General features: G+C 59.5%; 96 protein-coding genes (2 of these 96 running past the window's edge). 53 read left to right on the top strand and 43 right to left on the bottom strand.

Translation table 11 applies throughout. The features are described 5' to 3' along the window. The 3 genes from IC231_RS01680 to IC231_RS01670 form a co-directional block, all read right to left on the bottom strand. Nucleotides 1-371 carry the 5' end (the start) of an OmpP1/FadL family transporter gene (locus IC231_RS01680; protein ID WP_190782888.1) on the bottom strand. 925 nt of this gene lie to the left of the window's left edge, so only the first 371 of its 1,296 coding nucleotides appear in the window; the start codon lies at nucleotides 369-371; its stop codon lies off the left edge, out of view. A 178-nt stretch (nucleotides 372-549) separates the two neighbouring features. Beyond that, nucleotides 550-1,368, bottom strand: coding sequence for a cyanophycinase (locus tag IC231_RS01675; protein WP_190782887.1), 819 nt, complete (start codon nucleotides 1,366-1,368; stop codon nucleotides 550-552). A 98-nt stretch (nucleotides 1,369-1,466) separates the two neighbouring features. Next, nucleotides 1,467-2,090, bottom strand: coding sequence for a redoxin domain-containing protein (locus IC231_RS01670; RefSeq protein WP_190782886.1), 624 nt, complete (start codon nucleotides 2,088-2,090; stop codon nucleotides 1,467-1,469). Nucleotides 2,091-2,415: 325 nt separating this feature from the next. Between IC231_RS01670 and mgtE the strand changes: the two genes are divergently transcribed. Beyond that, nucleotides 2,416-3,801, top strand: coding sequence for a magnesium transporter (gene mgtE, locus IC231_RS01665; RefSeq protein WP_190782885.1), 1,386 nt, complete (start codon nucleotides 2,416-2,418; stop codon nucleotides 3,799-3,801). A 78-nt stretch (nucleotides 3,802-3,879) separates the two neighbouring features. Next, nucleotides 3,880-4,797, top strand: a complete 918-nt coding sequence (locus tag IC231_RS01660; RefSeq protein WP_190782884.1) for a magnesium transporter CorA family protein — start codon at nucleotides 3,880-3,882, stop codon at nucleotides 4,795-4,797. Nucleotides 4,798-4,818: 21 nt separating this feature from the next. On the opposite strand, the gene IC231_RS01655 is transcribed toward IC231_RS01660, so the two are convergent. From IC231_RS01655 to katG, 5 genes are all read right to left on the bottom strand, one after another. After that, complete coding sequence (locus IC231_RS01655) at nucleotides 4,819-5,238, bottom strand: hypothetical protein (RefSeq protein WP_190782883.1); 420 nt, start codon at nucleotides 5,236-5,238, stop codon at nucleotides 4,819-4,821. A gap of 38 nt (nucleotides 5,239-5,276) precedes the next feature. Beyond that, a complete protein-coding gene (gene arfB / locus IC231_RS01650; protein ID WP_190782882.1) occupies nucleotides 5,277-5,684 on the bottom strand; it encodes an alternative ribosome rescue aminoacyl-tRNA hydrolase ArfB in 408 nt (135 codons plus the stop codon). Between the two features lie 187 nt (nucleotides 5,685-5,871). Further along, nucleotides 5,872-6,309 (bottom strand): hypothetical protein, encoded by a 438-nt coding sequence (locus IC231_RS01645; RefSeq protein ID WP_190782881.1) that lies wholly within the window; start codon nucleotides 6,307-6,309, stop codon nucleotides 5,872-5,874. Nucleotides 6,310-6,671: 362 nt separating this feature from the next. Next, entirely contained in the window at nucleotides 6,672-7,142 is a 471-nt protein-coding gene (locus IC231_RS01640; RefSeq protein ID WP_190782880.1) for a nuclear transport factor 2 family protein, read from the bottom strand. A gap of 149 nt (nucleotides 7,143-7,291) precedes the next feature. Continuing rightward, on the bottom strand, nucleotides 7,292-9,541 hold the full coding sequence (gene katG / locus IC231_RS01635) for a catalase/peroxidase HPI (protein WP_190782879.1): 2,250 nt from the start codon (nucleotides 9,539-9,541) through the stop codon (nucleotides 7,292-7,294). A gap of 277 nt (nucleotides 9,542-9,818) precedes the next feature. On the opposite strand from katG, the gene IC231_RS01630 reads away from it, so the two are divergent. Beyond that, nucleotides 9,819-10,535 carry a head GIN domain-containing protein gene (locus tag IC231_RS01630; protein WP_190782878.1) on the top strand — a complete coding sequence of 239 codons (717 nt, stop codon included), beginning with the start codon at nucleotides 9,819-9,821 and terminating at the stop codon, nucleotides 10,533-10,535. Nucleotides 10,536-10,595: 60 nt separating this feature from the next. Here the strand turns inward: IC231_RS01630 and IC231_RS01625 are convergent, their stop codons facing one another. Together IC231_RS01625 and IC231_RS01620 are read right to left on the bottom strand one after the other, a co-directional pair. Next, nucleotides 10,596-12,338: a PA14 domain-containing protein gene (locus tag IC231_RS01625; protein WP_190782877.1), complete on the bottom strand. Its 1,743-nt coding sequence runs from the start codon at nucleotides 12,336-12,338 to the stop codon at nucleotides 10,596-10,598. A gap of 228 nt (nucleotides 12,339-12,566) precedes the next feature. Continuing rightward, on the bottom strand, nucleotides 12,567-13,109 hold the full coding sequence (locus IC231_RS01620) for a hypothetical protein (protein WP_190782876.1): 543 nt from the start codon (nucleotides 13,107-13,109) through the stop codon (nucleotides 12,567-12,569). Between the two features lie 187 nt (nucleotides 13,110-13,296). On the opposite strand from IC231_RS01620, the gene IC231_RS01615 reads away from it, so the two are divergent. Next, nucleotides 13,297-14,244: a 3-oxoacyl-ACP synthase III family protein gene (locus tag IC231_RS01615; RefSeq protein WP_190783953.1), complete on the top strand. Its 948-nt coding sequence runs from the start codon at nucleotides 13,297-13,299 to the stop codon at nucleotides 14,242-14,244. Nucleotides 14,245-14,280: 36 nt separating this feature from the next. Further along, nucleotides 14,281-14,949 carry a DUF6992 family protein gene (locus tag IC231_RS01610; RefSeq protein WP_190782875.1) on the top strand — a complete coding sequence of 223 codons (669 nt, stop codon included), beginning with the start codon at nucleotides 14,281-14,283 and terminating at the stop codon, nucleotides 14,947-14,949. Here IC231_RS01610 and IC231_RS01605 read toward each other — a convergent pair. Both IC231_RS01605 and IC231_RS01600 read right to left on the bottom strand, forming a co-directional pair. Then, nucleotides 14,892-16,976: a matrixin family metalloprotease gene (locus IC231_RS01605; protein WP_190782874.1), complete on the bottom strand. Its 2,085-nt coding sequence runs from the start codon at nucleotides 16,974-16,976 to the stop codon at nucleotides 14,892-14,894. The genes IC231_RS01610 and IC231_RS01605 overlap by 58 nt on opposite strands. Nucleotides 16,977-17,047: 71 nt before the next feature. After that, nucleotides 17,048-17,956: a DUF72 domain-containing protein gene (locus tag IC231_RS01600; RefSeq protein ID WP_190782873.1), complete on the bottom strand. Its 909-nt coding sequence runs from the start codon at nucleotides 17,954-17,956 to the stop codon at nucleotides 17,048-17,050. A gap of 417 nt (nucleotides 17,957-18,373) precedes the next feature. On the opposite strand from IC231_RS01600, the gene IC231_RS01595 reads away from it, so the two are divergent. The 5 genes from IC231_RS01595 to IC231_RS01575 all read left to right on the top strand — a co-directional run bounded on the left by IC231_RS01595 (nucleotide 18,374) and on the right by IC231_RS01575 (nucleotide 24,560). Beyond that, nucleotides 18,374-19,189 (top strand): septal ring lytic transglycosylase RlpA family protein, encoded by an 816-nt coding sequence (locus IC231_RS01595; protein ID WP_190782872.1) that lies wholly within the window; start codon nucleotides 18,374-18,376, stop codon nucleotides 19,187-19,189. 120 nt (nucleotides 19,190-19,309) lie between these two features. Then, nucleotides 19,310-19,918 (top strand): outer membrane beta-barrel protein, encoded by a 609-nt coding sequence (locus IC231_RS01590; protein ID WP_190782871.1) that lies wholly within the window; start codon nucleotides 19,310-19,312, stop codon nucleotides 19,916-19,918. A 105-nt stretch (nucleotides 19,919-20,023) separates the two neighbouring features. Continuing rightward, nucleotides 20,024-22,462 carry a penicillin acylase family protein gene (locus IC231_RS01585; RefSeq protein ID WP_190782870.1) on the top strand — a complete coding sequence of 813 codons (2,439 nt, stop codon included), beginning with the start codon at nucleotides 20,024-20,026 and terminating at the stop codon, nucleotides 22,460-22,462. A gap of 233 nt (nucleotides 22,463-22,695) precedes the next feature. Next, on the top strand, nucleotides 22,696-24,189 hold the full coding sequence (locus IC231_RS01580) for a TonB family protein (RefSeq protein ID WP_394368196.1): 1,494 nt from the start codon (nucleotides 22,696-22,698) through the stop codon (nucleotides 24,187-24,189). After that, nucleotides 24,186-24,560, top strand: coding sequence for a hypothetical protein (locus IC231_RS01575; protein WP_190782868.1), 375 nt, complete (start codon nucleotides 24,186-24,188; stop codon nucleotides 24,558-24,560). The genes IC231_RS01580 and IC231_RS01575 overlap by 4 nt, the downstream gene beginning before the upstream one ends. A 32-nt stretch (nucleotides 24,561-24,592) precedes the next feature. Here IC231_RS01575 and IC231_RS01570 read toward each other — a convergent pair whose 3' ends face one another. After that, nucleotides 24,593-25,804: an alpha/beta hydrolase family protein gene (locus IC231_RS01570; protein ID WP_211538808.1), complete on the bottom strand. Its 1,212-nt coding sequence runs from the start codon at nucleotides 25,802-25,804 to the stop codon at nucleotides 24,593-24,595. 404 nt (nucleotides 25,805-26,208) lie between these two features. Between IC231_RS01570 and IC231_RS01565 the strand changes: the two genes are divergently transcribed. Then, nucleotides 26,209-27,234 carry a hypothetical protein gene (locus tag IC231_RS01565; protein ID WP_185887955.1) on the top strand — a complete coding sequence of 342 codons (1,026 nt, stop codon included), beginning with the start codon at nucleotides 26,209-26,211 and terminating at the stop codon, nucleotides 27,232-27,234. A gap of 87 nt (nucleotides 27,235-27,321) precedes the next feature. Here IC231_RS01565 and IC231_RS01560 read toward each other — a convergent pair whose 3' ends face one another. The 5 genes from IC231_RS01560 to IC231_RS01540 form a co-directional block, all read right to left on the bottom strand. Next, nucleotides 27,322-27,774 carry a carboxypeptidase-like regulatory domain-containing protein gene (locus tag IC231_RS01560; protein ID WP_190782867.1) on the bottom strand — a complete coding sequence of 151 codons (453 nt, stop codon included), beginning with the start codon at nucleotides 27,772-27,774 and terminating at the stop codon, nucleotides 27,322-27,324. A gap of 316 nt (nucleotides 27,775-28,090) precedes the next feature. Continuing rightward, the gene (locus IC231_RS01555) at nucleotides 28,091-29,662 is read right to left on the bottom strand and encodes a DHA2 family efflux MFS transporter permease subunit (protein ID WP_190782866.1); all 1,572 of its coding nucleotides are present in this window, start codon (nucleotides 29,660-29,662) and stop codon (nucleotides 28,091-28,093) included. A 108-nt stretch (nucleotides 29,663-29,770) separates the two neighbouring features. Next, complete coding sequence (locus IC231_RS01550) at nucleotides 29,771-30,874, bottom strand: HlyD family secretion protein (RefSeq protein ID WP_190782865.1); 1,104 nt, start codon at nucleotides 30,872-30,874, stop codon at nucleotides 29,771-29,773. 82 nt (nucleotides 30,875-30,956) lie between these two features. After that, nucleotides 30,957-31,382: a universal stress protein gene (locus IC231_RS01545; RefSeq protein ID WP_190782864.1), complete on the bottom strand. Its 426-nt coding sequence runs from the start codon at nucleotides 31,380-31,382 to the stop codon at nucleotides 30,957-30,959. A gap of 97 nt (nucleotides 31,383-31,479) precedes the next feature. Next, nucleotides 31,480-32,745 (bottom strand): TolC family protein, encoded by a 1,266-nt coding sequence (locus IC231_RS01540; RefSeq protein WP_190782863.1) that lies wholly within the window; start codon nucleotides 32,743-32,745, stop codon nucleotides 31,480-31,482. A gap of 275 nt (nucleotides 32,746-33,020) precedes the next feature. Between IC231_RS01540 and IC231_RS01535 the strand changes: the two genes are divergently transcribed. Beyond that, on the top strand, nucleotides 33,021-35,120 hold the full coding sequence (locus IC231_RS01535; protein WP_190782862.1) for a sigma 54-interacting transcriptional regulator: 2,100 nt from the start codon (nucleotides 33,021-33,023) through the stop codon (nucleotides 35,118-35,120). A gap of 68 nt (nucleotides 35,121-35,188) precedes the next feature. Here the strand turns inward: IC231_RS01535 and IC231_RS01530 are convergent, their stop codons facing one another. Continuing rightward, nucleotides 35,189-37,678, bottom strand: a complete 2,490-nt coding sequence (locus tag IC231_RS01530) for a M1 family aminopeptidase (protein WP_190782861.1) — start codon at nucleotides 37,676-37,678, stop codon at nucleotides 35,189-35,191. A gap of 296 nt (nucleotides 37,679-37,974) precedes the next feature. On the opposite strand from IC231_RS01530, the gene IC231_RS20145 reads away from it, so the two are divergent. The 9 genes from IC231_RS20145 (at nucleotide 37,975) to IC231_RS01490 (ending at nucleotide 49,558) form a co-directional block, all read left to right on the top strand. Continuing rightward, the gene (locus tag IC231_RS20145) at nucleotides 37,975-38,097 is read left to right on the top strand and encodes a hypothetical protein (protein WP_260625737.1); all 123 of its coding nucleotides are present in this window, start codon (nucleotides 37,975-37,977) and stop codon (nucleotides 38,095-38,097) included. A gap of 118 nt (nucleotides 38,098-38,215) precedes the next feature. Continuing rightward, nucleotides 38,216-39,523: an AAA family ATPase gene (locus tag IC231_RS01525; RefSeq protein ID WP_190782860.1), complete on the top strand. Its 1,308-nt coding sequence runs from the start codon at nucleotides 38,216-38,218 to the stop codon at nucleotides 39,521-39,523. Nucleotides 39,524-39,525: 2 nt separating this feature from the next. Next, nucleotides 39,526-40,560 (top strand): 5-methylcytosine restriction system specificity protein McrC, encoded by a 1,035-nt coding sequence (locus IC231_RS01520; protein ID WP_190782859.1) that lies wholly within the window; start codon nucleotides 39,526-39,528, stop codon nucleotides 40,558-40,560. 136 nt (nucleotides 40,561-40,696) lie between these two features. Next, a complete protein-coding gene (locus IC231_RS01515; protein ID WP_190782858.1) occupies nucleotides 40,697-42,346 on the top strand; it encodes a TldD/PmbA family protein in 1,650 nt (549 codons plus the stop codon). A gap of 94 nt (nucleotides 42,347-42,440) precedes the next feature. Next, nucleotides 42,441-43,775: a TldD/PmbA family protein gene (locus IC231_RS01510; protein ID WP_190782857.1), complete on the top strand. Its 1,335-nt coding sequence runs from the start codon at nucleotides 42,441-42,443 to the stop codon at nucleotides 43,773-43,775. 80 nt (nucleotides 43,776-43,855) lie between these two features. Further along, nucleotides 43,856-44,548 (top strand): hypothetical protein, encoded by a 693-nt coding sequence (locus tag IC231_RS01505; protein WP_185887968.1) that lies wholly within the window; start codon nucleotides 43,856-43,858, stop codon nucleotides 44,546-44,548. Between the two features lie 171 nt (nucleotides 44,549-44,719). Next, nucleotides 44,720-46,372, top strand: coding sequence for a TldD/PmbA family protein (locus IC231_RS01500; protein ID WP_190782856.1), 1,653 nt, complete (start codon nucleotides 44,720-44,722; stop codon nucleotides 46,370-46,372). A 195-nt stretch (nucleotides 46,373-46,567) separates the two neighbouring features. Continuing rightward, entirely contained in the window at nucleotides 46,568-48,214 is a 1,647-nt protein-coding gene (locus IC231_RS01495; RefSeq protein ID WP_190782855.1) for a TldD/PmbA family protein, read from the top strand. A gap of 18 nt (nucleotides 48,215-48,232) precedes the next feature. Beyond that, nucleotides 48,233-49,558 (top strand): TldD/PmbA family protein, encoded by a 1,326-nt coding sequence (locus IC231_RS01490; protein WP_190782854.1) that lies wholly within the window; start codon nucleotides 48,233-48,235, stop codon nucleotides 49,556-49,558. Nucleotides 49,559-49,635: 77 nt separating this feature from the next. Here IC231_RS01490 and IC231_RS01485 read toward each other — a convergent pair whose 3' ends face one another. Further along, nucleotides 49,636-50,250 carry a porin family protein gene (locus tag IC231_RS01485; RefSeq protein WP_190782853.1) on the bottom strand — a complete coding sequence of 205 codons (615 nt, stop codon included), beginning with the start codon at nucleotides 50,248-50,250 and terminating at the stop codon, nucleotides 49,636-49,638. A 289-nt stretch (nucleotides 50,251-50,539) separates the two neighbouring features. On the opposite strand from IC231_RS01485, the gene IC231_RS01480 reads away from it, so the two are divergent. Then, complete coding sequence (locus IC231_RS01480; protein ID WP_190782852.1) at nucleotides 50,540-51,163, top strand: DUF4159 domain-containing protein; 624 nt, start codon at nucleotides 50,540-50,542, stop codon at nucleotides 51,161-51,163. A gap of 18 nt (nucleotides 51,164-51,181) precedes the next feature. Here IC231_RS01480 and IC231_RS01475 read toward each other — a convergent pair whose 3' ends face one another. Next, complete coding sequence (locus IC231_RS01475; RefSeq protein ID WP_190782851.1) at nucleotides 51,182-52,036, bottom strand: hypothetical protein; 855 nt, start codon at nucleotides 52,034-52,036, stop codon at nucleotides 51,182-51,184. 185 nt (nucleotides 52,037-52,221) lie between these two features. Here IC231_RS01475 and IC231_RS01470 point away from each other — a divergent pair, with 185 nt between their 5' ends. The 5 genes from IC231_RS01470 (at nucleotide 52,222) to IC231_RS01450 (ending at nucleotide 59,945) form a co-directional block, all read left to right on the top strand. Continuing rightward, on the top strand, nucleotides 52,222-53,205 hold the full coding sequence (locus IC231_RS01470) for an AAA family ATPase (protein WP_190782850.1): 984 nt from the start codon (nucleotides 52,222-52,224) through the stop codon (nucleotides 53,203-53,205). 127 nt (nucleotides 53,206-53,332) lie between these two features. Next, nucleotides 53,333-54,211, top strand: coding sequence for a DUF58 domain-containing protein (locus IC231_RS01465; protein ID WP_190782849.1), 879 nt, complete (start codon nucleotides 53,333-53,335; stop codon nucleotides 54,209-54,211). 129 nt (nucleotides 54,212-54,340) lie between these two features. Next, a complete protein-coding gene (locus IC231_RS01460; protein WP_190782848.1) occupies nucleotides 54,341-55,933 on the top strand; it encodes a BatA domain-containing protein in 1,593 nt (530 codons plus the stop codon). Next, on the top strand, nucleotides 55,930-58,170 hold the full coding sequence (locus tag IC231_RS01455) for a DUF4175 family protein (RefSeq protein WP_190782847.1): 2,241 nt from the start codon (nucleotides 55,930-55,932) through the stop codon (nucleotides 58,168-58,170). Before IC231_RS01460 ends, IC231_RS01455 begins: the two co-directional genes overlap by 4 nt. Continuing rightward, the gene (locus IC231_RS01450; protein WP_190782846.1) at nucleotides 58,167-59,945 is read left to right on the top strand and encodes a hypothetical protein; all 1,779 of its coding nucleotides are present in this window, start codon (nucleotides 58,167-58,169) and stop codon (nucleotides 59,943-59,945) included. The genes IC231_RS01455 and IC231_RS01450 overlap by 4 nt, the downstream gene beginning before the upstream one ends. A 77-nt stretch (nucleotides 59,946-60,022) precedes the next feature. On the opposite strand, the gene IC231_RS01445 is transcribed toward IC231_RS01450, so the two are convergent. After that, complete coding sequence (locus IC231_RS01445; RefSeq protein WP_190782845.1) at nucleotides 60,023-60,223, bottom strand: hypothetical protein; 201 nt, start codon at nucleotides 60,221-60,223, stop codon at nucleotides 60,023-60,025. Between the two features lie 193 nt (nucleotides 60,224-60,416). Then, on the bottom strand, nucleotides 60,417-60,659 hold the full coding sequence (locus IC231_RS01440; protein ID WP_190782844.1) for a hypothetical protein: 243 nt from the start codon (nucleotides 60,657-60,659) through the stop codon (nucleotides 60,417-60,419). A gap of 131 nt (nucleotides 60,660-60,790) precedes the next feature. On the opposite strand from IC231_RS01440, the gene IC231_RS01435 reads away from it, so the two are divergent. The 5 genes from IC231_RS01435 to IC231_RS01415 all read left to right on the top strand — a co-directional run bounded on the left by IC231_RS01435 (nucleotide 60,791) and on the right by IC231_RS01415 (nucleotide 66,771). Further along, on the top strand, nucleotides 60,791-61,378 hold the full coding sequence (locus IC231_RS01435) for an RNA polymerase sigma factor (protein WP_185887981.1): 588 nt from the start codon (nucleotides 60,791-60,793) through the stop codon (nucleotides 61,376-61,378). Nucleotides 61,379-61,428: 50 nt separating this feature from the next. Beyond that, nucleotides 61,429-62,589 (top strand): S1 family peptidase, encoded by a 1,161-nt coding sequence (locus IC231_RS01430; RefSeq protein ID WP_190782843.1) that lies wholly within the window; start codon nucleotides 61,429-61,431, stop codon nucleotides 62,587-62,589. Between the two features lie 259 nt (nucleotides 62,590-62,848). Further along, nucleotides 62,849-64,576 (top strand): DUF1800 domain-containing protein, encoded by a 1,728-nt coding sequence (locus IC231_RS01425; RefSeq protein WP_190782842.1) that lies wholly within the window; start codon nucleotides 62,849-62,851, stop codon nucleotides 64,574-64,576. 112 nt (nucleotides 64,577-64,688) lie between these two features. Further along, complete coding sequence (locus IC231_RS01420; protein WP_190782841.1) at nucleotides 64,689-66,272, top strand: DUF1501 domain-containing protein; 1,584 nt, start codon at nucleotides 64,689-64,691, stop codon at nucleotides 66,270-66,272. Nucleotides 66,273-66,462: 190 nt separating this feature from the next. After that, nucleotides 66,463-66,771 (top strand): hypothetical protein, encoded by a 309-nt coding sequence (locus tag IC231_RS01415; protein WP_190782840.1) that lies wholly within the window; start codon nucleotides 66,463-66,465, stop codon nucleotides 66,769-66,771. 73 nt (nucleotides 66,772-66,844) lie between these two features. Here the strand turns inward: IC231_RS01415 and IC231_RS01410 are convergent, their stop codons facing one another. Together IC231_RS01410 and IC231_RS01405 are read right to left on the bottom strand one after the other, a co-directional pair. Then, a complete protein-coding gene (locus tag IC231_RS01410) occupies nucleotides 66,845-67,507 on the bottom strand; it encodes an SOS response-associated peptidase (RefSeq protein WP_190782839.1) in 663 nt (220 codons plus the stop codon). Nucleotides 67,508-67,678: 171 nt separating this feature from the next. Further along, nucleotides 67,679-69,103 carry a CehA/McbA family metallohydrolase gene (locus tag IC231_RS01405; protein WP_190782838.1) on the bottom strand — a complete coding sequence of 475 codons (1,425 nt, stop codon included), beginning with the start codon at nucleotides 69,101-69,103 and terminating at the stop codon, nucleotides 67,679-67,681. A gap of 158 nt (nucleotides 69,104-69,261) precedes the next feature. On the opposite strand from IC231_RS01405, the gene IC231_RS01400 reads away from it, so the two are divergent. Continuing rightward, nucleotides 69,262-71,064 carry a M61 family metallopeptidase gene (locus IC231_RS01400; RefSeq protein WP_190782837.1) on the top strand — a complete coding sequence of 601 codons (1,803 nt, stop codon included), beginning with the start codon at nucleotides 69,262-69,264 and terminating at the stop codon, nucleotides 71,062-71,064. A 16-nt stretch (nucleotides 71,065-71,080) separates the two neighbouring features. On the opposite strand, the gene treF is transcribed toward IC231_RS01400, so the two are convergent. The 3 genes from treF to IC231_RS01385 all read right to left on the bottom strand — a co-directional run bounded on the left by treF (nucleotide 71,081) and on the right by IC231_RS01385 (nucleotide 74,351). Next, entirely contained in the window at nucleotides 71,081-72,631 is a 1,551-nt protein-coding gene (treF, locus tag IC231_RS01395; RefSeq protein ID WP_190782836.1) for an alpha,alpha-trehalase TreF, read from the bottom strand. 54 nt (nucleotides 72,632-72,685) lie between these two features. Continuing rightward, nucleotides 72,686-73,777 (bottom strand): PAS domain-containing sensor histidine kinase, encoded by a 1,092-nt coding sequence (locus IC231_RS01390; protein ID WP_190782835.1) that lies wholly within the window; start codon nucleotides 73,775-73,777, stop codon nucleotides 72,686-72,688. A 166-nt stretch (nucleotides 73,778-73,943) separates the two neighbouring features. After that, nucleotides 73,944-74,351, bottom strand: coding sequence for a hypothetical protein (locus IC231_RS01385; RefSeq protein ID WP_190782834.1), 408 nt, complete (start codon nucleotides 74,349-74,351; stop codon nucleotides 73,944-73,946). A 219-nt stretch (nucleotides 74,352-74,570) separates the two neighbouring features. Here IC231_RS01385 and IC231_RS01380 point away from each other — a divergent pair, with 219 nt between their 5' ends. Then, nucleotides 74,571-76,181, top strand: coding sequence for a Na+/H+ antiporter (locus tag IC231_RS01380; RefSeq protein ID WP_190782833.1), 1,611 nt, complete (start codon nucleotides 74,571-74,573; stop codon nucleotides 76,179-76,181). A gap of 18 nt (nucleotides 76,182-76,199) precedes the next feature. Here the strand turns inward: IC231_RS01380 and IC231_RS01375 are convergent, their stop codons facing one another. Together IC231_RS01375 and galK are read right to left on the bottom strand one after the other, a co-directional pair. Further along, nucleotides 76,200-77,252: a UDP-glucose--hexose-1-phosphate uridylyltransferase gene (locus IC231_RS01375; protein ID WP_190782832.1), complete on the bottom strand. Its 1,053-nt coding sequence runs from the start codon at nucleotides 77,250-77,252 to the stop codon at nucleotides 76,200-76,202. A gap of 79 nt (nucleotides 77,253-77,331) precedes the next feature. Continuing rightward, entirely contained in the window at nucleotides 77,332-78,498 is a 1,167-nt protein-coding gene (gene galK, locus IC231_RS01370; RefSeq protein WP_190782831.1) for a galactokinase, read from the bottom strand. Between the two features lie 478 nt (nucleotides 78,499-78,976). Here galK and IC231_RS01365 point away from each other — a divergent pair, with 478 nt between their 5' ends. From IC231_RS01365 to IC231_RS01355, 3 genes are all read left to right on the top strand, one after another. After that, nucleotides 78,977-80,569, top strand: coding sequence for a family 43 glycosylhydrolase (locus IC231_RS01365; RefSeq protein WP_190782830.1), 1,593 nt, complete (start codon nucleotides 78,977-78,979; stop codon nucleotides 80,567-80,569). An 84-nt stretch (nucleotides 80,570-80,653) separates the two neighbouring features. Beyond that, a complete protein-coding gene (locus IC231_RS01360; protein ID WP_190782829.1) occupies nucleotides 80,654-81,613 on the top strand; it encodes an SMP-30/gluconolactonase/LRE family protein in 960 nt (319 codons plus the stop codon). A gap of 423 nt (nucleotides 81,614-82,036) precedes the next feature. Next, complete coding sequence (locus tag IC231_RS01355; protein WP_190782828.1) at nucleotides 82,037-82,765, top strand: hypothetical protein; 729 nt, start codon at nucleotides 82,037-82,039, stop codon at nucleotides 82,763-82,765. An 83-nt stretch (nucleotides 82,766-82,848) separates the two neighbouring features. Here IC231_RS01355 and IC231_RS01350 read toward each other — a convergent pair whose 3' ends face one another. The 3 genes from IC231_RS01350 to ettA form a co-directional block, all read right to left on the bottom strand. Continuing rightward, nucleotides 82,849-83,796, bottom strand: coding sequence for an HNH endonuclease (locus IC231_RS01350; RefSeq protein ID WP_190782827.1), 948 nt, complete (start codon nucleotides 83,794-83,796; stop codon nucleotides 82,849-82,851). A 210-nt stretch (nucleotides 83,797-84,006) separates the two neighbouring features. Beyond that, nucleotides 84,007-85,077, bottom strand: coding sequence for a Fic family protein (locus IC231_RS01345; protein ID WP_190782826.1), 1,071 nt, complete (start codon nucleotides 85,075-85,077; stop codon nucleotides 84,007-84,009). Nucleotides 85,078-85,264: 187 nt separating this feature from the next. Further along, nucleotides 85,265-86,932: an energy-dependent translational throttle protein EttA gene (gene ettA / locus IC231_RS01340; RefSeq protein ID WP_190782825.1), complete on the bottom strand. Its 1,668-nt coding sequence runs from the start codon at nucleotides 86,930-86,932 to the stop codon at nucleotides 85,265-85,267. A 314-nt stretch (nucleotides 86,933-87,246) separates the two neighbouring features. On the opposite strand from ettA, the gene IC231_RS01335 reads away from it, so the two are divergent. The 3 genes from IC231_RS01335 (at nucleotide 87,247) to IC231_RS01325 (ending at nucleotide 89,720) form a co-directional block, all read left to right on the top strand. Beyond that, nucleotides 87,247-88,545 carry a DUF349 domain-containing protein gene (locus tag IC231_RS01335; RefSeq protein WP_190782824.1) on the top strand — a complete coding sequence of 433 codons (1,299 nt, stop codon included), beginning with the start codon at nucleotides 87,247-87,249 and terminating at the stop codon, nucleotides 88,543-88,545. 142 nt (nucleotides 88,546-88,687) lie between these two features. Continuing rightward, complete coding sequence (locus IC231_RS01330) at nucleotides 88,688-88,909, top strand: DUF2795 domain-containing protein (protein WP_019948259.1); 222 nt, start codon at nucleotides 88,688-88,690, stop codon at nucleotides 88,907-88,909. A 52-nt stretch (nucleotides 88,910-88,961) separates the two neighbouring features. After that, nucleotides 88,962-89,720 (top strand): ABC transporter ATP-binding protein, encoded by a 759-nt coding sequence (locus tag IC231_RS01325; protein WP_190782823.1) that lies wholly within the window; start codon nucleotides 88,962-88,964, stop codon nucleotides 89,718-89,720. A gap of 14 nt (nucleotides 89,721-89,734) precedes the next feature. Here IC231_RS01325 and IC231_RS01320 read toward each other — a convergent pair whose 3' ends face one another. The 4 genes from IC231_RS01320 to IC231_RS01305 all read right to left on the bottom strand — a co-directional run bounded on the left by IC231_RS01320 (nucleotide 89,735) and on the right by IC231_RS01305 (nucleotide 94,122). Next, entirely contained in the window at nucleotides 89,735-90,910 is a 1,176-nt protein-coding gene (locus IC231_RS01320) for a lycopene cyclase family protein (RefSeq protein ID WP_190782822.1), read from the bottom strand. Nucleotides 90,911-90,970: 60 nt separating this feature from the next. Beyond that, nucleotides 90,971-91,615 carry an RBBP9/YdeN family alpha/beta hydrolase gene (locus IC231_RS01315; protein WP_190782821.1) on the bottom strand — a complete coding sequence of 215 codons (645 nt, stop codon included), beginning with the start codon at nucleotides 91,613-91,615 and terminating at the stop codon, nucleotides 90,971-90,973. 175 nt (nucleotides 91,616-91,790) lie between these two features. Then, nucleotides 91,791-92,654: an LOG family protein gene (locus tag IC231_RS01310; protein ID WP_190782820.1), complete on the bottom strand. Its 864-nt coding sequence runs from the start codon at nucleotides 92,652-92,654 to the stop codon at nucleotides 91,791-91,793. Between the two features lie 205 nt (nucleotides 92,655-92,859). Then, on the bottom strand, nucleotides 92,860-94,122 hold the full coding sequence (locus tag IC231_RS01305) for an ABC transporter permease (RefSeq protein WP_190782819.1): 1,263 nt from the start codon (nucleotides 94,120-94,122) through the stop codon (nucleotides 92,860-92,862). 180 nt (nucleotides 94,123-94,302) lie between these two features. Between IC231_RS01305 and queA the strand changes: the two genes are divergently transcribed. The 3 genes from queA (at nucleotide 94,303) to IC231_RS01290 (ending at nucleotide 96,988) form a co-directional block, all read left to right on the top strand. Next, the gene (gene queA, locus IC231_RS01300; RefSeq protein ID WP_190782818.1) at nucleotides 94,303-95,355 is read left to right on the top strand and encodes a tRNA preQ1(34) S-adenosylmethionine ribosyltransferase-isomerase QueA; all 1,053 of its coding nucleotides are present in this window, start codon (nucleotides 94,303-94,305) and stop codon (nucleotides 95,353-95,355) included. 132 nt (nucleotides 95,356-95,487) lie between these two features. Further along, a complete protein-coding gene (locus IC231_RS01295; protein ID WP_190782817.1) occupies nucleotides 95,488-96,186 on the top strand; it encodes a 2-C-methyl-D-erythritol 4-phosphate cytidylyltransferase in 699 nt (232 codons plus the stop codon). 88 nt (nucleotides 96,187-96,274) lie between these two features. Further along, complete coding sequence (locus IC231_RS01290) at nucleotides 96,275-96,988, top strand: TapB family protein (protein WP_190782816.1); 714 nt, start codon at nucleotides 96,275-96,277, stop codon at nucleotides 96,986-96,988. A 113-nt stretch (nucleotides 96,989-97,101) separates the two neighbouring features. Here IC231_RS01290 and IC231_RS01285 read toward each other — a convergent pair whose 3' ends face one another. Next, a complete protein-coding gene (locus IC231_RS01285; protein ID WP_190782815.1) occupies nucleotides 97,102-97,953 on the bottom strand; it encodes a hypothetical protein in 852 nt (283 codons plus the stop codon). 187 nt (nucleotides 97,954-98,140) lie between these two features. Here IC231_RS01285 and IC231_RS01280 point away from each other — a divergent pair, with 187 nt between their 5' ends. The 3 genes from IC231_RS01280 to IC231_RS01270 all read left to right on the top strand — a co-directional run bounded on the left by IC231_RS01280 (nucleotide 98,141) and on the right by IC231_RS01270 (nucleotide 99,826). After that, nucleotides 98,141-98,716, top strand: coding sequence for a DUF4142 domain-containing protein (locus IC231_RS01280; protein ID WP_190782814.1), 576 nt, complete (start codon nucleotides 98,141-98,143; stop codon nucleotides 98,714-98,716). 43 nt (nucleotides 98,717-98,759) lie between these two features. After that, nucleotides 98,760-98,996, top strand: coding sequence for a hypothetical protein (locus tag IC231_RS01275; protein ID WP_190782813.1), 237 nt, complete (start codon nucleotides 98,760-98,762; stop codon nucleotides 98,994-98,996). A 209-nt stretch (nucleotides 98,997-99,205) separates the two neighbouring features. Next, nucleotides 99,206-99,826 (top strand): DUF4142 domain-containing protein, encoded by a 621-nt coding sequence (locus IC231_RS01270; RefSeq protein ID WP_190782812.1) that lies wholly within the window; start codon nucleotides 99,206-99,208, stop codon nucleotides 99,824-99,826. 198 nt (nucleotides 99,827-100,024) lie between these two features. Here the strand turns inward: IC231_RS01270 and IC231_RS01265 are convergent, their stop codons facing one another. Further along, entirely contained in the window at nucleotides 100,025-100,447 is a 423-nt protein-coding gene (locus tag IC231_RS01265) for a hypothetical protein (protein WP_190782811.1), read from the bottom strand. A gap of 111 nt (nucleotides 100,448-100,558) precedes the next feature. Further along, nucleotides 100,559-103,702 (bottom strand): excinuclease ABC subunit UvrA, encoded by a 3,144-nt coding sequence (uvrA, locus tag IC231_RS01260; protein WP_211538806.1) that lies wholly within the window; start codon nucleotides 103,700-103,702, stop codon nucleotides 100,559-100,561. A 427-nt stretch (nucleotides 103,703-104,129) separates the two neighbouring features. On the opposite strand from uvrA, the gene IC231_RS01255 reads away from it, so the two are divergent. Then, the gene (locus IC231_RS01255; protein ID WP_190782810.1) at nucleotides 104,130-104,837 is read left to right on the top strand and encodes a hypothetical protein; all 708 of its coding nucleotides are present in this window, start codon (nucleotides 104,130-104,132) and stop codon (nucleotides 104,835-104,837) included. A gap of 195 nt (nucleotides 104,838-105,032) precedes the next feature. After that, on the top strand, nucleotides 105,033-105,485 hold the full coding sequence (locus IC231_RS01250) for a hypothetical protein (RefSeq protein WP_190782809.1): 453 nt from the start codon (nucleotides 105,033-105,035) through the stop codon (nucleotides 105,483-105,485). Between the two features lie 117 nt (nucleotides 105,486-105,602). Here the strand turns inward: IC231_RS01250 and IC231_RS01245 are convergent, their stop codons facing one another. Then, on the bottom strand, nucleotides 105,603-106,529 hold the full coding sequence (locus IC231_RS01245) for a T9SS type A sorting domain-containing protein (RefSeq protein WP_190782808.1): 927 nt from the start codon (nucleotides 106,527-106,529) through the stop codon (nucleotides 105,603-105,605). A 108-nt stretch (nucleotides 106,530-106,637) separates the two neighbouring features. On the opposite strand from IC231_RS01245, the gene IC231_RS01240 reads away from it, so the two are divergent. After that, on the top strand, nucleotides 106,638-106,886 hold the full coding sequence (locus tag IC231_RS01240) for a hypothetical protein (protein ID WP_185888018.1): 249 nt from the start codon (nucleotides 106,638-106,640) through the stop codon (nucleotides 106,884-106,886). Nucleotides 106,887-106,912: 26 nt separating this feature from the next. Then, complete coding sequence (locus tag IC231_RS01235) at nucleotides 106,913-107,371, top strand: hypothetical protein (RefSeq protein WP_190782807.1); 459 nt, start codon at nucleotides 106,913-106,915, stop codon at nucleotides 107,369-107,371. 59 nt (nucleotides 107,372-107,430) lie between these two features. Here the strand turns inward: IC231_RS01235 and asnS are convergent, their stop codons facing one another. Then, nucleotides 107,431-108,834, bottom strand: a complete 1,404-nt coding sequence (gene asnS / locus IC231_RS01230) for an asparagine--tRNA ligase (protein ID WP_190782806.1) — start codon at nucleotides 108,832-108,834, stop codon at nucleotides 107,431-107,433. A 258-nt stretch (nucleotides 108,835-109,092) separates the two neighbouring features. Here asnS and rpoN point away from each other — a divergent pair, with 258 nt between their 5' ends. Further along, on the top strand, nucleotides 109,093-110,682 hold the full coding sequence (gene rpoN / locus IC231_RS01225; RefSeq protein ID WP_223831315.1) for an RNA polymerase factor sigma-54: 1,590 nt from the start codon (nucleotides 109,093-109,095) through the stop codon (nucleotides 110,680-110,682). 130 nt (nucleotides 110,683-110,812) lie between these two features. Continuing rightward, complete coding sequence (locus IC231_RS01220) at nucleotides 110,813-111,445, top strand: hypothetical protein (protein WP_190782804.1); 633 nt, start codon at nucleotides 110,813-110,815, stop codon at nucleotides 111,443-111,445. Between the two features lie 12 nt (nucleotides 111,446-111,457). Here the strand turns inward: IC231_RS01220 and IC231_RS01215 are convergent, their stop codons facing one another. Then, nucleotides 111,458-112,837, bottom strand: coding sequence for an FAD-dependent oxidoreductase (locus IC231_RS01215; protein WP_190782803.1), 1,380 nt, complete (start codon nucleotides 112,835-112,837; stop codon nucleotides 111,458-111,460). 714 nt (nucleotides 112,838-113,551) lie between these two features. Between IC231_RS01215 and IC231_RS01210 the strand changes: the two genes are divergently transcribed. Beyond that, a protein-coding gene (locus IC231_RS01210; RefSeq protein ID WP_190782802.1) for a TonB-dependent receptor crosses the window boundary here: on the top strand, nucleotides 113,552-115,343 show its 5' portion. The gene runs 932 nt beyond the window's last position; 1,792 of the gene's 2,724 nt are visible here — the first part of the coding sequence; the start codon lies at nucleotides 113,552-113,554; its stop codon lies off the right edge, out of view.

The following is a 115,343-nucleotide window of genomic DNA, read 5'->3' as shown; positions in this document are numbered from 1 at the left end:
ACCTTGTTGCCAAAGGGCGTGTAGATGGCAATGCCAGCAGCAAACTTGCGGTCCTCGGAGCCGAAACCTGCATACAGGTTGAAAGGCGTCACGATGTTGCTTTTCAGTTCGCGCTGAGGGCCGCCATACTGTGAGCGGAAAGCCTGGCGCGCCATGGTAGCATTCACGCCCACCTGCACACCACGGTCCTTCACCATAGCCAAAGCGCCCGGGTTGTAGAACATAGCGGCCTGATCCAGGGAAAGCCCTACACCTACGCCGCCCATGCCGTTGTTTTTCTGCCCGGCCAGTGTTACCTGGTAGCCGCCCGCCGAGGCGGCGGTACCCGTGAGGAGCACACCACTCACGAGGAGTAGAGATTTTAAAGTCATAAGAGAGTGAAAAGGGGGTGAGAATTCGGGTTGTTTGCGACTAAATGTATGGAAAAAACGCTTTATTAGTCGGCTTGCCGACTATTTTTCATGAGCTAAAATATCCTGCTTTTCGCGCAGAAAAAGGCCTTGCCATTCTGAAGGTGCAAATATGCTGAGTTATGCCTCACTTCCGGGCTTATTCAGTTGGCGCAACGCGGCGGTCTTGTAGCTGCAGGCGCTGGCCGGCCACCAGCAGATGCACCCGAAAATCCTGCCCGCTCACCGGCTCGCCGCGGCCCACCCGGCCCAGGTTGTTGCCCTGGAGCTGCTGCCCGTCCACTACCATCACTACTCCGTCGCCAAACACTTCGGCCTCGGTGCCGCCCCGGATAATGATGCCGGTTTCTTCGGCCAGGCCTATACCCAGGCACATGGGGTGAGCCAGCACGGCATGTGCCAGCCGGCCGAAACGCCCCCGCTCCACGAAGTGCTGGTCTATCAGGACCTGTGGCAGCAGGCCCAGGCCGGCGCTGGTTTTCATGCCGCCTTTGCGCAGGGCCCGCCAGCCGTGGCCTTCTATCACCATGTACTCGGGCAGCACGGCGGCCCCGGCGCTGGTGCCGGCTACTATAAAAGTGGCATCGTGCTGATACCGCTCCCGCAACACCTGCAGGAACTGGGAGCCGTGCAGAAAATCGGTGATGCGCTCCTGGTCGCCGCCGCTGAAAAACACCAGTCCGGCCCGGCTCAGCCGGCGCAGCGTATCGTGCGCGTCGGGGGAGTGCTGCTCGCTGATGCGCAGGTGCCGCACGCCCGAGCAGCCCAGCTCGCGCAACGCCCGCTCGTAGGCCCGCCCCGACCGAATATCGTCGCGGGAGGCCACCGTAATAACTTCAACGGCAGTATCCGATGACGGCAGCAAGTCGCAAAGGAGCGCCAGCATGGCATCGTCGTCGCCGCCACCGAGGGCAACGAGGGTTCCGAGCGGCAGGTCGGCAGGCGTCTGGTGAGGCATAGAAAGCGCGGAGGAACGGCCCAAATGTACGTGCAGCACTCAGAATTGATGCTGTCCTGCTTCGCAATAGCGCAACTCAAGCTACTACAGCCTATGTATTATGACCTCCCATACTGATCTACAGCGCCGGCCATCCGGGCAAATACCTGATGCCATGACTGGCCGTAGGGGAAGAAGTCTCGCCGGTTGCCACTCTCCCACTGCTGCTGCATTTCGGGCGTATCAATCTTATAGTCAGGGCGGAGGCGGCAGGTGATGTCGCGCAGGTCGTGGTGCAGGTCGGCGAGGCTGGGGCGGCCCCAGTACCAGTAGCCGTTGTAGATTTTGTAGATTTTCAGGCCCGGCTCCAGCACGAAGGTGTGCGGAATCATGGGGTTGTTGTGCGGGTCGGTATATTCCTGAATATCGAGGCGGTGCTGCACAATGCGCTTTTCATCGTGCAGGAAGGTCCAGTGCGCGCCCACGCCCAGGCGCAGGTCGTTGGAGAGAATCAGCGAATCGGTGGTGATGGTAACAAGTTGCGCGAAGCCAACCTGCACCTGCGGGTAGAAGCGGGCCAGCTCCAGGAGCTGCTGCCGGTCTTTGGGGCAGTACACGCCGCGGTTCATGGTCACAATCATCGGGTCGGAGCCCTGCAGCAGCGAAAGGCGGCGCATGACACCGGTGTGGTCCGGCAGTTCAAAGTCGGGCAGCGTGGTGCCAGGCATTACGTCAGGAGCCATAGGGTCGGTGCTGAATTGCAGAAGGAGCAATATACTTAATTTTAAGCGCAATAAGACAATTATTAAAAAGAATAGTACAATAAATATAGCTTGAAAACCTCCCTTCTTCAGCTAAGCCGGCTACACGGCGCAGACTGAACTATAGCCCGGCATCAAAACGTATGTCCAGAACCGTATAGCTGGTGACCAGCTTTCGGATAGCCGGCTTTTTTCGGTGCCGGGCAACAGTCGGCGCTACTAAAAGCGGCAGATTACGGCTACTTTTGCGCGCCGTTCGTGCCACCAACCCCACCTGCCTAGCGAGACACTGCCCTTCTACGTTTACATGAATCAGCACCCGACCACCGAACATATTACGTCCCTGATTCAGGAGGGCGAGTTTTTCAAGCTCAAGGAAGTTCTCAAGCACTACGAGCCCGCCGAGGTGGTAGAGCTCATTGAGGACGAGGAAGAGCGTGAGCAGCTCATTATTTTCCGGCTCCTGCCCCTACAGCTTGCCACGCAGGTATTCGAGTACCTTGACCTGGACGTGCAGAAGCACTTTCTGGCCAACCTCTCTCAGGAGAAAATATCGGATATTCTGAATGAGATGTCGCCGGATGACCGGACGGCGCTGCTGGAATTTCTGCCCGACGACTTTGTAAAGGAGCTGATCCAGACGCTGTCAGAGTCGGAGCGTAAGATAACACTGGAGCTGCTGGGATATCCTGAGTACTCGGTAGGGCGCCTGATGACCCCCGATTACATTGCCATCCGGGAGCACTGGACCGTGCAGCAGGTACTGGAATATATCCGGCGCCATGGGGGGCAATCGGAGACGCTGAGCGTGCTCTACGTGACAGACCAGCGCGGCGTGCTGATTGATGATATCCGCATCCGGGAGTTTCTGCTCTCGCCGCCCGACCGGCCCGTGAGCGAGCTGATGGACCGGCGCTACGTGAAGCTCAACGCCATGCAGGACCAGGAGGCGGCCATTGATGTGTTTCGCAAAAACGACCGGGTGGCGCTGCCCGTGGTGAACGACGACGGCGTGCTGTTCGGTATCGTAACGATTGACGATATCCTGAGCATTCGGGAAGAAGAAGACACGGAGGATATTCAGAAGCTCGGCGGTTCAGAAGCCCTCGACGAGCCGTACCTGGATACGTCTATCTGGGAAATGGTCAAGAAGCGGGCCGGTTGGCTCGTGATTCTGCTGCTGGGCGAGATGCTGACCACTTCGGCCATGCACCATTTTGAGGACGACTTGCAGAAAGCGGCTGTGCTCGGGCTATTCATTCCGCTGATTATTTCGGCGGGCGGCAATGCTGGCTCCCAGGCTACTTCGCTTATCATCCGGGCCATGAGCCTGGGCGAATTTGCGTTGGGCGACTGGTGGCAGGTGATGCGCCGGGAAATCATTTCGGGCCTGGCATTGGGCGGCATTCTGGGCGTGGTCGGCGCTCTGCGTATTGTGCTGTGGGCCCAGGTAATTGACCCCGGCTATTTTGGGCCGTATTGGCAGCTGATTGCCGTGACGGTCGGTTTCTCGCTGCTGGGCATTGTGCTGTGGGGTGCTTTGGCCGGAGCCATGCTGCCGATGCTGCTCAAGCGCCTGGGCCTCGACCCGGCTACGGCTTCGGCGCCGTTTGTAGCTACTCTTGTGGACGTAACGGGCCTGATTATCTATTTCTCTGTGGCCACGCTGGTGCTCCGCGGCACGCTGCTGTAGCTAGGCAAAGCGGCACCCATCGAATTTTCGCGTTACAGGATAGTGGCTGGCTTGAACCGGCCCCGTACTGCGCTGCCCATGACCGAGCAACTTCTCACCCGCCAGGAATCCGCCTTTACCTGGCTGGACATCACCAGCCCCACCGTAGCCGAACTACAGGCCGTAGCCGCGCAGTACGACCTGCCCGACTCGCTGGTGCGCGACTGTCTGGAGCCTACGCACCTGCCTAAGTTCGAAGCCACCCACGGCCTGAGCTTCGTGATTCTGCGGGTGTTCAATCCGCCCAAAACTAACGAGGCCGATACCATTCAGGAGCTGAGCACCAAGATTGCCGTGTTCTACGCCGCCGACTACCTGATTACGGTACACCGGCTGCCACACCCGGTGCTCAATGACCTGAAACGAGTGGCCCGCGCCCCCGGCCAGGAGTGCAACAGCCCCGCCGAAATAGCCTTCCATCTGGTGCGCTACGCCCTCAGCAGCTACATGCAGCCCGCCCTCACGCTCACGCGGGAGCTGGACGATTATGAAGCCGAAATCTTTCTGAAGCAGGAAGTGCCCAACGCTTTGCAGGGCCTGTACTTTCTCAAGCGCAAAGCTTCGGCCGCCAAGCAGCTGCTGCTACTTACACGCGACATCCTGACAATGCTGCGCCGGCAGCTGGCCACTGCCACCACCGACGACACGCTGCTACAGGACACCCAGGACTTGCAGGTGAAGGTGGAAACCATGTACCAGCAGCTCGACGGCGGCGCTACCAACCTCATGAACCTGTACCTCTCACTGTCGTCGCAGCGCACCAACGAGGCCATGCGCGTACTGACGGTGTTTTCGGCGTTTTTCCTGCCCCTCACCTTCATTGCCGGCATCTACGGCATGAATTTCAACTACATGCCCGAGCTGACCTGGAAGTTGGGCTACCCGGTTTCTATCCTGTCGATGGTGCTTATTTCGGTGGGGATTTACGTGTGGTTCAAGCGCAAGGGCTGGATCTGAGGTGCTGCGCGTTTCCGGTTGTTATTCCTGCCCTTGCTGCGCATACCAACGCCGCAAGCCGATGTAACCGGGCGCTATGGCAACCAGCATTGGAACCAGCCAGACAATAAGGTAGGGCAGCAGGTTTTCCGGGTCGCTGAAATAGCGAAATCCTTTAATAAGCACCAGCAAGCCTGCTACCACCGGCATCAGACAGTAGGTGCCAGCCAGCCACCAGTTCAAGCCGGTGAGCAACGGCCCGGGTGGCAAGTCCGAGAGTCGGATGAGTTGCTGATACACCCAATATGGCAGCATCCCCCACACCGTGATTACCACTAGCGCCACTGCTGCGCCTAGCATAAACGTCAGCAGCGGCGACGAGAGTATGAAGGCACCTAAGTACCCCGAGACAAGTAGAAGCCACAGAAATAAGATAGCTACTACGGTGACTACATTTTTCATGGCCTGAATATAAGCGCGGAACGCAGGCTGAAAGCCCACTAAAAATCCACCCGGCCGCGGTTGGATTTCTTGTCGCCGTGCTTCTTCTTGGATTCCAGGCGCTGGCGTACGGCGCCTTTGCTGGGCTTGGTGGCTTTGCGGGCTTTGGGCTTGTGCAGGGCTTTGGTTAGCAGCTCATGAAACTTCTGCAGCGCCGTTTCCTTGTTGCGCAGCTGGCTTCGGTCTTCCTGCGCCACCACCAGCAGCTCGCCCTCGGAGGTAAGCTTGGAGGCCAGCTTTTGCTGCAGCGTCTGCTTCTGCTCGTCGGTGAGCAGTTGCGACTCCAGCAGCCGGAAACGCAGCTCTACGCGGCTTTCTACCTTGTTCACGTTCTGCCCGCCGGGCCCGCTGCTGCGGCTGGTCTGGAACTGGAGTTCGGGTAGAAAGTCGGCGGCGGCAGGCAGCATGGGTTGAGGTGCTGATGTGTGGTGATTATTGAGGTGCTGTTGGGGCGGCACGGGCGTCCCAGGGCTGAAGCCCTGGGCTACGGAGAGCTGCTACGGTCCGTTGGCCGTTTCGCTGACTAGCCCAGGGCTTCAGCCCTGGGACGCAGATGCAGCATCCTGCAACAATACGTGAAGCCGAAGCTTCGCGCTACAGTATTTTCCAGAGCAGCCAGCCCAGCAGGCCGCTACGGAGGGTCCAGGCCATGGTGCGGAGCCAGTTGGTGCGCACCAGCCCGTCGATGGTGATGTAGTGGTAGCCGTCGGCGGCGAGGCGGTTGTGGAACGGCACGGAAATAAAGAACGTGGCCGACCAGATGATAAGCACCAGCGCCAGACTCACCCACGCCGCCGCGCCCAGCGCGCTGCGGCCCTGCCAGACCAGCCACACGGCCAGAACCAACTCCAGCACCATTGGCGCCAGCACCACCCAGCTCATGGTGCGGGTGTGGTGCTGATGAAACGCCCCGAACTTTTCGGGCGCTACATAAGCAAAGCCAGGATAATGTACCAGTTGCACCGTCCAGATGAGACCGGTGAGGTAGGCAGACAGCGCGAAGTTGAGCAGCAGCAGAAATTTCAGGGGCATAGCTGCAACCTAACAGGTCTTTGGCAGAACTGTTGGGTTGCGTCCGCAATTGATTTCAACCCTCGTTTTTTCACGACCTGCTTTTCCTTTTCGCGCTGCTGGCGCTGGCCAGCCCTGCTTCTGGCGCTGGCCGGCTGCCAGTCCGGTACCACCCCCGGCCGCGCTTAGCCCAACTGCCCCTTCGCCGACGTGCCGGCTTTCTATGGGGCCTTCAACCTGCAGCCCGCCGACAAGCTTTACGGCCCCGACTCAGCCCGCGTGACGATTTGGTAAGCACAGCCAAGGCATACTAAAACGTCATGCCGAGGCGCAACCGAAGCATGACGTTCTAGCCTGATGCTCTGTTAAGCTGGTCAGCAACCCTACTGGCTCAATTTCGGGCGGTACGCTGCCAGCCCCTCCGCGGCCGACTTGCGCACCTTGTTCTGCAGAAACCCCGACCAGCCCAGCAGCCACCCCACCGGCCCCAGCGCCTGCCTCGACCAGCGCCAGAAGCTGAACTCGTCGTGGTGGGTGAGGATGAGGCCGTCTTGGAACGTGAAGCGGGCCCGGATGTGGTTGTGCACCTTGCGGCCGGTCTGCGAGAAGGTGTAGCGCGCGTCCCAGGTGGCGCGGCCGGCATGGTCATCGGCGTGGAGGTCGTTGTAGGCGAGACGCAGGTCTTTGCCTCGTTCGCAGAGCATGCGCCACATCTTCCCGATATCGGCGCCCTGCAGCTGAAACGCCGCATCTTCAAACGTGGCCTGAGGGTGGTAGCAAGCCGCCATGCCCGCATAGTCGCGGCGCTGGAAAGCCTGGTAGAAGCGGCGCAGAAGCTGTTCGTGCGGGTGCATGGCCGGTCAAGCAGGCCACGCGAAAGTGAAGCGCGGCCCGCATACCCAAAGCTGCACAAAAAACACCGCCTCCCGGCTGTCCGGAGGGCGGTGTTTTTTGTGTACTGCGCGGTCAGGTGAGCAGGTCGAATGACCGGGCCCGCCCGCGCTTAAGCCAGGTCGAAACGGCCCAGGTTCATCAGCTTGGCCCACACGGCCACGAAGTCCTTCACGAACTTAGTCTGGGCGGCGGCATAGCCGTACACTTCGGCCAGCGCCCGCAGCTCGGAGTTCGAGCCAAAAATCAGGTCCACACGAGTACCAGTCCACTTCACCGCGCCGGTTTTACGGTCGCGGCCCTCAAACGCATTTTGCGCGTCCGACGTGCTCTGCCAGGTGGTGTTGATATCCAGCAGGTTGATGAAATAGTCGTTGGTGATGGCACCCGGCCGGTCGGTGAACACGCCATGCTCCGAGCCATCAAAGTTGATGTTGATGGCGCGCAGGCCCCCAAACAGCACCGTCAGCTCGGGCGCAGTCAGCGTGAGCAGGTGCGCCTTGTCCACCAGCATTTCCTCGGCCGAGGCTTTATGGTCGGCCGTCAGGTAGTTGCGGAAGCCATCGGCCACCGGTTCCAGCGCCGCGAAAGACGCCACATCGGTTTGCTCCTGTGAGGCATCGGCCCGGCCCGGCGTGAAGGGCACTGTCACCTCGTGGCCGGCCGCGCGGGCCGCCTGCTCAATGCCCACTACGCCCGCCAGCACCAGCAAATCCGCCATCGAAACCTGCTTGCCGCCCGTTTGGGCCGCATTGAACTCCTGCTGAATGCCGTGCAACTTCTGCAGCACCTGCGCCAGCTGCGCCGGGTTGTTCACTTCCCAGTGGCGCTGCGGCGACAAGCGCAGCCGGCCGCCGTTGGTACCGCCGCGCATATCGGAGCCGCGGTAGGTGGAGGCCGACGCCCAGGCCGTGCTCACCAGCTGCTGCACCGACAGGCCGGTGGCCTGCACCTTTTCTTTCAGCGCGGCCACGTCCTGGTCGTCAATCACCTGGTATTCGATGTTCGGAATCGGATCCTGCCAGAGCAGCTCCTCGGTGGGCACCTCGGGGCCGAGGTAGCGCTCCTTGGGGCCCATGTCGCGGTGCGTCAGCTTGAACCAGGCCCGGGCGAATGCATCGGCAAACTCTTCAGGGTGCTGATGAAAGCGTCTGGAAATCACCTCATAGGCCGGGTCGGCCCGCAACGCAATGTCGGTGGTGAGCATGAAGGGCGCGTGCTTCTTGGCTGGGTCGTGGGCATCAGGAATGGTGCCGGCACCGCCGCCGTTTACGGGCCGCCACTGGTGCGCACCGGCCGGGCTCTTGGTCAGCTCCCACTCAAAGCCGAACAGGTTGTCGAAGTAATCGTTGCTCCACTGGGCGGGCGTGCGGGTCCAGGCACCTTCCAAGCCGCTAGTGATGGTGTCGGCGCCGTGGCCGGTACCGTAGCTGTTGCGCCAGCCCAGGCCCATTTCTTCCAGATTGGCGCCGGCGGGCTCTTTGCCCACGTACTGGCTGGGGTCGGCAGCGCCGTGAGTTTTGCCGAAGGTGTGGCCGCCGGCAATCAGGGCTACCGTTTCCTCGTCGTTCATGGCCATGCGGCCGAAGGTTTCACGGATGTCGTGGGCCGAGCGGATAGGGTCGGGCTCTCCGTTCGGTCCTTCGGGGTTCACGTAGATCAGGCCCATCTGCACGGCGGCCAGCGGGTTGTCCAGCTCCCGCTTGTCGGTGTAGCGCTTGTCGCCGAGCCACTCGGTTTCGGGTCCCCAGTAGATGTCCTGCTCAGGCTCCCACACGTCCTGGCGGCCACCGCCGAAGCCGAAGGTCTTGAAGTTCATCGACTCCAGCGCGCAGTTGCCGGCCAGCACAATCAGGTCGGCCCAGGAAATGGCTTGGCCGTATTTCTGCTTGATGGGCCACAGCAGCAAACGGGCCTTGTCGAGGTTGGCGTTGTCGGGCCAGCTGTTGAGCGGGGCAAAACGCTGGGCGCCCGAGCCGCTGCCGCCGCGCCCGTCGCCGATGCGGTAGGTGCCGGCGCTGTGCCAAGCCATACGCACGAAAAACGGGCCGTAGTGGCCGTAGTCGGCCGGCCACCAGTCCTGCGAGTCGGTCATCAGCGCGTACAGGTCCTGCTTCACGGCCTGCAGATCCAGCTTCTTGAACTCCTCGGCGTAATTGAAATCCTTGTCCAGCGGGTTGGACAGCTCAGCGTGCTGGCGCAGGATACTTAGTTTCAGCATATTGGGCCACCACTCGCGGTTGGTGCGCCCTCCGCCGGCGGTTTGCTTCACCGAGCCGCGGCTAAACGGGCACTGGGCGGCAGGCGTGTTCAGATCGTAGAGGATGGAGTTTTCCGGAGGAAGGTTGTGCAGGTCTTTCATCTTGTAAAAAATTAGTTTTTCAAGTGTCAACACACAAGTGTGCATACAAGATACAACACCTCACCAATGTTTGTACATTGTTTGGTGTAGTCAGCTTGACAGTTCTGCTTTCAAAGCAACTTCTCCGGTGTTTTGTTGGCGGCAGCACAACCGCGGACACCACTTGTAGCAGTGGTCTGCAAGCCTTGCCGACGGCGCACTATCTAGCATCAGGCAACCGTTGTGGCCGGCCTGGCATCTTTTCAGTCAGATGTTTCACTTTCAGCCTCATGCGCTCATGAAAACCCTCCGCTACTTTTCTCTGATAATGCTACTGGCGTTGCTGCAGCCCGCCTTGCTGCTTGCCGCCCCGAACCGCGAAGTGCGCACGGTGGCGGCTTTCACGAAGCTGGGCCTTTCCAATTCGGCCCGGGTACTTCTGCGCCAGGGCAGCCCGCAACGGGTAGAAGTAGAAGCCTCCGCCGCTGACCTTGCCCGCCTCGAAACCACCGTGGAAAACGGCAAGCTGCACATTGGCACAAAGCGTGAGGAAGGTAAAACGTGGAGCAATTCGGGGCGTTTCGAAGGGTCCGTAACGGTCTACGTAACAATGCCCACCATTTCGGAGCTGAGCGTAAGCGGCTCGGGCCAGCTCACGGCTGAAAACGATATCAAAGCGGATGCTCTGGCTCTGAGCATCAGCGGGTCGGGCAGAATGACGATACCCAAACTCAAGGCCGATAAGCTTAACACTTCCGTTTCCGGCTCCGGCGAAATCACGCTGGCGGGCAGCTGCCCACAGCACGAAGTCCGCATCAGCGGCTCCGGCAATGTGCGCGCCTCGGACCTGCGCACCGAAACCAGCGCTATCCGCATCAGCGGCTCCGGCGACGGCCGCCTCTACGCCAGCCGCAACCTCGAGGCCAGCATTGCCGGTTCCGGTAGCGTGTACGTTCGGGGTGGGGCCAGCGTCAGCAGCAAAATTGCGGGCAGCGGCCGCGTGCACAGAGAATAAACCCGTCGCGCCTGGCTTTGTGGTTGAGTGATGACAGGAGACGATAACCGCCTTCAGTCATCATTCAACCACTATTTTTTGTGTGGCTTCTCCAGTAATGGTCGTGAGCCGGAGCAGGTATAGTCCGCTGGTCAAGCCAGGCACCTGCAGAGTCTGTTTGGAGGCGCTGGCCAGATTGGCTTCGTAACAGGTGCGGCCCTGCATATCTACTACCCGCAGCCGCCCTGTGCCAGCCGGCAACTTCTCTATGTGCACCTCAAAGCTGCCCTGGCTGGGATTGGGAGCCACTGAAATGCGGAGCCGGTCCTGATCTTGCCGCACTGCCAAGGGCCGCCCACTGCTGCCCGAGCAGAAGATACCGGTGGGCATCACGCGGCGGGTAGGCGCGTCCGGACCTTCGTATTCCAGCACCAATTTGTTGTTGTCGCCGTCCTCCCCGTACTGCACCTGCACATCGTGCTGGCCGGCGGCCAGCGCTACTGCCACCGCCACTGTAGAGTCGCGGTGGCGGCCGCCGTTGTTGATGGTGGCGGCACTGTTGAGCGGGGCCAGCGGCAGGGCCGCATCATCAAGCCAGAGCCGGGAGCCGTCATCCGAAGTGAGGTACAATGTGTAGGTGCCGCTCTGAAAAACAGTGAAGCTTCCGCGAAACCGGGCGCTGTAGTGGTCGGGGTTGCTGGCAGGGCCGCTGGCCGCTAGGGCCAGATTGCCCCAGCTGTCGTTGGTCGGGAAGTTGAACTGCGGCTCCAGCCGGGTCAGGTCGGGCAGACTGGCGTTGAAGAAGGCCGGATCATCGTCGAAGTAGCCTCTATAGTATTCCGCATAGAGGCCCTGCGTGGGCAGGCCACCATCTGGCCGGGAGCCCGCGCATCCGGCCGGAGCAGCCGTGGCTACCGTGAACGTATATACCTGCCGAAACCGCACCGCGCCTTCGTTGTCAACCACCAGCACATCCGCCTGATAAAGCCCATTGCCAACCCCGGCGGCCAGCGTAAGCTGCCCGGTCACGGCATTAATGCTGATGCCTGCGGGCAGGCTGGTCGCGTTGGCCAGCATGAAATGAGGCGTAGCACCAGTTCCGGCCAAAGTGGGCACCGGCGAAGCGGCACCCGTGCCCGGCAGTACGGTCTGGTGGCGGGGAGAATACAGAATGGCGGTGGGCAGATTGCGGAAAGGCTGCACCGATGTGCAGAACGCACTGGCTGGTACTAGCTGGCGCTGTGGTGCATCGGGGCCTTCATACTCCAGAATGAGTGTGTTGGCGCTGCCCGTTTCTCCATAATGCAGCAGCACATTGTGCAGCCCGGCCACCAGATATAGGCTGGCCTGCCGCACTACGGAGGCCGAATGGAGCCCGCCATGCGCAATGGTGGCCTGCGCCGCCACGGCTGGGCTGGCCAGCGCGGCGTTGCCCAGCCAGAAATACGAGGCGTCGTCGGAAGTGAGGTAGAAGGTGTAGAGGCCGGGCGTGGTGATGGACAGGCTGCCACGTTGCCGCAGACTGAAATCGTCCGGATCGGCCAGGGTGTTGGCAGCTACTGCAGTCAGGTCGCCGAACCCGGAATTGGGGAAGTTGACCTGCGCATCAATCCGGGTAATGCCTGCCGTATGCGCAGTGAAATACGTTTGATCATCGGCAAAGTACCCGCTGTAGTACTCTGCGTATAAGCCTGCACCTGCGGGCTGTCCGCCTGGGTTTAGCCCGGCACAGCCTGTGGGCTGCGCCTGCCCGGTAGCGCAGTTGCCGCTCCACATCAGCAGCCACACGACAAACATGGAGAACCCGCGAAAAGTAGTGTTCATTTTCATAGTGCAGGAGACTGACGGTGGAAGGTATCTACACGCTGTCCTATGAAAATAAACTAATCCACTTACAATTGCAATATTTATATTTTGTTTTGCATTATTAATAATATACTATGTTTATTATATACAAAATTTAACCGTCTTGCCAGAGGCCAATCTTGTATGCCCGGTCAGCCAGCACTCCACCTGGCTTCCGGATATTGCGCCAGGTTGATGCGGGCAGGTTTACCAGTCGAAAAGCCCGCGTCTTTGGCTGCTGTTTTTCGGCTTGTCCTTCGTTTTCTCCCTCTTCTTGTCGTCGCCAAAAAGCCCGTTGAACAGGCCGGTGTTCTTTTCCTTCACCAGTACATACCGGAGCGAAAACGCGGTGGGAAAGCGGGCCCAGTCGTCGGAGTTGAACTCTACGCTCGGCTTAAAGTCGGCGGAAATAACGAGGCGGCTCAGCGCAATCTTATACTCGACGCCTACAATAGCATCAACGCCGCCAAAAGCACCGGAGTCTTTGTTGTTGCCGACATGGCCGCCCGCCCCGATGTAGTAGTTGAGGCTGGGGCCCAGAATGCCGAAATGCCGCTCGGCCAGCACAGTGCCGGTAATTTCGCGCGGCCCGGCCAGCGCCAGCCCTTCCAGGGTAGCTTTCGGCAGAAACTTCTGCTGTACCGTCAGGCCATACAACCCCGGACTCAGGCGCATACCCGCTGCTGTCCTGTACTTCTGGGCCATTGCGGGCCGCACACCAAACAGCCCTACAGCTAGTAGGAGCAACATATAGCTGCTACGAAAACGAAACATCATAATCTTGTAACTAGACAGGACGAACAGGCCCTGTGCTTTGGGCGTTTGAACGCGAAAGGCAGGTGCAAAGTACGGACCCCCTTCTTGAATTTGACCGCATAGTGCGGCTACACCGCTTACCTTGCCGTGTTTTTCCGCCCCACCCATTCGCATTTCCTCCGTGTACATTCATCAGGTGGCAGCCTATCTGCCGGAACAAGTCGTTACAAACGAGCATTTTACCAACCTCAATGGCCTTTCTGCCGAATGGATTATTGAGCGTACCGGCATTCGGGAACGGCGCAAAGCCAGTGCGGGCGAAAACACGAACACCATGGCCATTGAGGCCACCCGGCGGGCGCTGGCACAGGCCCCGGACTTTCCTGTTGAGGAAGTGGATCTGATTGTCGGGGCGACCTACACTCCGCACGATACCATCTACACGCTGGCGCATGCCGTGCAGCGCGACCTGGGCGTAAACGATATTCCGGTGGTCAGCATCTCATCGGCCTGCTCGTCGCTACTCAATGCCATTGAGATTGTGGAAGGCTATTTCGCGCTGGGCAAAGCCCGCCGGGCCGTAGTGGTCGTGAGCGAGCATAACACAGCCTACAACAACGAGAACGACACGGTAGCAGGCCACCTGTGGGGCGACGGAGCCTCTACGCTGCTGCTGACCAAAGAGCGCCTCGCTCCTACCGACCTGCGCATGGTGGAGGTAATGACGGGAGGGGCCGCGGTAGCTGGCAAAGCCGACGAAGCCGTGACCCTGAAGCCCGTGGAACGCGGCATTGTGATGCCGCATGGGCGCGACGTTTTCACGTATGCCTGCCAGTATATGGCCCGCGTGACCCGCCAGATTCTGGAGCGCCAGCACCTGACGCTGGACAGCCTCACCTACCTGATTCCGCACCAGGCAAACCTGCGCATCACCAAAAACGTGCTGCAGCAGCTTGGTCTGCCGCCCGAACGGGCCGTTTCCAACATCGAACGGCTCGGCAACACGGGCTGCGCCGGTGCCGCCATCGGCCTCGGTGATACTTGGCCACTACTACAGCCCGGCAACCGGGTGGTGATTACCGTATTTGGCGGCGGCTACTCCTACGGAGCCATGCTGCTGGAGCGATAAACGCAGCGCGAGTCCTATCTACTAGTCCCTTATTCTATGGTTGCTCGACTCGCGCTACTTGTTTGCAGCCTTGTTTCTGTACTAACGCTACAGGCTCAGCCAGCGGAAACGCCAGCAACGTACGCCGTCCGCCGTGCCACCCTCGACCAGTGCGGGATGCTGGTGCTCGGCAGTTGGGCCACCGGCAATATTGGGGTGAGCGGGGCCCGCTATTTTACCACGGAAGGCAAGGAAAAGTATTTCCACCAGATGAATGTGGGGTGGGGCGTCGTGAATCTGGCGCTGGCGGGCACCTTCTTCCTGGCCGCCCGGCGCCCTCCGGCAGAAACCAGCCGGCCGGAGCTGGTGAAAGCGCAGCTTCGCACCGAAAACCTGTACCTGCTCAATGCTGGCCTTGATGTAGCCTACGTGGCCACCGGCTTTTATCTGAAGGAGCGGGCCAAAAGCCGAAGCAGCGCCACCCGGCACGACCAGCTCCGGGGCTACGGCGAGTCGTTGCTGCTGCAAGGTGGCTTCCTGCTGGCATTTGATGGCTTACTGTACGTGGCGCACCATCGGCATGGGCAGCACCAGCTGTTATCCGCTGCTGAGCCGGCTGCAGGTGGGCCCAGGCTACGCGGCTCTGGTTCTGCCAATCAGATAAATTTCTACTCTCTGGTTTTGAGGAAAGGAAGCGCACCGGTCCGCCCTTCTGAGTCGCGGTAGCGAAGCAGATACCAGCCAGGGTTCAGGCCGGCCGCCGGTATCGACAGCGCATTCAGTCCCGGTTGAAAATCCAGGAAATTGCTGCTTGCCAGACGCCCCACAGCATCGTAAACCGAGAAATTGGCGCGGCCTTCCGCTACGGCCGGATACTGCAACCAAAGTGTACCCTCTGCCACCGGATTCGGATACAGGCTGGGGCCAACAGCTAGTATATCGGTGGATGCAGTCAGGATGGGCGCGGTAAATACCACTGTGCCATCGGGCTGCACCAGCCGCAGGCGGTAGTAAGCCAGGCCAGGCAGCGGCTGAGCATCCAGGTGTTGATATGGGCCGGGAGAATTGACAGTAGCTACTACCTGCCAACTGGTTGTGTCGCGGCCCCGCTGCACCTGAAAGCTTTCCGCAACACACTCCGCGGTAGTAGCCCAGCTCACCAGCACGCCACCCATAGCGGCAGCCGCAGTGAACGAGGTGAGCGGGGCGGGCAGCATCGGAGCCGGCCCGCAGCCCTGTGGCACAAATCCGCGTGTACGCAGCACCAGCCGCCCCCCGGACACATCATTGGGGCCGATCAGGCGGTTTGTCTGGGCGCGGGCCATGGCGTAGTGCATCACAGCTCCCGGCAGAATCACGTGGGCCAGCTGGTGCGCATGGCCCAGCTCATGCACCACCACCGATTCAAAATCGAATTGCAACCCTGTGGCCGGAGCGGGGCCGAATTGCCAGGTAGCGGCATCATCAAACTGCATATCAATTTCGTGTAGCGTGAAAGCCAGTTGCCCGTTGGGCTTGAAGCAGCCCCGGTAGTAGCTGGTGGTTCGTCCCAGAATACCGACTGGCAGTTCCGCTCCCTGGTCGAAGCCCACACTGTTTTCGCCATCTTCGGCAGCGCCGCGGTTGGTGCGCACCTGCTGATCCGCCTCCCAGTTTATGCGTGTCTGGCAGCGCCAAATAGCTAAAGCGCGCCGCCAGCCTGCAACGGCCGCTGCATTATTAGCAAAACCAGTTTCAAAGCGGAAGCTGTAGCCGCCGCGCCCATTCCGATTGACGTGGGCAGGCTGCACCAGCTCATTGGTTTGTGTTGCCAACACGGCACTCACGGCGTACGGCACCGTAATAGCAGCCATGCTGCTGGCTTGCTGCTGGTCGTTGGTTGTGACGCGCACTGGCCCGCTACCGGCAGGGCTGGCCGGCTGACCCAAGGCTGGCACGCGCACTTGAATGCGGGTATCGGTCCAACTTACATACTCGCTTTCCTGGGGCTTCACCAGGGAGCTTCCGCCGTTATCAGCGTTGCGGAACTCGACGAAGCCGCCGCCGCGAGTAGCCCCGAACCCGGAACCACTGACTGTAAGCACTGCGCCCGTACCTGCCGGAAGTATGGCAGGGCTCATACCGCTGATAACCGGGGCTTGCCCGCGCGCTGCCAAAGGCTGCACATATTGGGCCCGAAACTTCTGCAGCCGCTTATTAGGCTGCACCTCGTGCTGTAGCTGGCCCGTAGCTGCCGTTAAGCGTGGATACAAGCCTGCATCTATCCGGCCGTACTCCTGGAAAGGGTCCGTGGCAGTGCCTGTACTCAACTTGTAGCGGATAAAGCCCTGGCTACTGCCATACACTGCCCAGCCAGACCCGGATGCGCCGGGCAGAGCCGATGGTTCCAGAAACAAGACACCCTGGTCGCCGGGTTGCAGGTGCAGCGTGTTGGTGAGTTCCTGCCGGTCGAGGCCAACGGTGCCGCCCTCAGTCAGCACAGACAGTTCCTGTGGGGCATTTCCCTTAAAGCTGCTGAATACGCGAATTGTGTGGGCGGTATAAATGCGCCGGTGCCCGGTATCCCAGAAGCTGCGGGCGTCCAGTACCTCTGCCTCTACCACCAGTGCCGCTTTGCCGGCGCGCTCATCCAGTCCGATTGGGCTTAGAAGGCAATGGGTTTCCACCACAGTTCCGGTCATGGTCTGGGCCGAGCTGCTTAACGGAAACCCCAGCCAGCTGGCCAGCAGCAGCAAACATACGAGAAGCTTCATGGGGGAAATTAGCAGAAGGAAACCACACGACCAGCAGGCACATGCACAGCCACTTGCGCCCGAACCAACAGCTAAAACAAACTTCCCTGCACCGGCTGCGGAATAACGCGCGGCGCCGGCACCTCCAGGCCAGTTAGAGAGTTGAGCCGAGCCAGGAAATGCTGTGTCCAGACCGGCGTATGCATAATGTCCTTCTGGTGCACAAAGAAATAGACGCTTTGCAGCCCCTGCTGCAGCCACCCCGCAATCCGCTCGGCCCACAGGTCGGCGCGCTGATAGTCGGAGTTCACCAGGCCGTGCCCATTGAACCGAATAAAGGCCGAGGGTGTGGTCAGGCGCATGTGCAGCACGTCGCGGCGGCCGGCCACATCACTCAGCACCAGTGCTTTGCCAAGAGCCTCCAGCATAGCAGCCACAGCAGTAAACGCCACTTTATCAGCATACCAGCCTGGGTGCCGCAGCTCTACGGCCAGCGGTACGTCCGCCGGAAAATCGAGCAGGTAACGTTCCAGACGGCTCAGGTTCTCGGGCCCGAAGGTGGGCGGCAGCTGCAGAAAGCACCACCCCAGCCGGTCGTCCAGCTCCCGAATGGAGCGGCAAAAGGTGGTGGTCAGGTCATCGGCATTGTAGAGCGCCCGGTCGTGGCTGATAACCTGGGGCAGCTTGGGGCAGAACTGAAAGCCTAGCGGCACCGCATCGCGCCACTTCCGGACAGTAGGCGCATCCGGAATGCGGTAGTGCGTGGTATTGAGCTCCAGGCTGTTGAACTGCCGGGCATAGTGGTGCAGGTACTCCGCGTCGCGGATGCCCGCCGGAAAGTACGAGCCCAGCCACGCTTTATTCGTCCAGATGGGGCACCCTACAAATACGTGTGGTCGCTCCGGCGCTACAGTGCGGGCCAGCAGCGCAGCCGTATCCGGGTGGTCCGGCGGGAGCCGAAAATCAACGTAGCGCAGGTCAGAAAGGCGGCCAAAATCCATGCAGCAACATACGGCAAAATGTGGGAGGCAGCCCAACGGAGAGCAAGCGTTTTTCGGGCCGAAACTGCCGGTAGGCCTGTCAGCCGAAAACGGACGACTACTGTTAACTGCTCTTATAAAAATTCCGGGACTTTTGCAACCATGCCAGAGCCCCATGTTGCATCAGAAGGACAAAATTTTTTAGGCAGCTGATAGTTTCATTTTTTTCCTACTTGACAAAACGCCTTTCCATAGTGCAAAACCCGCCTCAAAGAAACACAATCATGTATTTCGCTTCTGTTTCATCAATCGATTAAATGCAAATTTTCTTGTTAAAAGTAAATTTATCCGCGTGTGCGGAAGCTAGCTGGCATGGTTCAGAGGCTTGAGTTTGCAGGGCGCTCCTAGATTTGTTCCGTTCACCAATGCAGAGTACTGATGAAGTTGCTTCTACGACTGAATGTCTCGGGCTTGATGACGGCCGTTTTGATTACGCTGTTGTCGACCCTCTTTTCTGAGGCCCGCGCCATGCGTTCCAGCGACGACGAAAAAACACCTACAACGGCTGCCCGCCGTTCGGCCGTACTACGCGGCCGCGCCTCCTGGTATGGCCGGGAGCACCAAGGGCACCGCACCAGCAACGGTGAGCGGTTCGACCGTAACAAGTATACCTGCGCCCACAAAACGCTGCCCTTCGGCACCAGACTGCGCGTTACAAACCCCGAAACGCAAAAGTCGGTAGTGGTGCGGGTATCAGACCGGGGCCCCTTCCGGCACCAGCGCATCCTCGACTTATCTGAAATTGCGGCCCGGCCACTAGGCATTGTGCAGCGCGGCGCCGTCTCGGTAGTAGCAGAAGTAGTTCCTTCCGACACGCCCCTCGGCCCAGCTGATGCGCCCGAGGACCTTGCTTCGCTCACAACTGATTCGCTCAATACTCTCACGGCCATCACCTCTATCCTACCCGGTTCTGCCGAAGCCACCGATGTGGTAGTGGTGCCAGAGCCGCAGCCCACCTTCGTGGTGCAGGCCGGCACGTTCGGTGATGCGCGCAATGCACAGGCTGTGCAGGACAAAATCAAGGCGCTCGACAGCAGCCTGGTTGTGACTGTAGCTACCGGCTCTAAGGAAGGCAAACCCCTGAACCGCGTGCTGGTAGGCAGCTTCCAGAATAAGGCCGAAGCAGATAAGATTCGTCTTCAGCTCCAGAAATGGGGTATTGCCAGCCTGGTCCGGCAGGGCGAAAATATGTAGAGGGGCTTTCCTCGATACTCAGACTAGCCGTTGCCGCGTTGTGGCAGCGGCTTTTTTGTGCAACCATGGCATCACTTTTGCGCTCTTCCAATTATATTCCATCCTTTGTTAATCACTTCTATGAGAAAAATTCTTCTCGCAGGCCTGGGCTGCGCTCTGGCTACCGGCGCTACTGCTCAAACCGAAAAAGGCGCCCGTTTTATTGGAGCAAACCTCGGCGACCTGAGCTACAGCCGGGGCAAGCAGAACTATGGCAACAGTCGGTTTTCGGTTTCACTCTTTCCATCGGTAGGGGTATTTGTGGCCAACAATTTCCTGCTGGGCGCTAATCTGGAGCTGGGCTACAGCAGCATCAAGTCTGGCAACAGTTCCGGCGACTACTCTACCCGCGTACTGCAGTATGGCGTTTCGCCTTTTGTCCGCTATTATTTGCCCAGTACCAGCGCCCACCGGTTTTTCGGGCAGGTCGGCGCCGGAGTTCTGGGGCAGACGGCCTGGTACCCAAACTACTACGATGGAGAGCGGCAGAGCTCTACTAATTTCGCTTCCCGCTATGGTGTGGCCGTGGGCTACAACTACTTCCTGACGCCCGGCGCGGCGCTGGAAGTAGTGGCCGGCTACGGCCATAACAGCAACCGCAACGCCTTCAGCTCGGGCGCCCTGAACGTGCAGGCGGGCTTTTCCATCTTCTTGCCTTCCAGAGTTGCCACCACTGCGCCCACCGAATAATTCTGCCTGATGCAGTGCCAGCGCGGCGCGCAGACCCGGCCGGGTTTGCGCGCCGCGTTTTTTTGTCGAATGTTGTGTAGCAGACTTATTGGTTTGCTCCTGCTTATGCTGCGTTACGTTCGGGCCGTGCTGGCTCTGGTTACGGCTTTGTCGCTCACCTGGGTGCTCAATACCCGGCAAGGTGAGGTGCCGCCGTTCGGTAAGTTTCTGAGTCCGTTCCGGGGCTTCTGGCGCAACGCCGAAGCGGCCGATGCGCTGCCCACGCAGCAAACACTCCGCCTGCCGGGCCTGCAGCAGCCCGTGCAGGTGCGCTTCGACGACAAGCGCGTGCCCCACATCTTCGCCCAGAACGACCACGACCTGTACTATACCCAAGGCTACCTCACGGCCCAGGACCGGCTCTGGCAGATGGATTTCGTGACCCATGTGGCAGGCGGCCGCCTCTCGGAAATTGTGGGGCCGGCACGGCTGGAAACTGACCGTTTTTTCCGGCGAATGGGCCTGTCGTTCGGAGCCCGCAAGTCGCTGGAGGTGATGATGGCCGACCCGACCACGCGCACCGTGCTGACGTCTTACTCGGCCGGCGTGAATGCCTACATCCAGAGCCTGACGCCGGCCTCGCTGCCGTTTGAATACAAGCTGCTTGATTACAAGCCCGAACCCTGGGCGCCGCTGAAGTGCGCGTTGCTGCTCAAGTACATGGCCTTCGATCTGAGCGGCCGCTCCGACGACCTACGCCTGAGTAACGCGCTGCGCAAATACGGGCCGGCCGTGGTGAAAGACCTGTTTCCGGGTTATCCGACCCGCGAAGACCCCATTGTGCCCGTCGGGACACCGCTGGATTTCACGCCGGAACAGGTGCCGCCCACGCCGGCCTCTTTTGAAGCGGCCATGTCCAATAGCACGCCGCAGCGGGAGCCCGACCCGGAGCTAGGCTCCAACAACTTCGCGGTGAGTGGAGCGAAATCGGCGTCGGGATTTCCGCTGCTGGCCAACGACCCGCACCTGCAGCTCAACCTACCCAGTATCTGGTACCAGGTGCAGCTGAGCGCGCCCGGCCTGAACGTGTACGGCGTGACCATTCCGGGGGCTCCAACGGTTATCATCGGCTTCAACCAGGAAGTGGCCTGGGGCGTGACCAACGTGGGAGCCGACGTGCTGGACTGGTACCAGTTGAAATTCAAGGACGATACCCGCCGCGAATACTGGCACGATGGCCGCTGGAAACCCGTGCGCCGCGTGGTGGAGCACATCAAAGTGCGCGGCCAGCCCGACCGGCTTGATACGGTGCTCTACACGCACCACGGCCCTGTAGTGTACGACAAGCAGGAAAAGCCCTTCCTGCCCCAGACGCCCATCCGGCACGCCATGCGCTGGACGGCTCATGAAGGCGCCAACGAAGTGCTGGCCTTTTACCGTCTCAACCGCGCCCGCACCTATACCGATTACACCACTGCCCTGACCACGTACGGCTCACCGGCTCAGAACTTCATCTTCGCCAGTCAGCAAAACGACATTGCCATCTGGCCCAATGGCCGCCTGCCACTGAAATGGCCGAACCAGGGCAAGTTTGTGCTCGATGGTACCGACCCGGCCTACGACTGGCAGGGCTGGATTCCGCAGGCCCAGAACCCGCACGTGAAGAACCCGGCGCGGGGCTTTGTGTCGTCGGCCAACCAGTTTTCGGCCGGGCAGGACTACCCATACTATCTGGGCTGGGATTTTGCTTCCTGGGAGCGGGGGCACCGCATCAACCAGCGGCTGGCCCGCATGACCCGCGTGACGCCCGACAGCCTGCGCCACCTCCAGAACGACAATCTGGGCATGAACGCCCAACTGATGCTGCCGCGCCTGCTGGCCCTGGTGCCCGACGCGCAGCTTACGCCGGCGGAGCGCCGCGCCTACGATGAGCTGCGCCGCTGGCACTACTCGTACGATGCTGCTGCCATTGCGCCAGGCGTGTTCGAGCTGTGGTACAACAACCTCGTGAAACGCCTGTGGGCAGATGATTTTGGGCTGGCCGCTACCGGACTGGAGATGCGCAACCCGCCCCGCGACCGAACCAACAACCTGATTCTGCGCGAGCCCAACAGCCCCTGGATAGATGACCGCCGCACCCCTGAGCGCGAAACCCTGCCGCAACTGGCGTTGGCTTCCTTCCGGTTTGCCGCCGACTCGCTCACCCGCAAGTTTGGGCCGCTGAGTGAGAAATGGGCCTGGAAAAACCAGAAAAGCACCGACATTTTGCATCTGGCGCAGCTGCCCGGCTTCGGCCACATGGACCTGGATTGTGGCGGCGGCGCGGGCATCGTGAATGCTACGTCGGAGCGGAACGGGCCTTCGTGGCGGATGGTGGTGGCCCTGGGGCCGCGGGTGCGGGCCTACGGCGTGTTTCCGGGTGGGCAAAGCGGCAACCCCGGCTCCCCGGCCTACGACGACCTGCTGGAAACCTGGCGCGTCGGCCAGCTGAATGAGCTGCTGTTTCTGCGTTCAGCCGACGAGCCCACCTCCCGCGTACGCGCCGCCTGGACGCTGGAGCGCTGAGCTATATCGGCTTATCTTCGCTACCGAAATCCTGCCTTATGCTTCTATCCCCCGTGCCATTCCTGCGCCATCTGCTCCTGACCGGCCTGCTCGCAGCGCTTCCGCTGCTCCCGGTTTCGGCTCAGAAGCGGCAGGCCACCAATTCGGCTCAGAAGCGGCAGGCCACCAAAGCGCCGACCAAAGCGGCAGTTAAGCCAGCCGCTACCCCCGAACCTGTCTACGAGCTGTATCAGGTGCAGATTAAGCCTGAATACGCGGAGGGCCAGTTTGCTTTGCAGCAATACCTCAAAACTGTTCGGCTGCCCACCGAGGTGCGGGAAGGGCGGATACAGGGCGTGGTGCTGATGGGCTTTGTGGTGCGGCCTGATGGTCGCCTGACCGATACGTACGTGGCCCGGGGCCTCAGCGCAGCCACCAACGCCGAAGCACTCCGGCTGGTGCAGGCTATGCCCCGCTGGCGCCCCGGCCGCCGCGAAGACAAGGCCGTAGCGACACGCTATTCGCTGTCGGTGGTGTTTCAGAAGCCTGTACCGGAGGCCGTAGTTGACCTTTCAGGACTTAGTTCCGACGGCAAGGTGATGGAAGAAGTGGTGGAGTCTAAAGTCTACACTTATGTAGAGCAGATGCCGCAATACCCCGGCGGCATGGAAGCCATGCAGAAGTATCTGCGCGACAATCTGCAATACCCTGCAGCTGCCAAGGCCAGTCAGGTAGAAGGCAAAGTATTCGTCTCGTTCATTATTCCGCCCGACGGCCGCCCGAACGGTGCCAAAGTCATAAAAGGCATCGGCTCCGGCTGCGACGAAGAAGCACTGCGACTAATCAAAAGCATGCCCGCCTGGGCACCGGGCAAGCAAAACGGCCGCGTGGTTTCGGTAAGCTACACGGTGCCCATCACCTTCCGCCTCAACACTTCCAGCACCGACCTGATGCCGCTGCCCGGCACGACACCCGTACCGGCGCCTTCTGTGGTGGAGGATAAGGTCTATACCTATGTGGAGCAGATGCCCACGCTGGGCGGCTCCATCAGTGGTGTGTCGCCGGCGCTGCAGGCCGCGTTGCAGCTTCCCGCCGAAGTGCGCGAAGGCCGCACCGAAGGCCAGGTATTCGTGAATTTTGTGGTGCGCACAGATGGCCGTGTCAGCGACGAGAAAGTGGTGCGCGGCCTCAGCGACGCCTGCAACGCGGCGGCGTTGGCGGCCGTGCGGGCCCTGCCGCGCTTCGAGCCGGGCAAGCAGAACGGCCGCGTGGTATCGGTGCAGCTGACGGTGCCGGTGCTGATGTTTGGGCCCAACCATGTGTTTGAAGGCAGCCAGGTAGCTACGCAGGCCAGCTTCCCGGGCGGTGGTGCCGCCCTGCGCGAATACCTCACCGATAAGCTGAAAGAACCCAAAGTGCTCAAGCAGGAAGGTCTGCGCGGCGCGGTAGAAGTCCGCTTCGTGGTGCAGGCCGATGGCCGCATCGGGGCCACGGAAATAGTGCGCCCCCTCTGCCGCAGCTGCGACGAAGAAGCACTCCGCCTCGTGCGCGACATGCCCCGCTGGACACCCGCCCGCAATGCGGCCGGCCAGCCGGTTTCAGTGCGCCAGCAGGTCATTATCCCGATGCCCGCCGTTCCGGTGGCGCCGCGTGGCAGTACCGGCAGCATTCGTTGGGGTAACAGCACCGGTCATACTGCTTTCATTTTGGTTCCGGCCGCCACTTCTGCCCTGCCCGCTTCTTTATGAAATCCTTTGCCTGGTTGCTGCTGCTGATATTGGTTTCGAGTGCCGGCCTGCAGATTTTTCTGCCGTGGTGGGTCATCACGCCACTTTGCCTGGTGCTGGCTTTTATCTGGCCTGTGCGTGGTGGCCAGGCTTTTCTGGCAGGTTTTATAGGTATCGGATTGGGGTGGTTAGTGCTGGCCAGCTGGCTGAGCGTCCGCAACGAAGGCCTACTGGCCCACAGGGTGGCGCAGTTGCTCCCGTTGGGTGGCCACGGCTGGCTGCTGCTACTCGTCACAACCATCCTGGGTGGGCTGGTTGGTGGCCTCGCTACTCTGGCCGGAGCGTGGTGCCGCTTTGCCTTTTTCCCGCCCAAGCAACGGCTAGCCAACTAACTCTGCTCTGGAATCCTTTCCAGAAGTAGCGCTTAGTAGTATCTCGTGATGAAGCCTAATGCTTCCAGCGTATACACCGTCACCGACGAAAAGTGGTTGCCGCCCTGGATTGGGCGCAGCTCTACCTGTGTTGCGCCGCGGGCCCGCATGGCGTTGTAGGCATCCTGCGAGTTGAAATAGGGCACATAGTCATCGGCGGTGCCGTGGAAGAGTGCTAGCGGCGCCGTGGGCTTCCAGTCATAAATGTCATTGTCGCGGAAAGCGGCCAACATCTGCGTATCAGAGTTGTTCAGCACGCTGGCGCGGAATGAGCTGGCAAATAGCTGACTGGCCTGCGTGGGCACCTCGCCAAACGGATTGGCCTGCAACTGGCTGGCCCAGGGCTGGTTGAAGTGGTAGCTATATGGCCGGTTGATGCTATACACGCGGTTGTAGGTGTCGAGCACCCACACGTAAGTACTCAGGAAACTCAGGGGTTGCGTCGACTCAAGAATATAGCGGGCAAAGGCTGTTTTATGATAGGCTCCGGCGCCCGGTGCACTGGCTGTCACAGTAAATTCGTCGGCGGCTGTTTCCTGCATCAGCTTGTGCAGCGCCATCGTGGCAAAACCACCTTCCGAATAACCCAGCAGAAAGTTTTTCTGGTTAAGGGCTACGTTTTCCTTCTGGCAGAATTCCTTCGCCGCCCGTAGCATATCCAGCGAAGCGGAAGCCAGCGAGGCGGCATGCTCGTACGGATGCGGCAGGGCTTTTGAAACGCCGTAGCCAATGTAGTCAGGCGCCGACACAATGTAGCCTGTGGAAGCCAGCACCGATACCGCCGAATACACTTCGCTGCCGGATCTGTAATACGAAGGTGCTCGGCTCTCATCATCGGGCCGGATAGTGCCGTGCTGGTAGCTGAGCAGCGGCAGGGCCTGCGTAGTGACGGGCACCAGCAGCACGCCTGAGGCCGCAACCATCTGCCCATCGGGGTTTCGGGTGGTATATGTCAGTTTATACGCTCGAATAGGGTAGCGGACCAACGCGCCGGCCAACGGGATTTCCGGCACCCGGCTGGCCAGCATGGTGGTACTGTATTCGCCGAGTAGCGTGCTGCTCACTAAATGCGTTTCGGGAGCTGCGGGAGCTTGCGCAAGCGGTGTGTCTTCTTTGGTGCAGCTGCTGCTGGCCATGAGCCCCAGGGCGGCCCACGAAACCAGCAGGCCACGCGCTGCCCATGATTTTATTTTTTTGAATAGCACAGGACGATAGTATGGTTGATGCCCGCTACATAACACGCAACGAGCCAAATAATTCGCGGCGCCCACCACTCCCCGAAAAACGAGGCGCAGGACCAGCCCGGCAGCCCGCGCCGACGGCAGCCTGCCTTTTGGCCCTTATGGTTCCGGGCTTTGCCACTTGCTCTTTCGCCTGCATCTGCCCTGGTCACCTGCAGCCGGATGCTATAGCGTGCCCGACTTATCAGGGCGCAGCCAATAAGACAATTACCTATTCACTATCAACACTTTACCACTTTTCGCACGAAGCAGCGCCAGGCAAACTGATGTGGAGTAGTGGGGTAAACCAAACAAAAAGTCCGGCGCTCTTACCGTAGCTGCACCGGGAAAACGTAACTTTCGGAAAACCCTTTCCATTCAGCTTGTCAGTGCGGTATCTTTCTTCTCTCAGCCTTGGGCTCACCTCGTTAGGTCTTGCCCTTACTCTCACCACCCTACCGGGTTGCGGCTCCCGCTCCGGCACCGACTCGGAGAATGCCACCGCCGTTGCCGATACCGTTGCCAAGCCTGTGGTGGTTGATACCATCCAGCTCAAGCGCGAAGCCATGCGCCGCGACTCGCTCAAGGCCGACTCGATTGTGAAAAAGAGCGGCCAGCTGCCGGGCGCCATTCTGCCGGGCAAGCGCATCGTGGCGTTCTATGGCAACATTCGCTCCAAGGGCATGGGCATTCTGGGCCGCGAGCCCAAAGAGCAGATGTTCCGCAAGTTTGCCGGTGTGCTGAAGGAGTGGCAGGCGGCCGACCCCAGCCGCCCCGTGCAGGCGGCCTTGCATAACGTGACCATCACGGCCCAGGGCACGCCCGGCAAAGACGGCAAATGGCGCCTGATGAACTCCAAGGCAACCATTGAGGAGGTAATTGGCTGGGCCAAGGAGCACAATTGCATTATTTTCCTGGACGTGCAGCCTGGCCACAGCACCCTGCAGGCCGAGCTGCCCAAGCTGGAACAATACCTCAAAGACCCTATCGTACACCTGGGTATCGACCCCGAGTTTTCGCTGTCTACCATGCCCGGCGTACGCCCCAACCAGCGCATCGGCACCCTCGACGCCAAAGACGTGAACTTCACGGTGAACTTTCTGGCCCGCATCGTGAGCGAAAACAAGCTGCCGCCCAAGGTTCTGACGGTGCACCGCTTCACGCGGAAGATGATTTCCAACTACAAGAACATCAAGCTCGATCCGCGCGTGCAGATTGTAATGCACATGGACGGCCACGGCGACCCCACCCTCAAAAAGGATTCCTACCAGCATTACATCGTGAACGAGCCCGTGCAATACACCGGCTTTAAGCTGTTTTACGAGTACGACGCCCGTCCCAAGCCTCACCACATCATGACGCCCGCCGAGGTAATTGCCCTGAAACCCTCACCGCTGTACATTCAGTACCAGTAGGCCCGGTGCTCCCCCCAGCAACAAACGTAAAGCCCCGCCAGCTGGTAGCTGGCGGGGCTTGTTGCATAGGTGTGTTAGTAGTGCGGGTTATTTGATTGAGCGTTGGGTCCGGCGTGTGGCCCCGGCCACGGGCTGGGCAGTCACTGTCGGCTCAGTGGGCAGCAACGTGACGTTTTGGATGCCACCGCCGCGAACTGTTATTTCTTCGTCGGTGTAGCCGGCATAGCCCACCAGAATGACCGTGCGGCCCGCGGCCAGTGGTAGCTGGTAGCGCCCATCGGAATCGGTGCTGACTCCGTAAGGGCTGCCTTTCCAGACTACCGTGGCGCCTACCAGTGGTTTGCCTTCCTCATTCAGGACCCGGCCTCTGACGGCTGTGGCAGTAGGGTTCGTTGCTGGGGTGTCCGAAACAGCGCTTGTATCGTCAGCAACGGCGGGGCCCGCCAGCAGCAGGCCCGAGGCCAGACCCAGCGCGACGAAATACCGACGCACTAGAATGATTGAAGGGGATGCAGCAAAGAAAGGGTGCAGAGCAGACATGATCAGTAGCAGGCAGGCAGAGCTATAGAGAAACGCGCTGAGTACGTCAGACACCTGTTCCAATGCAACTCTCACAACCGTGGGATAGTAATTTGTTGACTTATTCAGGCTTTGAGTGTCACAATATTACTTATTTTAACTTTTCGCAGAAAAGTTTATCCAAAATAAATTCTCGTTTTAGGACAAACGTCTATAAATGATAGGTGAACACCTGCTTTTGCCTGCCAAAAACCTTTAGCATCCTAAACCGGCTAACGCCACAAGGTCCGCCTACTCAGTAGGCGGACCTTGTGGCGTTATGTAAGCCAATGTGCCGCTAGTGCGCGGCGTTCAGGTCGATGGCCTCGCCACGCTTGGCCCGCTTGATGAACAGCACCAGCGGCAGACAGATAAGAAAGAACAGGCCAATCATGGAAAACACCTGCGAGTAGGTGATGATGGATACCTGCTTCATCAAAATTCCTTCCAGAGCTGCGTAGGCCTGTTTCTGAGCCTGCTCGAAGGAGAAGCCGCGCGACATGAAATTCGCCGTGAAGGCCTGAATCCGCTGCACGGTATTGGCGTCGTAGAGCGAGATATGCGCCAGCGGACTGATGCGGTTCTGGGCAATACTGCGCTCCAGGTATGTCCCCACAATGGCTACCCCAAATGAGCCCCCGAGCTGGCGAATCATGCCGGTGAGGCCAGCCGCCTGGCCCGCATCTTTGCCCGACAGGCCAGCCAAACTCATGGTGGTGATGGGCAGGAAAATCAGGCCCATACCGAGGCCGCGCACCATCAGGGGCCAGAAGAAGTCCGATTCGCCGGCCGTGGGCGAAATAATGTTGGCCATCCAGAACGTGAAGATGAAGAAGATGAAAAAGCCCACCGGAATCATGTACTTCTGGGGCACACCCGCCTGCAGCATCTTGCCGATGACGGGCATCATCAGGCCCGAGGCCAGGGCGCCGGGCAGCAGAATGTAGCCCGTTTGGGCGGCGCTGAAGCCCAGGATGCGCTGGGTGAAGATCGGGAAGATGAATACCGAGGCAAACATGCCGAAGCCCAGCACAAACGACAGGATGCCGCCCACGGCCAGATTCCGGCTCTTGCCCAGCACCCGCAGGTCTACGATGGGCTGTTTGGCAGTCAGCTCGCGCCACACAAACCCAACCAGGCCGATGACTGCCAGCGCGGTGAAGCTGTTGATGTAGGCACTTTCAAACCAGTCTTCGGTTTCGCCCTGCTCCAGCACCAGCTGCAGCGAGCCCACGCCCACAATCAGCAGGATGATACCAGCCCAGTCGATTTCACGCAGCGGCCGGGGAATTGCGTTTTTGATACGCTCCGGGTCCCGGATAAACAGAATGGTGAAGATGGAAGCCAAAATTCCCACCGGCACGTTCACGTAGAAAATCCAGGGCCAGTCATAATTATCTACGATGTAGCCGCCCAGCGTGGGGCCGATGGTAGGCCCGATGATGACGCCCATGCCGAACAACGCCTGGCCCAGCGGCAGCTGCTTGGGCGGAAACGTATCAATAAGAATCGACTGCGAGGTGGCCATCAGAGCGCCCCCGCCGATGCCCTGCACGAAGCGGAAAGCCACCAGCTCCCAGATGTTGGTGCTTTGCCCGCAGGCAATAGAGGCCAGCGTGAAGAGAATAACCGATACGAGGTAGTAGTTTCTGCGGCCAAACTGCTCGGCCAGAAAGCCCGTCATCGGAATCACAATAACGTTGGCAATGCCGTAGGAGGCAATTACCCAGGTCACCTCCTGCTGCGTGGCCGACAGGTTGCCCATCATCTGGGTCAGGGCCACGTTCACGATGCTGGTATCAATAAGCTCCAGCAAGCAGCACATCACCACCGTCACGACGATGATCCACTTGGTAAATCCGGTTTCCATTCGTTGCTGAGATGTGAGAAAAAGGAAGTGAGAACTGAGACTTTCCGTTTGGCCTGGGCTTCACGAACAAGTCCTGGTTCTCACTCCGCAATTCTTATGTCTGAAAATTTACTTGGTCTTCACCGTCGCTACCACGCTCATACCGGCGCGTAGCGGATGCTCCGGATCAGCCTTGTCGAGCACGATTTTGACGGGCACACGCTGGGTTACTTTCACGAAGTTGCCGCTGGCGTTGTCGGGGGGCAGCAGCGCAAACCGGGCCCCGGTAGCCGCCGACAGCGACTCGATGTGGCCGGCAAACTCCTGGTTGGGGTAGGCATCCACCTCTACTTCCACCGGCTGGCCCACCTTCATGTTTCCCAGCTGGGTTTCCTTGAAGTTGGCAACCACCCAGGTTCTCTCCGAAGCCACGAGGCCCATCAACTGCTGGTTGGGGCTCACTAGTTGACCGGGCTGCACCGATTTTTTGCTCACGAAGCCGTTCACGGGCGCCACCAGCGTTGTGTAGCTGAGCTGCAACTTGGCATTTTCGAGGTCGGCTTGGCGCTGCTTTACTACCGCTTCTGCTACGGCCACCTGCTGGCGAGCAGCTTCTACCTGCTGCTGGGCTACTTTCACCTGCTGCTGGGCTGTGTTGCGCTGGGCACTGGTCGATTTCAGATTGGCCTGCACAGCATCATACTCGCTCTGCGGAATGATGTCTTCCTTGCGCAGAAACTCACTGCGCTTCAAGTCTTTCTGCAGGCGCGCCTGGTTGGCGTCGCTCACCCCAATGGTAGCCTGGGCGGTGCTCACGTTGGCGGAGGCGGTGCCAACAGCGGCACGGGCCGCTACCACGTTGGCCTGAGCAGCGGCCAGGGCGGCTTCGGCGGCATTCACCCGCTGCTGGTAATCAGCGGGGTCCACGGTCAGCAGCACGTCGCCTTTCTTCACGGGCTGGTTGTCTTCTACCTTCACTTCCAGTACCGGGCCACTGACACGCGGCAGAATGGGATAGATGTCGCCTTCTACCTGGGCATCGTCGGTTTCTTCGTGGGTCTGGCCGAATTGGTAGCGCTGCCAGCCATAGTAGCCGCCCAGCAGCAATACCAACGCCAGAACGATAAAGATGATAGGACGTTTAGAGCGGCCTGCTTGCTCCTCCACCACCGGCTCGTAGGCGTCGGAATGCGTTGGCGCTACGGCCGGATCGTGTTGAACGGGAGTTGCCATATGGGTACTTGGTTGTTCGTTGTCAGTTGGTGAGGGAGAGTGGGTGTCTGTTCAGAACAGACTGGTCAGCCGGCCGGTTGGGTCAGGCCGATTGACGGTACTTGTTGGGGCAGCCTGGTTTCACCAGAAGCGTTACGCAGGTGGCCGTGCGGACTACGGTTTCGGCGGTGCTACCCATTAGGAAGCGGGTCAGGCCGGTCTGGCCGTGCGCCCCAATCACAATAATATCGGCAGGATAGCGCCGAGCTTCTTCTACTATTTCCTGCGCCGCGTTGCCCCATGCAATAGCCGTCGTGACCGAGGCACCGGCAGCCGTTGCCGCGTCTTGGTAGAACTGCAGTCGTTGTTTCAGTTCAGCATCAGCACCCATTTCGGAGGCCGGAACGGGTTGGGGCTCCAGCACGTGCAACAGGCGCAGCTCGCCGCCCGTACCGGCCGCCAGCGCCGCCGAATACGTGACCAGCGCCTCCGTGGCAACAGAAAAATCAATCGGACAGAGGATGGTCATCAGGAATTGGTTAGGAGCAGATTCGCGGATACTGGAAATAGGGCCGGCACTTTGCCGTCGGGTTCAGCCCGGTAGGCTGCCGGGGCGTTGCCGTTGTTTACCAGATTTGCTCGCCTGTGGCGCGCTTGAGCTGATACTGGCCGAGCGTGTAGTTATAGATGGCCTGCAAGCGTGCCAGCCGGGCCTGCGACAACGACGTTTCGGCGTCCAGCACATCCAGGTTGTTGCCTACGCCATAGCGGTAGCGGGCCTTCGCGCGGGTAAGCGCATCACTGGCCTGGCTGATTTGCTGCAGCGCGTTGTCGTAGCGGGCAGTGCTTGATTCCATGTTGTTGGCTGCCTGCCGCACATCGGACCGCACCTGCTCTTCTGTGTCCTGAATGCGGGCCTGAGAGCCTCGGATGTTAGCTAGTGCTTCTACCCGCTGGTTTTTGTTCTTATTGCCATCGTAGATAGGCACCGATAGCTGCACCACTCCCACCGAGTTCGGACGAATCCGGTCCAGGTCGGGTTGGTAGCCATTTTTAGCGCCCAGCTGCGCTCCAACGCCCAGTAGCGGCATGTTGCTCCGCTCAATCAGCTTCAGATTCAGGTTGGCCGTCTGTTCGGCGTCGCGGGCCAGCTTTATTTCCGGCCGGTTAGCCGTTGCCTGGGTCAGCGCACCGTTTAGGTTTACTTCCTGCGGCTGATAGGCAAATACCCCGCGCACCGGCACGTCCACGTACTCGGGTTTGTGCAGCAGGCGGGCCAGCTGCACCTGTTGGTTGCGGAGCTGGTTCTGCAGGTCAATCTTCGTGTTCTGGGCCTGCGTGATGCGCACCTGCGTGGTCGTCACATCGAAGCGCGTGCTGACGCCGCCTTCCACCCGCTTTTCCATTTCGCGCTGATGCTGCTGCAATGAAGCAATCTGGGCATCCTGCACTTTGATGCTCTCGCGCACAAACAGAATGTTGTAGTAGGCCTGCACCGCCGAATACGCCAGGTCGCGGCGCGTCACGTTTATCTGGTCGACGGCCGTCAGGCGGCGGCTTTCGGCCAGGTTGTAGGTAGCGTCCTTCTTGCCGAAATCGAGCAGCCCGTATTGCAGCGTAATGTGCGCATCGTAGTTGTTGTTGGGCGCAAACTGGAACGCCGGAGCCTCCGGGCTCAGTTGCAGCTTCACCACCGGGTCGATGCGGGTGTACGTGGCCGTGCCGGTGACCTGCGGCAGGAAACCGCCCCGGCTCTGCGTAACGCGGCTGGTAGCGGCATTCACTTCTTCCTCCAGCGTAGTAATGGCCGGATTGGCGTCCAGCACCGAACGAATGGTGCCGTCAAGCGAAAGAGAATCAGAAATAATCGGCCCCTGCTGAGCATGAGCCACACCGGCTGTCAGCAGCCCTAAAGCTATGAGTGGCGCGGTAAGTTTTGGTCGGGAAAGCATACGGATGTACGACTTGGTAATGCCCGCCACTTACCCAACCGTGTGCCAACACGTTAAAATGGTTTTAATGTCGGCTAAAACCCGTCCCCACTATCTTGAAACAGGGAAAAAAATTTTTCAAAGCATTATACAGCAAACAAATTGAATGCTTCCTTTTTCCTCAAATAGCAGGAATTACTCGTTTTTATCCTGATATTTAAGGAAAACAAAGAGCTATGCCGGATCAGGACGATTCTTTACTGCTATACCTTAACGATGCTATTGCCACGTCGCGGGATAAGGAAGGCTTGTTCCGGAGCGTAACGGAAAAGCTACGGCTCATTTTTCCGTTCGATGCCATTACCATCATTACGCTTGATGCTGACCATCAATACCGCCGTGTGTTTCTGCGCGACTACTTAGGTGAAATTCTTCTTCCCAATGTTCCTGGCTCCAAACCTGAGCGGGCGCCGGTGGCCGGCAACCCCATCGAGCGGTTTATTCATTCCCGGCACCTGCAGCAATACGACCTGCAGGAACTGCTACAAGATTACCCTGACCACCAGCCCTTTAATGCGCTTCTGAGCGAACAGCTCCGATATTTTACCGTGGTACCACTGCGCACGGGCGGCCGTCTGGTAGGGCTGCTGTCGTTGGTTGCCCGCCGCCGCCCCGAGTTGTCGGATATGGATGCCGACTTACTCGAAAAGATTGGCAGTCTGGTAGCAGTGGCCGTTACCAATGCTTTGGCATTCGAGGAAATTGCGCGGCGCGAGCAGGAGAAAACCATGCAACTGGCCCTGAACAATGCGCTGCTCAGCATCAAAGAGCGCGGTGAACTGTTTCGGGCTATTGCTACCGAAATTAACCAAGTGGTGCCCTGCGACTACTTCGGAGTGCGGGCACGCGAACCTGATTCGCCGATGCGGGCTATTGCCGAATTCAGCAAGCAGCCAGACGGCACTTTCGCGCCACTTGATGAAGGCCGGTATGGTGGTATGCCCGACTCTGAAGCGGCCAAAAAGGCGGTAGCAGCGCTTTTCTCGCGGCCGGGGGTGTATGTGGGTGCGGAGTTTGACAAGCTGGTGGAGCAGTACGCCATGCTGCGCCATATCAGGGACACGCGCGGCACCCAGTCGATACTATGCGCCCCGCTGCTGGAAACCGGCGATGAGCAGGCGGCCGCGCTTATTCTGGCCAGCCATCAACCGCAGGCATTCACCAACGAAATGCTGCAGCTCATCCTGAGCCTGGTGCCGCAGATTCGGCTGGCTATCCAGAACGTGTTTGCCTTTGAGCAGATTGACGCGCTCCGGGCGCAGCTGGAACGGGAACGGACTTACCTGATCGACGAAATTAACACCTCGGTTGCCGACCGCCTTGATGATTTTGTGGGTGGCAGCAGCGTCATGCAGCAAGTATATACCCGGCTGGGCCAAGTGGCGCCCACCGATACCACGGTACTCATCACCGGCGAGACCGGCACTGGCAAAGAATTGGTAGCCAGAGCACTGCACAACCTTTCACCACGGCGCGAGCGGGCCCTAATCAAGCTGAATTGCGCGGCACTGCCGGCTCAGCTTATCGAAAGTGAGCTATTCGGACACGAAAAAGGCGCGTTTACCGGGGCCCACGACCGGCGCATCGGTAAGTTTGAAATGGCTGACGGTGGCACTATTTTCCTGGATGAGGTGGGCGAATTGCCGCTCGACCTGCAGGCCAAGCTGCTGCGGGTACTGCAGGAAAAAGAGTTTGAGCGTATTGGCGGGCGGCGGGTCATCCAGACTGATGTGCGCGTTATTGCGGCCACCAACCGGGTGCTGGAAGACGAGGTGGCGGCCGGCCATTTCCGCGCCGACCTATACTACCGCCTCAACGTCTTCCCGATTAAGCTACCGGCCCTGCGCGAGCGGCCCGAAGACATCGAGCCCCTGATGCGGCATTTTCTGGAGCGGTTCACCAAGCGGATGGGCAAGCCGGTGCGTGGCCTGCGCGAGCGGGACCTGCAGGCGCTGCGCCACTATGGCTGGCCCGGCAATGTGCGCGAACTGGAGCACGTGCTGGAGCAGGCGGTTATTGTGAGTCAGGGGGCTTTTCTGGAGTTTGCGGGTTTCTCGGCGGCAGCTATGGCGGCTCCGGCGGCCCCGGAAGCCGGCGGGCCGCTCAAGTCGCTGAAAGAGCAGGAGCGCGACCATATTCTGGCAGCGCTGCAGCGTACCGGCGGCCGCGTAAGTGGCCCCAACGGCGCTGCGGCCTTACTCGACATCAACCCCAAAACGCTGGAAGCCCGCATGAAAAAGCTGAATATCCGGCGCACAATTACGGCTGGAGAGTAGCCGGAATATCACATAAAAAGGCCATGCAGAGAGAATCTACAGGGCCTTTTTATGAAGGTTGAAGCCTACTATTTAGCAGCCTGAATTTCGGCAATTGCTTTTTCGGCAATCTGCTGATTGGCAACAGCTGTGGCAGTGCCTGCCTGTTGCTTCACAGCAGCCTGCATCATCCCGATAATGGGCTCATCGGCCCCGAACCGCTTGTACTGAATAGCTAAGCCTTTGAGACGGTCCACATCTTCGGTGAAAGCCGCCGTATCGGTGAGACGGGCCAGCATGAGGCCCATGCCTTCAAAGAAGTTGCCCTTCTCGCGGCCGGTAGCAGCGTCGAATTTGTCGCGGACAAACTTCCACTGCGGCTGGCCACCGTTTTTGGCATACACATCCACAACCGCCAGAATCAGGCTGTTCTGGTCTGAAGTTTCCAACGCCTGGGCTTTGCTCAGAGCCAGCTTCGGGTTCACCTGCGCCAGCGCCTGCAGGGCCGCTCCCTGCACCGCGTACGACTGGCTGCCCGCCAGCAACTGCGCGAAGAGCTTCTCATCACGCTTGTCTTTGGTTTTGGCCAAGGCAGTCAGCATCGTAGCCAAGGCGTGCGGGTCTTTCTCGGTAGCGGCCAGCTTGCGAAGCGTGGGTAGCGCCGCTTTGGCTACGTCCTTGTTGTCGAGCTTGAGCCGCTCGGCAGCCACCATGCGCAGGTTGTTGAACTTGTCGCTGAGGCCAGCAACCAGCAGCTTGCGGGCAGCCGCATCAGTGTCCTGTTTGGCAGCTGCGGCCAGTAGGGCTTCGCGGCGCGCCACATACAGCGGGGCGTGGGCATACTGGTAGGCAAACTCGGCTACCGACTTATTGTCGGTTTGCTGCCACACCAGCGTTTTCTCGGCGTCCACGTCCACCAGGTCGGGCTTGGCGGTCAGCGGCATCGTGAAGGTTTGGGTGGCTTGGGTCATCATCACGCGCTGGCGCTGCGGCTTGCCATTCACGTAGTAATCAATGGCGAAGGGCAGCTGGAATGGCTGGCCCGGCTGGGTCTGCTTCACCGTCACGGACTGCACCTTCTGGGCCGCATCCCAGGCATAATCGATGCTCACAACCGGGTGGCCGGTGCCGAAATACCACTGGTTGTAAAACCAGTTCAGATCCTGGCCCGATACGGCCTCCATCGCCAGGCGCTGCTGGTGGGCTTCCCCATTGCCAAAGGCGTTGTCTTTCAGGTATTTTTGTAGACCGGCGAAGAACACGTCGTCGCCGAGGTAGGTGCGCAGCATGTCCAGAATAGCGCCGCCCTTTTGGTAGCTCACCAAATCAAACATGTCCTCCTGCGTGGCGTAGTGGAAACGCACCAAGTTTTTCTGCGCCTCGGCCGGGCTGCGCAGGTAGTTGCGCAGGTTGCGGTGGTTATGCGAGTCGCCGGCGTCGGCACCATATTTATGCTCCGCATAAAGCCCTTCTGAGAAGTCCGCCATCGACTCGTTCACGGTCAGGTTGCTCCAGCTTTCGGCCGTCACGTAGTCGCCAAACCACTGGTGAAACAGTTCGTGGGCAATAACCGATTCGTTTTGGTATTCGCGGTCCAGCAGCTGGCGGTCCGTCATCTGCACAAAATCACCGTGCAGCGTCGCCGACGTGTTTTCCATGGCCCCGCTCACGTAGTCGCGCACCACAATCTGGGCGTACTTGTTCCACGGGTATTCCACGCCAAGGCGGTTAGAAAAGAACTCCAGCATATCGGGCGTGTTGCCGAAAATCTGCTTGGCGAAAGGCGCGTACTTCGGCTCGAGGTAGTAGCTGACTTCCTTGCCGCGCCACATTTCCTTATGAATTTTGAAGTCGCCGACGGCCATCATAAACAGGTAGGGCGCGTGGGGCAGCTCCATCTTCCAGGTATCGGTGCGCAGACCGGGGCCGGCCGGCGTCTGGCTTACCAAGGCGCCGTTGCTGAGCGTGACATACTTGCTGGGCACCGTCAGACTGATTTCCGAGGTGGTTTTCTGGTTGGGCCTATCAATCGTTGGGAACCAGGCCGATGAAGCTTCCGTCTCGCCTTGCGTCCAGATCTGGACCGGCTTGCCCGCTACGGCACTATCTGGGTTAATGAAGTACAGGCCTTTGGCATCGGAAATAGCCGCGCTGCCTTCCGCTTTCAGCTCATCCGGCTTAGCTGTATACTCAATGTAGATGGTGTAGCTGGTACCGGGCGCCATAGTCTTGCCCAGGTAAATGCGCAGATTGTTCTTGTCGGTGTAGTCGAACTTGAGCGGCTGCAACTGCTGGCCGTTCACCAGCGCCACCGACTTAATGTCCATGCCTTTGGCATCAAGACGCAGCGAATCGGTGGCGTAGGCGTGCGGTTTCAGGGTCACCCATTCCTTACCGTAGAGGTAGCGCTTGGCGTAGTCGAAACGCACATCCAGCTTGGTGTGCACTAAGTCGTTGGATTTGGTGGCCGAGGCGCGGTAAATCTGCAGCGCCGGATTGGCCGGAGTGGCAGGGGTAGCTTGTTGGGCCAGGGCGGCAGTAGCCAGCAGGCAGCCGGCTGCAGTAAGTAGTTGTTTCATGTAGTAAGGAATGGGAAAGAGAGAGACAGGATGAATGAGGTCGGGCTGCACTTGTAGCAGCTGGCGCACGTAGTATTTCGGGATGCTGAGACAAACATACAAGTTACTACTATGCAAAACAAGGTACTATATAAAACAATAACATAATTAATAGATATATCCGGAAACTATACCACTCTTCCATAGGTGAGGCGGATACAGAAGACTATGCCGAGAGAAATGATTAGCCATCCCGACAGCCCTCCGCGCACCACATCCGTACACTTGGCTATCCATCCACTTAAGCTCCTGCAACTATGGCTCAACCTGCCACCACGCCCCAGCATACCGACCCCGCCACCAAGCGCGACGAGAAAAAGAACGAAGAAACCGTGAAGGACAAGCCCGACGGCAAAAAGAAAACCACGCAGCAGAAGTAACCCTTCTGCTCAGCGAGAAGCCCGGCCACGCAAGTAGCCGGGCTTTTTTGGGCCGGTAAATTGCGTGGTTCGGGAGCTAAACGCGCCACGGATGCGTTTTGCACGTACTTTTAGCCGAATGCCCATTCCCGACTTCGACCCCACTCAGCTCACCCGCGAACAGGTGTTGCGCGCCCTGCGCCAGATGGACCGTGAAGGGCCGCGTATGCCGCTTAGCACCGTTTATGACCTGGTGTACCGGGGTCGGCGCTATGCCCCGCGCGCTGTAGCAAAGCTGGCTTATCAGTTGGCTATTGGCCAGCCGGATGCTGCGTGGCCCCTGCCGGCTGGTGCAGCCACTAACCGGGTTTTGGAGCAGCTCGATTTCACCATTGCCACCAAGCGTCCTACCCTCGCCAACTCACCGCTCGATGGAGACGTAGCCGCCCAAGAGGCCATGCAGGCGCTTTACACCGGCCGCGAAACAGTACCGAAGCAGCCAAAGCAAGCAGTGAAGCTAGAAGCTGATGCCGTGAGCGAGCTGGCTTTTGCGTATTCCATGCCCCCTTCTCGGCCCTACCAACGGGCGCAGGCATTACAGGAGCTTTTTATTTCAGAGGCTCGCCTTGATGCAGCCCTGGCTGCCTTGCGCCGACGCCGCAACCTGATTCTGCAGGGTTCGCCGGGCACGGGCAAAACGTTTCTGGCGCGGCGGCTGGCCTGGCTGGAGCTGGGCGCTACCGATGCCACCCGCGTGGAGCTGGTACAGTTTCATCCCAGCTACAGCTACGAAGACTTTGTGCAGGGCTTCCGGCCCGATGCGCAGGGCACATTCCGGCTGCAGGACGGCGTGCTGCTTGACTTTTGCCGCCGAGCTGCCCAGGAGCCGGAGCATCCTTATTTTCTGCTGATTGACGAGCTAAACCGAGGCAACCTAAGCCGCATTTTCGGCGAGCTGCTGCTGTTATTGGAGGCCGATAAGCGCGGCTCCGCCCACGCTGTGCGCCTGCCCTACGCTCCTGCCGACGCTCCACGATTCTTCGTACCCGAAAACGTGTTTTTCATCGGGACCATGAACCTAGCCGACCGCAGCCTTGCGCCGCTGGACTATGCGTTGCGCCGCCGTTTCGCCTTCGTGGAGATGCCCCCAGAATTTGGGCCACCGCTGCAGGAATACCTAACCGGAAAAGGCGTGCCTGCCGCTGTAGTGAAGCGCCTCACCCAGCGTCTCACCGACCTGAACCAGAACATCACCGACGACCCCGACCTGGGGCCCGATTTCCGAATCGGGCACAGCTACTTCTGCGCGCCGCCAGCAGCCCCGGCTGCGGCTGAGGAGTGGCTGACACTGATTCTGGAGCAGGAAATTGCGCCGTTGCTGGATGAGTACTGGCTCGACCAGCCGGCCAAAGCTACGGCTCAAAAGAAAAAGCTGCTGGCCCGGTAGCTATGCTGATTCCCATCCAGAACCTCTACTACCTGCTCTGCTACGCTTGGAATCGGCTGCCGGAGCGAGCGGAGCTTTTGGCCGTAGAAGCCGTCCCGTTTCATCGGCCGCTGGAACTGTTGGCTCATGTGCTACTGGCTGGTACCCGACGGCTTTTGCAACAGGGCCTGCCGGTAGCCTACACCGAGCGTACGGAGGAACTGGCCGAGTTGCGCGGGCGCCTGCTGCTGGCACCTACCTTGGCGCAACAGCTGCTACCCCAAGGCCGGGCAGTGTGTCAGTTTGATGAACTAGGACCCGATACGCCCTTCAGCCAGCTGCTGCTGGGCACCTTGCACCAACTGGCCCGCAGCCGTGCCCTGCCCATTGCCCTCCGCCACGACCTAAAGCTGGCGCTACGCCGGTTTCCGGCTGCCATGGCGCCGCAGCCGCTTTCTGCAGCCAGCCTGCGCGCGGTGCGCCGACTGCGGCCAACTGGGCTGTCGGCGTTTCTGCTGAATGTATGCGAGTTGATTTACCACAGTGCTCTGCCGTCGCCGGAGGCTACTGGCCGCCCCCGCTTCCGTGACTTTCGCCGCGACGAGGCGCTGATGGCGCGCTTGTTTGAGCAGTTTGTCCGCAACTTTTATCGTCTGGAGCAGCGCCGGTTTCGGGTGGCCTCGGAAGTCATACAGTGGCAGGCGGAGGCCGAGTCGGCGGAAGCGCTGGCGCTGCTGCCCGCTATGGTTACGGATACGTCGCTGGAAGCGCCAGACCGCAAAATCATCCTCGACACGAAGTACTATACCGCGGCACTTCGCACCCGCTACGACCAGCAGAAGCTGATTTCGCCCCACCTCTACCAGCTCTACGCCTACCTCCAGAACCAGCCCACGCAGCCCGGCCAGCAGCTGGAAGGCATTCTGCTTTACCCGGCCGCCACGCAGTTTGTGGACGTACGCTACACCCTGGGCGGCCACCCCGTCCGCATCGTGACGGTGGACCTGGCGCAGCCCTGGCCGCAGATTTCAGCGGCCTTGCTGGCGCTTCTGGATTGAGAATTTCATAACATAGCGGGCCGTTTTCTGCATTTGTGCAGCCCCGCTACGTCAGTTGCGTCAGTAGGTTGCAATTCGGGGCTATTCTGCCTAAACTACCCCTCCGTTCCAACTCCATCACCAAACTTCTACTCTTTTGAAACGACGCGAATTTGTGGGCCTCACCGGCCTGGCAACCGGCGCCCTGTTCCTGCCCTCCATTCCGGGGTTGGCCAGCTCGCCCGTAGACCCGGCCCGCCTGCTCGAGGCCGTGGACCCGGCCATCAAGAAGCGCCTGGCCGATGCGGCTCTGAATGCCGCTAAGTCGGCCGGCGCATCCTACGCCGACGTGCGTATCGGGCGCTACCTGAACCAGAGCATTTTCACCCGCGAAAAGCAGGTGCAGAACATTGCCAGCGGCGAAAGCTACGGTGCAGGCGTGCGGGTTATTGCCAATGGTACCTGGGGCTTCGCGGCTACCAATACCGTAACGGAAGCTGGCATGGCCAAAGCCGCGCAACTCGCTGTCCAGATTGCCAAGGCCAACGCCAAAGTGCAGAAAGACCAGGTGAAGCTGGCCCCGCAGAAAGGCTACGGTGAGGTATCCTGGAAAACCCCGATTGAGAAAAACTCTTTCGAGGTACCCGTGAAGGAGAAGGTAGATCTGCTGCTAGCCGCCAACGCCAAAGCGCTGGACAACGGCGCTTCGTTCGTGAATTCGGCCCTGTTCCAGATCAACGAGCAGAAGTATTTCGCCAGCACAGACGGCTCCTACATCGACCAGGACATTCACCGCATCTGGCCCACGTTCGGCGTCACGGCCATCGACCGGGCTTCGGGCAAATTCCGGACCCGGGAGGGCCTGAGCGCACCCATGGGCCTGGGCTACGAGTACCTCACGCCGAAAGCCGCCGACCGGATTAACGGGCCCGTCGGCACGGGCCTGATAGGCTACCGCAACTCCTACGACATGCTGGAAGATGCCGCCCTGGCCGCCAAACAGGCCAAGGAAAAGCTGACGGCGAAAAGCGTGGTACCCGGCAAATATGACTTGGTGCTCGACCCCAACCACCTGGGTCTGACTATCCACGAAAGCATCGGGCACGCCACCGAGCTGGACCGCGTGCTGGGCTACGAAGCCAACTACGCTGGCACCAGCTTCGCTACACTGGAATGGAAGGCGAAGAACGCGCCCTACGGCTCGAAGCTCGTGAACATTGTAGCCGACAAAACGCAGCCCGGCAGCCTCGGCGCTGTCGGCTACGACGACGAAGGCGTGAAAACCGGCCAGTGGGATATCATCAAGGAGGGCAGGTTGGTGGATTATCAGAAAACCCGCGACCAGGCGCACATCGTGAACCAGGACCACTCCGACGGCTGCTCCTATTCGCAGTCGTGGCAGGATGTGCAGTTCCAGCGCATGGCCAACATCAGCCTGCTGCCCGGCAAAGAGAAGCTGAGCGTGGATGAGATGATCAGCAAGGTGGACAAAGGCATCTACATTGCCGGCCGCGGCTCGTTCTCCATCGACCAGCAGCGCTACAATTCCCAGTTTGGTGGCACGGTGTTCTACGCCATCGAGAAAGGCAAAATTGCCGGCATGCTCGAAGACGTGGCCTACCAGACCAACACAGTAGAGTTCTGGAACAGCTGCGCCGCCATCTGCGACCAGTCGGACTACCGGTTGTTCGGCTCGTTCTTCGATGGCAAAGGCCAGCCCAGCCAGGTTTCGGCCGTAAGTCACGGCTCCAGCACCACGCGCTTCAATGGCGTCAACGTCATCAACACGGCCCGCAAAATTGGTTGATGGGCCTCTGTGCCCTCTGCCCAGCCGCCTGACCCAGTTAGAGCCGGCTGGGCGCTTCCAGCATATCCAGTCATCCAAACTCAGCCCATCAACAATGGCAATTCTTTCCCAGGATGAAGCCCAGGCCATCCTCAAAAAAGTCATCAGTTTTTCTACCGCCGACGAGTGTGAAGTCACGCTCAATGGTGAAACCGGCGGCAACGTCCGCTCGGCCCGTAACTCCATCAGCACCAGCGGCGCCGTCGATAACGTGAGTCTGGTCGTGGAGTCGCGCTTCGGCAAACGCTCCGGCGTGGCTACCTGCAACGAATTCGACGATGCTACGCTGCGCCGTTGCGTACAGCGGGCCGAAGAAATTGCGCGTCTCGCTCCCGAGAGCCCCGAATACATGCCGCTGCTGGGCCCGCAGCAGTATTCAGCCGCACCCCAGGCATTTGCCAAAAGCACGGCCGGTATCACGCCCGACTACCGCGCCCAGCAAGTAGGAGCCAGCATGAAAATCTGCGACGAGAAGAAGCTCTCGTCGGCTGCTTTCCTGAATGATGAGGCCGGTTTCGTGGCCAAGCGCAACAGCAAGGGCCTGGAAGCCTACCAGCAGATTACCAACCTGGAATTCAGCATTACGGTGCGCACGCCCGACGGCACCGGCTCCGGCTACGCCACCGCCGACTACAACGATTCCAGCAAGTTCGACGCCGCCGCCCTTACGCGCACTGCTGCCGATAAAGCGGCCATGTCGCGCAATGCCAAAGCGTTGGAGCCCGGCAAATACACCGTGATTCTGGAGCCGGCGGCCTTGGTTGCCAACTCCGATGCGTCACTGCTGCAGGCACTGATGGGCGCCCTCGATGCTCGCAACGCCGACGAAGGACGCTCGTTCCTGAGCAAAAAAGGAGGCGGAAACAAGAAGGGCGAAAAGCTCTTCGACGAGCGGGTGACCATCTACTCCGACCCGACCATGCCCGAGGTGGCTACCCTGACGTTCTCCGGCGACGGCCGGCCGCAGAAAAAGACCACCTGGATTGAGAAAGGCGTGGTAAAAAACCTCTACACTTCGCGCTTCTGGGCTCAGAAAGCCGGCATTCCGGACCTGCCACGCCCTAGCGGCTGGGTGATGGAAGGCGGCACGCAAAGCCTGCAGGACATGATTAAAGGCACGGCCAAAGGTATCCTCGTGACGCGCCTGTGGTACATTCGCCCCGTTGACCCGCAGACGCTGCTTTACACCGGCCTGACACGCGACGGAACGTTCTACATCGAGAACGGCAAGATCAAACATCCGGTGAAGAACTTCCGCTTCAACGAGTCGCCGATTATCATGCTCAATAACCTGGAAGCCATTGGCAAACCGGTGCGCGTGGGCGGCAACCTAGTTCCGCCGCTGAAAATCCGTGACTTCACCTTCACGAGCCTTTCCGACGCCGTGTAACGTCTGGATTTATTTTCGGAATAAAACGGCGTCCTTCGGGTCGGAGGACGTCGTTTTATTTCTTTTTTAAATATATCAGCATGAAGCAATTTCTTTACGCAACTGCTTTTCTACTGCCTTTCGCAAGCACTGCTCAGCAGCCTGACTCATCTGCTGCCGAAGCTTCTGCTAAGGCTGTATACCGCGAAAACAACTACGTATCCTTCCTACCCGGCACTATTCGTCTGCTCGATGGGCACCTTATTCAGGGGTATGTGCCCATCCCAACTATGTACCCCGGTATTGGCACTGACTTCATCTACTATCGGGCTCACCCTAAAAGCAAACCTAAGCCAAAGAAGCAGACGGTGGAAATTTCCCGGGTGCATAGCATAACGGCCGGAGCCCATTATTTAGAGACAATGTTGCTGCCTGACGGCTCCGACGAACTATATGACCAGGAAATATTGGCTGAGCGGTTTGTGAATGGGCCGGTAGAAGTGTTTCTGCAGGCCGAAGCACAGAGCATACCGGTACCCATACCCGTGGCCGGCTCTATTTTGGGCGCGGCCATACCCTACACCAACAGCCACTTTTTCGTCCGGCGCAACGGCTTTCTGATGCAGGTATATCGGGGCTCCTTTAAAGAGGTGATGAGTCAGTATCTGCAGGACTACCCTGAGCTGGCTGCCAAGGTGCGGGCAGGCGAAAAAGACTATCACTACCGCAACATGATTTCTATTATCACGGAGTTCAACGCTCATATCGGTAGTACCTCGGGCACTGGCCAATAAGTGTTGCTAACGCTGACATCATACCCATCAACTCGAAAGCCATTGGTAAGCCGGGGCCCGCTACCCTTTGTTCAACATCCGTGGCTTCTCTTTCATCAGCCTTCAGAAGCCGTGTAGCGCACAGCGCAATCTGTGCCACCCAACCCAACCTATCTGAATACCCTTCTTCGTATGAAAAGACGTGATTTTGTAGGCCTTACTGGCCTGGCCACTGGTGCCCTGTTTGTGCCCAGCATTCCGGGCTTCGGCAACGGCACTAGCGTAGATACGCTGCGCCTGCTGGATGCAGCCGACGACCCGGCCATTAAGAAGCGCTTGGCCGATGCGGCTCTGAATGCCGCCAAAGCCGCCGGCGCCACCTATACCGATGTGCGCATCGGGCGCTACCTCAATCAGGGCGTGTTCACTCGCGAAAAGCAGGTACAGAACATCGTCAGCACGGAGAGCTACGGCGCAGGCATCCGGGTTATTGCCAACGGCACCTGGGGCTTTGCCTCCACCAACATCGTGACGGAAGCCGGCATGGCCAAAGCCGCCCAGCTGGCCGTAGCCATTGCCAAGGCCAACTCGGTGGTGCAGAAGGAAAAGGTGCAGCTGGCCCCGCAGAAAGGCTTCGGTGAAGTGAGCTGGAAGGCGCCTATTCAGCAGAACGCCTTCACGGTGCCCATCAAAGACAAAGTGGATCTGCTGCTAAATGCCAACGCCAAAGCGCTGGAAAATGGCGCTTCGTTCGTGAATTCGGTGCTGTTCCAAGTAAATGAGCAGAAGTATTTTGCCTCTACTGACGGCTCCTACATCGACCAGGACATTCACCGCATCTGGCCCACGTTCGGCGTCACGGCCATTGATCGGGCTTCGGGCAAGTTCCGTTCCCGCCAGGCGTTGAGCGCGCCGATGGGCCTGGGCTACGAGTACCTCATACCCAAGGCTGCCGACAAGATTGCCGGCCCGGCCGGCTCCGATGTGTTCGGCTACCGCAACAGCTACGACATGCTGGAGGACATTGTGCGGGCCACCAAGCAGGTGAAGGAAAAGCTCACGGCCAAGAGCGTGGTGCCCGGCAAATACGACCTGGTACTCGACCCACACCACCTGGGCCTGACCATCCACGAATCGGTGGGCCACCCCTTGGAGCTGGACCGCGTGCTGGGCTACGAAGCCAACTACGCCGGCACCAGCTTCGCGACGCTGGAGTGGAAGGCCAAAGGCACTCCCTATGGCTCCAAGCAGGTCAACATTGTGGCCGACAAGCTGCAGCCCGGTTCGTTGGGAGCGGTTGGTTACGACGACGAAGGCGTGAAAACCAAAGAGTGGGACCTGATTAAAGAAGGCAAGCTGGTGGATTACCAAAAAATCCGGGACCAAGCGCACATCGTGGGCCAAAAGGAGTCGGATGGCTGCTGCTACTCGCAGTCGTGGCAGGATGTGCAGTTCCAGCGCATGGCCAACATCAGCCTCAAGCCCAGTCCTACAAAGATGAGCGTGGACGACCTGGTGAAGGGCGTGGACAAAGGCATCTACATTGCCGGCAACGGCTCGTTCTCCATCGACCAGCAGCGCTACAACTCGCAGTTCGGCGGGCAGGTGTTCTACGCCATCGACAAAGGCAAAATCACGGGCATGCTCGAAGATGTGGCTTACCAGACCAACACGCTGGAGTTCTGGAACAGCTGCGCCGGTAGCTGCGACGCCTCCGACTACCGGTTTGCAGGCTTCTTCAACGACGGCAAGGGCCAGCCTTCGCAAAGCTCGGCCGTGAGCCACGGCTCCAGCACCACGCGCTTCAACGGCGTCAACGTCATCAATACGGCCCGCAAAATCTAAGCGCGGCTGCTACTGCTCATGCTACAACGGCCTGCTGGAATCTACCCGGCAGGCCGTTGCTTTATCATCTGAATTTTCTAATATTTATCAGCCCTCCGCACAACCTTCACCGGCTGTAGCGCATCTGTCGGTTGATTCCGCTTGCCGGCTCTGCCGGGCTCACTCTCTTTCCCACCATTTTTCACCCCAAACACCTTGAGAAGACGTGATTTTGTGGGGCTTACCGGTCTGGCGGCCGGGGGCCTGTTGCTCCCGAGCCTGCCCGGCATGGGGGGCATTTTTGTGGAGCCCGACCAGCTGCTCGACGTCATCGACCCGGCCCTGAAAAAGCGGCTGGCCGATGCGGCCCTGAACGCGGCGAAGTCGGCTGGGGCCAGCTACACCGATGTGCGGATCGGACGCTACCTGAATCAGTACGTTTTCACGCGTGAGAAGCAGGTGCAGAACATTGTTAGCACGGAGAGTTTTGGGGCGGGCGTACGGGCGCTGGTAAACGGCGCCTGGGGCTTTGCGGCCACCAATACCGTGACGGAAGCCGGCCTCGCGGAAGCCGCCCGCACGGCCGTAGCCATTGCCAAAGCCAACCAGAAGGTGCAGAAAGCACCCGTGCAGCTGGCTCCGCAGAAAGGCTACGGCGAAGTGAGCTGGAAAACGCCGATTGAGAAGAATTTCTTCGAGGTGCCCGTGAAGGAGAAAGTAGACCTGCTGCTGGCCGCCAACGGCAAAGCGCTGGAAAACGGCGCCAGCTACGTAAACTCCGCGCTGTTTCAGGTGAACGAGCAGAAGTATTTCGCCAGCACCGACGGCTCCTACATCGACCAGGACGTGCACCGCATCTGGCCCACCTTCGATGTGACGGTGGTAGACCGCACTACCGGCAAGTTCCGGTCGCGCGGCGCTATGGCCTCGCCCATGGGCCTGGGCTACGAGTACCTGACGCCTCGCGCCAGTGATAAGATGGCCGGTCCGCAGGGCACCAGCGTTATCGGCTACAAACAGCGCTACGACATGCTGGAAGATGCCGCCCTGGCCGCCAAGCAGGCCAAAGAAAAGCTCACTTGCAAGAGCGTCGTGCCAGGCAAATACGACCTGGTGCTCGACCCCTCGCACCTGGGCCTCACGATTCACGAATCGGTGGGCCACCCGCTGGAGCTGGACCGCGTGCTGGGCTATGAGGCCAACTACGCCGGTACTTCCTTCGCGACGCTGGAGTGGAAGGCCAAGGGTGCGCCGTATGGCTCGAAGCTCGTGAACATTGTGGCCGACAAGCTGCAGCCGGGCTCGTTGGGCGCGGTCGGCTACGACGATGAAGGCGTGAAAACCAAAGAATGGGACCTGATAAAGGAAGGCAAGCTGGTAAACTATGAGAAGATTCGGGACCAGGCGCACATTGTGGGCCAGACGGAATCAGATGGCTGCTGCTACGCCGACTCCTGGAGCAGCGTGCAGTTTCAGCGCATGCCCAACGTGAGCCTCAGGCCCGGCAAGGAGAAACTGAGCGTGGATGAGATGATCAGCAAGGTGGACAAGGGCATCTACATTGCCGGCGAAGGCTCCTACTCCATCGACCAGCAGCGCTACAACTTCCAGTTCGGTGGCAAAGTCTTCTATGCCATTGAGAAAGGCAAAATCACGGGGATGATAGAGGACGTGGCCTACCAGGCCAACACGCAGGAATTCTGGAACAGCTGCGCCGCCATATGCGACGCCTCCGATTATCGGTTCCTGGGCACCTTCTTCGATGGCAAAGGCCAGCCCAGCCAGATATCCGCCGTGAGCCACGGCTCCAGCACCACGCGCTTCAACGGCGTCAATGTCATCAATACGGCCCGCAAAATCTAAGTATTCAGCTCATTCACAATGGCAATTCTTTCCAAAGACGAAGCCCAGGCTATCCTCAAAAAAGTCCTCAGCTTCTCGACTGCCGACGAGTGCGCCGCCCAGCTCAATGGCAGCACTACCGGCAATATCCGCTACGCCCGCAATGCGGTAAGCACGGCCGGTTCTTCTAGCGACGTGAGTATGGTGGTAGAGGCCCGATTCGGCAAGCGGGCCGGCGTGGCTACCTGCAACCAGTTCGATGACGCTACACTGCGCCGCTGCGTACAGCGGGCTGAGGAAATTGCGCGCCTCGCCCCCGAAGACCCGGAATACGTGCCCATGCTAGGCCCACAGCAGTTTCTGACGCCCATCACCTACGCCGCCAGCACCGCCGCCATCAGCCCCGATTTCCGGGCCCAGGTAGCGGCCGACAGCATTACGCTGTGCGAGAGCCGCAAGCTCACGGCCGCTGGCTACCTCGAAGACGGGCCCCGGTTTGTGGCCATCCGCAACAACAGGGGACTCGAAGGCTACCAGCAGTCTACCAACCTCGACTTTTCCGTGACCGTGCGCACCGCCGACGGCACCGGCTCGGGCTACGCCGTGGGCGACTTCACGGACGCCGCGAAGTTCGATACCAAAGCCATGACCAAGCGTGCAGCCGACAAAGCAGCTGGTTCAGTAGCAGCCAAAGCCATTGAGCCTGGCAAGTACACCGTGATTCTGGAGCCCGCCGCACTGGTATCCGACGAAGGCATTCTGAACCGGCTTATCTACGCGCTTGATGCGCGGGAAGCCGACGAGGGCCGTTCGTTTCTGAGCAAGAAAGGAGGCGGCAATAAGCTGGGCGAAAAGATGTTCGATTCACGCGTGACTATCTACTCCGATCCGCTGAACGCCAGCGCTCCCGGCCGCGTGTTCGACGGCGACGGCCTGCCCGTGAAGCGCATGACGTGGATAGAAAAAGGGGTGATGAAGAACCTCTACTACTCCCGTTTCTGGGCCGAAAAGAACAAAAAGCCAGCCACGGCTTTTCCCAGCGGCTTCGTGATGGAAGGCGGCACGCAAAGCGTCGAGGATTTGATAAAGGGCACGGCCAAGGGCATCCTGATTACGCGCCTGTGGTACATCCGCGACGTTGATCCGCAGACGCTCCTCGTGACGGGCCTCACGCGCGACGGCACCTTCTACATCGAGAATGGCAAGATCAAGCACCCCATCAAAAACATGCGCTTCAACGAAAGCCCGGTGATTATGCTCAACAACATAGAGGCCATCGGCAAACCACAACGCTTGGGCGGCAACATGGTGCCCCCGCTCAAAGTGCGCGACTTTACGTTCACGAGCCTCTCCGACGCGGTGTAGCAAACGTTGGGTAGCACAGATAGAACCCCCGCTTTTCGGCTGGAAAGCGGGGGTTTTATTTAGTGTATCTGCTATGGTTATTCGTCGCCGAACCGGATGCCGATATAGCCTTGGATGACGCGGTTTTTCAGACGTGGGTCGTTGGCACCGTTCAGGTCGCGCACATCATTGATATCGTTGAGGCCGGCCGTATAGCGCGCCCCCAGAATCAGGTGGCCGACTTCGATGCCGGCTCCGGCTGCCAGGGCGAAGTCGGTTTTCTTGTAGTTGCTGTCGGCGGGGCGGTCTACGGGGCCGTAGCCATCGGCAGCGCTGATGCGCAGGGTGCCATCTTCACGCGCCCCAAGCAGCACGCCAAATTGCGGGCCGGCTTCGGCAAACACAGGGCCTACCTTCACGCGGGCCAGCACGGGCACATTGAGGTAGTGCAGCTTGGTTTCGTAGTTGGCTACGGTGGAGCGGAACTCCGAGCCCTGCAGCGAGTAGAGCACCTCCGGCTGAATAGACAGCGGCCCCAGCACCGGAATCCGGGCAAAAATTCCGGCGTGAAAAGTCGTTTTGTAGCGCGTTTCCATCTCAATGTTTTGTCCATCGAGTATCGCGCCATTGATTCCGGCCTTGATTCCGAATTGCGCCTGGGCGCTGGTAGCGGCCAATAGCGGCAGCAGAAGTATCAGAAAGTTAGCTTTCATAGTGGGAAGCAGTTTACTGATGCAGAAGCTCTTAACGTAAAACACAGGTCCCGCGCATACATTCACGGCCCACAACTTTTGGTCAACAGCTTCCTAAGCACCATTCGGAGAGTATTTTGCCACCCAAGCCACCTTGCCGCCACCGCCGTGTCTGTAGCTGTTAGCTACCGCAAGGCTTGTTCCCCGTCACCTCACTCCCTCGCTTCCGACGCCGCCCACAACGCCCTGAGGGAGACCATCAAGGGCTGCCTCATCACTTCACAACCATTCGCCTCATCACCCTCACTAAATGCCCGCTCCCTTCACCTTTGTGCGCCTGCAATACCGTTCCGGCGACTGGGACGGCGTGGACGAGCGGATGCCCACCAACCTGCTGCACTCCCTGATTCAGTACACTAAAATTCCGGTGAACCAGAAGGAGAAAGTAGTGGCTCTGGATTCGGTGGAGCTATTTCGCTACCCGTTCTGCTACCTGTCGGGGCACAAGCTGGTGCAGTTTTCGGCGCAGGAAAAGAAGAACTTCACCCAGTACGTGCGCAACGGCGGCTTCGTGTTCGTGGATGACTGCAACCACGACATTGACGGGCTGTTTGCGCGCTCCTTTGAGGAGCAGATGCGCCAGTGTTTCGGGGCCGGCGCGCTCAAGAAAATTGCCAAGACGCACCCTATCTACTCGCAGTTCTTCAAATTTCCGGATGGGCCGCCGCCTACCAGCTTTGAGCTCAATGGCTGGGGCGACGACCTAGTGCACGACTACCTGAAAGGCATCGAAATCAACGGCCGGCTGGGCGTGCTCTACTCCAACAAAGACTACGGCTGCGAGTGGGACTACGACTTCCGCAACAAACGCTTTCTGGCTGAAGACAACACCAAATTCGGCGTGAATATCCTGCTCTACGCGCTTACAGCGTAACGGAAAATTTCGGCTTGTTTAGAACCGGAAGCCCAGCCCCAGGCGTCCGTCAAAATCGGTCTGGTGCGTGTCGTAGTAGGCCTTTTGCTCGGTCTGGTAGCCACCATAGGGCGCTGCTTTAAACTTGTCCTGCCCCACGTGCTGCCAGCTCATCAGGCCGGCCGACACATCCAGGAAGAACCGACTGCCGGATTTAACCGAACCCTGCCATCCTAGCAACGCCCCGGCACCTACAAACCGCCGCTGTTGCGTTGGCTCGTAACGGCCCGACAGTTTCACGGTGCGGAAAGCCGCTGCCGGGGCCAGATAGAAACCGGCCAGGGCCTGCGTGCCCCGCTGCGGGCGGAAATAGTAGCGCCCCTGCACCGATACGCCGGCTTTGCGCTCCGAGGAGCTGCCGCCATTCAGGAGGCCCTCGCCTACCACGCTAAACCGGGCGCCAACCTGCCGCTCGTAGGAAACCAGAATCGGAAACAGCGTGCCGCCATTGCCCAGGGCCGTATTGGCAAAATTACTGGCCAGTACCCCGCCTACATCAAACCGCACGGCGTTGTGAAAACCCTCGGCCGGGGCCATCGGCTTGGCCTTGAGAGAATCGGGTGTGTTGCTGCTGAGCAGAAGCGGCTGGTCTGTTGGCTGCTCGTATCTTAGTTGCGCCGGGGCCACTGGACTGGCGCTAGCCAGCAGGCCAGCGCTGGTTTCAGAGCCGAAACTGGCGGCAGCCAGTTCCTGGCTTGGCAACCGCTGGCCCAGTACACGCGGATTGGCTGGTTCGTGCTCCTGCGCCAAAGCTGCAAAGGCGGGCAGTGATGCAGCCACTAGTACGAAAAGCCGTTTGTAGGAGTGCTGCCGGAAATTGGTAAATGAGTTCATGACACGAGACAGAGAGAGTGGATAAGGATGAGTCAAATGTGCGCGAGTGGCAGCCCGTCGGCAAACCATTCTCGCCCTGAATCAGACTTTTCACCACCTGCCATTTTCGCTCTACCATACCTTTTAAGGCAGCAACCACCGCTTAGAATCAGACTTTACACGCCTTCTTTTACGTTCCTCTTTTCGTGATTTCAACCGAACAAGACGTTACCCGCCTGCTTGCTAAGCTGCCGCCACTACGCCAGGAAATTGCCAAAGTAATTGTGGGGCAGGAAGCCGTGCTGGATGAGGTGCTGGTAGCGCTGCTCGCTGGCGGCCACGCGCTGCTAGAAGGCGTGCCAGGCCTGGCCAAAACACTGCTCGTACGCACGCTAGCCCAGGCCACCGACCTGCCCTTCCGCCGCATTCAGTTTACGCCCGACCTGATGCCGACTGATATTCTCGGCACCGAGATTCTGGAGGAAGACCACGGCACCGGCCACCGCTCGTTCAAGTTCAACGAGGGGCCCATTTTCGCCAGCCTCGTGCTGGCCGACGAAATCAACCGGACGCCACCCAAAACGCAGGCGGCGCTGCTGGAAGCTATGCAAGAAGGCCACGTGACCTATGCCGGCCAGGAGCACGCGCTGCCCAAGCCGTTCTTCCTGCTGGCTACCCAAAACCCCATCGAGCAAAGTGGCACCTACCCGCTGCCTGAGGCCCAGCTCGACCGGTTTCTGCTCTACATCCGCATTGGCTACCCTACGGAGCAGGAGGAGCTGGCGGTGCTGAGCGGCACGACTGGCACGGCGCGGCCGGAAGTGCGCCCGGTGCTGGCCGGCGAGGACGTACGGCAACTACAGCAGCTGGTGCGGCAAGTGAGCTTGAGTCCCGAGTTGCTGGCCTTTGTGAACCGGCTGGTGCGAGCCACGCGCCCGGCCACGTCGGAGGTGAAATTCATCCAAGACTATGGCCGCTGGGGTGCGGGCCCGCGGGCCGGCCAGGCGCTGATTCTGTGCGCCAAGGCCCGCGCCCTGCTGCAGGGCCGGTTCGCGGCTACCCTCGACGATATCCGGGCGCTGGCTCCGGCCGTCCTGCGCCACCGCGTATTGCTCAACTTCAATGCTGAAGCCGAAAACCTAACCGCCGATGATGCCGTGCGGGAGCTGTTGAAGGCGGTACAGGTATAGGGGCGACGCTTGCCCCCGCCCTCGTTGAACGATTCCTACCGCAACGGTTCCAGCGCCAGTTCCACGATGGCGGGCGGGGGCAAGCCCCGCCCCTACACTGCCCGGCCCTTACTACTCAACCAACCACATGCTCAGCCCCGAACTCCTGCACGCCTTACAGAATCTGCCGCTGGCGGCCCGGCAGGCGGCTGAAGGGTTTCTGCACGGCCAGCACTTGAGCCGGCGCAAAGGCGCGGGCATGGAGTTCAGCCAATACCGCCCCTACCAGCCCGGCGACGACCTGCGCCGCCTCGACTGGCGCTTGGCGGCCCGCTCGGATAGGTATTATCTGCGCGAATCGGAAGTGGACACCAGCCTGACCGTACATCTTGTGCTGGATGCTACCGCCAGCATGAATCACGCCGACGACAATGGCCTCACCAAGCTCGACTACGCCCGGCTGCTGCTGGCGGCCTTGGCCTACCTGGCTACGCAGCAAGGCGATGCTGTGGGCCTAACCATTCTGCACCCGGCGGGCCTGCGCCATCTGCCGCCCCGTGCCGATGCCCGTCAGTTGCCGCGCCTCTACCATGCCCTCGAAACGGCGGAGGCTACCGGCTCTTTTCCTTCCCTCGAAACCCTTGCCCCCCTCACGGCCCGCCGCCAGCGTGCCCTGACCATTTGCGTAAGCGACCTGTACGAGACGGATGCGGAAATAAATAGCTTGCTCACGCGGCTGCGGGCGGCTTCTGGCGAAGTCTTACTCCTGCACCTGATGGCCCGCAACGAACTGGAGTTCAGCTTCCGTGGCGCCGTGACGTTTGAGGATCTGGAAACCGGCCAGCGCTTGCAGCTCAACGCCGACCAGCAGCGTGCCGGCTGGCAGCAGCAGCTGCAGGAGTGGCTGCGTGAAACGGCCCGGCAGGCCCGCCGCCACGGCTTCGATTACCATCAGCTCAGCACTGCCGAACCCCTCACCCAGGCTCTGCGCGAGTTCCTGCGCCGACGCGACAAGGCCCTTATGTAGCACCAGCCGCTGGGTTATTGCACTAGAACATCCACTCCTGATGGCGCTTCCCTTTGGGAGTTACTTGCGGTTCGCGCAGCCTTAGTCCCTTACTTCCGACCTTTCTACCAGCAACTCATTCACCCTTCCTTGCCCGCGTTTCTCTTTCACCATGCCACCGCCGGATTGCTGGCCCTATTGGGGCTGGCGGTACCAGTGGCCATTCACCTCTGGAACCGGCGGCCGGGGCGCACGGTACGAGTAGGCAGTGTGCGCTGGCTGGAGGCTGCCGCCAATCGCCGCCTGCGCAATCTGCGGCTCGAACAGGTGTGGCTGTTGCTGCTTCGGGCTGCCTTGGTGGCGTTGCTGGCGTTGGTGGTAGCAGATCCGGTCTGGATGCGGCCCCGGCCAGCGCAGGAGGCACGCGGAGTGGTATTGCTGGCCCCCCAACTGTTGCATCCCGATGTGCTGCCGGCCCTGCGCCCTTCTCTCGATTCGTTGCGGCGGCAAGGCTACTCGTTGCGGCTGTTTGCACCAGGCTTCCGGCCGGTTTCTGCTCATGCCTGGAATCAGCCAGACTCCTTACGGCAACTGCTCACTTTAGCTCGTGTTGCCGATTCTGCTACAACTGTGGCTGACGATTACTGGGCCCGTGCCCGGCAGGCAGCTGACTCGTTTCCGGGCCGACCACTGCACCTTATTACCGGGGCCGCGTTGCCGTATTTCATCGGGGCTCGCCCAGCGCTACCGGCTCGCCTGACGTGGCAAACTGTGCCTTTACCCGATTCGGCCGTCTGGCTGGCGCAGGCTTGGCAGCCTCACCCCGACACCTTGCGGCTGCTCGTTGGCCGCAGCCAGGAAGAAGGCACTGTCTTTCGTACTGTAGCCCTGCGCCATCCTCGCACTGCCGGTCGCCTGTCGGTAGCTGCCCTGCCCGGTTTGGAATACGTGCCAGGCCCGAAACCTGTGCTACAACTCGCCGGCCAGCCAGCTGTTGCCATCCACACAGCACCGCTACGGGTAGTCTTGTATGCTGATGCCGCACATGCTGCGGCCGAGCGCTATCTGCGGGCGGCGCTACGGGCCGCCGCGCTGGGCCTACACCGGCCTCTGGATCTGCGCACCGCCACGCCCACCGCCCCGCTGCCGAACCAAACCGACTGGTTTTTCTGGCTGAGCGACCAGCCAGTTCCGGCCGGCTTGCTGCGGCAGGTCCGGCAGGGCGGCAACCTTTGGCAGGAAGCCCTGAAAGGCAGCCTCGTAGATACCCGACTGGATGTAACCGGGCTGGCTGATGCAGCTCCTATTGCCATTCGGCGGCTCGATACCAGCACGGTAGCACGCCAGACCATTTTGTGGCAGGCCGGAACGGGGCAGCCGGTTTTGCTGCGCCAGCCGCTGGGCCAGGGCCGCCGCTACCACTTGCGCACCCGCCTGCAAGCGGACTGGACCAGCCTGCCGGAAAGCCCCGTGCTGCCTACGCTGCTCCTGCAGCTGCTCCGCTCCGAATCGGAACCCGCCGTAGGTATTACCGCTCACGATTTGCGGCAGCTTGATCCGCGTCAGCTCGGTGCTCCGGCTTCTGTAGCGGCTCCTGTTTCAAACGCTCCGGCCACCATCCAACCCGCTCCTCAGGCAGTAGAGCTACGGCCTGGGCTGCTACTGGCGGCGTTGTTGTTGTTTGCGCTGGAACGCTGGCTGGCGCGTCGCAGATCAGTTTCCCCTTCTTCCTCGTCGCTATGAGCACGGTTGCTACTTCTATCCCAGCCGGCTCTCAGGTGCTGCAGAGCATAGCCCGCCAGGAGGCGAACCGGCGCACAGTGGCGCTGTTGGTGCCGGTAGGTGCAGGACTGCTGGCCGTTCTGGCCTGGGCACGGCACTGGCCGCAGATGTGGCCGGCTGTTGGTACAGGGCTACTGCTGGTGCTTTTTGGCACCGCGTATGGCATTTACCGTGTGCGTCAGCTGCGGCTGGCGGCCGTAACCCGCCGCCTCGACCGGCTGCATCCGGCGCTGGAAGACAGCACCGGCTTGCTTCTGCACAGCTCAACGGAGCCGCCCCTGAACCTGCTGGAACAGTTGCAGCAGCAGCGTGTGCACACCCGATTGTTGGAGCTGCAGCAGAGTGAGCGGCAACTGCTACCGTTTTCGTGGCGGTTGGCGGGCTGGCTCACAGGTGTCCTGCTGCTGGCAGCGGCCGGCAGCTGGCTCTACAGGCCGAGCCAGGCAGCAACAACAGCGCCGAAGCTGGCGGTGCATTTCCCGGATACTCCAACGCCCGCACAACCTGGCAAACCAGCTCCGCCGCAGCTCCTGGAAACCCGTATTCTGGTGCAGCCGCCGGCCTACACGCGTCGCCCGGCTTTCGCGCCCGCCAGCCTGTCGTTCAGCTGCCCGGCCGGCTCACGGGTCCGCTGGACGGTGCGGGTCTCGCGGGCTGGCGCAGCGGCGCCAGTACTGGAGCTGGGCCGGCAGCGCCTGACATTTCAGCCGGTAGCAGGCCAGCCGCTGGAGTATGCCGTAGAACTGCCAGTGGCAGCCTCAGGTCTGTACCGGCTGCGGTTCGCGGGCAAGACGTCTGATGATTACGCGCTGGAAGTGCTACCCGACCAGCCGCCCGTCGTCCAGATTCAAACCCCGAAACCTTATACTCTCATCGAGTTCGGCCAACGCCCTCAGGTAGCCATCCGGGTGGCGCTGCGCGACGAATATGGTCTGCAGGACGCGCAGTTGGTCGCTACCGTAGCGCAGGGCCAGGGCGAGGCCGTGAAATTCAGGGAAGTAGTGACGGACCTGAGCCGTGGCCTGCGCGGCCAGCCCCGCCAAGCCACGCTGTCCTCCCTGCTGCGGCTGCCGGCGCTGGGCCTCACTTACGGCGACGAAGTGTATTTCTATGTGCGCGCCCACGACAATGCCCGTCACCTCACCCGCTCCGACACCTACCTCGTGCAGTGGGAGGATACGACCGTGCAGGACGGCCTCACAGATCTGTCGCTGAGCGTGAACGTGGTGCCGGCCTATTTCCGCAGCCAGCGCCAGATCATCATCGACACGGAAAAGCTGATGGCCGAGCGCGCTACTTTGCCGGCCGCCACCTTCGCCGACCGTGCCAATAACCTGGGCCACGACCAGAAAATTCTGCGCCTGCGCTACGGCAAGTTTCTGGGTGAGGAGTTTGAAGGCAGCATTGGAGAAACAGCCGCTCCGCCAGCGGCTGAAAAAGACACGACGGAGGAACACGACGAGCACGCCAACGAAAACCCCGCCGAACATGCCGCCCACGACCATGGCACCGATGACCACAGCTCACCTAGCGGCTCCAGCAACACGCAGGAGCTGATGGACCCGTACATCCACAAGCACGACGACTCGGAAACGGCCGATTTTCTGGAGCCGGCCGTGAAAGCCAAGCTGCGAGGCGTGCTGAACCAGATGTGGGAGGCAGAGCTACGGTTGCGACTGGCCAAGCCTGCCGAAGCCCGCCCATTTGAATACCGCGCGCTGCGACTTCTGAAGCAGGTGCAGCAGCAAACTCGGGCCTTCGTTCGGAAGTCGGGCTACGAGCCACCCGTGCTGCCCGAAGCTACCCTGCGCCTTTCCGGCGACCTGGCCGGCACAGCAGTACCGCGCATTTCCCGGCAGCTTCCGGCGCCGGCAGGCCAGCCGGGAATAAGAGCAGCGGTGCGGTTGCTGGCTGCTCTGCAGGCAGGCCAGGCAGCCACTCCTGCCGATGCACTGGTGCTGGAACGGGCCGGGCAGGCCGTGGCGCAGGCGGCCCTGCAGCGCCCAGGAGCCTATCTACCCGCCTTGCGTGCCTTACGCCAACTCACCACCGACATTCGTGCTGGAAGAACGGTCTGCCAACACTGCTTTGCTCCTTCTGAGAAGGCACTGGCGACTTTACTGCCGGCCCCACCCGCTGCGCCGGCTCGCCCGCCCCGCCCCGACCGGCTGGGCCAACGCTACCTGCAAGCACTATGATAGTGTATATTCTCCTGATAGCCTGCTTGCTGCTGGCGCTAGGCCTAGCCGTGGCCGCCTGGAAACGCCCCGACCCACGCCGTCGGGCGGCCCGCATCCTGGCCAGTATACTAGCTGTGGCGGCGCTCTGGCTAACGGCATACCCGCCTCATAGGACCAGCACTGTTCCGCAGGCCGAAGCCATCCTACTCACTTCCGGTTATCAGCCTGATACGCTCAGTGCCCTGCTACGCCGACTTGGCCCTGCCACCCGCATCTGGCACTATCAGCCTAATACGTCTGCTGCCGTTCGCTCAGACACGCCCTCAGTTGCCCGTCTCGGCATTTTGCGCGAGCAGCAGCCTGTGTTGCGCCAGCTGCACGTGCTGGGCACCGGGCTTCCGCCGGCCGTAGTGCCAGAACTGGGCTCGATACGCATGATACCGCACACACCACCGGCTTTCACGGGCTTTCGGACAGCCTACTGGAACCGGAGCGTAGAGTTAGGGCAGCCGCTGCTGCTGGAAGGATTTTTCACCAGCTCGGCCCGGACTGCTGTCTGGGTGCGCCTGCAGTCGGCCGGCGCCACGCAGGATTCGGTGCGACTACCGGGCGGGCGGGGTGCTTTTCGGCTGCGCTACACCCCCAAAGCGGCCGGACGCCTGGTCGCCACGCTTTCGGCTGGCCCTACTGCGCGCCTGCTGGCCCAGGAGCCGGTACCGGCCGAAGTGCTGCCTACCAGGTCGCTTCGGGTGCTGCTGCTGGCTGCCACACCTTCCTTCGAGCTGAAATTCCTGAAAAACCACTTGGCTGCGCAGCAGCACGCGGTAGCATGGCGGGCGGGTATCAGTCGGGGCCTTACCCAGACCGAGTTCAGCAACCACGCCGCCACCGACCTCAGCCGCCTGACTACTGCCCTGCTTGCCCGCTATGATGTGCTGATAGCCGATGCAGCTGTATTAGCCAATTGTGCCCCTTCAGAAGCGCAGGCGCTACGTTCAGCGCAGCGCAACGGCGGCTTAGGGCTCATCCTGCTGGCTGAATCGGCTACGCTGCCCAGAGCAGCACTTGCTCCGGGCATTCGGGTGCAGATGCAACCGGGTGTCGGCATCGACCGGCCGCGCCGCTTAGCAGAAGTGGCCGCTACCGCAGTGGTGCCTGCTACGCTGCAACTCAACGGCACGGCGCAGTCCCTGTTTTCGGTGGCTGGCCTGTTCCGACCGGTAGTAGCCGCTCAGCGCCTGGGCCAGGGCACTGTAGTGGTGTCTGCTTTGCCTGAAACGTATCCGTGGCTGCTGCAAAACACGCCTGCACTCTACAGCACCTACTGGAGCCGGCTGCTGACTGCCGCTGCCCGCCCGGCCGAGTACTCCTCCCGTTGGACCGTGGTTACACCGTGGCCGCGCTTGGGTTTGCCAGTCACGGTGCAGCTTAGCGCTACTGCCCGGCCAACCCGAGCGCCAGTGGTTTCCGATGCTACCGGAAAACCTTTGGCACAGTTGGCACTGCTGCAGGATACCGGCCTTCCGGAGTGGAATACAGTTACCTACTGGCCCGCACAAGCGGGCTGGCAGCAGTTGCAGCGCCCGGGGCAGGCAAATCAGTGGGTCTATGTCTTCGGTAAGAACCACTGGCTGGGGCCGCAGCAACAAAGCTGGGCGCAGATGGCTTCATCGGCGCAGAGCGCGCCCGGCAAACCGGCACTCTTGGTAGTGACCATTGCCTGGCCGGCGGGGTGGTTTTTTGCGTTGTTTGTCTTGGCAGCCGGTTTTTTGTGGCTGGAAGAGAAGCTTTAGTTTCCATCAGTAGCTCCTTCCACAAACGCAAAACGGCCTTCATAGGCCGTTTTTGCATGGAGTACACTGCAAGTTGTCTAGTAGCGGATATCAGGGTGCCCGCCCAGTTTCGCGTCGTCGGCGTCCCCAATCAGGTAATCCCCAACCTTATATACGGTATTAGTTATGGGCACCAGCACCTGCTCACGCTCAGCGGCTGGTTTGGCCGTGGGCGTAGTGGTCGTATCTGCTCCTTCAAGGGGAGTAATATGGCTGGAATGAGGTAGCGCGACTGACACGATAGGGTGGTATAAAGAAACTGCTATTACTAAATTGTTAGAGGCAGAGAGCAAAGGTTGCATTTTAAATATCAAATACTTCAATATTCAATGACTATTTACACTCCGATTTTGAACATATCCAAAAAAAGGCCGGTTTCCTGCAGGAAACCGGCCTTTCTATAAGAGACTGACTAAGGTCAGTCTCTGGCAATTACTTCTGCTCAGTGGTGGTCGTCGTCGTGGTCGACGAAGCCTCGGTAGTAGCAGCGGGAGCCGTGGTAGCAGCAGCCGTGGTATCAGCCATCATAGCCGTCGAGTCCGTAGTAGCGGGAGTCGTGGTTTCTACGGTACCGGTTTCTGTGGTGGTGGTTTCTTCGGTAGTAGCAGGCTTCGACTCGCAAGACGACAGAGCTACGGCGAAAAACAGAGCAGATACCTTGAGAAGGTTCTTCATGGTTGTGGTAAGTTTGAAAAATTTGTCTGAAAACCCCCTTCATACTCCTGAAGGAAGAAGGTAACCCAGAACATAAATATTTTTTTGAGCGGGTTACTTCACCCCGCTCAAGGTATTAAAGACCAAAGTGAATGGCGAAGGCCACTGCTTCCTACACCGATGACGAATTCGTGGCGGCCATCCGCCGCGGCGACGACCGGGCCCTGGCTCAGCTCTACCGGCTGCACCTGCCCATGGTTTCGCACTACGTGCTGCAGAATAGCGGTACCGAAGACGAAGCCAAGGACGTCTATCAGGAGGGCATCATGGTGTTTTATGAGAAAGTACGCGACGGCTCGCTGGAGCTTAGCTGCCAGATCAAAACCTACCTGTATGCTGTCTGCCGCCGGCTATGGCTCAAGCGTCTCACCGAGAAAACCCGTTTCGGCGGCCGCCTCGATGACCACGAGCCGTATCTGGAAACCGGCGCTGAAGCCGACCTGCTGGAAGCGGAGGAACGCGACCGGCGCTTTGCCACCATGGGCGAGGCGCTGGAACGACTCGGGGAGCCCTGCCGTTCGCTTTTGGAAGGCTTTTACCTGCTCGACAAGTCGATGCAGCAACTTACGGCAGACTTCGGCTACACCAACGCCGACAATGCCAAGAATCAGAAATACAAGTGTCTGGTGCGTTTGAAAAAACTGTTTTTCACCCATTACAAGGAAGAAGAATCGTTCTGACATCTCGCCTCTGACCTGCCAACGCGGACCTCACCCACCCGCTTTACTCCATGATGACTGAAGCTGACTATTACGCTTTATTTGAGGCTTACCAGCACGGCGAGCTAGCTGCTCCGGCGCGCACCGACCTGGAGCGTCGGCTGTCGTCTGATCCGGTGCTGGCGCAGCGCTACGCTGATTTTGCGGACCTAACCTCTACGCTGAGCAGCTACGGCCAGCGGCTGAGTACGCGCCGCAAGCTGCGCGCCATTCAGGCCGATCTGGATGCTGAGCAGGCAGTGAAGCTGACAGTTGACGACGAGGTACTGGAAACCGGCAATCCACAGATGCCGCAGCTCCACATTTCGCGCACCGAGCAGAAGTTGCGTGAGTTCTGGCATGGACACCGGGCTACCATGATGGTAGCTGCTTCGGTGGCGGTGCTGGCCGTATTCACGACGCTGCTGGGCCTGGAATGGTGGAAAGCCCGCCAGCAGCCTACCCAATACGGCTACACGGTGCTGCGCCGCGACGTGGACCGCATCAAGCGCACCCAGCGCGTGATGAACAAGGCCATCAACCAGATTGGCGCGTTGCCGGCAGCCATCAACCCCGGTAAGTTCAGCGGCACAGGCTTCGCCCTCACCTCAGATGGCTATATCGTGACGAGCTACCACGTCATTCAGGGAGCTGACTCGCTGCTGATTGAGGGCCGCGACCGGCAGCGGTACCGCGCCGAGCCCGTCTTCTCTGATGTAGCCCACGACTTGGCTATCCTACGCATCAAAGACCGGAACTTCAGCGGTTTTGGCCGCCTGCCTTACTCGTTTAAGCGTGGCACGGCTGAGCTGGGCGAGAAAATCTACACGCTGGGCTACCCACGTGAAGACCAAGTATACAACGACGGCTCGCTGAGTGCCCGCACGGGTTTCGAAGGCGACTCAGCTTTCTATCAGATCAGCATTCCGGTGAACCCCGGTAACTCGGGCGGCCCACTGCTTGATGACCGAGGCAACCTGATTGGCATCATCAGCGGCCGGCAAATGGACGTGCAGAGCGCGGCATTCGCCACTAAGTCGTCGTACCTGATGAAGCTGGTGGATTCGCTGAGTTCCATGAACTCGGTGCAGCCCTACAACCTGCCACGCACCAACCAGCTGGCCGGCAGCTCCCGCCCCCAACAGATCCGGAAGCTACAGGATTACGTGTTCGTGGTGAAAGTGTACGAATGATATTCTCCGCTGAAGCGGCCTGAAATACGATAGAAAGCCCTGCCTCTCCGGCAGGGCTTTTTTTGTGCGCACAGCCGACCGGCAGTGTGCATTCTAGCAGTCAGCTGTGTGGGCTTATGCAGGAAAACACCCTGCTTCATTAAACTTTCACTATATGCGCAAGTCCTTAGGATAGAGCCTTGAAAACAACGAACTTACCTGCCTAGTACCAAGCCGTTTCCGGTCTGACTTTACCGCTACACTTTTCCACTTCCCGCCTATGGACCGTAGAGCTTTCCTCCGCAAGCCGGCCACCACGCTTACTGCTTCAGCTGCCGCCGTACTGGAGCGGCCTCAACCTTCCGGCACCCTAACAGGGGACGACGAAACGGTAAGCCGATATGCCAATACCAAGCTGCCCACGGCTGCTCGTTCTACGGCGGGCCTCAGCCCATATGTTGGCCCCTGGAGCTACGCGCAGGCGGCACATCTGCTTCGGCGTTGCCTGTTTGGCCCCAATCGTACCGAAATTACCACGGCTGCCAGCCAGTCTCTGGCACAGGTAATGAACACCTTACTGGCTGCCCCACCCGCACCCGCGCCGCCACTTAATGTATCTGCTACCGATACCAGCGTGGCTATCGGGCAGACCTGGGTGGCTCAGCCGTTTGATCAGAACTTTGAGGGCGTGCGCCGCACGTCGCTCCGCTCCTGGTGGATGGGGCAACTGCTGGGGCAGGGGCCTTCGCTGGTGGAGAAGATGACGCTGTTCTGGCACAACCATTTCGTAATTGAACTGGGCGACATCAACGACGCGCGCTACGGCTATCAGTACTGCGCCTTGCTGCGCCAGCATGCGCTGGGCAACATTCAGCGTCTGACCGAGGACATTACCGTGGCTCCGGCCATGCTGCGCTACCTCAACGGCAACCAAAGCACGGCTACCGCCCCCAACGAAAACTACGGCCGTGAGCTACTGGAGCTGTTTACGGTGGGCAAAGGCCCGTTGATTGGTCCCGGCAACTACACTACCTATACCGAGGATGACGTGCAGGCCGCCGCCCGCGTGCTCACGGGCTGGCGCGACAATGCCACCACGCAGGCAGGCTACTTCACGGCCTCGCGGCACAGCACCACGGCCAAGCTCTTCAGCAGCGCCTTCCAAAATACCACCATCACTAACCAAGGCGACCAGGAGTACAAGGCGCTGATTGCCCTGATTTTCGCGCAGGTAGAAACGGCGCGTTTCCTGTGCCGCAAGCTCTACCGTTGGTTTGTGTACTATGTTATTGATGCCACGGCCGAGGCCCAGGTGATTCAGCCGTTGGCGCAGCTGCTCATGCAAAACAACTACAACGTGGCCCCTGTGCTGCGCACGTTGCTGTCGAGTGAGCATTTCTTTGATGCCGTGAACATGGGCTGCGTTATCAAAAGTCCGCTCGACTTTACAGTGGGGACTGCCCGGCAACTGCAGATAGCCTTTCCGGCCAGCATCAGTCTCACGGGGCAATACGCTATGTGGAACTACCTGAACAGCGTCACGAATCTGCAGCAGCAGTACCTCGGCGACCCGCCGAACGTAGCGGGCTGGCCTGCTTACTGGCAGACGCCGCAGTACTACGAAATGTGGATAAATGCCGTGACGCTGCCCCGCCGCAACCAGTTCACGGACCTGATGATCAGCACCAACGGCTACACTACTAGCGGCGCCACCATCAAGATAGACCCAATTGAACTGGTTCTCACGCTGCCGCCTGCCACGGCTGCTGACCCTAACCTGCTGATTGCGGAACTGGCCCGGCTACTCACGCCCATCGAACTGACTACCAACCAGCTCACTTTTCTCAACGACACGCTCCTGCCGGGTTTGCCCGATTTTGAATGGACCGTGGAGTGGCAAGAATACCTGGCGGCCCCTACCAACGCCACCAAAAAAGCTGCCGTTCGCACCAAGCTGCAGGCCCTGCTGCGCCAGCTGATGGGACTGGCAGAATATCATCTTAGCTGAGGAGTAACCGAGGAGCTGCCCCTGCGCAGGCCCGTGCCAGGCACAGGCCACGTGGGCAGAGCAGCCGCCACCCTTTACTCCGTTACTCTCTCACTCAGTTACCAGACGACGCATGAAACGCAGACATTTCCTCCAGACTACTGCCACGGCTACGGTGCTTCCCACGCTGCTCGGCGGTCTGCCCATTGGGGCCTATGGCTTCTCGCCGGAGCTGTTCGACATAACGGGCGGCGCAACACAAACCGACCGGGTACTGGTGCTGATTCAGCTGAACGGCGGCAACGACGGGCTGAACACGATTATCCCAACTGACCAGTACGCGGCCCTCCTAAATGCCCGCGCCGACATTGCCATTCCGCAAAACCAGGTGCTGCCGCTTAGCGCCGTAACGGGCATTCATCCGGCCATGGCAGGCGTGAAAAACCTATTCGATGATGGCAAAATAGGCGTGGTACAGAGCGTTGGTTACCCCAACCCCAATTACTCGCACTTCCGCGCCACCGACATCTGGACTTCCGCTTCCGACTCCAATGTCACTATCACCTCGGGCTGGGCCGGGCGCTACCTCAACTCGGAGTATGCCAACTACCCCACCGGCTACCCCAGCGCCACCAACCCCGACCCGCTGGCTATCAGCATCGGGTCAGTAGTCAGCAACTGTGTGCAGGGCCCCGCCGTGAACATGGGCATGGCCATTGCCAGCACGGCCTCGTTCTACCAGCTGCTGTCGGGTGGGGTAGATGTGGCGCCCAACACACCAGCCGGGCACGAGCTGACCTTCATCCGGCAGGTGATTTCGCAGACGCAGGTGTACACCACTGCCATTCAGGCGGCAGCAGCCCGGGCCCGCAACCTTTCGCCGCTCTACCCCACGGCTGGCCAGAACTCCCTCGCCGATCAGCTCAAGATAGTGGCGCAGCTAGTGGCGGGCGGCCTGCAAACCCGCATCTACGTCTGCAACCTCGGCGGCTTCGATACGCACGCCACCCAGGTTCCTACCACGGGCAGCACCACAACGGGCACTCACGCTACACTGCTCGGCAAAATCTCGCAGGCGCTGGAGGCGTTCCAGGATGATTTGCGCCGCCTGACGGTGCAGGACCGGGTGGTGGGCATGACGTTTTCGGAGTTTGGGCGCCGCATCAAGGCAAATTCCAGCAAAGGCACCGACCACGGCGCGGCGGCTCCGCTCATCGTGTTTGGCACCAGTGTCAACCCCGTCATTCACGGTGCCAATCCGGTACTACCTGCTAATGCCGGCGTGAACGACCAGGTACAGATGCAGTTTGACTTCCGGGCCGTATATGCCAGCCTGCTCAAAGACTGGTTCCGGGTGCCACAGGCTACGCTCAATGCCCTGCTCCCCTCCAGCATCGGGCAGTTTCCGTACATGCCCATCATCCGGCCCAGTGTGGTGGCAGGCACCAGCGCCGCCAACACTAGTGTGGCGGCGTTCAGTGTGTATCCGAATCCGGTGCGGGAACGGGCCACGGTAGAATTTGAAAGTGAAGGTGGCCACGTGCAGGTGGTGCTTTACGATGCGCTGGGCCGCGAAGTAGCGCGCCTCCTCGACCGAAAACTCCCTGCCGGCTTGCGCCAGATTCCACTGGATGCCAGCGCCCTGGCAGCCGGTTCCTACAATTGCCACGTGCAGGAAGGCCAGCGGGTCAGCTCCCGGCTGGTAGTAGTGGAATAGCTGAACCAGCACCGCGTTTTCACTACGGTTGACCTTGTAAGAAGTCAACGCGCCAGCGCGTTTGATTTTTTTGTTTTTTCGGTTGAAAAACCCGCTACCGGGGCAGCCCGGCGGCGGGTTTTCGCGTATAGTCCCTCCGAAGCCGCCAGCGGCTTCAGTTTGTTTCACCGTTCCTTCGACCCTCCGCTTTATGGCAAACCAACTCTCAAACGTGGAAAAAGAAATCGAGAAGATTCTGCCCGAAGACATCATCAATGCCCTGCAAAGCGGCTACAAAGTATTCCAGGGAGAGTCCGACCAGCTCGACGACTTAATTAGACACAGCGGCATTCTACTGAAAAAAGCGTCGCAGCGCTTCACTACCACCCAGCTTATTCTCGGTATTGCGGGCATTGCCGTCGTTGCCATCATTGCCGCCAAAAAGGCTGCCGATGCCATTTCTGATGATGACACCGACACTTCCGAAGACCACAAACACACTAGCGCCAAACCAGCGTAATGCTGGTAGGCTCCACAAAAAAGCCCCTCATGTAAAAGATGAGGGGCTTTTTTGTGTCCGTACGATGTGCTTATCAGGCGGCGGCCAGCACGTCCGGGTCGTTGTGAGCGGGTGAGTTCACACGGGTTGTCAAAGCGTATTCGCGCATCAGATCCGTAGGATAAGGCTGGAGCAGGTGCTGATGGTCAGATAGGCTCACTCTATCATCCAGCCAGGCTAGCTCTGCCTCGCGGCCCTGCAAAATCACGGGCATACGGTTGTGGATAGAGGCCATCAACTCGTTGGGCTCGGTGGTGATGATGGTGAACGTAGGGCGCACTTCGCCGGTCTGGCGGTCTATCCACTCGTCCCAGAGGCCGGCAAAGGCAAACGGCTCCTCGTTCTGTAGCAGAATGCGGTGGGGCACTTTGCCGGCGGCCGTCACCTGCCACTCATAAAAACTATCGGCGGGCACAAGGCAGCGGCGGCGCTGCAGCAACTGCCGGAAAGAAGGCTTGTCGGCCAGTGTTTCGGCACGGGCATTAATAGGTTTGGGTGCGGCTTTCAGATCTTTCACCCAGCCCGGAATCAGGCCCCACTGCAACAGCTGAATCTGGCCGGGCTCGGTGTTCAGAATCACCGGGAGTTGCTGCGACGGGGCGGCATTGTAGTTCGGCGCGGCCTCCGCTTTGAAAGTAGCCTCGAAGCGCTTTTCGAGTACAGGGCGAGGGGCAGTAGTAGTATAGCGGCCACACATAAGCTGTAGAAAATTAGTGGTTCAGAAGACAGATACCTTACCTTTCTAGTAACGCCATATCGAAAGACTGAGTTCGGCTTTTGGGGCATGCGCCGGCTCATTTTCAGCAGCAAAAAGCCCCGGCCTTGTGGGGCCGGGGCGTAATCGAAAATGAGGGCCGCTTTGGGCGCTTTATTGCGCTACTACCAACTTGCGGTATGTGGTAGTACCATCCTGCGTCAGCCGGACAGTGTAGAGGCCGGCGGCCAGTTGGCTCTGCACTGTGTTGAGTTCGTAGGCATGTGGGCCGGCAGCCTGCCGTTCACCGCGGGCCAGCGTATATACCGGGCGGCCCAAAGCATCCAACACTTCCAGCGTGACGCTGGACGTAGCCGGCAGCGAGTAGGAAAGCGTGGCTGTGCCGCCGCTCACAGGGTTCGGGAATACGTCCAGCTGAGCCAGCTCCTGGCCCGCCGCCGCACTCAGAGCCGCCGTGCGGTTGTACCAGATAGGCGACGTGACGATGCGGTTGCCGTCATTCTGAATGATGACGGCGTAATAGTAATAGGCCGAATTCGGAACGTTGGTATCGGTGAAGGTGAGAGCCGCCGCGCCTGCAGGAGCGTTGACCAAGGCTATAGCATTGACGCCGTTTCCGGGCACGCCGCGCATCAGCGTCAGGGACCGGACAGCTTCGTTGTCGCCATCCGCAACCGACACGTTAATGTCGGCATTGGTGCCGCCCTGTAGCACGCTGCCCATCGGCTCGCCATTCAGCGTGAAGCTCACTTGCGCGTTCCAGTCGTCGGAGGCATAGAAGCGGCGGGCGCGCAGCGCCTGCATCAGACTGGCCTTGGTGAGCGTGGGGGCCAGCACCACCAGGCGGCCCGGCGTGGTACGCCCGAAGGTGGTGTTGTGGTTGTCGTGGTCGAGGCTGATACCGATGTGGTAGCCGCGGGCCAGCAGCCGCTGGTAGGTGCTTTCGTAAGAGCTGGTGCTGGGGTTGGAATAGGTGATATTGGTAGACGTGGCCGGGCCGGAGCGCAACACGGTGCTTACGATGGCACTGTCGGCAGTGGGGCTGAACGTACCGCTAGCCAGGTTGCCGTAGTCGCCGGTTTGGGGATGGGCCAGCATGGCAAACGCACCCGGCCGCCGATTGATTTCCTTGAACAGCGCCTGGTAGTTGCTGCGGGGCACAAAGACGCTGAAGTTGCCAGCTTCCCAGCCCAGCAGCTGGTCTACGCCATATACCAGCACGTGGCCGCCGCCCGAAATAACGCCCCACTCCATGCCATACAGCGCAACAAAAGAGCCATCCACGGTGGCACTATCAGCCTGGCGCAGGCCGCGGGCATAGTTGGGAAGCTGCATGCCGGCCTGGCTATGGTTGTGCTCCGAAATACCTAGGAAGTCTAAATGCAGCGAGGCATCGGCAAAGCCATAGTTCTGGTAAGGCGTGGCGTAGCCGGTGCGGGCCTCATCCTGGTTGCCATCGGAGTAGCTGGAGTGGGCGTGCAGGTTGCCGTAGTAGAAGTTGTAGGCGGTGGGCGTTTGCGCGCGCGCCAGCGTCGCCCAGCCGCACAGGGCCAGGAGAAGCGTAATGGGTTTCAGCATGTTGTAACAGGTGTGTAGTAGTAGAGCGAAGCTCAAAGATACCGCTTCCGGAGGGAAGCTGCCGAAGGACATACTTTCACCCCGCGCCCTATCACAAACCGGGGCGCAACGGTTGCCGTTTTTCTGCATTCCTTAGTCTGTTCCTATCTTTCTGGTCTATGAAACTCTTCCCACGCCTTGCCGTTCTGGCCGCTCTGCTCACGGCCCCATTCGTCGCGGCTCAGGCCCAGGCCCCGCTCACCTACACCATCAGCATGGACCCGGCCACCGACAGTGACGCCTTTCAGGTGAAGCTGGAACTGCCGGAGCTGAAAAAGGAACAGGGCGTGTATCAGTTTGCCGCCACCGCGCCGGGCACCTACCAGGTAATGGACATTGGCCGCTTCGTGCGCAAATTCGAGGCCTTCGACAAGAAGGGAAAACCGCTGGAAGTGAAGCAGCTTTCGACTAACCAGTGGCAGCTACTAAAGCCCGAAAAGACCCGCGAAATCCGCTACACCATTGCCGAAACCTGGGACACGCCGGTGAAGGAGCATGCGGTGTACCGGATGTGCGGTTCGTCTTTGGAAACCGACCATGCGCTGCTCAACGGCCAGACCATCTTGGGCTATCCGCAGGGCTGGCAGGCCCGGCCGCTGCGCATCAAGCTGAACTATCCGCAGGGTTGGAAAATCGGGACGGCCCTGACGGCCGACGCGCAGGGCTACTATACGGCCAAAACTTACGACCAGGCCGTGGATTCGCCGTTTTTGTTGGGCCGCCTCACGGAGGCCAAAACCATGATTGGCACTACCGAAGTTGACCTGCTCTGCTACTCGAAAACCGACCAAGTGCAGGCCGAGCCGCTGCTGAAAGAAATGCAGCAGATGCTGAACGCCGCCCAGCAGTTTCTGGTGCAGCTGCCGGTACAGCGCTACACCTTCCTCTACCACTTCGACGACGTGAGCAACGGCGCCTGGGAGCATTCCTATAGCTCAGAATATGTGCTGCGCGAAGCGCCCTTCACGCCCGACTTGGCAGCCCGCGTCACGAGCATTGCGGCCCACGAGTTCTTCCACGTCGTGACGCCGCTCAACATTCACTCCGAAATCATTCAGCAGTTCAACTTTGTGCAGCCGACCGGTTCGGAGCATTTGTGGCTATACGAGGGCACCACGGAGTGGGCGGCCGGCATGATGCAACTGCGCGGTGGCCTGATGCCGCTGGACGAGTATCTGCAGGAAATGAGCGGCAAGATTGCCTACGACCACCAGTACGCCGACACCACCTACTCGCTCAGTCGCCTCGGCCTCAACTCCTTTTCTGATGAAGGCCAGCGCCAGTATGGCAACATCTACCAGCGCGGCGCCGTCACGGCCGCTCTGCTGGATTTGCGCCTGCTGGAACTGTCTGGCGGGAAGCGCGGACTGCGCGAAGTGATACTGGACCTTACCAAGCGCTACGGTCCCGATAAGCCATTCTCGGAAAAGACTTTTTTCCAGGATTTCGCCCAGCTTACTTACCCAGAAATCGGCGACTTTTTTGCGCGCTACGTGCAGCAGGCACAGCCTCTCCCGCTGGCCGAGTACTATGCCAAAGTAGGCGTGCACTACTCGCCGGTGCTGCGCACCGGCCGGCAGATTGCCAACTTAGGAGCCAGCTTCAACAGTGGGCCAAACGGCATCGTGTTCGAGCAGGTGAGTCCGGCGCTGAAAGCCTGCGGTGTGGCCGAAGGCGACCTGCTTGTGGCCTACCAAGGCGAAACCATAACGCCAGACAACCTAAACGCGCTAATGAGCAAAGCCAAAGCCGGCAAGCCCGGCCAGGAATACGAGCTAACGGTGCGACGGGCGGGCAGCGAGAAGAAAATCAAGTGCAAGCTGCAGGGCAAAGAGGAAGTGAAACGCTACCAACTCACAGCTATGCCCAGCCCCACGCCCGCCCAGTTGGCGTTGCGCCAGGCTTGGCTCAAGAATCTGTAGCCTAGTAGGCACCCTTTTACTTTTTGCTGTCCAGAAATTTCAGCAGCACCCCGTTCGTCCAGCCAAAACCGTCTTGTAGTGGGTATTCGCCGCCCCCGGCAGGCAGGTGCGTGTCTACCACGTTGTATTTCTCCAGCAGTTTGCCTGTTTGCTGAAACACACGTGCGTTCAAACGTACCCAGCGGCTGGTGACCGTATCGGCCAGAGCCTGCTGGCCCGTGCGAGCAAGGCCCTGTACGGCTATATACTGTAGTGGAGCCCAAGCATTGGGCGCATCCCACTGCTGGCCGCTGGCCGTGAGTGTAGTGAGCAGGCCGCCGTCTTTCAGAAAGTCCCGCTGCAACCCCGCGCCAACCTGGCGGGCCTGCTGCGGCGTGGCCACATCAAATGCCAGTGGAAATGCTCCAGCCAGCGTCCGGATAGCGGCTGGGCGGCGCTGCACCAAGTCGTAGTCGGTGAACCAGCCGACTGTGGGGTTCCAGCAGTATAGCTGGATGGCCTGGCGGCGCTGCCGGACTTTCTGCTCCCACTGGCGCGCTGTTTGCCGCTTGCCCTGCACGGCATAGGTGCGGGCAATGGTTTCTTCCAGCGTCAGAAGCAGACAGTTCAGGTCTACGGGCACCAGTTCGGTGGTGCGAATGGAGGCCAGCGTGTTTTCGGGCCCAAACCAGCGGGTGCTGAAGTCCCAGCCGGAAGCTGCCGCCGCCCGAATGTTGCGGTAGAACTGAGGAGCCGGCTGCTTGCTCTGACGGGCAGCCTCCACATCCTCTACATACGACTCTTCTCGCGGCTCCGTACTGTCGTCCCAGTAGCGGTTGAGCAATTCGCCCCCAGGCAGGCGCACTACACGGCGCGTGGCGTTACCAGGAGTCAGCGAGTCGGCACCCACCATCCAATAGGCATGCTCGCGCAACAGAGCCGGTTGGTAGCGGCGCAGCACCGTATCGGACTGGGCCTGGGCCAGCAGCTGCACCATCAGGGCGAAAAAGGGCGGCTGCGAGCGGGTGAGGTAGTAGGTTCGGTTGCCGTTCGGGATAAAGCCGTAGCGGTTTATCAGGTAGGCGAAATTATCGGTCATGCTGCGCACTAGCGCCGTGCGGCCAGCCTGTTGCAAACCCAGCATCGTGAAGTAGGAGTCCCAGTAGTATACTTCCCGAAAACGTCCGCCCGGCACCACGTAAGTCTTGGGAAGCGGCAACAACGAGCTGTAGGGCTCAGCAGTGCGTTGCGCCGGGCGCTGCAGCACGGTCCAGAGCGTGTCGAGGTGAGGACGCAGGCCCGCGGCTACGTTGCTGCGGTATGCGGCAGTGTTTTCTTCGGGCAGTCGGAAATAGGTCCTTACAAATTGCTCCAGCCGGAAGCCTGGGGTGCCTTTCTGCTGCTGCCAGGCGGCCAGAATAACACGTGGCGCCTGTAGGGGCACGGCATCTACAAACGTCTTGTTATCCGGAAACACCCGGCCCAGCTGCACAGCTTCAAAGAGGCCCGGAAACAGTTGGCGTGGGGTGGGCTGCGCGTAGCTATTGGCTGCCAGCAACAGGCAGCACACAAAAAGCAGTTTTCTCATCCGCAGTTAAACGGCCCACACCCGAAAAAGTGGGGTTGCCCTGGCTTCCGTGCGCTAGGCAGGCTCTTTGCGCGGTAGCTCTATCGTGAAGGTAGTGCCTTGCTGCTCCACGCTCTGGCAATGAATCTGGCCTTGGTGCAGCTCCACAATGGTTTTGATGATGGACATGCCCAGGCCGGTGGTTTTTTCGCCGCGCAGGCCCGGCCGCCGGGCGGGCGTAAACCGGTCGAACAGTACGGGCATCAGCTGCTCCGGAATACCAATTCCGTTATCCACAACGGAAACCACCACGCGGCCCGGCTCTTCGACCACGCTTACCTCAATCTGCCCCCCGTCCGGAGTGAATTTTATAGCATTGGAAATCAGATTATTCATCACCTGCATGAACTTGTTATTATCCACCTCAATGTAGGCGCTGGGACTCTCGGGGCGGAATAGGAAGTTTTTGGCCAGATGCTCCTCGGAACGCTGGTACTCCTCCAGCATTTCGCGCAATTCAGCTACCATATCCACCCGCTCAATCTTCAGCTCCACGTGCGAGGACTCCATAAACTCGTTGTCCACGAAGTCCCGAATCAGGCTGATACTGTCCTGGCAGGTGGTTTTCATCATGCGCAGCAGCTCATTGAGCTTGGTATCCTGCAGCGGCAGTATTTTTTCTCCCACATAGCCGGCCAGCTGTTCCATCATGGCGAAGGGGCCGGCCAGATCGTGGGAGAGAATTTCGAGCGTTGCGTTTTTCTTCTTGTTGAAGCGGTCCGCGTTATCCAGGTACTCGCGGGTGCTGGTATAGTCATGCACGGTACCACTTAGGTAGCTGCAGCCGGCGCTTTCGCTCACCCGCGACACTGCGAAGCACAGATGCTGCACCCGGCCATCGGGATGCAGCAGGCGCAGCTCCACATCTTCCAGAAAAGTGCCATGCAGCAAATGTCTGAAACACCCCTCGGCGTAGGCTTGGTCGTCGGGGTGCACCAGGGCCAGCAGATTCGGCCATTCTTCATTCACGGCCGTAGCTGGCCGGCCCAGTATCGTTTCGTAAGCCGGGCTGACGTAGAGAAACTGCCGCGCTTCGAGGTGATAAACAAAATAGAGCACCTGGCTATGCTCGGCGAGCGGACGGAACAGCGTGGAAAAGTCTGGCATGAGGCGGAAATTCTGCTGGCAGAGAAGCTCGACTGTTGAGTTTAAGGCTTATAATCAAACGCGTACAACTGCACGAACACCTCCACAGGCCACACCCGACTAACGTGCAGCAGATGCAAGGTAAGGGGTAGCGGGTGAGCAAGACTACGCCGGGAAGAAAGCGGTCCTACTTCAGTGTACTCTGCTGCCGCCGGAGCCAGAGGCAGGCCGAGGCCACGTCGTCGAAGGTAGCAACCAGCGGACGGCGGATGAGTTGCAACGATTCTTCGGACGGCTTGCGGGCCGGAAAGTTGCGCGGATATACCCAGGCCATGTAGCGCAGGCCGGCCAGCCGCATTTGCTCCAGCCACCCAAACGACCTTTCCGAAAGCTCCGCCGTCTGGTGCGTGATGGAGCTGTTGTCGTTGAGGATTTTTTCGCAGTGCCACAGCTGCATTACTTCCAGCATCTGCAGGCAGGCAGCCCAGGAGCTTTCCTTCGTGTGTTCCCCTCGCCAGTCAACGTACAGCCACTGGTTGTCGTGGTCGTAGCCGATGACGAGCCCTTCGGTTTGAAGTATGTACTCTAACTGCATAAAAAAGCGGACTTTCTGCTTACCCCACCATTCGGTATCAGCTAAAGATAGAATACCGAGGAGCTTGCTGCACCTGGTAGCAGTAAACTACATGTAGCTACACAAAAACATTCCCCGCCTGTGGTAAGTGCCGTTTAGAGCCGCCTGCTTTCCCTACGAACCGCTACCTTTTCGGGCGGAATACTTCTGAGTCTTCGCCCGGCCGGCGCCCCGCTTTTTATGCAAGAAACCATACTGCTTGTCCTGAGTCTGCTGTTCGTGATGCTCCTGCTCGTGATGCTGGGGCAGAAGCTGCGTATCTCCTACCCCATTTTCCTGGTGCTGGGCGGGCTGGCGCTGAGCCTGGTGCCCGGCTTGCCGCACATCGTCATCGACCATGAGCTGATCTTCCTGATTTTCCTGCCGCCGCTGCTCTACGAAGCGGCCTGGTACACGTCGTGGCAGGACTTCTGGCGCTGGAAACGGCCCATCGGGCTCCTGGCATTCGGGCTGGTGTTTTTCACGTCCACCATCGTCGCCTACGTGTCGCGGGCCATGATTCCGGGCTTCACGCTGCCGCTGGGGTTTCTGCTGGGCGGCATCATTTCGCCGCCGGATGCCGTAGCGGCCACATCGGTGCTGAAGGGCGTGAAAGTGCCGCGCCGCGTGACGGCCATTCTGCAGGGCGAAAGCCTGATCAACGATGCCAGCAGCCTGATTGTGTTTCGGTTTGCGCTGGCGGCGGTAGTGTCGGGCACGTTTGTGTGGCAGCAGGCCGCCGCCACGTTTCTGCTGGTGAGCGGCATGGGCCTGCTGGTGGGGCTGGTGGTCGGCCAGGGCTTCTACCTCATCCACCGCTACCTACCCACCACACCCAGCATCAACACGGCTCTGACGTTTATTGCGCCCTATTCGATGTATCTGCTGGCCGAGGAATTTCACTTTTCCGGCGTGCTGGCCGTGGTAAGCGGCGGCCTGCTGATGTCCTACCACTCGCACCGCGTCTTCGATGCCGCCACCCGCCTGCAGTCTACCAGCGTGTGGGCCAGCGTGGGCTTCGTTCTGAACGGGCTGGTGTTCATTCTGATTGGGCTGGAGCTGCGGGTAGCCGTGGAAGGACTGGGCAACTACTCTCTGAAACAGGCTATTGCCTATGGCCTGAGTATCAGTGGCATCGTCATCATTATCCGGTTGCTGTGGATGTATCCGGCGGCATTCATACCGCGCTGGCTCAGCCGCAGTATTCGCACCTCTGAGCCCAGCCCCGGCTGGCAGGGCCCACTTATTATTGGGTGGGCTGGCATGCGGGGCGTGGTGTCTCTGGCCTCGGCGCTGTCGGTGCCGCTGCTGCTGGCAGGCGGCCAGGCGTTTCCGCAGCGCAACCTGATCCTGTTCATCACCTTCGTCGTCATTCTCGTCACGCTGGTATTCCAGGGCCTCACGCTGCCGGCTATCATCCGCTTCACGCGCATCTCCGAATACGACAGCCAGGCTATACCGACCGACGAGCAGGAAGCCGGTATCCGGCTGCGGCTGCGCACCGTAGCGCTGGCCCACATGGGGCAGCATTACACCTCTGATATGCAGGAAAACGAGCTGATCAGGGCATTGCACCAGCGCATGCATGCCGAAGCCCAGCGCACCGGCAACCTGCTGGAAGCCCTCGACTACGATGAGTCGAAGCGGCTAGCATTGCAGCGCTACCACCAGGTACTACTTGATGTGCTACAGGTGCAGCGGAAAGAGCTGTTTGCACTGCGCCGGGAAGGAGTGTTCGAGGACGAAATGCTGCGCCATCAGGAAGCCCAGCTCGACCTGGACGAAGCCAAAATCAGCCATATGCCGCACTAAACGCACCCTGCCCCGCTCCTACTCGGCCGCATTTTTGTAGTGCACTTCCGGCAGGGTGCGCAGGCGCTCTGCGCTAAACTCCGGCGTAATGTCGCGCTGCGGGTTGCCCAGCATTTCGTAGCCCACCATAAACTTGCGCACGGTGGCCGAGCGCAGCAGCGGCGGGTAGAAATGCATGTGGAGGTGCCATTCGGGGTGCTCCTTCCCATCAGTCGGGCGCTGGTGCAGGCCGGCCGAATACGGAAAGGAAATCTGGAACAGGTTGTCGTAGCGGATGGTGAGGCGGCGCAGCATATCGGCCAGGGCGGTGCGCTCTTCTTCGGTCAGTTGCGCAGTGTCCTGCACCGGCCGCCGGGCTACTACCAGCGTTTCGAAGGGCCACACGGCCCAGAACGGCACCAGCACCACAAAATGCTCGTTTTCCAGCACCACGCGTTGTTTTTCGCGCAGTTCAATTTCCAGATAGTCGCTGAGCAGCGTGCGGCCGTGCTTCTCGAAATAGGCCAGCTGCTGCACGGTTTCCTTGGCGGGCTCAGTAGGCACGGTGCGCTGCGCCCAGATCTGGCCGTGCGGGTGCGGGTTCGAGCAGCCCATTACCTGGCCTTTGTTCTCGAAAATCTGCACGTAGTTGATATCAGGCCGGGCGCCCAGCTCCTGGTACTGCGCCACCCACAGGTCCACCACCTCGCGAATAGCGGCGGTGTCCATTTCAGGCAGCGTCAGGTCGTGGCGCGGCGAAAAGCAGATGACGCGGCACACCCCCGACTCGGCCTCGGCGCGGAGCAGCCCGCCTTCATCGATGCCCCCGGTCGGCACCTCGGGCTGTAGCGCGCCGAAGTCGTTTTCGAACACGAATGTAGAGGTATACTCAGGATTGAGGATGCCTCCGGCGCGGGTGTTGCCGGGACAGAGGTAGCAGGTGGGGTCGTAGGCGGGGCGAACCTCTGGCTCGGGGGTTTCCTGCTGGCCCTGCCAGGGCCGCTTGGAACGGTGCGGCGACACCAGCACCCACTCGCCGGTGAGGGCATTAAAACGGCGGTGTGCGTGCTCAGTACTATCGAAAGTGGCCATGTAGTAGTGTATTAATCATGAACTAACAGGAGTGACAACCCAGCCGTAGCCCAAAGCTGCTGTTCCTGTTCACTGCTTATTATCCGTTGCTTGCTATTTCCGATACGCCCCCCACGATGCTCGTCTGGTAGGTTTCCAGGTCGCGGCCGAAGCGCTGCTGATACGCGGCCCCGACCTGTCGGATGAAGTTTTCCACCTGGTCGGGGGCTACCAGATTGATAGTACAGCCGCCGAAACCGCCGCCCATCATCCGTGAGCCGTACACACCGGGCACCGTACGGGCCGCTTCTACCAGCACGTCCAGCTCCTCGCAGCTTACCTCGTAGTCGTCGCGCAGGCCAGCGTGTGAGGCGTACATCTGCTGCCCGAAAGCGGCCAGATCCTGCTGTTCCAGATGCTGGCAGGCGGTTATTACGCGCTGGTTTTCCTGCACCACGTAGGCGCAGCGGCGGAACGTGAGGGGCCCCAGCTCGTCGCGGTGGGTTTCCAGCTGGGTCATGGTGGCGTCGCGCAGGCTTTGCACTTCGGGGTAGTGGCGGCGCAGAACTTCTACGCCCCGCTCGCACTCCTGGCGGCGCTTATTGTATTCGGAGTCGGCCAGGCTGTGCTTCACGCCGGAGTTGCAGAGCACCAGGCGGCAGGCGTCGGTATTGAAAGGATAGTACGCAAAGTCCAACGACCAGCAGTCGAGGCGCACGACGGAACCGGGGCGCCCGAACAGACTGGCAAACTGGTCCATCAGGCCGCACAGCACGCCCGCGTACTCATGCTCCGCTTTTTGGGCCGCGTGGGCCAGCGTCATCTTGTCGAGGCCCAGGTGCAGCAGCTCGTTCAGGGCAAAAGCCAGCCCGCACTCCACCGCCGCCGACGACGACATCCCGGCCCCCACGGGCACATTGCCCCCAAATGCACAGTCGAAGCCGGGTATCTCCACACCGCGCTTTTGCAGCTGTGCCACCACGCCCAGCAGATAATTGGCCCACTGCGTCCCGGTGCGGTGCACCTGGTCGGTGGCAATGGTGCAGGAGTCGTGCAGGTCATGCGACACCAGTCGGATGTCGGTGCCCTGGGTCAGGCCGATGGCGAAGTAGATTTCCTTGTCGATGGCGGCTGGCAGCACAAACCCCTGGTTATAGTCGGTATGCTCGCCGATGAGGTTGACCCGGCCGGGAGCCCGCACCAGCAATGGCGCTGCGTACCCGAACTGTTGTTGAAACGTGGCGGAAATTTCGGCGGCAGTGGACATAGAGCGGAGGGGCGTTGGGGGTGCAGGGGTACGCCTAAAACTACGCACATTTAGCACTTTCCGGCCGAGCAAACCATGCCGGGTTTCTTAGCTCATCCGTTGGCTTACCGTTGGGCTATAGCTATTGAGTGCAAATTCTTTCATCGGGCGGCCACGCACTTTTATCGTCCTGGGCAGCCTTCCGGACAAAAAACCGGCCGCCGTTGATTAGCCTTCTGTTGGTTTCAATACCTTTGAACAGTCAGCGGCTAAGCCGCTTACCGCTGTTGTCGTCCGCAACTTTCCGATTCGGCTTCGTCCTGTCTCGGCGCTGCCGGGGGCCACTTTTTTCAGGCACAACTTTTCTTCTGTAAGTACCAAAAACAAACAAGCAGCCGACCGGCACTCTGCCCGCCCAATCCACCGAGAACCTGCGCGGTGGGCAATGCCTCAAACCGCTTGTTGAGTAGGCGCCGTTCCCACCTAACCCTTCTCTGCCTTGTCTTTCGAACTGGAATCCGGAACTCTCGTTCCAACGCCGGCCATGCCTTTGCTGGTCGACCGTCCGCAGCCGTTTCTCTCTGGCACTGCCACAACGGCCCCGGTGGCGCCGGCCCGCATCAGCTACGACCAACTGGTACTGCCCGGCGACTTCCCCGACCCGACCATTGCCAAAATCGGGGATACGTACTGGGCCAGCGCTACGTCGGCGGAGTGGGGCGCGGTGTTTCCGCTCTTCAAATCCACGGATCTGCTGCACTGGGAGCTGGTGAGCCACGTGTTTCCGGGCCGCCTGCCCGAGTGGTGCGACTCCAACTTCTGGGCGCCGGAAATCTTCTGGGAAGGCGGCAAAGTATACCTCTACTACACGGCCCGCCGGCGCGGCGGCATGCTCTGCGTGGCCGTAGCCAGCGCCGACCACCCCGAAGGCCCTTACACCGACCACGGCCCGCTGGTGGGCGAAGAAGCCGGCTCCATCGACGGATTTCCGATTCGGGACGAGCACGGCGTGCTGCACCTGGTCTGGAAAAACGACGGCAACAGCCGCGGCGAAGCCACCCCGCTCTGGGCGCAGGAGCTGGACGAGCAGCGGCTGGCGCTGGTGGGGCCGCGCCACGAGCTGTTCCGCAACGACGCACCCTGGGAAGGGCCGCTGGTGGAAGGCTCGGCCATGGTGCGCCACAATGGCTATTTCTACATGTTCTATGCCGGCAATGCGTGCTGCGGCAAGTACTGTACCTACGCCGAGGGAGTGGCCCGCTCACGCACCTTGCTGGTCCCGTGGGAGAAGTGCCCGCAAAACCCCATCCTCACCGACAACAGCACCTGGAAATGCCCCGGCCACGGCACCGTGACCGAAAAAGACGGCCGCTGGTTTTTGCTGCACCACGCCTACCACGCCAACAGCCACGAGTTTGTGGGGCGCCAGGGTCTGCTCAGCGAGTTTACCTGGAACGACGAGGGCTGGCCTCAGTTCGTGAACAACAGCCCGCAGGCCGCGCCACTGGCCGACATGCGCGTGATGAACGTGACCGACAATTTTGAGGGTGACACGCTGGGCCTGGGCTGGCAGTGGCCGATAGGTAGCCTGCCCCACCTCGAAATAGCCGACGGCGAGCTGCGCCTGGGAGCCAGCCCCGCCCGCCTGGGAGCCGTGCTGGCCCAGCGCACCTACGCCGCCACCTATGCTACCAGTGTACTGCTGGATGCTACCACGCTACCCCAGGGAACTTTCGCCGGCCTCGGTGCCATCGGCGACCCATATAATGTCCTGGCCCTGGTAGCCGGCGACAATATGCTGCAGCTCTGGCTGGTGCGAATGGGCAAAAAGCAGCGTCTGCTGGAAGTCATCTTCGAGGAGCCGTGCGCTACGCTGGGCCTGCGGCTGGAGTGCTGGGGCGGCAGCCGCTTCCGTTTCTCCTATAGCCTCAACCAAGGCAACCTCTGGCACCCGTTGCGCGCCGACGAATACGCCATCAACGGAACCTACCTGCCACCCTGGGACCGGGGCGTACGGGTCGGGCTGCTTGCGCAGGGCGAGGAAACCGCAACGGTAACGTTCCGGCGATTTTCGCTGCGGAACCTGCGCTAGGCAGTTCGGGAGGCCTGGTTTGGCCGGCAACAACAGGGCCTGGAATTGCGTCTGTACCAGTATCCGCCACTCTTCCGCCTGACGATGTCGTTGTTCTCCTTCCTCCCTATCAGCTATCCTTCGCTGGCGGCGCTGCTGCTGGCCGGCCTGGTACTTGGCGCCTGCGCGTCGTCCTCGACCACGACAGAGACGACCGGCGAGCCGGCGCAGCGCAACCTGGCCGCCGGCGAAGCTACCCCGAAGCTGGTGGCACGGCAGTTCAAATTCACGGAAGGCCCGGCCGTGGACAAGGCCGGCAACGTGTTCTTCACGGACCAGCCCAACAACAGGATCTGGAAGTATGATACCGACGGGCAGCTCAGCGTATTTCTGGAGAAGTCGGGCCGGGCGAACGGGCTGTACTTTGATGCGCAGGGCAACCTGCTGGCCTGCGCCGATGAGAACAACCAGCTCTGGTCGATTGCGCCTAATGGCAAGCGCACCATTCTGCTGCGCGACGTGGACGGCCGCCGCCTCAACGGCCCCAACGACCTGTGGGTCCACCCCACTACCGGCGCCATCTACTTCACCGACCCCTACTACCAGCGCGACTACTGGACCCGCACGGCGCCCGACCCCAGCCTGGGCGGCCGGAAGGTGTATTGCCTGCCCAAAGGCCAGAGCCAGCCGTTCGTGGTGGATGATAAGCTGCAGCAGCCCAACGGCATCATCGGCACGCCCGACGGCAAGCAGCTGTATGTAGCCGACATCGAAGCCAACAAAACCTACCGCTACCAGATAGCCCCCGACGGCCGCCTCTCCGGCCGCCAGCTGTTCGTGGAACTAGGCTCCGACGGCATGACCCTCGATACCGAAGGCAACGTGTACCTCACCGGCAAGGGCGTCACGGTGTTCGATGCCACCGGCCGCCAGATTCAGCATATCGAAGTGCCGGAAGAGTGGACCGGCAACGTCTGTTTCGGGGGGGCCGACCGAAGCACGCTGTTTATTACGGCCTCGGAAGCGGTGTTCGTGCTGCCGATGCGGGTGCGGGGTGTGCAGTAGGTGTTGGGCTTAGCCTGCGAGTAGGTTGCCGGGCAGATTGGCCGGGAAGTCCGGCGGCTTTTTACTTCCGGATTTCGGCGGTATCAGGAAGCAATCCGGCGGTTGCGGGAAGCATTTCCGCGGTAGCGGTAAGGCGACCGGCGCTTGAAGAAATCCTATCGGCGGGAGCAGGAACGGCGGCGGCGCACCCGGGAAAGGGCGCGGCGGGTGCGGGAACGGGACCGGCGAGTGTGGGAAGGCGGCCGGCGGACGCTGAAACGCTAACGGCCAGCGCCAGAAAGCTGCCCTCAGGCGCGGGAAAGGCGGCCGCGGCTTCGGGAAGGTCATCGGCAGCACGGGAAAAGGCCGGGAACTAGGAAATAACGCGGTGGATGCCCATATTCCCAGCGTAATACAATTTTCCACTTTTTTTTCATTCGTTATATGGACCGCAAGCAAGCAGCCCAGGTATTGCGCCACCGCAAGGTGGTAGAAGTGTTAGATGAATATCCGCAGGAAGTGCAGGCGGTGGCCGCTTTCAAGGAGGCCGCTGACGGGTTTCGAGAGAAGCTGGACCTGGTGAGTGGCGTGGGCCCGCGGCGCAAGTCGGGGGGCGCGACGGAGCAGAAGGGCCTCAACCGCGACGAGCTGACGGCCGGGCTCGTGAAGGCCGCCAACGCGCTGTATCTGCTCTACAAGAAAGAGGGCAACCTGGAGGCGGCCCGCACGCTGCTGCGCAACCGCAGCGAGTACCGCAACCTGAGCGCGCTGCTGTTTAACGAGCAGGCGCAGGCCGTGAGCAAAGCGGCCACGCAGCGCGTGAGCAGCCTGAAGGACTACAACCTGGACGCGACTGCCGTGCAGAAGCTGTCCGCCGGTGCCCAGACCTACGACGCCAGCATCGACAAGCCCAAAACGGCTACCGAGGCGGGCAAGGTGACTACCGCCGCCACTACCCAGCTGATTCAGGACCTGAACCGCTACCTCAAAGACGACTTCAAACCGGCCACTGAGCTGCTCGTGGATACGCACCCGCTGCTCTATGCCCGCCTGCGCGAAGCCATGCGCGTAGACGACGCCAGCTACGGCCGCAGCGCTGCCGCCAAGGCCCGCAAAGCCGCCAAGCAAGCCGCGAAGGGTAGCACCAATGGTACTACTTCGCCCGTGGCGTAAGCTTCGGGTAGTGCTGCCGAAACCAGCAGCCCCGTCCGCCACAGTGCGGGCGGGGCTGTTTTGGTGAAGTTGAACCGACTTTCTTATCTATTCGCCAATGCCTCCGTGCGGGGCCACCACTCGGACCGCTCGGGCAGTCGCAGCTTCTCCCCTTCAAACTGCAGCAGCCCATGTTCTGCGCCGCGCAGCTCGCGGAAGGAACTAGCTACCCGTACGCGGTACCCGTCATCAATACGAAGCAGGTGGCGGTCGAAGGCTCGATGCAGGGTGGGCGTGAGGGCCAGTCCGTTGCCAATGGTATCATCGTGGCTGAGCGACCAAGGGATGATGTGGCAGGCGTCGAGCAGGGGCGCCACGGCGCTGGTGCCGGTGCTGATAAGCTCTAGGCCGGAAATAGCGCAGGTATAGTTGTAGGCTCGTAGTACTTCACGCTTGAAAACAGCACTACGCACGGCGGTTTCCACTTCGTCGGCGAGGTTGAGGTGGGTTTGGTAAACGGCGGCAGGCTCTTCCAGCATCTGCTGGCCCAGGTCGCGCAGAGTATCGGGCCCGGCGGTGGGACGGTAGCGAAACCGGGTTTGCGAGAAATAGCGGTCCAGCAGGGCCTCCCGAAACAGGTGACGGGTGGCCGCCTGCTGTAGCAGCAGCCACAGCGGCGCATCGAAGGCGGCGTAGGCGACCATGGCGCGCAGGTGGCCCAGGCTGCGGGGGGAGCCGGATGTGGTGAGCTGGAGTGGCTGGCCGGAGTAAGTGTGCAGGTGCCAGAACCCGTCGCCGGTGAGGTGGTAGAAGGGCAGGGCGAAGTTGTTGGCCCGGAACCTCCCTGACACGCTCAGGTCGCGGCAGTTGCTTTGAAACGCAGCCAGCAGCTCGGGAGTGATGATAATCTGATTGGCGAGAATACTGCCTTCTTCAATTCCTTCCAGCACCGCCAGCAGTAGCGCAGGCTTGTACGGCGCTTCCTCGCCGCCAAGGCGGCTGACTTTGAGCTTGCGGAAACGGGTGAGATAAAACGCGAGGTCGGTGGTCATAGGTGGCTTTAAAGGTAGCGAACATGCAGTCCGGTAGGCTCACCGCTGACCTTCTGCAATCGAAAAAGCGCCGCCGGAAGCAGTTCCGGCGGCGCTTTTGCCTACATCCTTTTTCGTTAGTTCAGGCTCCGGTACCGGACCCGCCTGGGCTCTACGTCGCCGAGGCGCTTCTTCTTGGCTTCCTCGTAGTCGGAGAAGTGTTTCACAGCATCACTGAGCCAGCAAGTCGAACAGGGGCTGGTTGATATAATAGTTCGATACGCCTAGCTTCTGCTTTTGCAGCAGGCCATCGGTGGCCAGTTGGTTCAGGTAGGCGGCGGCGGTAATGCGGCTTACGCCCAGTTCCTGCTGTACAAACTCGATGCGGGTGTAGGGGTGCCGGAACAGGTTGTTGAGCAGGTCCTGGCTGTAGAAGCGGTAGTTGCGCAGCTGCTTCTTGGTGTGCTGCATCAACTCCCGCATGTTTCCGATCAGCGTGATGGTTTCGCGGGCCGTTTGCTCCACCCCGTCGAGCATATACAGTAACCACGGCTCCCAGTTACCGGTGTCGCGCACTTGCTGCAGGTGCTGGTAGTATTCGGCCTTGTGGCGGATAAGGTACCGGCTCAGGTAGAGCACCGGAATATCGAGCAGCCCTTTCAGTACCAGATATAGAATATTGAGAATACGGCCCGTGCGACCATTCCCATCATAAAACGGGTGAATGCTCTCGAACTGAAAGTGTAGCACCGCCATCTTCACCAAGGGGTCGGCGTCGCTCAGGGTGTCGTCGTTCAGGTAGGCTTCCAGGTTACCCATCAGCCGCATCATCTCGGCCGAGTCCTGAGGCGGTGTATACACCACCGCACCCAGCTGGTTTTTGAGGGTGGTGCCTGGCAGACGCCGGTACCCCGCGTTGTTCTGCTCCAGTTCCCCCTGAATCTGGGCCAGATGATTCACGCTCAGAAAGCCATACTGCTGCACCAGCCCAAACCCCAGCCGCAGGGCGGCGGCATAGTTGCTTACTTCCTTGGCGGCTTGCGACTTGATATTTTCTGTTTGTAGAGCCGCCTTGAAAAGCTCGTCGTGCGTGGTGATGATGTTTTCCACGGCCGAGCTGTCTTTAGCTTCCTGCAAGGGCAGGGTATTGAGTAGAATTCCTTCGTTAGGAATTGTTTTCGATACGCCTTTAAGCTCTGCCAACGCCCCACGGGCCGACGCCAGTTTTTTCAAAACAGCCCGCGTTTCTATTTCCTCGCGGGGAGGCAAATCGGCAGGTTGCCACAAAGGAGACGTTGCCATAGGGGCAGTAGGATGATAGACAAAAACAGTATATGATAAGCAAAGCACGGTTTGCTTATCATATACTGAAAGATATGTAAAGAAAATCCGGGTTTGCTTTACATACAGTGCGGCCAACCTTGATTAGGCAAAGCAAAAATGCCACGGAACAGCGTCCCGTGGCATTTTTGCTTTGTCAGTCAGCGGCTTAGTTCAGGCTCCGGTAGCGCACCCGCTTGGGCTCCACGTCGCCGAGGCGCTTCTTCTTGGCTTCTTCGTAGTCAGAGAAGTTGCCCTCGAACCATACCACCTGCGAGTCGCCCTCGAAGGCCAGGATGTGGGTGGCCAGGCGGTCCAGGAACCACCGGTCGTGGCTGATAATCACGGCGCAGCCGGCGAAGTTCTCCAGCGCATCTTCCAGCGCCCGGATGGCATTCACGTCGAGGTCGTTGGTGGGTTCGTCGAGCAGGAGCAGGTTGGCGCCCTGCTTGAGCGTGGTGGCCAGGTGCACGCGGTTTCGCTCGCCACCGGAGAGCATGCCCACTTTCTTCTCTTGGTCGCCGCCGCGGAAGTTGAAGTTGCTCACGAAGGCCCGCGAGTTCACCTGGCGGCCGGCCAGCAGCATGGTTTCGGTGCCGCCCGAAATGGTTTCGAACACCGATTTGTTGGGGTCCAGCGTGTCGTGCTGCTGGTCGACGTAGGCCGTCTGCACCGTGGGGCCGACCACGAACGTGCCTGCATCCGGCTGCATCTGGTCGGTGATGAGGCGGAAGAGGGTGGTTTTGCCGGCGCCGTTCGGCCCGATGATGCCCACGATACCGCCCTGCGGCAGGTTGAATGACAATCCATCGAACAGCAGCTTGTCGCCGAAAGCTTTGCGCAGCCCTTCGGCCTCAATCACCTGGGAACCCAGGCGCGGACCGTCCGGAATGAACAGCTCCAGCTTCTGCTCCTTCTCACGGGAGTCCTCGTTCACCATCTTGTCGTAGCCGGCGAGGCGGGCCTTGCTCTTGGCCTGGCGCGCTTTCGGGGCCATACGCACCCATTCCAGCTCGCGCTGCAGGGTTTTCTGACGCTTGCTCTCGGTTTTCTCTTCCTGTGCCAGGCGGTTCGACTTCTGCTCCAGCCACGAAGAGTAGTTGCCTTTCCACGGAATACCCTCGCCGCGGTCCAACTCCAGAATCCAGCCGGCCACATTGTCGAGGAAGTACCGGTCGTGGGTTACGGCAATGACGGTGCCTTTGTATTGCTGCAGGTGCTGCTCCAGCCACAGCACGCTTTCAGCGTCGAGGTGGTTGGTGGGTTCGTCGAGCAGCAGCACGTCGGGCTCCTGCAGCAGCAGGCGGCACAGCGCCACGCGGCGCTTCTCACCACCCGAGAGGTTGCCGATGATGGCATCGGCCTCGGGCGTGCGCAGGGCGTCCATGGCGCGCTCCAGTTTGGAGTCGAGGTTCCAGGCATCGAGCTGGTCGAGGCGTTCCTGCACGGTGCCCTGGCGCTCCAGCAGCTTGTCGAAGTCAGCGTCCTCGGCCCCGAAGGCTTCGTTGATTTCGTCGAATTCCTTGAGTAGCGCTACGGTTTCGGCCACGCCTTCCTGCACTACTTCGAGTACGGTTTTGGTCGGGTCGAGCTGCGGCTCCTGCTCCAGGTATCCCACCGAATAGCCCGGCGACCACACCACGTCGCCCTGAATCTGCTTATCAACGTCGGCAATAATTTTCAGCAGCGACGACTTACCCGAGCCGTTGAGGCCGAGGACGCCAATTTTGGCACCGTAGAAGAAAGAAAGGTAGATGTTCTTGAGAACCTGTTTCTGAGGCGGGTAAATCTTGCTTACCCCGGCCATCGAGAAAATAATGGTGGGCTGGTCGCTCATGCGAAAAGAGGTATGATAGAAGCGTGACGCAAATGGCCAACACGCGGGACGGTTGGCCGGAAAACACTATTTTCAGGCAGTTTACTTTTACCCTGAACGCCGGGCCTAACCTTCAGAATCAGGCTTACGTTCGGAGAAAAACCGTCTGACGGCCCTCCTGCCTCATCAAAGGTAGGCAGCCCCGATGGAGTTTGCTACCGTCATTGGATGCAGCGAATGTTGCAACAAGCTGTAAACTTGCACATCTTTCCGCTCTGAGTACTACCTCCGCGCATTTTCACCACTCCACCTATTCGCTTCCGCGTTATCACATTATGGAACAACAAGACCACTTGCTGGCCGAAGCCCGCCGTTATGGCTACATCGAGGGCGACCAGGTGTGGCTGCGGCCATTTATGGATCTTCCTGCCCGCCAAGTTGGGCAGGTAAAGGAGTCAGCTGACGCTTCCCTGTTGTACTTCGCCAACCGCTTCGAAACCTTCCGCGGGAAGGTGGATGAACTGCTGCATAAGATTGAAACCTCTGAGAACAAGGGTTCTTTCCTGATGAAGGCCCTGCACCTTAAAGAGCAAGTTGCCTCCTACGACGGCCTCGGCGACTTTGAAGCCATTCATCGGCGGCTTACGGATGCCGAAGAGGCTATTAAACAGACGGTAGCACGCAACCGTGAAAAAAATCTGGCAACCAAAATCAACTTTATCCAGCAAGCGGAAGAACTGCAAAACACGCTGGACTGGACCACTGCCGGCGAGCAGATTCATGAGCTGCGTCAGGCCTGGATCAAGACTGGCCCCGTAGACAAGCAGCACACCGACGAGCTGGAAACCCGGTTCCGGGTGGCAGTAGACGAATTTTTCCAGCGGCGCAAGAACTTCCAGAACGAGAAGAAGTCGATGCTCAACCGCGCCGCCGACCAGTACAAAGCCCTGATTCGGCAGTCGGAGGCCCTGCAGTATTCCGACGACTTCGAAAACACTACTGGTAAGCTTAAGGAGTTGCAGCAGGCCTGGAAGGAAGTGGGCGGCTCATTGCCCCGCAAGCAGGCCAATGACCTATGGACGCAGTTCCGGGCGGCGCACAACCTGTTTTTCGAGCGTCTCAAGCAGCATATTGACAGCAAGCGCACCGATGCCAAGGAGCATTTCATGGACGACAACCTGACGCGTAAGCGGGCCCTCGTGGAGGAGGCTGTTGCGCTGCTGGACAAGCCCATGCACGAAGCAGTAGCGCGCGCCAAAGAGCTGCAGGCCGCTTGGAAAAAGGTAGGGCCTGTGCGCGGCGAAGAATCGGACCGGGTATGGGAGCAGTTTATTCTGGCCTGCGACAAGGTATTTGAAATGAGCGCGCTGGAGCACTTTATTCGTAAACGCCCTGAAAATGCCAGCGGCTCGGCGGAGGACCAGGTAAACATCCGGGTACAAGCCCTGCGCGACTTCATCAAATATGATAAGCAAGAGCAGGAAGCGCTGGAAGAGAACCTGGGTAAGCTCAGTGCCGCACCCGCTAATGATGCCTTCCGGCAGATGCTGCAGGGAAAAATCCGTGCATTTGAGCGAAAAATCCGAACCAAAAACGAGCTGATTACGCTATTGCGACAGCGGCTGGTTGTGTAGCCCAACCTTAGCGCCTATCTTACGTTGCCTGCCACATACACTGTGACTCGGCGAGCCACGTTGTCAGTATATTCCGTCCCGGCCGGATTTTTGATAGCCGGACTTTTCATTCGACCACCTTTTTTAAGTAGCCCACACCACTATGTACTGGACGCTGGAACTCGCTTCGTATCTGGAAGACGCTCCCTGGCCTGCCACCAAGGATGAACTGATTGACTATTCCATCCGCTCGGGTGCTCCGATGGAAGTAGTGGAAAACCTGCAGGCCCTGGAAGACGATGGTCAGCCCTACGAGAATATCGAGGAGGTTTGGCCTGACTACCCGACTAAGGAGGACTTTATGTTCAACGAAGACGAGTACTAGGTAACTGCTGGTTGTTCCTATTGCTTGTCGAATACAGGCTGCTAACTCCGCTTTGAGTAATCAACCCGTCAACAAGCAACAAGCAACACTTGACATCCAGAATTTGGTTGCGGGGTATGAACAGCGTGTTCTACTCCGCAACCTTTTTTTTGCTATACCTGAGCCAGCGTTTGTAGCCATAGTGGGGCACAATGGCTGCGGCAAAACCACCCTTTTTCGTGTCCTGACGGGACAAATACCTTATACCGGTTCTGTAGAACTCGGCGGCCAGGACTTGCGCCAGATAGCCCGCCCAGCTACCGCCGGGCACCTAGCTTATTTGCCGCAGCGTACCACAGTTGGCTTCCCAATCAGGGTGCGCGAATTGGTGGTGATGGGCCGCTACCGCCACCACGGTCTGCTTAGTGCCTACTCCCTGCTTGACTACCAACTGGCTGATGCGGCGTTGGCCCGCGTGGGAGGCGCGCATCTTGCCCAGCGCGACTTTACGCTGCTTTCCGGAGGTGAGCAACAGCTAATATGGCTGGCCCAACTGAGCCTGCAGGATGCTCCTTTGTACCTTCTTGATGAGCCAACTCAGCAGCTTGATGTGTACTACCGCCGCCGCGTGTTCGATCTGCTGGCCAGCTGGGTAGAGCAGGAGCGCAAAACCGTGCTCTGCATCACCCACGACCTTGACAACTTGCTGGCGCTGCCGGGCGGCTACCTGCTCAACCTGTCCCGGCCGCAGCCCAACCTGGAGCCGCTTACGCCTGCCACCGTCAGTGCCGCCCGCGAGTTTCTGGAAAGTGAAGCTTCCTTAAGCCTATAAGAAAGCGGCAAAAGTTAGTCTCGCTGGCCCGGCCGGCCGCGCAGCACATGCCAGATGGAGCGCAGAAAAGGCCACGGCGTCACGGAATTCATAATCTGCAGATTTTCCTTCCAACTCGTCCGCTCATCCAGAAAATCGAAGATGCGCTCCACCGGATTGCGCCGAAACAGCTGGGCGAAGATGGTGCGGGTGGTTTCGCCGTGCCGGCGCATAATGTCGAGCAGCAGCGTATCGAAGAGGTGAAACTGCCATTTGTCACCGGTAAGGTCTGGCGGCGGCATGCCGGTAGCCGCCAGCGCCTGCACCAGCCGCGCCGAGTGCGCTTGGATGCGTTTAAAGGCATAGCCGGTACTGGGTTTGGCCCGGCCGGCGCGGGTCCCGAGGTTGATGATGTTTGCGCCCGCAGCCGAGGGCAGCGGGTGGTCAGTCATGGGAATGGCGCCGGCCTCCCGGGCCGCTATGCGAAACTCCGTTACGCCCAGCTGCGCCAGATACTCCCGCAGGGCCGCTTCATATTCCTCCTGCGGCAATACCTGCTCCGAAAACAGCGTGTACTCTACCAGCGCGTGGCGCTTGCTAAAGGGCAGCACGTACATAAAGCGCGCCTGCTGCTGCTGCTCGCCCCGAAAATCCATGAACTCCACCGTCGTCGGATCGAAAACGTCTTCGGTGGTTTCTACCTCCCAGCCCACAAAATGCTGCAGCAGGTAGCGGTACTTCTGGGGCTGCTTTTGCATCTGCGGCGGACGGCTGTCGAAGGCATAGCGGGCCGTAAAGATGCCGGTACTACTGGTTGCCTGGGCACCATGCGGCGTATTTTCCAGCGCCTCCACGCTGGCCTGCAGCAGCGTAAACCGGGGGTTTTCTGCCAGGGCGGCGCGCACAAACCGGTAAAAGTCCAGCCCCCGAATCATCTTGTAGCGGTGCCGCTTTAGCGGAAACACCTGCTCATACCCCGGACTTCGGAACGCTATTTTCGACCATTCATGGGCCACAATGCCATCAAACAGCAGCGGCTCATCGGCCCAGAACGACCAGGTGCGGTCATTCTGGTCTTTGGTTTCAGGCTCCAGCAACAGCACCCGCTTGCTGGCCAGGCGCGGCTCCTGGCTGATATGGTACGCCAGGCTGAGGCCGGCCGCGCCGCCGCCCACAATAAGGTAGTCGAAATCTAGAGGAGGTACAGCCACAAGAAACGGCGGCCTGAAAAGGGCCGCCGTTGCAAGTTAGGGCAGTTGCGCTACTTCGGGCTAGTGGCTTTCCATACCCGACAGCGCGCCGGCCAGGTCGCGCACAGCGTCGCGCACGTCAAAGTCCAGGCGGGCGCTGAAATGCTGGCGACCGGGCAGAATGCTTACTCGGGAATGCAGGCGCTCCTCCCAGAGGTGCTCGTTTTCCTGGTAGCCGGAGGTATACGGGTCGTCATCCGAGAGCAGCACCATCAGCTTGTCCTGCGGAATGAGGCGGCGGGCCGCTTCGTAGTTGATGGGGGCATCCATCCAATTCAGGATATCCTGCCAGGGGCTGTCTACCGAAAACCAGCCGGCTACACATAGCACGCCACCTACAGGCTGCGCCTCGGGGTGGGTTTCGGCTACGCGGGCCAGGTAGTGCAAAATGGCCAGGCAGCCCACACTATGCCCTACCAGAAGCACATTGGGCCCCAGTTGATCGGGCGGCAGCACTTTCTGCAGATACTCCACAGCCCGGTCTATAACGGGCAGGTCCCAGGCCGGCATATTCAGCGCCTGAATCTTGTAGTTGACTCCATCTTCCGCGGCAACGGCCTGCAGCTGCTCCCCCAGCCAGGGATACCAGTCGTCCTGGGGGCCGCCAGCCCAGCGGGGGACTATAAACACCTTCTTTACTTCTTCAGCAGTTGTTGCTTGCTGCATACTTCGTGGATTATTTTGAACAATTCACCAAGATAAATCCAATTTAACATTCCTGATTCTGCTATTTCGTAATTAATCTTCTAGCTCAACTGCTGTGATGCCCAAAAGCACTAAAGCCAGCAGCTTCCGAAGATGCCGCTGGCTTTAGTGCTAGAATTTAGCGCTTTTGCCAAGCTTAGAAGTTCGGCGAGAGCAGGTATTTGGAGTAGAAGTCGTCGATGATTTTCACCGCCGACTCGGCATCATCTACCAGCTGCACGAGGTTCATGTCCTCCGGCGAAATGTTCTTCTCGTCTTCCAGCATCACCTTCTGAATCCAGTCGAACATGCCCTGCCAGTACTTGGTGCCCACCAATACAATAGGGAAGCGGCCGATTTTCTTGGTCTGAATCAGCGTAATAGCCTCAAACAGCTCATCAAGCGTACCGAAGCCGCCGGGCATACCGATGAAGCCCTGCGCATACTTCACAAACATCACCTTCCGCACGAAGAAGTAGTCGAAGTTGATGATTTTGTCGGGGTCGATGTAGATGTTGTTGAACTGCTCGAACGGCAGCTCAATGTTCAGGCCCACGGAGCGGCCTCCTTCTGAGTGCGCGCCCTTGTTGCCGGCCTCCATAATGCCGGGACCACCGCCCGTGATAACGCCGTAGCCGTGGCGCACCAGCTTGGCCGCAATTTCCTCGGCCATCTGGTAGTATGGGTTGTCGGGCTTGGTGCGGGCCGAGCCGAAGATGGATACGCACGGGCCGATTTTGGACATCTTCTCGAAGCCCTCCACGAACTCAGCCATCACCTTGAAAATCTGCCAGGAGTCGGCAATCTTGATTTCGTTCCAGTCCTTGTCAACGAAGGCTTTGCGGATGCGCTGCTCATCGTCTACCTGAACCGTACGCTCGCCGTGCGTCTGCTCCCGGATATCACTAATGGTTTTAACCTTGTTGTCGTTGATGTTGGGCTGCATGATGGTCTGGCCGCTGCCAGCATTCAGCACCTCATCAGCCACCTTGGTGCGGCTGGTTTTTTTAAGCTTGGTCATGGTACGCTACTTACTGTTGGCACCGGGCAAAAGGCACGGCTCCATGGGAATTGGGGGAATTTGACAAAAAGAAAGCCGCCCCGCCGAAGCGGGGCGACCAAAAGTACAGAAGGGCAAGTTAACAATTTGTTAACAGTAAATGACCAAACCGCTACACTTTATAAAGCTGAGGGAGCTAAGCTAGGCTATTCCGTAGCACGCCGGGTCATTTGCTCCGGATGGCAATTACGGGGTCCAGGTTGGCGGCCAGCACGGCCGGGATGATTCCGGCCAGCACCCCAATCACCACGGATACGGTCAGCCCCAGCGTGATATTCCACGCCGACAGTGTGAGCGGCATGGCGTCCTGCGGTATCAGCGTAATCAGCCAGACCAGGAAAATACCGGCCGAGCCGCCCAGCAGACACAAAAACACAGCCTCAAATAGAAACTGGAACAGAATGAAGTAGTTCTTGGCGCCCAACGACTTCTGGATACCGATGATATTGGTGCGCTCCTTCACTGACACGAACATGATGTTGGCAATGCCGAAGCCGCCTACCACCATGGCAAACCCACCAATCACCCAGCCGGCCAGCCCGATAACGGAAAACAGCTTCCCCACCATGTTGGTCAGCATTTCGGGGCGGTTGAGGGCGAAGTTGTCTTCTTCGCGGGGCTTGAGGCTACGGATGTTGCGCAGCAGGCCTTTCATCTCGTATTCCAGGTCAAGCAGGCCCACATCCTCGTCGCGGCCTTTCACGGCAATAGTGGGCGTGACGCCGGTGAGGCCGTTGGTGCTCAGGGCAAACATCTTGGTGAAAGAGCCAAAAGGAATAACGCAGTTGGTGTCGTTGCTGGGCGTATCCAGAATCTTCTTGCCTTCCTTCTTTACTACGCCGATGATGGTGAACGTGGTGCCTTTGGCCTTGAACTCCTTCCCTAGCGCCGAACCATTCGGGTAGAGGCTGGTGGCAATATCGGCCCCTACCACGGCCACATTGCGGGCCGCATCCATTTCCTGCTGCGTGAAATAGCGCCCTTCCTCGATAGGCAGCTCCGACACGTTACGGTATTCAAATGATACCCCCATCAGGGCACAGCCTTCGAGGCTGTTGGAACCGGACCGCAGCGTATTGCCACCTGTGGCAGCATACACGGCCACACCCTTCTGATTGTCGCTGAGCATGCGCTGTAGCTCCCGGAACTCGCGCACGGTAGGTGCCGGCCGCTGGAAATAGCGCCACCACGGGTAGTCAGGCTGGTCGAAGGTCCAGGGCATCTTCATCACGTAGATGACCTTGTCGCCAACGAAGCTCATACTTTGTCGTACGTTGGCTTCCAGCGAGTCCACTACCGTCAGCACCGCAATGATGGCGAATATGCCCACCGTTACGCCCAGCAACGACAGCACCGTACGCAGCAGGTTAGATTTGAGAGCTTGCCACGCGAAGCGGAAGCTTTCCAGAGTCAGGCGTATGGTTTTCATCAATAAGTGCTTGAGTGGATGAGCAGATAAGGGGGATGGTCGGAACGAGGCGGCTGCTCGCTCAGTTATATACCCGCGCACTGATTCCAGGCGAAAAGTAATGATAAATCCGCCGGAGTTGCGTAATTTCGCCGACCCAAATTTTTCTTAGCTTCCCCAGCTATTGCCTTTCCTGCCCCTATGAAGCTCTCCGAGTTTAAGTTCGAATTGCCCGAAGCCCTCCTCGCGCAACACCCCGCCAAGAACCGCGACGAGTCCCGCCTGATGGTGCTGCACCGCGACAGCGGCAAGATTGAGCACCGCGTCTTCAAGGATATCATTGAGTATTTCGGTGAAGGCGACGTGTTTGTGGTGAACGACACGAAGGTATTTCCGGCGCGCCTTTATGGCAACAAGGAAAAGACCGGCGCGAAGATCGAAGTGTTTCTGCTGCGCGAGCTGAACAAGGAAATTCACCTCTGGGACGTGCTGGTAGATCCGGCCCGTAAAATCCGGGTGGGCAATAAGCTGTATTTCGACGAGGAAGGCATTGTGGTAGCGGAAGTTATCGACAACACTACCTCACGCGGCCGCACTATCAAATTCCTGTTTGACGGCTCTGATGAGGAGTTCTACAAGGCGCTGCACAACCTGGGCGAGACGCCGCTGCCCCGCGAGTCCATCACCCGCGAAGCCGAGCCTGCCGACAAGGAGCGCTACCAGACTATTTATGCCAAGCACACAGGTGCCGTAGCCGCCCCATCAGCGGGCCTGCACTTCACCCGCGAGGTCATGAAGCGCCTGGAAATCAAGGGTGTAGAGGTAGTACCCGTAACGCTGCACGTAGGCCTGGGCACGTTCCGGACGGTAGACGTGGAAGACCTGACCAAGCACAAGATGGACTCCGAGAACTTCATCGTACCCGGCTCGTCGGCGGTGGTAGTGAACCGGGCCCTGGATGCCAAGAAGCGGGTGTGCGCCGTAGGCACCACGTCGATGCGCGCCATGGAATCGTCGGTATCGGCTAACTCGCGCCTGAAAGCCAACGAAGGCTGGACCGACCGGTTTATCTTCCCTCCGTACGACTTCAAAATTGCTAATTCCCTGATTACCAATTTCCACACGCCGGAAAGCACGCTCATGATGATGGCCTCGGCCTTCGCCGGCCACGAGTTGCTGATTGAAGCCTACCGGACGGCTATCAAGGAGAAATACAAGTTCTTCAGCTACGGCGACGCCATGCTGATTCTGTAAGGCAGAAGAAGCGTGCTGAGTGAGGGATGCTCTATGGTCTTCGCTCTATCGGGAAAAGCCCGGCCGTTATACTCGGCCGGGCTTTTACTTTTACTGCCGGTCCCCTTTTCGCACCTCTTTTTCTGCTGTCATATGCCTTCTGCTTCCTCCTCATCTCAGCCGCGCTTTGCCATTATTGTGGCCGGAGGCAGCGGTACGCGCATGGGCGCCGACCGACCTAAGCAGTTTCTGGAGTTGCTGGGCGAACCGGTGCTGCTGCATACGCTGCGGCGCTTCGCGGCACCGGCACTGGGCATCAGGCGCCTGATTGTAGTGCTACCCGCCGAACAAGTGGCTATATGGCAGGCGCTTTGCGCGCACTATGCTACCGTACCGCCGCACGAGCTGGTAGCTGGCGGCGCTACCCGCTGGGCCTCCGTGAAGCAAGGGCTGGCGCTACTCGGGCCGGAAACAGCCGGTACAGTGGCTGTGCACGATGGGGTGCGCCCCCTCACGCCGGAACGGGTGATTGAGGCTACGTTTGAGGCGGCTCACAACCACGGTGCCGCGGTAGCGGCCGTGGTGCCCAAAGACTCGGTGCGCAACCTCAGCCAGCAGGGTTCCTACGCCCTCAACCGCAGCCGCCTGCGCCTGGTCCAGACACCGCAGTGCTTTGAGTTGAGCCTGCTGCGGCGGGCCTACCAGCTCCCGGAGCTCAACACATTCACCGACGATGCCAGTGTGGTGGAAGACCTGCATCCCATCCATATTGTGGAAGGCGACTACCGCAACCTCAAAATAACGACGCCGGAAGACATGTTGCTGGCGGAAGCGCTGCTGCGCACTGAGTAGCGCATAAAACTCACATTATCATGCGATACCGCCGAAGCGGACAGACGGGTACCTTCAGGATATGTTCCATCTGCTTCCGACTTCTACTATGAAAACGCTCGTTTTGCTGGCCTTTGCTCTGGTTCTGAATCGGGCGGGCAGGGCGCAGGACTGTGGCCTGTATTATGATCTTCGCCAAGGTGGCGTGTACGAGCTGACCACGTTTGACAACCGCGACCAGCCCAGTGGGCGCATCGTGCAGGAAGTGCGCGAAGCCCAAACCAGCGGCGGCAAAACCACAGCCCTCATTCATCAGCAGGTATTTGATAAGAAGGGCAAGCCCAGTGCCACCAACGACTATACGGTGGAGTGCCAGGCGGGCCTCGTGCGCCTCGATATGCGCGCTATGATGAATCCGCAGGCCAATGCGCAGGGTGCCCAGCCTGATATGGACGTGCAGGTAAGCGGCGACTTCCTGGAAATTCCGGCGCACCCAAAGCAAGGCACTACCCTGAAAAACGGCACCATGACGGTAGCCATGCGGGACAAGAAGAGCGGAGTAGCCCTGTCCACCACCACTATCAGCATCAGCAACCGGCGGGTAGAGGGCTCCGAGACCATCAAAACAGAAGCTGGCAGCTTTGCCTGCACCAAAATCTCGCAGGATGTGCTGATGAAGACCGGCATGGGCAATCTGGCCATACCGTTCAGTATGCGCACAGTGGAGTGGTATGCGCCCGGCGTAGGCGCGGTGCGGTCGGAAACCTACCGCAAGGACAAGCTGATGGGCTACACGCTGCTCACCACTGCCCCAACCAAATAGCGCCAACCCCTAAGCCGATAGACAAGGGCGGCCGCTTTTCAGGCAACAAAAAGGCCGCTCCCGGAGGGAAGCGGCCTTTTTGCCGAGCCGTGGCTACGTCGGCCAGTAGTCGTTTAGCGGCCCAGACGGATGGTGCGCGTGCGGCCGTTGCAGGTTACGGACGCAATATTATCGCAGGCCTGAGTGCCGGTGGGGTCATAGTCGAGCAGCATGGTTTTGCCGCGGCTGTTGCTGATGCTGACGGTTCCGGCCGTGAAGAAGCGGGCACAGCCTACCGTAAACTCTTTGAGCAAAGGCTGCTGAATGGCGGCTGTATACTCCACGCCGCGCCGGTTGGTGCCGCTAGCTTGGCCTGTCACAGAATACCGGTCGTCCAGAATCGTGCGGGTGCCCTGGCCGGCCAGACGGGTGTAGGTGCGCTGCGCGGTCCAGGAATGGGTGCCATTGGGTGTGATGACGCTGGCATTGCGCACGCTGAGCGTGTAGGAACCGTCGCCGGCATTTGTGATGACGCGGGTGCCAGTGTGCTGGTTATCGTTGCGGAAGTAGTTCAGAAGCGTAACGGCAACCGAGGAGCCCTGTTGACGAAAAGGCCCGCTGTACATGGCTACAATTTTGCCGCGGTGCGCTACTCCGTTTGGCCCTATGCAGTTGGTAAGGCCAAAATCGATGGTGAGCGTGCGGGTAGCCGGATCGTAGGTTCGGGTAGCGCACGCCGAGAGCAGGCGGGCCATGTCGGCGGGCTCTGCTACCGGCCCGTTGGCGATGGAAGCATCGGCGGGGGCCGCCGCTTCTAGCAGGTCGTTGAGGCTACCGGTTTCGTCTTCAGCGGCCCCCGCATCTTCCGCCGATTCGATGCTTTCGAGAGCAGGCTGCTCCTCGTCTTTGTTGCAGGCCGCCGTACCAAAGAGCAGCATACCGCCCGCCAGAGCCGCTATGCTCAAAGTGTGGAAAGTGGTTTTCATGGAAGTTGAGCAAGAAGGTGTGAATAAAATTCCCGGGGTTCTTTGCTTGGAAGCCACCAGCCAGCGAGAGTTTAATGCCCTGAGGAACTTTTTTCAAAAACTTACTTACACGGCCATTTTAGAACCAGCCGGCAGACCGACCGTATAGGCTTAGCAACCCCTCTCCCACGGCCAAACCGCTGAAAATATGCGCTTTTTACTCACATCCTCCTTTTTGCTGCTTGCCACACTTCTGGTAGCCTGCGGCACTGAAACCAACAAAGACCCGGTGGCAGAAGCCAAGTTTCAGAATGAGAAGCGCATCGGCAACGAAGATGTAACAAGCAAGCAGGAGCGCGACGCTGCCTTTGTGGTAAACGTTATGAGCTACAGCATGCTGGACACGGAAATGAGCCAGATGGCCCAGCGCAAAGCCACTTCGCCCGATGTAAAATACCTGGCGCAGCTGATTGCGAGCGAACATGCAGCTATGCAAAAGGCGCTGCAGCAACTGGCTAGCCAGAAAAGCATTGTGCTGCCCACTGGCCTGGGCGCAGAGCAGGCCAAACGCCTAGGCGAGCTGGGGGCGCTGAATGGCCCGGCCTTCGACCGAAAGTATGTGGAACTGCTGGAAATCAGCCACAAAACCAGCATCGATGAGTTTGATGACATGAGCGACGATGCGTACGATGGCGACATCCGTGCTTTTGCAGCCAACTACCTGGCGCCACTCAAAACCCACCTGGATGCCGCCAAGGACCTCTCCGACAAGCTTCCCAAGTAGCACCTTACCTTCTTTTTTACATCACCAACCAATTCCATTTTTTATGAAAACGCGCTTTTTTTCTCTTGTAGCTCTGGCTGCTGTGCTCTCTCTGAGCAGCTGTGGCGATTCCGCCCAACGCACTGACGGCACGGCTGGCACCGTGGTTACCGATATGGACTCAGCCGCTGCCGAAGGCGGCGTGCAGGCGGATGCCACTGTAATCGACAATGACGCGGGCCCGACCGTGACGGCCGACGCCGACTCTGCCATGGCGGCCGATCCTGCGGCCCGGCCGTAGGGCTAGCGCCCGATTTCTTCTGCTTCGGCGCCCGGCTTCTGTCACGCACAGGGGCCGGGCGCTGACGTTTCAGCAACAGCAACGAGCTGAACACTAGCAACCTTCTGCTGGCTAAGCCGTTCGTTTTTAGCACGACACAGTTGCTGCACAGGGGTGCGGCCCCGTTTGTAGCGGGTGTCTTTTTTGTTCCACTTCCTATAACATCCTATATGAAACGCATTTTTTTGAGCCTGACGGCGGCTACGCTGCTCCTGACTACGGCTTGTTCCAATGAGCGCAAAGCCGATGAAATGGTCAATGCTGAATCGGTTGCAGGTGCTGATACCATGGGAGTTGCCTCTGAGCCATCTATGGGCAACAAGGATGACGCGGCTATGGCGGACCCCAATGGCCCTACTGCTCCGCACAAAGACGACCCCGAATTTATGCAGTCGGCGGCCCACAGCGACCAGAATGAGATTCAACTCAGCAAGCTGGCGCTTGACAAAGGGGTGACTGGCATGGCCAAGGACCACGCCACCCAAATGATTACGGACCACACCAAATCGACGGAAGCGCTGAAGCCGATAGCGCAGAAGAAGAACGTGACGCTGCCTACCGACATGGACGCTGAGCACAAAGCCATTGCCGAGCAGATGGGCAAGCTTTCGGGTGCTGAACTGGAGAAGAAGTACATGGAGCAGATGACGCTGGACCACCAGAAAACAGCGAATACCATGGCCGCTCACCAGAAAATGACCCAAGACACTGATCTGCAGGGTTTCATCACGCAGACGCTGCCTGTTGTGGAACGCCACCTGAGCATGTTCAAGCAGCATAGCACAATGTAATTTCAGCTCAGACCTGAGCCAAGAAGCCCGTTCCGTTCGCCGGAACGGGCTTTTGTGTGTAGCTCCAGTTGACTCCCGTCTTCCAGTGGCCGGAACCATACTGGCGCTGAGCCCCGCCAGAAGCAGATGTATTCCTACCCGATCCCTATTCGAGCTTATCAACGCCCTGAAATAGCCTACCGCACTGTTTGCTCCGGCTTATTTGGCCGGTGCAGCAGTCCACTGCAGCTTGTAGGTGTCGCAACTCAGGGCATTAATATTCATGCGAAACGTACCCTGCGCCGACTTCGCTCCCACCAGCCCATCCAACTCGAAGCGCCATGCCGTAGCGCCGCCACCCGGCGGATCTACTACCACGCTGCTCACCTTGCCGCCTTTGATAGGGAAGCTGTGCGTAGGCCCGGCGGTGGTAAGCTCCAGCTTGCCAGAGCAGCGCCAGTATCCCTGAAATGTCAGTTCGGATAGGGTTTTGCCATCGGCCGAAACATCGAAGCTAATGGTGGCGCCTTTCATGCCATTGCTGAATGTGCCGGTCCAGTGCGTGGGTTTTGGTGGGGCGGGCTTGGGTGGTGCAGTGGCAATTGCAGCTGCCAGAAGCAGAGGGAATAGCAGTAGTTTCATTCAGAGAAGAGAGGAGGAAAGCAGCAAAATAGAAAAGCTTCCTGTTTCAACCAACTCTACCAGAGTGTAGCTGAAACAGGAAGCTTTTGGTGCTTCGGAAGCGGCTGGCTCTTACGCCGCGTCTGCTTTCGAAGGTTTTTCTTCGGCGTATTTGCTCACCTTCAGCTCCTCGGCCAGGAAGCGGCTGGTGTGGCCCTTGCCCGACTTGGCTACCTGCTCGGGCGTACCCTGCGCCACAATGGTGCCGCCGCCCGCGCCGCCCTCCGGCCCGATATCGATGAGGTGGTCGGCCACTTTGATGAGGTCCAGGTTGTGCTCGATGATCAGGACCGTGTTACCCTTATCAGCAAGTTTGTGCAGCACCACGGCCAGGTGGTTGATGTCCTCAAAGTGTAGGCCGGTGGTGGGCTCATCCAAGATGTAGAACGTTTTGCCAGTATCCTTCTTGCTCAGCTCGGTGGCCAGCTTCACGCGCTGCGCCTCACCACCCGACAGCGTGGTAGCCTGCTGGCCCAGCGTGAGGTAACCCAGCCCTACTTCATTCAGGGTCTGAATTTTGCGCAGGATGCGGGGCTGAAACTCGAAGAACTCCACAGCCTTCTCTACCGTCATGTCCAGCACATCGGTGATGCTCTTGCCTTTGAAGCGCACTTCCAGCGTTTCGCGGTTGTAGCGGCGGCCTTTGCAGGTTTCGCAGGGCACGTGCACGTCGGGCAGGAAGTTCATTTCGATGGTGCGCATACCGGCGCCCTCGCAGGTTTCGCAGCGCCCACCCTTCACATTGAACGAGAAGCGGCCCGGTCCATAGCCCCGGATTTTAGCTTCCGGCAACGACGAGAACAGCTGGCGAATCTCGGTGAACACACCCGTATAGGTGGCCGGATTGGAGCGTGGCGTGCGCCCAATCGGCGACTGGTCTACCTCAATCACCTTATCGATAAACTCCAGTCCCTCAACCTTATCATACGCCAGCGGTTCGCGCTTGGCATTGAAAAAATGTTGATTCAGAATTGGGTACAGCGTGTCATGAATGAGCGAGGACTTGCCTGAGCCCGACACGCCCGTGACGGCAATGAGCTTGCCCAGCGGAAACTTAGCCGTGACGTTTTTGAGGTTGTGGCCTTTCGCACCTTTCAGCACCAAGTCATTGCCTTCGCCGGCACGCTTTTTCTTGCGCAACTCAATGTGCTTTTGCCCACTAAGGTACTGCGAGGTGAGGGAGCCAGAGGTGAAGATTTCAGTGGGCGTGCCCTGCGCCACAATCTGCCCGCCGTGGATACCGGCGCCGGGGCCAATGTCCAGCACGTGGTCGGCGTGCATGATCATGTCTTTGTCATGCTCCACCACAATTACTGAGTTGCCCAAGTCGCGCAGGTGTTGCAATGCCTTGATAAGCCGTTCGTTGTCGCGCTGGTGCAGGCCGATGCTAGGCTCATCCATGATGTAGAGCACGCCCACGAGCTGCGTACCAATCTGGGTAGCCAAGCGGATGCGCTGGCTTTCGCCGCCCGAAAGCGTCCGGACGGAACGGTGCAGGTTCAGGTAGTCGAGGCCCACTTCCAGCAGGAAGCCGATACGCTTGCGGATTTCCTTGAGCAACTCGCGCGCAATCAGGTTCTGACGGTCGGAAAGGCGCGTTTCCAGCCCTTCAAACCAGTCGGCCAGATCATTCAGATCCATCACCGACAGCTCGCCGATGTGCTTATCAGCGAGCTTGAAGTGCAATGACTCCTTTTTGAGACGGTAGCCATGGCACTCGGGGCACTCTTTGGCCTGCGTGTATTGCTGAATCCACTCCCGAATGTTGTCGGACTCCGACTCCATCTGGCGGCGCAAAAACGGGATAATGCCTTCAAATGGCTCTACGTAGCTGGCCTTTTTGGGGTCAGCATCTTCGTCCTCGGGCACCCCAAACAACAGACGCTCAATCAGCTCAGCTGGTAGCTTTTCCAGCGGCGTGCTCAGGCTGGCCTTGTTTTTCTTAACGATAAGACTGAGCTGCTGGAAAATCCAGATGTCGCGGTATTCGCCCAGCGGTGCAATACCACCTCGGCTGATACTCAGCTTTTTGTCCGGCATCACCGTTTCCTCGGTTATCTCCTGCACTTCGCCCAGACCGTTGCAGGTAGGGCAGGCACCGTACGGCGAGTTGAAGCTGAACGTGTTTGGAGCCGGGTCGTCGTAGGCAATGCCCGTTACGGGGTCCATGAGGAAGCGCGAGAAGAACTGCGTGTTATCGGTCTTCTTGTCGGGGTCCAGCACCAGCATGGTGCCTTTGCCCTGTGTAAGGGCATTCTGCACCGAGCCCGAGAGGCGGAACCGGTCTTCCTCTTTCACGACGAGTCTATCAATTACGATTTCAATGTCGTGGATTTTGTAGCGGTCCACCTGCATCTTCGGCGTGATGTCGAGTAACTCGCCATCCACGCGCACTTTGGTAAAGCCCAGCTTAGCAATCTGCTGGAATAACTCCCGATAGTGCCCCTTGCGGCCCTTCACTACCGGTGCCAGCACCACCAGCTTCTTGGTGTCGTACTGTTTGAGAATGTAGTTGATGATCTGGTCGTCCGACTGCCGGATCATCTTTTTGCCCGTTGCGTAGCTGAACGCCTCGGCGGTGCGGGCGTACAGCAGGCGCAGGAAGTCGTAAATCTCGGTGATGGTGCCGACCGTGGAGCGGGGGTTGCGCGAGGTGGTTTTCTGCTCAATGCTGATAACCGGCGACAGGCCCTCAATCTTGTCTACATCGGGCCGCTCCAGCCCCCCCATGAAGCTGCGGGCGTAGGCCGAAAACGTTTCCATGTAGCGGCGCTGGCCCTCGGCGTAAATCGTATCAAACGCCAACGACGACTTGCCCGAGCCCGAAATGCCGGTGAATACCACCAGCCGGCCGCGCGGAATCTGTATGGATACGTTCTTAAGGTTATGCTCCCGGGCGCCGTATACTTCAATATACGGTGCTTCCAAGTCGGCCGGGCCCAGCAGCTGCCCACTGATACGGGCCTGGTTTTCCAGTACCGCTTCGCTCACCTGCTCCTGGCGCGGCACAGCCTGCACGGCGGCCGTGCCGTGGTGGGTAGCGCCATCAGCTACAGCAGCTGCAGTCGGCTTGCCCGCTTTTGGCGTTTTAGCGGCGGGCTTGTTGGATACCGAGGCAGCCTTCGGAGCCTTGGCCGGGCGGCCGGTCTTGGCCGCCGCAGCCTTGGGCTCAGCAGTGGAAGTGGTAACAGGAACAGCAGTTGATTTTTTGGCCATGCAGCAGCGAAGCGAATAAGTCTGCAAAAGTACGCAAAACGCGCCCGGACAGCTACCCCCAATAGTTTATTTGCCAGCAGTTTTAGCTTGCCTGGCGCAGAGGTGCCACCCGGCCGCAGCGGGGCAGGTGGTCTGTAACACGGCCGCCCCCGGAATTGTCCCGACAGAAGCAAAAGTTCTTCCTGGCCGGCAGTTCCGACTGCAGCAGCTGCTAAAAATGCTGTTTAAAAAGTCTGACAACTCGCTCGGAACATCATGGTGAGCTTATTGAAGCATCTCTACGCTTCGTCAGGCGGTGCCGAAAAAAACGGTGGAGATGCTTCAACAAGCTCAGCATGACCGCAAAGCGCCTTTCTAAACACCAGCTAAAATTTATGGTGCAGGTTTTGCACTACGGCTGCCAGACTTTCTTTTCAGTCTTACTTCTATGAAAACTCTCCTGAAATCGGGTGTTGTGCTGGCCCTGGGCTTGTTGCTGTATACCAGCCGCACGCAGGCCCAGGCGCAGGTCTGGGTGAATGCCCCGTACTGGGGCCCGGCCGTCGCGCCGCACGTGCAGTACTACTATATCCCGGAAATCGACGGCTACTATGATTTGTATGCGCAGTCGTACCTGTTTTATGATCCGGGGTTCGGTGCCTGGGTCAGCTCGCCGATGCTTCCGCGGGCTTACGCCTCCTACGACCCGCGTTTCTTTCACCCTGTCGTGATTGAGTATGTAGGCCGCCAGCCCTGGGGCTACCTGCGCGACCACCGGGCCTATTGTGGCCGCTGGGGCGTGGCACCCGGCCGCTACTATGGCGCCAACTGGCCGGGCCGGGGCTACAACGCCGCGCCCTATGGCGCCTATGGCCCGGCATACTACGGCAACCGACCTGCCAACCAAGGCGGCTACGTCCGCAACGACTACCACGACAACCGCAGCAACCAGAACAGCTACGGTGGCCGCAACGACTACCGCAACCAGAATGGCCACAACAACACTGGCCCTGACACCCGCGGCAACGGCCGCAACGAGCAGAGCACCTACAGCAACCCAAGAGGACCACAGAGCCCCGGCAGCCCGCAGCAACAAGGCGGGCAACAGGGTCCGAATGGTTCTGCAAACGGGCGCGGCAGGGGTCGGGTGATGTAAGGTTGCCATCCGTTCAAAAGGCTTTCCGCACGGTGTGGAAAGCCTTTTTTTGGGTTCCCCGGCAACCAACCAACATAACCGCCGCAACCCACGTTAAGCACGTCATTCCGGCTACGACCCATCACGAGCGGCAGCTCTGCGGCTTGGTTCTTGTCTCGTAGCTGCTGTTCCATCCGTTCACCTTCCCTTTCCACCATGCAGCTCCTACCCAAATTTGCCCTGTCGGGCCTGTTGGCTCTTTCACTCACCGCCCTGACGCAATCAGCGCAGGCGCAGGTCAACATCAATATCACGCCGCCCAGCTGGGGCCCGGCAGTGCCGGCCGGCACCCAGTACTACTACGTGCCCGAATACGGCGGCTACTACGACCTGCGCGACCAGCGCTACATTGTGCAGCGCGACGGCAAATGGCAACGCCTCAGCTCCATCAGCGGCTACACGCCGTCCTCTTTCCATCCGGTGGCTATCGACTATAGAGGCAACCAGCCCTGGATACTCGTGGGCCGCCACCGTACGATGTACCCGGCCAGCCTGCCACCCGGCCAGGTTAAGCGTCTGGAAAAAGGCAAAGGTCTGCCGCCCGGCCAGGCCAAGAAAGTATATGGCGGCCAAGGGAACGGTAAAGGCCACGGCAAAGGCAAGCACTAGCTGCTTGTAGCTCTCCACAAGCAAAAACGCCGGCCTATGAGGGCCGGCGTTTTTGCTTGTGGAATCAGCTGAACTGTTTTTTTAGATATTCTTACGCCGCTTCCTTACTCTGTACCGCTACTCACGCACTACCCGCAGGGTCTGCTGCCATTTGTCGTCCCGGACAGTCAGGAAATAAATACCGGCGGCCAAATCGGCGGGCAACTGTAGAGTGCGTTCTGCTCCGGCTGCTGTATGCTGCTGGAAATGACTACGCCCCAGCATGTCGGTGAGGGTAACATGCAGCCGCTGACTTTCGCTGCCGGCGCCAATCCGAAGTTTGAGGTCTGCCGCGAATGGGTTAGGAGCTACCTGTACCCAGTCGGCGGGTGCCTGGCCGAGAGTAGAATTGACAATGGCCACTTGGAACTGCACGTTCGGACGGTTAGCCGCCCACCGGACGGTCGGAATTACGGCGCTGTTGACCTGCGTGGCATGGGCACCGCCGGTTGCAGAAACGGCCGTATAGCGCCAGCTGATATCGGCGGTGGGAGCACTGTTGCGGAACCAGTCTACCAGTACCTCAATATTGTCGGTGCCATTCCAGACAAAGGGGGCTGTGAAGGCGAAATCCTTCCAGCCGGTACCCGTTGGCAGGCTCAGCGTGGTGTTGCTGTACACCTGCGTGGCGCTCAGCACTTCCGTATCCCACACCACCGGGTTGGCAGAAAGGGCGGTGCCAGTCGTGCGCTTGAGGTAGATGCGCAGCTGCGCGTCGCCGGAAGTGTACTCGCCGGTGCCATCCTTGTACCAAGCCAGCCTGGTGATGGAGCCGGCCCGGGCTCCGGCCGCCTGCAGCTCGGCAGCCGAATAGATGGAAACCGTGCGTGCGTACTTGTTGGTGGTGGTGCTGGTGCTGAGCAGCGCGTTAGTAGAGCCAGCGGAAGTTCCGGTGCCAATCGTGACGGTTACCGGCGTCTGGGCTTCCGCAAAACCGGTGGCCAGCGCCAGCAACGACAGGCTTAAAAAGGTCCGGGAAACGAAGGAGGGTAGTAATTTCTGCATGCAACTGGTTTTGAGGGTGGTGGTGGAAGGTGAAGGAAAGCGGAATATAACTACTTCCTGGCAGAGACGTTGTTACGGGTATCTGTTGTCTTCAGACTCACCTGTACCATGCCTACCGCCTACAAACCCATCAGCTGCAGCTTCTACGACGAGCTGGAAGCCCGCGCCACCACCGGCCAGCCCTGCACCCTCACCTACCGCACCGAGCCCGACACGCCCCCCAGCACCTACCACGGCATCATCCAGGACCTCTACATTCAGGACAAAGTAGAATACCTGCGCCTCGCCGACGGCTTCGAGCTGCGGCTGGACAACCTGCTGGCCGTGGACGACAAGGAGCTACGGAATTACTGCTAAGTTTAGGGAACCTACATTTAATCCCGATGCGAAAACTACTCTTTCTTTCTATTTTATATCTTCTTCCTTACTCATTAAAAGCTTGCTCTTGTGGGCGCATTGGCATCTGTAAAAGTCGCAAAAGCGCCCAACTGGTTTTGACTGGCATATTGATTAGTACAAAAACTAATTTGTACAAAGACTCTCTGAACCGCAAGCAGGCTAGACACATTATACACACCTTTAAAGTGCAGCACGTTTACAAAGGTAAAGTCATCGCCGATACTGTATCATTGACTACTCCCGCTGCACATGTTGATTGTGGCAGCTACTTTATGCTTAACAAATCCTACTTAATCTACAGTGAATTAACAGACCAAGACCCCACTGATATTTTTGGTTCCGGCAAAAAAGTTATTCCTTATTTAACCACTAATATGTGCACTCGAACAAAGCGTAACCGCTTTTTGACAATTTATGAAAAGTCAGTCTTAACCGTTTTATAACCAGAGAGCCAGCATCTGTAGTGATGCTGGCTCTCTGGTTATAAAACGAAACGTAATTCCTAAAACTCCGCGCTTTTTGGGAAGCGGGGGAAGGGAATAACGTCGCGGATGTTGGCCATGCCGGTAATGAACAGAATGAGACGCTCGAAGCCCAGCCCGAAACCGGCGTGCGGGGCGCTGCCGTAGCGGCGCGTGTCGAGGTACCACCACAGGTCCTCTTCGGGCACGTGCATTTCCTGCATGCGCTGCGTGAGCTTCTGCATGTCCTCTTCGCGCTGCGAGCCACCGATGATTTCACCGATACCAGGAAACAGCACGTCCATGGCGCGCACCGTGCGGCCATCCTCGTCCAGCTTCATGTAGAACGCCTTGATATCCTTGGGGTAATTGGTCAGGATAACGGGCTTCTTGAAGTGCTTCTCCACCAAGTACCGCTCGTGCTCCGACTGCAAATCGGTACCCCAGTCCACGGGAAACTCGAACTTCTGCTTCGCCGATTTCAGGATTTCCACGGCCTCGGTGTAGGTGAGGCGCTTGAACTCGTTATCCACCACGAACTGCAGACGATTGAGCAGTTCTTTGTCGTACTGGTCGTTGAGGAACTGCAGGTCGTCGGGGCAGTGCTCCAGGGCATAGCGGACGAGGCTGCGGAGAAAATCCTCGGCCAGGTCCATGTTGTCCTGCAGGTCGTTGAAGGCCACTTCCGGCTCAATCATCCAGAACTCGGCCAAGTGGCGGGCGGTGTTGGAGTTTTCGGCCCGGAACGTAGGACCGAACGTGTACACCTTGCCCAGCGCCATGGCCGCCACCTCGCCTTCGAGCTGGCCCGAAACGGTGAGGTTGGTGGCTTTGCCGAAGAAGTCGGCTGTGTAGTCTACTTCACCGGCCTCATTCAGGGGCGGCTTGGTGTCAGACAGCGTGGTTACGCGGAACATCTGGCCGGCACCCTCGGCGTCGGAGCCGGTGATGATGGGCGTGTGGATGTAGAAGTAGCCGTGGTCGTTGAAATACTTATGGATGGCAAACGACATAGCGTGCCGGATACGCAGCACCGCGCCGAACGTGTTGGTGCGGGGGCGCAGATGGGCTATTTCGCGCAGAAATTCCAGCGAGTGGCCTTTCTTCTGCAACGGATACGTGGTCGGGTCGGCAGAGCCATACACCGTAATTTCCTCGGCCTGAATTTCTACCGACTGGCCTTTGCCCTGCGAGGCTACCAGCCTGCCGCGCACGGCAATAGCGGCGCCGTTTTCTACGCCGTCAGCTTTCAGCTTTTCCTCCGGAAACTGCTCGGCGTTGGCTACTACCTGAATAGAATTGAAGCCGGAGCCGTCATTCACGGCAATGAACTGCACGTATTTGTTGCCGCGGCGGGTGCGTACCCAGCCTTTCACCAGCACTTCGCGGTCCAGGTCGGTGCTGCGGAGCAGCTCCTGCACGCTGGTTTTTCGGAGGTCGGACATCAGGATTTCGGTTCTCAGGGTTTGGAATAGATAAGATGGCAAAGGTAGAGGATTTGTTAGCCGGTTTGCATCCCGAAATTGTACCCCGAAGCGGCGCTTCGGCCTACCCGACCGGAAACGCCCAAAACTGCCTGCCGGCCAAAGTGCCGCTTCGGGGTATAATGTGCCAACATTTTACCCCTAACTCAAGTACAGAAAGGCATATCTTTGGCTACCACACCCCGTTTCCACCTAGGCGGGGCGTACGCGTTTTAGAGTATGCAACGACTGGACATGAAACAGCTTCTCTCGCAGAAGCTGAGCCCGCAACAGATACAATTCATTAAGCTGCTGCAAATCCCGACCGTGGAGCTCGAAGCCCGCATCAAGGAGGAGCTGGAGGCCAATCCGGCATTGGAGGAAGGCGACGACGCGGACGACGATTTCGAGGACCAGGAAGTCGGCGACGATTCCAGCGACGACACGGATGATTTCGACGACCCGGATTCGGAGTTCGACAATCCGGATAACACGCTGGATGAGGACTTCGACGACAGCCGCAGCGAGGAGCAGCCCGAAATAGAGCTGCCGCTGAAGGACGAGCCGGTGGACCAGAAAGAGTCGGACAGCGCCGACGACCTGGACCTGAGCGACTACCTCAACGACGACGAAATAGCCGGCTACAAGATGCAGGGCGACGGCCCCGGCGAGGACGAAGACGACCGGGAAATGCCTCTGGCCGATACCAGCGGCTCGCTCATCGACAATCTGCTCGACCAGCTGGGCTTCGCTGACCTAGATGAGAAGCAGGAAGCCATTGGCCGCCAGCTCATCGGCTCGATTGACGGCGACGGCTACATCCGGCGCGACCTGTCGGCCATTGCCAACGACATGGCTTTTGCGCAGAACGTGGAGGCCTCGGTGGCAGAAGTAGAAGCCGTGCTGCACGTGGTTCAGAGCTTCGACCCGGCTGGCATAGCGGCCCGCGACCTGCAGGAATGTCTGCAGCTGCAGCTGGAGCGCCGCCCCCAGGACGAGGTAACGGAGCACGCCGAGCGAATTCTTAACGAAACCTTCGACGAGTTTACCAAGAAGCACTACCCCCGCATCCAGCAGCGCCTCGACCTTGAAGACGACGAGCTGAAAGAAGCCATTGCCCTGATTCTGAAGCTCAACCCCAAGCCCGGCGGCACTGGCCCGGTGGGCATGGGCAAGGTGCAGTATATTATCCCCGACTTCATTCTGACCAACGACAACGGCATTCTGAACCTCACGCTCAACTCGCGCAACGCCCCGGACCTGCGTGTGTCGCCGGCCTACACGGATATGTTCCGGGCTTATGACAAGGGCGCCAAGAAGGACAAGAAGCTGAAGGAAGCTGTGACTTTCGTGAAGCAGAAGCTGGACTCGGCCAAGTGGTTTATTGATGCTATTCGGCAGCGCCAGAACACGCTGCTGCGCACCATGGACTCCATTGTGCGCTACCAGCGCGAGTTTTTCCTGGACGGCGACGAAAGCAAGCTGCGGCCGATGATTCTCAAGGACATAGCCACCGAAATTGGCATGGACATCAGCACCGTAAGCCGGGTAGCCAACTCGAAATCGGTGCAGACGGAGTTCGGAATCTACCCGCTCAAGTATTTCTTCTCCGAAGGCATTGCCACCGACTCGGGCGAGGACGCCAGCAGCCGCGAGGTGAAGCACATTCTGAAGGAAATCATCGAGGGCGAGAAGAAAGACCGTCCCCTCAGCGACGACAAGCTGGAGAAGATGCTGAATGCCCGCGGCTACAACATTGCGCGCCGCACCGTGGCCAAATACCGCGAGCAGCTCAATATTCCGGTAGCGCGGCTGCGCAAAGAGCTGTAGGTTACTGTTGAGTATTGAACGGTGAGCCGGCCGGAAGTTGTTGCTTCCGGCCGGCTCACTGCTTTGGTAGCGGGCCGGCACTTTGGTAGCTTTGGCTATTGCTGCTCCTCTACCGCTACCTATTGCTTTTTTGAACCGCCTGCTCGCCACCATTTTATCGTCGGTGTGCCACCCGCTGCTTGTGCCCAGCTACCTCTTCTATGTGGTCTGCTACCAGCTGCCCGGTGTGGTCCTGCGCCCCGCCCTGCCCGACCGGTGGCTGGTGCTGGGCGTAGTGCTGCTGTTCACGTTTGTGCTGCCTTCCGTAGGTACGGCGCTGCTGCTGTGGGGCGGCTACGTAAGCAGCCTGGAGCTGCGGGAGCGGCGCCAGCGGCCCTTGCCCCTGCTGCTGGCCGTCATCGGGTTTAGTACCGCTACTCTGATGATGGGCCGCTATCCGCAGGCGTTTGATATGCTGCTGGTGCAAATGATGGCCGGCATGACCCTGGCCGTGCTGCTTACCCTACTGATTTCGCTGCGCTGGAAAATATCGGCGCACGGCGTGGGCATGGGCGGCACGGTCGGGTTGCTGGCCCTCCTGTATCTGGGAGGCGAGGCCGGCAGCACCATCATCTGGTGGCTGACGGGCAGCATTGTACTGGCCGGAGCCGTGATGAGTGCGCGGCTGGCCCTGAACGCACACACGCCGGAACAGGTTTGGGCCGGTTTCGGGCTGGGCGCTAGTCTGGTACTGGGGTTTGGTGTAGGGCTGGCGCTGGGGTAGCTCCGGGCAGGCTTAGTCGGCTATGCGGCCCATTTCGTGGTACACCAGTTCCTGCACTTCCGGCTTATCAAAGTCCGCTTCGGCCTCAATGTGCTTCATCAGATTGCGCATGATGCGCTCCTGCCGCTGCCCGTTGGCCAACGCCTCGGCGTAGGGCGTATCGGGCGAGAACGTGACCTGTGAGTAGAGCGGCAGCCACTGGTCGGGGTATTGCGCGGAGATTTTGCTCTCGATTTTCTTCTGCAGCAAAAAGCGCGGGTCCGCTACCCTGTCGCGCATCTCCTCGAAGTTATAGATGGCCAGGTCGGCCATAGCATCGGCATTGGGCTTGCGCTGCCGCTGAAACTCCTGGAAAATAGTGAGCCAGTCGGTGCCGTGCTGGTCCATGAGCTGGCTGAGCACGGTGCAGTCCTCGAAGCCGGCGTTCATGCCCTGCCCATAAAACGGCACAATGGCGTGCGAGGCGTCCCCGAGCAGCAGCACGTCATCCTCAACCGCCCACGGAAAGCAGCGCACCGTCACGAGCGAGCCGGTCGGGTTCTGGAAGAAGTCCTCGGTCAGTTCCGGCATCAGCGGGGCGGCGTCCGGAAACACTTCCGCGAAGAACTCCTGCACCTGCGCTGGCGTTTGCAGCGCCGCGAAGGAGTGCTTGCCCTCGTACGGGAAAAACAGGGTACAAGTAAAAGAGCCGTCGAGGTTAGGCAGCGCAATCATCATGTACTGGCCGCGGGGCCAGATGTGCAGCGCATTTTTCTCCAGCTGCCACGTGCCTTCGGCGGCGGGTGCAATGTTCAGCTCCTTATAGCCGTAGTCCAGGTAGCTCTGCGAGTAGTTGTAGCGGTCCGTTTTCTGCATAGCCGCGCGCACCGCCGAAAACGCCCCATCAGTACCGAACAGCCGCTGAAACGGCCGTACCTGCTCCTGACCAGTAGCGGCATCACGCAGGTGCAGCTCGCGCTCCTTCAGGCCCACGTGCAGGCACTGCTGATTGAAGTGCAGCGTCACGCCCGGCTCGGCCTCAGCCAACTCCAGCAGCGTGCGGTTCAGCCCGCCCCTCGACACCGAGTAGATAGCCTGATTATCCTGGCCGTAGGGCTGAAACGTGAGCTGCCCCTTCGCGTCGTGCATCACGCGCCGGTACATAGGAATAGCTACCCGCCGGATTTCGTCGCCGATGCCGACGCCTTCCAGAGCCCGCCAGCCGCGGTCCGACAGCGCCAGGTTGATGGAGCGGCCTTCCACCGGTCCCGCCAGACGCGGATCGGGGCGGCGCTCAAACACCTCTACGGAATGGCCACGACGCGCCATATAGAGGGCCAGCAGCGAGCCAACCAGGCCAGCTCCCATGAGCGTAACGGAATCAGAAGAGTGTGGGGCAGCAGTAGCGGACATAAGGTGGGTGGGTAAGGAAGGGGTAACGAAGCTACTAGTTCGGCGGCGGATTTGTTCGGGTACCCCGGCCGCAGCGGCTGGCCACATAGCTACCCCTGCCTCAGCTTACACCTCCCGGGAGCACCGGAGAGCCTGCTATTTTGAACTATACAATGATTTCATGTATCAATAAATCCGAATATCTGACAGTATACGTATCTAAAGTCCAATAAAGAGTTGCTGCCTGCCTCTTCATTCTGTTCCATTTCCTGAAACCATCCTGCCCATGCTTCCAAGTCTTACTCTTGAAACGCTATGTTCCATTCCGGCTGCTTCCAGCCTCCCGGCTATTGGGCCCGAACATCTGCAGATCGGAGAGTATCTTATTGGCAGCGGTGATTGTCCGCAGCTTTATGGGCACCCGGATATCCGTTACTAATCGGCCTTTGGGGGCCTACTGTTCAGCTATCTATCCTTATTTCTTTATCCAACCGCCTTCGGGCGGTTTTTTTTTGCCCGCCACTTGCTGGCCCGCAATCCGCTTAGCCTGCTTTTCCGCGCATCAGCAAATAATTATATACTGTTTTATATGATTTAAATACAATAAAATTCTTAGCAATAAACTTTTGACTTTCAAATGCTTGGCTTCTTTTTTTGTTATGCATAACTACTATAATTTTGCAGGCTGTTTGAACTTATACCCCTTGCTAACTCCCTTTTTTTGCCTGCTCTGACATGAGAAAACCTTACTATTTCCTTTTCTTCCTGCTACTGCTGCTGAGCTATGCTCCAGCCTGGGCTCAGGAAGCCATTACGGTCAGCGGCCTGGTGCAGACTGATGCCGGCGAACCGCTGCCGGGTGCTACCGTTTTCATCAAAGGCACCTTCATCGGCAGCAGCACCGACCGGGAAGGCCGGTTCCAGCTACGGGCCGATTTTTCGGCTCCACCGGTTGTACTGTCGGTGTCGTTTGTGGGCTACGAAACCCGGGAAGTTTCGCTGGCGCAGCCCGACAACAACGTGCAGGTGACGCTCAAAATCAATTCTACGCTCACGAATGAGGTAATTGCCTCGGCCTCGCGGGTGCAGGAAGGGATACTACAGGCTCCTGTAACCGTGGAAAAGCTCAACACGCAGCAAGTAGAGCGCATCCCCACAGCCGACTTGCAGGTGGGCCTGAACCACTACAAAGGCATTGATGTAAACAGCAGCAGCCTGCTGATGAACTCGTTGAGCACGCGCGGCTTCAACTCGGCCAAGTCGGAGCGCCTGATTCAGCTGACGGATTATTTCGATACTCAGTCGCCGAGCCTGAACGTGAATGCTGGCAACCTGACGGGCCTGCCCGAATTGGATGTGGAAAGCATCGAAATTATCCATGGCCCGGCTTCGGCACTCTACGGAGCCAATGCTTTTAACGGCGTATTGCTGCTCAACTCCAAAGACCCTTTCGTGACGGAAGGCCTGAGCGTGCGGCTGCGCGGCGGCCAGCGCAATCTGTTAGACGGTCAGTTTCGCTACGCCAAGAAGCTAGGGGAAAAGTTTGCCTTCAAAGTTGTAGGCTCGTATCTGACAGCCGACGACTGGCTGGCCAGCAACTACGCGGCTACCAGCACCCTCATTGAGGGCCGCAACAACGCCGAAGGCTCGGCGCTGGGCTACGATGCCGTGAACCGCTACGGCGACGTAGGCGGCTTTACGTTCACCAACGACCCGACCTCGCCCGCTTATGCCACCACGCCAGCCGCCCTGCGCGGCAAAACAGTATTTATGCCGGGCTTCACGGAGAAAGAGCTGGTAGCCGATGACTACAAGGCCCGGTCCGTGAAGATTCATCCGTCGCTGTCGTATCTGCTGACCAGCAACATCAAGATGACGGTTGGTTTCAACTACAACCGGGGGACTTCCAGCTACCAGAGCAGCAGCCGCTACCGCTTCAAGGAGTTCGGAACCAACCAGCTGCACGGCGAAATCAAGGGTAGCCGCTGGTTTCTGCGGGGCCAGTCGCTGCAGGACTTCGGGGGCGAATCGTACGACCTGGGCTTCCTGGGTTCCTTCCTCCAGACTTCCTCGACCAACAACCCCAGCCGCCCCAGCGAAACTTACGCCAGCCGGTTCTACGAGACGTACCTGACCAAATTCCAGATGACCGGCTCGCTGGAGCAGGCCCAGGCCGCCGCCAACGCCACGCAGCTGCAACCGTCTGATCCGCGCTTCCAGGAATTGCGCACGCGCATCATTACCGATGCTACGCCCGGCGCCGGCGCCCGCCTCAACCCCAGCTCGTTGCTGAACGAAGGCAACGCCCAATACAACCTGCCGCTGGCCGAAGGCACCGACCTGATTGTGGGGGGTGCGTACCGCAAGTTCCGGCTGGGCTCCAACGGCAACCTGTATTCCGATGACAACGCCCGCATTCAGAACCACGAACTGGGCGGCTATGCTCAGCTGACGCAAAAGCTGCTGAATGAGCGCCTGAAACTGGCAGTAGCCGGCCGCGTTGATGCCTTCAAGAACTTCGATGCCG

The sequence above is a fragment of the Hymenobacter duratus genome (assembly GCF_014698995.1).
In the GTDB taxonomy this organism is placed as follows: Bacteria; Bacteroidota; Bacteroidia; order Cytophagales; family Hymenobacteraceae; genus Hymenobacter; species Hymenobacter duratus.
This window is presented reverse-complemented; position numbering and strand designations above follow the sequence as displayed.

Bases quoted from the DNA above. Each gene is read 5' to 3' on its own strand.
- arfB (WP_190782882.1), bottom strand. From the start codon at position 5,684: ATGCTGCCTGCCGCCGCCGACTTTCTACCCGAACTCCAGTTCCAGACC.
- IC231_RS01585 (WP_190782870.1), top strand. From the start codon at position 20,024: ATGCTGCGTTACGTTCGGGCCGTGCTGGCTCTGGTTACGGCTTTGTCG.
- IC231_RS01360 (WP_190782829.1), top strand. From the start codon at position 80,654: ATGTCGTTGTTCTCCTTCCTCCCTATCAGCTATCCTTCGCTGGCGGCG.
- IC231_RS01335 (WP_190782824.1), top strand. From the start codon at position 87,247: ATGGAACAACAAGACCACTTGCTGGCCGAAGCCCGCCGTTATGGCTAC.
- IC231_RS01465 (WP_190782849.1), top strand. From the start codon at position 53,333: ATGCTCAGCCCCGAACTCCTGCACGCCTTACAGAATCTGCCGCTGGCG.
- IC231_RS01485 (WP_190782853.1), bottom strand. From the start codon at position 50,250: ATGAAAGCTAACTTTCTGATACTTCTGCTGCCGCTATTGGCCGCTACC.
- IC231_RS01215 (WP_190782803.1), bottom strand. From the start codon at position 112,837: ATGTCCGCTACTGCTGCCCCACACTCTTCTGATTCCGTTACGCTCATG.
- asnS (WP_190782806.1), bottom strand. From the start codon at position 108,834: ATGTCCGACCTCCGAAAAACCAGCGTGCAGGAGCTGCTCCGCAGCACC.
- IC231_RS01375 (WP_190782832.1), bottom strand. From the start codon at position 77,252: ATGGCCACTTTCGATAGTACTGAGCACGCACACCGCCGTTTTAATGCC.
- treF (WP_190782836.1), bottom strand. From the start codon at position 72,631: ATGAGAAAACTGCTTTTTGTGTGCTGCCTGTTGCTGGCAGCCAATAGC.
- IC231_RS01435 (WP_185887981.1), top strand. From the start codon at position 60,791: ATGGCGAAGGCCACTGCTTCCTACACCGATGACGAATTCGTGGCGGCC.
- IC231_RS01625 (WP_190782877.1), bottom strand. From the start codon at position 12,338: ATGAACACTACTTTTCGCGGGTTCTCCATGTTTGTCGTGTGGCTGCTG.
- rpoN (WP_223831315.1), top strand. From the start codon at position 109,093: ATGCAACGACTGGACATGAAACAGCTTCTCTCGCAGAAGCTGAGCCCG.
- IC231_RS01250 (WP_190782809.1), top strand. From the start codon at position 105,033: ATGCAGCTCCTACCCAAATTTGCCCTGTCGGGCCTGTTGGCTCTTTCA.
- queA (WP_190782818.1), top strand. From the start codon at position 94,303: ATGAAGCTCTCCGAGTTTAAGTTCGAATTGCCCGAAGCCCTCCTCGCG.
- IC231_RS01415 (WP_190782840.1), top strand. From the start codon at position 66,463: ATGGCAAACCAACTCTCAAACGTGGAAAAAGAAATCGAGAAGATTCTG.
- IC231_RS01490 (WP_190782854.1), top strand. From the start codon at position 48,233: ATGGCAATTCTTTCCAAAGACGAAGCCCAGGCTATCCTCAAAAAAGTC.
- IC231_RS01330 (WP_019948259.1), top strand. From the start codon at position 88,688: ATGTACTGGACGCTGGAACTCGCTTCGTATCTGGAAGACGCTCCCTGG.
- ettA (WP_190782825.1), bottom strand. From the start codon at position 86,932: ATGAGCGACCAGCCCACCATTATTTTCTCGATGGCCGGGGTAAGCAAG.
- IC231_RS01350 (WP_190782827.1), bottom strand. From the start codon at position 83,796: ATGACCACCGACCTCGCGTTTTATCTCACCCGTTTCCGCAAGCTCAAA.
- IC231_RS01235 (WP_190782807.1), top strand. From the start codon at position 106,913: ATGCGAAAACTACTCTTTCTTTCTATTTTATATCTTCTTCCTTACTCA.
- IC231_RS01270 (WP_190782812.1), top strand. From the start codon at position 99,206: ATGAAACGCATTTTTTTGAGCCTGACGGCGGCTACGCTGCTCCTGACT.
- IC231_RS01620 (WP_190782876.1), bottom strand. From the start codon at position 13,109: ATGTTGCTCCTACTAGCTGTAGGGCTGTTTGGTGTGCGGCCCGCAATG.
- IC231_RS01310 (WP_190782820.1), bottom strand. From the start codon at position 92,654: ATGACCAAGCTTAAAAAAACCAGCCGCACCAAGGTGGCTGATGAGGTG.
- uvrA (WP_211538806.1), bottom strand. From the start codon at position 103,702: ATGGCCAAAAAATCAACTGCTGTTCCTGTTACCACTTCCACTGCTGAG.
- IC231_RS01405 (WP_190782838.1), bottom strand. From the start codon at position 69,103: ATGCTGAAACCCATTACGCTTCTCCTGGCCCTGTGCGGCTGGGCGACG.
- IC231_RS01545 (WP_190782864.1), bottom strand. From the start codon at position 31,382: ATGACCATCCTCTGTCCGATTGATTTTTCTGTTGCCACGGAGGCGCTG.
- IC231_RS01345 (WP_190782826.1), bottom strand. From the start codon at position 85,077: ATGGCAACGTCTCCTTTGTGGCAACCTGCCGATTTGCCTCCCCGCGAG.
- IC231_RS01285 (WP_190782815.1), bottom strand. From the start codon at position 97,953: ATGAAAACCACTTTCCACACTTTGAGCATAGCGGCTCTGGCGGGCGGT.
- IC231_RS01420 (WP_190782841.1), top strand. From the start codon at position 64,689: ATGAAACGCAGACATTTCCTCCAGACTACTGCCACGGCTACGGTGCTT.
- IC231_RS01670 (WP_190782886.1), bottom strand. From the start codon at position 2,090: ATGGCTCCTGACGTAATGCCTGGCACCACGCTGCCCGACTTTGAACTG.
- IC231_RS01305 (WP_190782819.1), bottom strand. From the start codon at position 94,122: ATGAAAACCATACGCCTGACTCTGGAAAGCTTCCGCTTCGCGTGGCAA.
- IC231_RS01425 (WP_190782842.1), top strand. From the start codon at position 62,849: ATGGACCGTAGAGCTTTCCTCCGCAAGCCGGCCACCACGCTTACTGCT.
- IC231_RS01560 (WP_190782867.1), bottom strand. From the start codon at position 27,774: ATGTCTGCTCTGCACCCTTTCTTTGCTGCATCCCCTTCAATCATTCTA.
- IC231_RS01275 (WP_190782813.1), top strand. From the start codon at position 98,760: ATGAAAACGCGCTTTTTTTCTCTTGTAGCTCTGGCTGCTGTGCTCTCT.
- IC231_RS01555 (WP_190782866.1), bottom strand. From the start codon at position 29,662: ATGGAAACCGGATTTACCAAGTGGATCATCGTCGTGACGGTGGTGATG.
- IC231_RS01380 (WP_190782833.1), top strand. From the start codon at position 74,571: ATGCAAGAAACCATACTGCTTGTCCTGAGTCTGCTGTTCGTGATGCTC.
- IC231_RS01520 (WP_190782859.1), top strand. From the start codon at position 39,526: ATGCTGATTCCCATCCAGAACCTCTACTACCTGCTCTGCTACGCTTGG.
- IC231_RS01280 (WP_190782814.1), top strand. From the start codon at position 98,141: ATGCGCTTTTTACTCACATCCTCCTTTTTGCTGCTTGCCACACTTCTG.
- katG (WP_190782879.1), bottom strand. From the start codon at position 9,541: ATGAAAGACCTGCACAACCTTCCTCCGGAAAACTCCATCCTCTACGAT.
- IC231_RS01475 (WP_190782851.1), bottom strand. From the start codon at position 52,036: ATGAACTCATTTACCAATTTCCGGCAGCACTCCTACAAACGGCTTTTC.
- IC231_RS01525 (WP_190782860.1), top strand. From the start codon at position 38,216: ATGCCCATTCCCGACTTCGACCCCACTCAGCTCACCCGCGAACAGGTG.
- IC231_RS01505 (WP_185887968.1), top strand. From the start codon at position 43,856: ATGAAGCAATTTCTTTACGCAACTGCTTTTCTACTGCCTTTCGCAAGC.
- IC231_RS01315 (WP_190782821.1), bottom strand. From the start codon at position 91,615: ATGCAGCAAGCAACAACTGCTGAAGAAGTAAAGAAGGTGTTTATAGTC.
- IC231_RS01575 (WP_190782868.1), top strand. From the start codon at position 24,186: ATGAAATCCTTTGCCTGGTTGCTGCTGCTGATATTGGTTTCGAGTGCC.
- IC231_RS01660 (WP_190782884.1), top strand. From the start codon at position 3,880: ATGACCGAGCAACTTCTCACCCGCCAGGAATCCGCCTTTACCTGGCTG.
- IC231_RS01605 (WP_190782874.1), bottom strand. From the start codon at position 16,976: ATGAAGCTTCTCGTATGTTTGCTGCTGCTGGCCAGCTGGCTGGGGTTT.
- galK (WP_190782831.1), bottom strand. From the start codon at position 78,498: ATGTCCACTGCCGCCGAAATTTCCGCCACGTTTCAACAACAGTTCGGG.
- IC231_RS01455 (WP_190782847.1), top strand. From the start codon at position 55,930: ATGAGCACGGTTGCTACTTCTATCCCAGCCGGCTCTCAGGTGCTGCAG.
- IC231_RS01255 (WP_190782810.1), top strand. From the start codon at position 104,130: ATGAAAACTCTCCTGAAATCGGGTGTTGTGCTGGCCCTGGGCTTGTTG.
- IC231_RS01290 (WP_190782816.1), top strand. From the start codon at position 96,275: ATGAAAACGCTCGTTTTGCTGGCCTTTGCTCTGGTTCTGAATCGGGCG.
- mgtE (WP_190782885.1), top strand. From the start codon at position 2,416: ATGAATCAGCACCCGACCACCGAACATATTACGTCCCTGATTCAGGAG.
- IC231_RS20145 (WP_260625737.1), top strand. From the start codon at position 37,975: ATGGCTCAACCTGCCACCACGCCCCAGCATACCGACCCCGCCACCAAG.
- IC231_RS01355 (WP_190782828.1), top strand. From the start codon at position 82,037: ATGGACCGCAAGCAAGCAGCCCAGGTATTGCGCCACCGCAAGGTGGTA.
- IC231_RS01390 (WP_190782835.1), bottom strand. From the start codon at position 73,777: ATGCCAGACTTTTCCACGCTGTTCCGTCCGCTCGCCGAGCATAGCCAG.
- IC231_RS01400 (WP_190782837.1), top strand. From the start codon at position 69,262: ATGAAACTCTTCCCACGCCTTGCCGTTCTGGCCGCTCTGCTCACGGCC.
- IC231_RS01655 (WP_190782883.1), bottom strand. From the start codon at position 5,238: ATGAAAAATGTAGTCACCGTAGTAGCTATCTTATTTCTGTGGCTTCTA.
- IC231_RS01550 (WP_190782865.1), bottom strand. From the start codon at position 30,874: ATGGCAACTCCCGTTCAACACGATCCGGCCGTAGCGCCAACGCATTCC.
- IC231_RS01610 (WP_190782875.1), top strand. From the start codon at position 14,281: ATGGTTGCTCGACTCGCGCTACTTGTTTGCAGCCTTGTTTCTGTACTA.
- IC231_RS01480 (WP_190782852.1), top strand. From the start codon at position 50,540: ATGCCCGCTCCCTTCACCTTTGTGCGCCTGCAATACCGTTCCGGCGAC.
- IC231_RS01240 (WP_185888018.1), top strand. From the start codon at position 106,638: ATGCCTACCGCCTACAAACCCATCAGCTGCAGCTTCTACGACGAGCTG.
- IC231_RS01510 (WP_190782857.1), top strand. From the start codon at position 42,441: ATGGCAATTCTTTCCCAGGATGAAGCCCAGGCCATCCTCAAAAAAGTC.
- IC231_RS01590 (WP_190782871.1), top strand. From the start codon at position 19,310: ATGAGAAAAATTCTTCTCGCAGGCCTGGGCTGCGCTCTGGCTACCGGC.
- IC231_RS01645 (WP_190782881.1), bottom strand. From the start codon at position 6,309: ATGCCCCTGAAATTTCTGCTGCTGCTCAACTTCGCGCTGTCTGCCTAC.
- IC231_RS01450 (WP_190782846.1), top strand. From the start codon at position 58,167: ATGATAGTGTATATTCTCCTGATAGCCTGCTTGCTGCTGGCGCTAGGC.
- IC231_RS01535 (WP_190782862.1), top strand. From the start codon at position 33,021: ATGCCGGATCAGGACGATTCTTTACTGCTATACCTTAACGATGCTATT.
- IC231_RS01530 (WP_190782861.1), bottom strand. From the start codon at position 37,678: ATGAAACAACTACTTACTGCAGCCGGCTGCCTGCTGGCTACTGCCGCC.
- IC231_RS01440 (WP_190782844.1), bottom strand. From the start codon at position 60,659: ATGAAGAACCTTCTCAAGGTATCTGCTCTGTTTTTCGCCGTAGCTCTG.
- IC231_RS01265 (WP_190782811.1), bottom strand. From the start codon at position 100,447: ATGAAACTACTGCTATTCCCTCTGCTTCTGGCAGCTGCAATTGCCACT.
- IC231_RS01600 (WP_190782873.1), bottom strand. From the start codon at position 17,956: ATGGATTTTGGCCGCCTTTCTGACCTGCGCTACGTTGATTTTCGGCTC.
- IC231_RS01675 (WP_190782887.1), bottom strand. From the start codon at position 1,368: ATGCCTCACCAGACGCCTGCCGACCTGCCGCTCGGAACCCTCGTTGCC.
- IC231_RS01640 (WP_190782880.1), bottom strand. From the start codon at position 7,142: ATGCACCCGCACGAACAGCTTCTGCGCCGCTTCTACCAGGCTTTCCAG.
- IC231_RS01295 (WP_190782817.1), top strand. From the start codon at position 95,488: ATGCCTTCTGCTTCCTCCTCATCTCAGCCGCGCTTTGCCATTATTGTG.
- IC231_RS01385 (WP_190782834.1), bottom strand. From the start codon at position 74,351: ATGCAGTTAGAGTACATACTTCAAACCGAAGGGCTCGTCATCGGCTAC.
- IC231_RS01630 (WP_190782878.1), top strand. From the start codon at position 9,819: ATGAAAACCCTCCGCTACTTTTCTCTGATAATGCTACTGGCGTTGCTG.
- IC231_RS01245 (WP_190782808.1), bottom strand. From the start codon at position 106,529: ATGCAGAAATTACTACCCTCCTTCGTTTCCCGGACCTTTTTAAGCCTG.
- IC231_RS01410 (WP_190782839.1), bottom strand. From the start codon at position 67,507: ATGTGTGGCCGCTATACTACTACTGCCCCTCGCCCTGTACTCGAAAAG.
- IC231_RS01595 (WP_190782872.1), top strand. From the start codon at position 18,374: ATGAAGTTGCTTCTACGACTGAATGTCTCGGGCTTGATGACGGCCGTT.
- IC231_RS01430 (WP_190782843.1), top strand. From the start codon at position 61,429: ATGATGACTGAAGCTGACTATTACGCTTTATTTGAGGCTTACCAGCAC.
- IC231_RS01500 (WP_190782856.1), top strand. From the start codon at position 44,720: ATGAAAAGACGTGATTTTGTAGGCCTTACTGGCCTGGCCACTGGTGCC.